This window comes from Isoptericola sp. NPDC056573 (assembly GCF_042793335.1).
Lineage (GTDB): Bacteria > Actinomycetota > Actinomycetes > Actinomycetales > Cellulomonadaceae > Isoptericola.
The window spans coordinates 204885-315062 of the sequence record NZ_JBHTUY010000004.1 but is presented as its reverse complement, the minus strand read 5'-3'; the positions used below and the strand labels follow the sequence as shown (position 1 = coordinate 315062).

Annotated in this window: 108 protein-coding genes, 1 tRNA gene, 1 pseudogene and 1 riboswitch (2 of these 111 running past the window's edge); of the genes and pseudogenes, 61 read left to right on the top strand and 49 right to left on the bottom strand. The window is 75.4% G+C overall.

Going from position 1 to position 110178, the window contains the following annotated elements:
• The 3 genes from ACFQ8E_RS08950 to ACFQ8E_RS08940 all read right to left on the bottom strand — a co-directional run.
• A protein-coding gene (locus tag ACFQ8E_RS08950; RefSeq protein WP_430550216.1) for a trans-sulfuration enzyme family protein crosses the window boundary here: on the bottom strand, nucleotides 1-566 show its start. 595 nt of this gene lie to the left of the window's left edge; the window shows 566 of its 1161 coding nt (coding positions 1-566); its start codon is at nucleotides 564-566; its stop codon lies off the left edge, out of view.
• Nucleotides 567-727: 161 nt separating this feature from the next.
• Entirely contained in the window at nucleotides 728-2302 is a 1575-nt protein-coding gene (locus tag ACFQ8E_RS08945) for a pyridoxal phosphate-dependent decarboxylase family protein (RefSeq protein ID WP_430550215.1), read from the bottom strand.
• Nucleotides 2299-3702 carry an MFS transporter gene (locus ACFQ8E_RS08940; protein WP_430550214.1) on the bottom strand — a complete coding sequence of 468 codons (1404 nt, stop codon included), beginning with the start codon at nucleotides 3700-3702 and terminating at the stop codon, nucleotides 2299-2301. Before ACFQ8E_RS08940 ends, ACFQ8E_RS08945 begins: the two co-directional genes overlap by 4 nt.
• A 57-nt stretch (nucleotides 3703-3759) precedes the next feature.
• On the opposite strand from ACFQ8E_RS08940, the gene ACFQ8E_RS08935 reads away from it, so the two are divergent.
• On the top strand, nucleotides 3760-4719 hold the full coding sequence (locus ACFQ8E_RS08935) for an aldo/keto reductase (RefSeq protein WP_430550213.1): 960 nt from the start codon (nucleotides 3760-3762) through the stop codon (nucleotides 4717-4719).
• A gap of 37 nt (nucleotides 4720-4756) precedes the next feature.
• On the opposite strand, the gene ACFQ8E_RS08930 is transcribed toward ACFQ8E_RS08935, so the two are convergent.
• From ACFQ8E_RS08930 to ACFQ8E_RS08920, 3 genes are read right to left on the bottom strand one after another with little or no spacing between them, the layout of a single operon-like run.
• On the bottom strand, nucleotides 4757-5977 hold the full coding sequence (locus ACFQ8E_RS08930; protein ID WP_430550212.1) for an acyl-CoA dehydrogenase family protein: 1221 nt from the start codon (nucleotides 5975-5977) through the stop codon (nucleotides 4757-4759).
• Nucleotides 5978-6003: 26 nt separating this feature from the next.
• Complete coding sequence (locus tag ACFQ8E_RS08925) at nucleotides 6004-7035, bottom strand: CNNM domain-containing protein (RefSeq protein ID WP_430550211.1); 1032 nt, start codon at nucleotides 7033-7035, stop codon at nucleotides 6004-6006.
• Complete coding sequence (locus ACFQ8E_RS08920) at nucleotides 7032-8444, bottom strand: hemolysin family protein (protein WP_430550210.1); 1413 nt, start codon at nucleotides 8442-8444, stop codon at nucleotides 7032-7034. Before ACFQ8E_RS08920 ends, ACFQ8E_RS08925 begins: the two co-directional genes overlap by 4 nt.
• 230 nt (nucleotides 8445-8674) lie before the next feature.
• Here ACFQ8E_RS08920 and ACFQ8E_RS08915 point away from each other — a divergent pair, with 230 nt between their 5' ends.
• Nucleotides 8675-10330: an AMP-binding protein gene (locus ACFQ8E_RS08915; protein ID WP_430550209.1), complete on the top strand. Its 1656-nt coding sequence runs from the start codon at nucleotides 8675-8677 to the stop codon at nucleotides 10328-10330.
• A gap of 43 nt (nucleotides 10331-10373) precedes the next feature.
• A complete protein-coding gene (locus ACFQ8E_RS08910; protein ID WP_430550208.1) occupies nucleotides 10374-11552 on the top strand; it encodes a D-alanine--D-alanine ligase family protein in 1179 nt (392 codons plus the stop codon).
• 44 nt (nucleotides 11553-11596) lie between these two features.
• Here ACFQ8E_RS08910 and ACFQ8E_RS08905 read toward each other — a convergent pair whose 3' ends face one another.
• Together ACFQ8E_RS08905 and ACFQ8E_RS08900 are read right to left on the bottom strand one after the other, a co-directional pair.
• Nucleotides 11597-12010 carry a VOC family protein gene (locus ACFQ8E_RS08905; RefSeq protein ID WP_430550207.1) on the bottom strand — a complete coding sequence of 138 codons (414 nt, stop codon included), beginning with the start codon at nucleotides 12008-12010 and terminating at the stop codon, nucleotides 11597-11599.
• A 46-nt stretch (nucleotides 12011-12056) separates the two neighbouring features.
• A complete protein-coding gene (locus ACFQ8E_RS08900; RefSeq protein ID WP_430550206.1) occupies nucleotides 12057-12551 on the bottom strand; it encodes a DUF3515 family protein in 495 nt (164 codons plus the stop codon).
• Nucleotides 12552-12603: 52 nt separating this feature from the next.
• On the opposite strand from ACFQ8E_RS08900, the gene ACFQ8E_RS08895 reads away from it, so the two are divergent.
• Nucleotides 12604-13626, top strand: a complete 1023-nt coding sequence (locus ACFQ8E_RS08895) for a thiamine-phosphate kinase (RefSeq protein WP_430550205.1) — start codon at nucleotides 12604-12606, stop codon at nucleotides 13624-13626.
• Nucleotides 13627-13641: 15 nt separating this feature from the next.
• Here ACFQ8E_RS08895 and ACFQ8E_RS08890 read toward each other — a convergent pair whose 3' ends face one another.
• Both ACFQ8E_RS08890 and rpmB read right to left on the bottom strand, forming a co-directional pair.
• Entirely contained in the window at nucleotides 13642-14160 is a 519-nt protein-coding gene (locus tag ACFQ8E_RS08890) for a GNAT family N-acetyltransferase (protein ID WP_430550204.1), read from the bottom strand.
• Between the two features lie 198 nt (nucleotides 14161-14358).
• Nucleotides 14359-14550 carry a 50S ribosomal protein L28 gene (rpmB, locus tag ACFQ8E_RS08885; protein WP_069984843.1) on the bottom strand — a complete coding sequence of 64 codons (192 nt, stop codon included), beginning with the start codon at nucleotides 14548-14550 and terminating at the stop codon, nucleotides 14359-14361.
• A 157-nt stretch (nucleotides 14551-14707) separates the two neighbouring features.
• On the opposite strand from rpmB, the gene ACFQ8E_RS08880 reads away from it, so the two are divergent.
• Genes ACFQ8E_RS08880 through rsmD form a run of 3 tightly spaced genes read left to right on the top strand, consistent with a single transcriptional unit; the run spans nucleotide 14708 to nucleotide 19403 of the window.
• The gene (locus ACFQ8E_RS08880; protein ID WP_430550203.1) at nucleotides 14708-16486 is read left to right on the top strand and encodes a DAK2 domain-containing protein; all 1779 of its coding nucleotides are present in this window, start codon (nucleotides 14708-14710) and stop codon (nucleotides 16484-16486) included.
• Nucleotides 16483-18738, top strand: coding sequence for an ATP-dependent DNA helicase RecG (locus ACFQ8E_RS08875; RefSeq protein ID WP_430550202.1), 2256 nt, complete (start codon nucleotides 16483-16485; stop codon nucleotides 18736-18738). Before ACFQ8E_RS08880 ends, ACFQ8E_RS08875 begins: the two co-directional genes overlap by 4 nt.
• 26 nt (nucleotides 18739-18764) lie before the next feature.
• Entirely contained in the window at nucleotides 18765-19403 is a 639-nt protein-coding gene (gene rsmD / locus ACFQ8E_RS08870) for a 16S rRNA (guanine(966)-N(2))-methyltransferase RsmD (protein WP_430550201.1), read from the top strand.
• Here the strand turns inward: rsmD and ACFQ8E_RS08865 are convergent.
• A complete protein-coding gene (locus tag ACFQ8E_RS08865; protein ID WP_430550200.1) occupies nucleotides 19328-20152 on the bottom strand; it encodes a GNAT family N-acetyltransferase in 825 nt (274 codons plus the stop codon). The two genes, rsmD and ACFQ8E_RS08865, sit on opposite strands and share 76 nt — an antisense overlap.
• An 84-nt stretch (nucleotides 20153-20236) precedes the next feature.
• Between ACFQ8E_RS08865 and coaD the strand changes: the two genes are divergently transcribed.
• The 6 genes from coaD (at nucleotide 20237) to mutM (ending at nucleotide 24026) form a co-directional block, all read left to right on the top strand.
• Nucleotides 20237-20722 carry a pantetheine-phosphate adenylyltransferase gene (gene coaD, locus ACFQ8E_RS08860; RefSeq protein WP_430550199.1) on the top strand — a complete coding sequence of 162 codons (486 nt, stop codon included), beginning with the start codon at nucleotides 20237-20239 and terminating at the stop codon, nucleotides 20720-20722.
• A gap of 62 nt (nucleotides 20723-20784) precedes the next feature.
• Nucleotides 20785-21354 (top strand): hypothetical protein, encoded by a 570-nt coding sequence (locus ACFQ8E_RS08855; RefSeq protein ID WP_430550198.1) that lies wholly within the window; start codon nucleotides 20785-20787, stop codon nucleotides 21352-21354.
• Nucleotides 21355-21571: 217 nt separating this feature from the next.
• The gene (locus ACFQ8E_RS08850; protein ID WP_430550197.1) at nucleotides 21572-22123 is read left to right on the top strand and encodes a YceD family protein; all 552 of its coding nucleotides are present in this window, start codon (nucleotides 21572-21574) and stop codon (nucleotides 22121-22123) included.
• A gap of 2 nt (nucleotides 22124-22125) precedes the next feature.
• Nucleotides 22126-22320 (top strand): 50S ribosomal protein L32, encoded by a 195-nt coding sequence (rpmF, locus tag ACFQ8E_RS08845; RefSeq protein ID WP_079574722.1) that lies wholly within the window; start codon nucleotides 22126-22128, stop codon nucleotides 22318-22320.
• Nucleotide 22321: 1 nt separating this feature from the next.
• A complete protein-coding gene (rnc, locus tag ACFQ8E_RS08840) occupies nucleotides 22322-23077 on the top strand; it encodes a ribonuclease III (protein ID WP_430550196.1) in 756 nt (251 codons plus the stop codon).
• Nucleotides 23070-24026, top strand: coding sequence for a bifunctional DNA-formamidopyrimidine glycosylase/DNA-(apurinic or apyrimidinic site) lyase (mutM, locus tag ACFQ8E_RS08835; protein ID WP_430550195.1), 957 nt, complete (start codon nucleotides 23070-23072; stop codon nucleotides 24024-24026). Before rnc ends, mutM begins: the two co-directional genes overlap by 8 nt.
• Before the next feature lie 21 nt (nucleotides 24027-24047).
• On the opposite strand, the gene ACFQ8E_RS08830 is transcribed toward mutM, so the two are convergent.
• Nucleotides 24048-24608 (bottom strand): TetR/AcrR family transcriptional regulator, encoded by a 561-nt coding sequence (locus tag ACFQ8E_RS08830; protein WP_430550194.1) that lies wholly within the window; start codon nucleotides 24606-24608, stop codon nucleotides 24048-24050.
• Between the two features lie 60 nt (nucleotides 24609-24668).
• Here ACFQ8E_RS08830 and ACFQ8E_RS08825 point away from each other — a divergent pair, with 60 nt between their 5' ends.
• Entirely contained in the window at nucleotides 24669-25433 is a 765-nt protein-coding gene (locus ACFQ8E_RS08825; protein WP_430550193.1) for a DUF3995 domain-containing protein, read from the top strand.
• 14 nt (nucleotides 25434-25447) lie between these two features.
• On the opposite strand, the gene ACFQ8E_RS08820 is transcribed toward ACFQ8E_RS08825, so the two are convergent.
• Nucleotides 25448-26386 carry an NAD(P)-dependent oxidoreductase gene (locus ACFQ8E_RS08820; protein ID WP_430550192.1) on the bottom strand — a complete coding sequence of 313 codons (939 nt, stop codon included), beginning with the start codon at nucleotides 26384-26386 and terminating at the stop codon, nucleotides 25448-25450.
• Nucleotides 26387-26512: 126 nt separating this feature from the next.
• Between ACFQ8E_RS08820 and ACFQ8E_RS08815 the strand changes: the two genes are divergently transcribed.
• The 4 genes from ACFQ8E_RS08815 to ACFQ8E_RS08800 all read left to right on the top strand — a co-directional run bounded on the left by ACFQ8E_RS08815 (nucleotide 26513) and on the right by ACFQ8E_RS08800 (nucleotide 31991).
• Nucleotides 26513-27997, top strand: a complete 1485-nt coding sequence (locus ACFQ8E_RS08815; protein WP_430550191.1) for an APC family permease — start codon at nucleotides 26513-26515, stop codon at nucleotides 27995-27997.
• A gap of 1 nt (nucleotide 27998) precedes the next feature.
• A complete protein-coding gene (locus ACFQ8E_RS08810; RefSeq protein ID WP_430550190.1) occupies nucleotides 27999-28502 on the top strand; it encodes a hypothetical protein in 504 nt (167 codons plus the stop codon).
• Nucleotides 28499-29908 carry a dipeptidase gene (locus tag ACFQ8E_RS08805; RefSeq protein WP_430550189.1) on the top strand — a complete coding sequence of 470 codons (1410 nt, stop codon included), beginning with the start codon at nucleotides 28499-28501 and terminating at the stop codon, nucleotides 29906-29908. Before ACFQ8E_RS08810 ends, ACFQ8E_RS08805 begins: the two co-directional genes overlap by 4 nt.
• A 427-nt stretch (nucleotides 29909-30335) precedes the next feature.
• On the top strand, nucleotides 30336-31991 hold the full coding sequence (locus ACFQ8E_RS08800; RefSeq protein WP_430550188.1) for a phytoene desaturase family protein: 1656 nt from the start codon (nucleotides 30336-30338) through the stop codon (nucleotides 31989-31991).
• Between the two features lie 43 nt (nucleotides 31992-32034).
• Here the strand turns inward: ACFQ8E_RS08800 and cydC are convergent, their stop codons facing one another.
• From cydC to ACFQ8E_RS08780, 4 genes are read right to left on the bottom strand one after another with little or no spacing between them, the layout of a single operon-like run.
• On the bottom strand, nucleotides 32035-33786 hold the full coding sequence (gene cydC / locus ACFQ8E_RS08795) for a thiol reductant ABC exporter subunit CydC (protein ID WP_430550187.1): 1752 nt from the start codon (nucleotides 33784-33786) through the stop codon (nucleotides 32035-32037).
• The gene (cydD, locus tag ACFQ8E_RS08790) at nucleotides 33783-35543 is read right to left on the bottom strand and encodes a thiol reductant ABC exporter subunit CydD (protein WP_430550186.1); all 1761 of its coding nucleotides are present in this window, start codon (nucleotides 35541-35543) and stop codon (nucleotides 33783-33785) included. Before cydD ends, cydC begins: the two co-directional genes overlap by 4 nt.
• Nucleotides 35544-35595: 52 nt before the next feature.
• Nucleotides 35596-36645, bottom strand: coding sequence for a cytochrome d ubiquinol oxidase subunit II (gene cydB, locus ACFQ8E_RS08785; protein WP_430550185.1), 1050 nt, complete (start codon nucleotides 36643-36645; stop codon nucleotides 35596-35598).
• Between the two features lie 30 nt (nucleotides 36646-36675).
• Nucleotides 36676-38175, bottom strand: coding sequence for a cytochrome ubiquinol oxidase subunit I (locus ACFQ8E_RS08780; RefSeq protein ID WP_430550184.1), 1500 nt, complete (start codon nucleotides 38173-38175; stop codon nucleotides 36676-36678).
• Between the two features lie 452 nt (nucleotides 38176-38627).
• Between ACFQ8E_RS08780 and ACFQ8E_RS08775 the strand changes: the two genes are divergently transcribed.
• Together ACFQ8E_RS08775 and ACFQ8E_RS08770 are read left to right on the top strand one after the other, a co-directional pair.
• Nucleotides 38628-42125 carry an Rne/Rng family ribonuclease gene (locus tag ACFQ8E_RS08775; protein ID WP_430550183.1) on the top strand — a complete coding sequence of 1166 codons (3498 nt, stop codon included), beginning with the start codon at nucleotides 38628-38630 and terminating at the stop codon, nucleotides 42123-42125.
• 106 nt (nucleotides 42126-42231) lie between these two features.
• Nucleotides 42232-42810, top strand: a complete 579-nt coding sequence (locus tag ACFQ8E_RS08770; protein ID WP_430550182.1) for a thymidine kinase — start codon at nucleotides 42232-42234, stop codon at nucleotides 42808-42810.
• Between the two features lie 30 nt (nucleotides 42811-42840).
• On the opposite strand, the gene ACFQ8E_RS08765 is transcribed toward ACFQ8E_RS08770, so the two are convergent.
• Both ACFQ8E_RS08765 and ACFQ8E_RS08760 read right to left on the bottom strand, forming a co-directional pair.
• Complete coding sequence (locus tag ACFQ8E_RS08765) at nucleotides 42841-43944, bottom strand: fatty acid desaturase family protein (protein ID WP_430550181.1); 1104 nt, start codon at nucleotides 43942-43944, stop codon at nucleotides 42841-42843.
• Nucleotides 43945-44036: 92 nt separating this feature from the next.
• Nucleotides 44037-44837 carry an inositol monophosphatase family protein gene (locus tag ACFQ8E_RS08760; protein WP_430550180.1) on the bottom strand — a complete coding sequence of 267 codons (801 nt, stop codon included), beginning with the start codon at nucleotides 44835-44837 and terminating at the stop codon, nucleotides 44037-44039.
• 92 nt (nucleotides 44838-44929) lie between these two features.
• Between ACFQ8E_RS08760 and ACFQ8E_RS08755 the strand changes: the two genes are divergently transcribed.
• On the top strand, nucleotides 44930-45775 hold the full coding sequence (locus ACFQ8E_RS08755) for a hypothetical protein (RefSeq protein ID WP_430550179.1): 846 nt from the start codon (nucleotides 44930-44932) through the stop codon (nucleotides 45773-45775).
• Nucleotides 45776-45804: 29 nt separating this feature from the next.
• Here the strand turns inward: ACFQ8E_RS08755 and ACFQ8E_RS08750 are convergent, their stop codons facing one another.
• Complete coding sequence (locus ACFQ8E_RS08750; protein WP_430550178.1) at nucleotides 45805-46428, bottom strand: protein-L-isoaspartate O-methyltransferase; 624 nt, start codon at nucleotides 46426-46428, stop codon at nucleotides 45805-45807.
• A 167-nt stretch (nucleotides 46429-46595) separates the two neighbouring features.
• Here ACFQ8E_RS08750 and ACFQ8E_RS08745 point away from each other — a divergent pair, with 167 nt between their 5' ends.
• The 18 genes from ACFQ8E_RS08745 to ACFQ8E_RS08660 all read left to right on the top strand — a co-directional run bounded on the left by ACFQ8E_RS08745 (nucleotide 46596) and on the right by ACFQ8E_RS08660 (nucleotide 61604).
• A complete protein-coding gene (locus ACFQ8E_RS08745) occupies nucleotides 46596-46805 on the top strand; it encodes a dodecin family protein (RefSeq protein WP_429732001.1) in 210 nt (69 codons plus the stop codon).
• 222 nt (nucleotides 46806-47027) lie between these two features.
• Nucleotides 47028-47336, top strand: a complete 309-nt coding sequence (gene rplU / locus ACFQ8E_RS08740; RefSeq protein ID WP_380315082.1) for a 50S ribosomal protein L21 — start codon at nucleotides 47028-47030, stop codon at nucleotides 47334-47336.
• Nucleotides 47337-47420: 84 nt separating this feature from the next.
• The gene (rpmA, locus tag ACFQ8E_RS08735) at nucleotides 47421-47678 is read left to right on the top strand and encodes a 50S ribosomal protein L27 (RefSeq protein WP_430550177.1); all 258 of its coding nucleotides are present in this window, start codon (nucleotides 47421-47423) and stop codon (nucleotides 47676-47678) included.
• A gap of 94 nt (nucleotides 47679-47772) precedes the next feature.
• Entirely contained in the window at nucleotides 47773-49290 is a 1518-nt protein-coding gene (gene obgE, locus ACFQ8E_RS08730) for a GTPase ObgE (RefSeq protein ID WP_430550176.1), read from the top strand.
• Nucleotides 49291-49315: 25 nt separating this feature from the next.
• A complete protein-coding gene (proB, locus tag ACFQ8E_RS08725; RefSeq protein WP_430550175.1) occupies nucleotides 49316-50446 on the top strand; it encodes a glutamate 5-kinase in 1131 nt (376 codons plus the stop codon).
• A gap of 81 nt (nucleotides 50447-50527) precedes the next feature.
• On the top strand, nucleotides 50528-52009 hold the full coding sequence (locus ACFQ8E_RS08720) for a hypothetical protein (protein ID WP_430550174.1): 1482 nt from the start codon (nucleotides 50528-50530) through the stop codon (nucleotides 52007-52009).
• A gap of 43 nt (nucleotides 52010-52052) precedes the next feature.
• Entirely contained in the window at nucleotides 52053-53381 is a 1329-nt protein-coding gene (locus ACFQ8E_RS08715) for a glutamate-5-semialdehyde dehydrogenase (RefSeq protein WP_430550173.1), read from the top strand.
• Between the two features lie 61 nt (nucleotides 53382-53442).
• Nucleotides 53443-53595, top strand: a complete 153-nt coding sequence (locus ACFQ8E_RS08710; protein ID WP_429764031.1) for a hypothetical protein — start codon at nucleotides 53443-53445, stop codon at nucleotides 53593-53595.
• 64 nt (nucleotides 53596-53659) lie between these two features.
• Nucleotides 53660-54232, top strand: coding sequence for a nicotinate-nucleotide adenylyltransferase (gene nadD, locus ACFQ8E_RS08705; RefSeq protein WP_430550379.1), 573 nt, complete (start codon nucleotides 53660-53662; stop codon nucleotides 54230-54232).
• Entirely contained in the window at nucleotides 54225-55313 is a 1089-nt protein-coding gene (locus ACFQ8E_RS08700) for a hypothetical protein (protein ID WP_430550172.1), read from the top strand. The genes nadD and ACFQ8E_RS08700 overlap by 8 nt, the downstream gene beginning before the upstream one ends.
• Nucleotides 55310-55756 (top strand): ribosome silencing factor, encoded by a 447-nt coding sequence (gene rsfS, locus ACFQ8E_RS08695; protein ID WP_430545659.1) that lies wholly within the window; start codon nucleotides 55310-55312, stop codon nucleotides 55754-55756. The genes ACFQ8E_RS08700 and rsfS overlap by 4 nt, the downstream gene beginning before the upstream one ends.
• A complete protein-coding gene (locus ACFQ8E_RS08690; RefSeq protein ID WP_430550171.1) occupies nucleotides 55753-56442 on the top strand; it encodes a histidine phosphatase family protein in 690 nt (229 codons plus the stop codon). Before rsfS ends, ACFQ8E_RS08690 begins: the two co-directional genes overlap by 4 nt.
• A 92-nt stretch (nucleotides 56443-56534) precedes the next feature.
• Nucleotides 56535-56607, top strand: a tRNA-Ala gene (locus ACFQ8E_RS08685).
• Between the two features lie 163 nt (nucleotides 56608-56770).
• Nucleotides 56771-56882: riboswitch (TPP riboswitch) on the top strand.
• Nucleotides 56876-57514 (top strand): ECF transporter S component, encoded by a 639-nt coding sequence (locus ACFQ8E_RS08680; RefSeq protein ID WP_430550170.1) that lies wholly within the window; start codon nucleotides 56876-56878, stop codon nucleotides 57512-57514. It overlaps the preceding riboswitch by 7 nt.
• Before the next feature lie 4 nt (nucleotides 57515-57518).
• Entirely contained in the window at nucleotides 57519-58970 is a 1452-nt protein-coding gene (locus tag ACFQ8E_RS08675; RefSeq protein WP_430550169.1) for an ATP-binding cassette domain-containing protein, read from the top strand.
• Nucleotides 58967-59665: an energy-coupling factor transporter transmembrane component T gene (locus tag ACFQ8E_RS08670; RefSeq protein ID WP_430550168.1), complete on the top strand. Its 699-nt coding sequence runs from the start codon at nucleotides 58967-58969 to the stop codon at nucleotides 59663-59665. Before ACFQ8E_RS08675 ends, ACFQ8E_RS08670 begins: the two co-directional genes overlap by 4 nt.
• A gap of 50 nt (nucleotides 59666-59715) precedes the next feature.
• Nucleotides 59716-60327, top strand: coding sequence for a class I SAM-dependent methyltransferase (locus ACFQ8E_RS08665; protein WP_430550167.1), 612 nt, complete (start codon nucleotides 59716-59718; stop codon nucleotides 60325-60327).
• A gap of 53 nt (nucleotides 60328-60380) precedes the next feature.
• A complete protein-coding gene (locus ACFQ8E_RS08660) occupies nucleotides 60381-61604 on the top strand; it encodes an MFS transporter (RefSeq protein WP_430550166.1) in 1224 nt (407 codons plus the stop codon).
• 10 nt (nucleotides 61605-61614) lie between these two features.
• Here the strand turns inward: ACFQ8E_RS08660 and ACFQ8E_RS08655 are convergent, their stop codons facing one another.
• Nucleotides 61615-62451 (bottom strand): NAD(P)H-dependent oxidoreductase, encoded by an 837-nt coding sequence (locus ACFQ8E_RS08655; RefSeq protein WP_430550165.1) that lies wholly within the window; start codon nucleotides 62449-62451, stop codon nucleotides 61615-61617.
• Between the two features lie 137 nt (nucleotides 62452-62588).
• On the opposite strand from ACFQ8E_RS08655, the gene ACFQ8E_RS08650 reads away from it, so the two are divergent.
• From ACFQ8E_RS08650 to ACFQ8E_RS08635, 4 genes are read left to right on the top strand one after another with little or no spacing between them, the layout of a single operon-like run.
• Complete coding sequence (locus tag ACFQ8E_RS08650) at nucleotides 62589-63650, top strand: GlxA family transcriptional regulator (RefSeq protein WP_430550164.1); 1062 nt, start codon at nucleotides 62589-62591, stop codon at nucleotides 63648-63650.
• Between the two features lie 32 nt (nucleotides 63651-63682).
• Complete coding sequence (locus ACFQ8E_RS08645; RefSeq protein WP_430550163.1) at nucleotides 63683-64951, top strand: aspartate aminotransferase family protein; 1269 nt, start codon at nucleotides 63683-63685, stop codon at nucleotides 64949-64951.
• Nucleotides 64952-65000: 49 nt separating this feature from the next.
• A complete protein-coding gene (gene doeA, locus ACFQ8E_RS08640; RefSeq protein ID WP_430550162.1) occupies nucleotides 65001-66281 on the top strand; it encodes an ectoine hydrolase in 1281 nt (426 codons plus the stop codon).
• On the top strand, nucleotides 66278-67666 hold the full coding sequence (locus tag ACFQ8E_RS08635) for an aldehyde dehydrogenase family protein (protein WP_430550161.1): 1389 nt from the start codon (nucleotides 66278-66280) through the stop codon (nucleotides 67664-67666). The genes doeA and ACFQ8E_RS08635 overlap by 4 nt, the downstream gene beginning before the upstream one ends.
• Nucleotides 67667-67695: 29 nt before the next feature.
• Here ACFQ8E_RS08635 and ACFQ8E_RS08630 read toward each other — a convergent pair whose 3' ends face one another.
• From ACFQ8E_RS08630 to ACFQ8E_RS08615, 4 genes are all read right to left on the bottom strand, one after another.
• A complete protein-coding gene (locus ACFQ8E_RS08630; protein WP_430550160.1) occupies nucleotides 67696-69603 on the bottom strand; it encodes a rhamnogalacturonan lyase in 1908 nt (635 codons plus the stop codon).
• Between the two features lie 114 nt (nucleotides 69604-69717).
• Entirely contained in the window at nucleotides 69718-70047 is a 330-nt protein-coding gene (locus ACFQ8E_RS08625; RefSeq protein ID WP_430550159.1) for a cupin, read from the bottom strand.
• A 77-nt stretch (nucleotides 70048-70124) separates the two neighbouring features.
• A complete protein-coding gene (locus tag ACFQ8E_RS08620) occupies nucleotides 70125-70664 on the bottom strand; it encodes a hypothetical protein (protein ID WP_430550158.1) in 540 nt (179 codons plus the stop codon).
• 54 nt (nucleotides 70665-70718) lie between these two features.
• Entirely contained in the window at nucleotides 70719-71513 is a 795-nt protein-coding gene (locus ACFQ8E_RS08615; RefSeq protein ID WP_430550157.1) for an HAD hydrolase family protein, read from the bottom strand.
• Nucleotides 71514-71628: 115 nt separating this feature from the next.
• Here ACFQ8E_RS08615 and ACFQ8E_RS08610 point away from each other — a divergent pair, with 115 nt between their 5' ends.
• Nucleotides 71629-72267 (top strand): maleylpyruvate isomerase family mycothiol-dependent enzyme, encoded by a 639-nt coding sequence (locus ACFQ8E_RS08610; protein WP_430550156.1) that lies wholly within the window; start codon nucleotides 71629-71631, stop codon nucleotides 72265-72267.
• Here the strand turns inward: ACFQ8E_RS08610 and ACFQ8E_RS08605 are convergent.
• Nucleotides 72264-72692 (bottom strand): VOC family protein, encoded by a 429-nt coding sequence (locus ACFQ8E_RS08605; RefSeq protein WP_430550155.1) that lies wholly within the window; start codon nucleotides 72690-72692, stop codon nucleotides 72264-72266. The genes ACFQ8E_RS08610 and ACFQ8E_RS08605 overlap by 4 nt on opposite strands.
• A 71-nt stretch (nucleotides 72693-72763) precedes the next feature.
• Between ACFQ8E_RS08605 and ACFQ8E_RS08600 the strand changes: the two genes are divergently transcribed.
• The gene (locus tag ACFQ8E_RS08600) at nucleotides 72764-73351 is read left to right on the top strand and encodes a TetR/AcrR family transcriptional regulator (protein ID WP_430550154.1); all 588 of its coding nucleotides are present in this window, start codon (nucleotides 72764-72766) and stop codon (nucleotides 73349-73351) included.
• A 24-nt stretch (nucleotides 73352-73375) separates the two neighbouring features.
• Here ACFQ8E_RS08600 and ACFQ8E_RS08595 read toward each other — a convergent pair whose 3' ends face one another.
• From ACFQ8E_RS08595 to ACFQ8E_RS08585, 3 genes are all read right to left on the bottom strand, one after another.
• Nucleotides 73376-74992, bottom strand: a complete 1617-nt coding sequence (locus tag ACFQ8E_RS08595) for a UxaA family hydrolase (protein ID WP_430550153.1) — start codon at nucleotides 74990-74992, stop codon at nucleotides 73376-73378.
• A complete protein-coding gene (locus ACFQ8E_RS08590) occupies nucleotides 74989-76050 on the bottom strand; it encodes a LacI family DNA-binding transcriptional regulator (protein ID WP_430550152.1) in 1062 nt (353 codons plus the stop codon). The genes ACFQ8E_RS08595 and ACFQ8E_RS08590 overlap by 4 nt, the downstream gene beginning before the upstream one ends.
• Before the next feature lie 102 nt (nucleotides 76051-76152).
• The gene (locus ACFQ8E_RS08585) at nucleotides 76153-76863 is read right to left on the bottom strand and encodes a rhamnogalacturonan acetylesterase (protein ID WP_430550151.1); all 711 of its coding nucleotides are present in this window, start codon (nucleotides 76861-76863) and stop codon (nucleotides 76153-76155) included.
• A 167-nt stretch (nucleotides 76864-77030) separates the two neighbouring features.
• On the opposite strand from ACFQ8E_RS08585, the gene ACFQ8E_RS08580 reads away from it, so the two are divergent.
• From ACFQ8E_RS08580 to pntB, 3 genes are read left to right on the top strand one after another with little or no spacing between them, the layout of a single operon-like run.
• Nucleotides 77031-77477 (top strand): pyridoxamine 5'-phosphate oxidase family protein, encoded by a 447-nt coding sequence (locus tag ACFQ8E_RS08580; RefSeq protein ID WP_430550150.1) that lies wholly within the window; start codon nucleotides 77031-77033, stop codon nucleotides 77475-77477.
• A 10-nt stretch (nucleotides 77478-77487) separates the two neighbouring features.
• On the top strand, nucleotides 77488-79038 hold the full coding sequence (locus ACFQ8E_RS08575; protein ID WP_430550149.1) for a Re/Si-specific NAD(P)(+) transhydrogenase subunit alpha: 1551 nt from the start codon (nucleotides 77488-77490) through the stop codon (nucleotides 79036-79038).
• Entirely contained in the window at nucleotides 79035-80468 is a 1434-nt protein-coding gene (gene pntB, locus ACFQ8E_RS08570) for a Re/Si-specific NAD(P)(+) transhydrogenase subunit beta (RefSeq protein ID WP_430550148.1), read from the top strand. The genes ACFQ8E_RS08575 and pntB overlap by 4 nt, the downstream gene beginning before the upstream one ends.
• Nucleotides 80469-80498: 30 nt before the next feature.
• Here pntB and mqo read toward each other — a convergent pair.
• From mqo to eis, 6 genes and pseudogenes are all read right to left on the bottom strand, one after another.
• A pseudogene (mqo, locus tag ACFQ8E_RS08565) lies at nucleotides 80499-82058 on the bottom strand (malate dehydrogenase (quinone)); the annotation flags it as partial.
• 108 nt (nucleotides 82059-82166) lie between these two features.
• Nucleotides 82167-82892, bottom strand: coding sequence for a maleylpyruvate isomerase family mycothiol-dependent enzyme (locus ACFQ8E_RS08560; RefSeq protein WP_430550147.1), 726 nt, complete (start codon nucleotides 82890-82892; stop codon nucleotides 82167-82169).
• The gene (locus ACFQ8E_RS08555; protein WP_430550146.1) at nucleotides 82889-83572 is read right to left on the bottom strand and encodes a pyridoxal 5'-phosphate synthase; all 684 of its coding nucleotides are present in this window, start codon (nucleotides 83570-83572) and stop codon (nucleotides 82889-82891) included. The genes ACFQ8E_RS08560 and ACFQ8E_RS08555 overlap by 4 nt, the downstream gene beginning before the upstream one ends.
• Nucleotides 83569-84141 carry a TetR/AcrR family transcriptional regulator gene (locus ACFQ8E_RS08550; RefSeq protein WP_430550145.1) on the bottom strand — a complete coding sequence of 191 codons (573 nt, stop codon included), beginning with the start codon at nucleotides 84139-84141 and terminating at the stop codon, nucleotides 83569-83571. Before ACFQ8E_RS08550 ends, ACFQ8E_RS08555 begins: the two co-directional genes overlap by 4 nt.
• A gap of 32 nt (nucleotides 84142-84173) precedes the next feature.
• Nucleotides 84174-84620 (bottom strand): DUF2809 domain-containing protein, encoded by a 447-nt coding sequence (locus tag ACFQ8E_RS08545; RefSeq protein ID WP_430550144.1) that lies wholly within the window; start codon nucleotides 84618-84620, stop codon nucleotides 84174-84176.
• A gap of 13 nt (nucleotides 84621-84633) precedes the next feature.
• Complete coding sequence (eis, locus tag ACFQ8E_RS08540) at nucleotides 84634-85863, bottom strand: enhanced intracellular survival protein Eis (protein ID WP_430550143.1); 1230 nt, start codon at nucleotides 85861-85863, stop codon at nucleotides 84634-84636.
• Nucleotides 85864-85924: 61 nt separating this feature from the next.
• Between eis and ACFQ8E_RS08535 the strand changes: the two genes are divergently transcribed.
• Entirely contained in the window at nucleotides 85925-87331 is a 1407-nt protein-coding gene (locus ACFQ8E_RS08535) for an MFS transporter (protein ID WP_430550142.1), read from the top strand.
• Here the strand turns inward: ACFQ8E_RS08535 and ACFQ8E_RS08530 are convergent.
• Nucleotides 87315-87779 carry a GNAT family N-acetyltransferase gene (locus ACFQ8E_RS08530; RefSeq protein WP_430550141.1) on the bottom strand — a complete coding sequence of 155 codons (465 nt, stop codon included), beginning with the start codon at nucleotides 87777-87779 and terminating at the stop codon, nucleotides 87315-87317. The two genes, ACFQ8E_RS08535 and ACFQ8E_RS08530, sit on opposite strands and share 17 nt — an antisense overlap.
• Nucleotides 87780-87814: 35 nt before the next feature.
• On the opposite strand from ACFQ8E_RS08530, the gene ACFQ8E_RS08525 reads away from it, so the two are divergent.
• Nucleotides 87815-88831, top strand: coding sequence for a DUF2804 domain-containing protein (locus ACFQ8E_RS08525; RefSeq protein WP_430550140.1), 1017 nt, complete (start codon nucleotides 87815-87817; stop codon nucleotides 88829-88831).
• A 30-nt stretch (nucleotides 88832-88861) separates the two neighbouring features.
• Here the strand turns inward: ACFQ8E_RS08525 and ACFQ8E_RS08520 are convergent, their stop codons facing one another.
• Complete coding sequence (locus ACFQ8E_RS08520) at nucleotides 88862-89449, bottom strand: HD domain-containing protein (protein ID WP_430550139.1); 588 nt, start codon at nucleotides 89447-89449, stop codon at nucleotides 88862-88864.
• 84 nt (nucleotides 89450-89533) lie between these two features.
• Here ACFQ8E_RS08520 and ACFQ8E_RS08515 point away from each other — a divergent pair, with 84 nt between their 5' ends.
• The gene (locus ACFQ8E_RS08515) at nucleotides 89534-90541 is read left to right on the top strand and encodes an NAD-dependent epimerase/dehydratase family protein (RefSeq protein ID WP_430550138.1); all 1008 of its coding nucleotides are present in this window, start codon (nucleotides 89534-89536) and stop codon (nucleotides 90539-90541) included.
• Between the two features lie 181 nt (nucleotides 90542-90722).
• On the top strand, nucleotides 90723-91490 hold the full coding sequence (locus tag ACFQ8E_RS08510; protein ID WP_430550137.1) for an SDR family NAD(P)-dependent oxidoreductase: 768 nt from the start codon (nucleotides 90723-90725) through the stop codon (nucleotides 91488-91490).
• A gap of 86 nt (nucleotides 91491-91576) precedes the next feature.
• Here ACFQ8E_RS08510 and ACFQ8E_RS08505 read toward each other — a convergent pair whose 3' ends face one another.
• Genes ACFQ8E_RS08505 through ACFQ8E_RS08495 form a run of 3 tightly spaced genes read right to left on the bottom strand, consistent with a single transcriptional unit; the run spans nucleotide 91577 to nucleotide 93295 of the window.
• Nucleotides 91577-92074, bottom strand: coding sequence for an SRPBCC family protein (locus ACFQ8E_RS08505; RefSeq protein WP_430550136.1), 498 nt, complete (start codon nucleotides 92072-92074; stop codon nucleotides 91577-91579).
• Nucleotides 92071-92448 carry an ArsR/SmtB family transcription factor gene (locus ACFQ8E_RS08500; protein ID WP_430550135.1) on the bottom strand — a complete coding sequence of 126 codons (378 nt, stop codon included), beginning with the start codon at nucleotides 92446-92448 and terminating at the stop codon, nucleotides 92071-92073. The genes ACFQ8E_RS08505 and ACFQ8E_RS08500 overlap by 4 nt, the downstream gene beginning before the upstream one ends.
• A 40-nt stretch (nucleotides 92449-92488) precedes the next feature.
• A complete protein-coding gene (locus tag ACFQ8E_RS08495; protein ID WP_430550134.1) occupies nucleotides 92489-93295 on the bottom strand; it encodes a DUF2599 domain-containing protein in 807 nt (268 codons plus the stop codon).
• Between the two features lie 83 nt (nucleotides 93296-93378).
• On the opposite strand from ACFQ8E_RS08495, the gene ACFQ8E_RS08490 reads away from it, so the two are divergent.
• Nucleotides 93379-94251 carry a siderophore-interacting protein gene (locus ACFQ8E_RS08490; RefSeq protein ID WP_430550133.1) on the top strand — a complete coding sequence of 291 codons (873 nt, stop codon included), beginning with the start codon at nucleotides 93379-93381 and terminating at the stop codon, nucleotides 94249-94251.
• A gap of 45 nt (nucleotides 94252-94296) precedes the next feature.
• Here ACFQ8E_RS08490 and ACFQ8E_RS08485 read toward each other — a convergent pair whose 3' ends face one another.
• The 3 genes from ACFQ8E_RS08485 to ACFQ8E_RS08475 form a co-directional block, all read right to left on the bottom strand.
• Complete coding sequence (locus tag ACFQ8E_RS08485; RefSeq protein WP_430550132.1) at nucleotides 94297-95436, bottom strand: M24 family metallopeptidase; 1140 nt, start codon at nucleotides 95434-95436, stop codon at nucleotides 94297-94299.
• Nucleotides 95437-95500: 64 nt separating this feature from the next.
• A complete protein-coding gene (locus ACFQ8E_RS08480) occupies nucleotides 95501-96424 on the bottom strand; it encodes an NADP-dependent oxidoreductase (RefSeq protein WP_430550131.1) in 924 nt (307 codons plus the stop codon).
• Between the two features lie 76 nt (nucleotides 96425-96500).
• Entirely contained in the window at nucleotides 96501-97211 is a 711-nt protein-coding gene (locus ACFQ8E_RS08475) for a DUF981 domain-containing protein (RefSeq protein WP_430550130.1), read from the bottom strand.
• A gap of 123 nt (nucleotides 97212-97334) precedes the next feature.
• Here ACFQ8E_RS08475 and ACFQ8E_RS08470 point away from each other — a divergent pair, with 123 nt between their 5' ends.
• Complete coding sequence (locus ACFQ8E_RS08470) at nucleotides 97335-97952, top strand: TetR/AcrR family transcriptional regulator (RefSeq protein WP_430550129.1); 618 nt, start codon at nucleotides 97335-97337, stop codon at nucleotides 97950-97952.
• 27 nt (nucleotides 97953-97979) lie between these two features.
• Here ACFQ8E_RS08470 and ACFQ8E_RS08465 read toward each other — a convergent pair whose 3' ends face one another.
• Nucleotides 97980-98990, bottom strand: a complete 1011-nt coding sequence (locus ACFQ8E_RS08465) for a GlxA family transcriptional regulator (protein WP_430550128.1) — start codon at nucleotides 98988-98990, stop codon at nucleotides 97980-97982.
• A gap of 90 nt (nucleotides 98991-99080) precedes the next feature.
• On the opposite strand from ACFQ8E_RS08465, the gene ACFQ8E_RS08460 reads away from it, so the two are divergent.
• Nucleotides 99081-99689 (top strand): isochorismatase family protein, encoded by a 609-nt coding sequence (locus ACFQ8E_RS08460; protein ID WP_430550127.1) that lies wholly within the window; start codon nucleotides 99081-99083, stop codon nucleotides 99687-99689.
• Between the two features lie 10 nt (nucleotides 99690-99699).
• Here the strand turns inward: ACFQ8E_RS08460 and ACFQ8E_RS08455 are convergent, their stop codons facing one another.
• Nucleotides 99700-100914, bottom strand: coding sequence for an amidohydrolase (locus ACFQ8E_RS08455; protein ID WP_430550126.1), 1215 nt, complete (start codon nucleotides 100912-100914; stop codon nucleotides 99700-99702).
• Nucleotides 100911-102167, bottom strand: coding sequence for a YncE family protein (locus tag ACFQ8E_RS08450; RefSeq protein WP_430550125.1), 1257 nt, complete (start codon nucleotides 102165-102167; stop codon nucleotides 100911-100913). The genes ACFQ8E_RS08455 and ACFQ8E_RS08450 overlap by 4 nt, the downstream gene beginning before the upstream one ends.
• 50 nt (nucleotides 102168-102217) lie before the next feature.
• Here ACFQ8E_RS08450 and ACFQ8E_RS08445 point away from each other — a divergent pair, with 50 nt between their 5' ends.
• From ACFQ8E_RS08445 to ACFQ8E_RS08435, 3 genes are all read left to right on the top strand, one after another.
• Nucleotides 102218-102862 (top strand): GntR family transcriptional regulator, encoded by a 645-nt coding sequence (locus ACFQ8E_RS08445; RefSeq protein WP_430550124.1) that lies wholly within the window; start codon nucleotides 102218-102220, stop codon nucleotides 102860-102862.
• A gap of 186 nt (nucleotides 102863-103048) precedes the next feature.
• Complete coding sequence (locus ACFQ8E_RS08440) at nucleotides 103049-104218, top strand: sensor histidine kinase (RefSeq protein ID WP_430550123.1); 1170 nt, start codon at nucleotides 103049-103051, stop codon at nucleotides 104216-104218.
• Complete coding sequence (locus ACFQ8E_RS08435) at nucleotides 104215-104844, top strand: response regulator (protein ID WP_430550122.1); 630 nt, start codon at nucleotides 104215-104217, stop codon at nucleotides 104842-104844. Before ACFQ8E_RS08440 ends, ACFQ8E_RS08435 begins: the two co-directional genes overlap by 4 nt.
• A 4-nt stretch (nucleotides 104845-104848) precedes the next feature.
• Here the strand turns inward: ACFQ8E_RS08435 and ACFQ8E_RS08430 are convergent, their stop codons facing one another.
• Both ACFQ8E_RS08430 and ACFQ8E_RS08425 read right to left on the bottom strand, forming a co-directional pair.
• Nucleotides 104849-107446: an ATP-dependent DNA ligase gene (locus ACFQ8E_RS08430; RefSeq protein ID WP_430550121.1), complete on the bottom strand. Its 2598-nt coding sequence runs from the start codon at nucleotides 107444-107446 to the stop codon at nucleotides 104849-104851.
• Between the two features lie 83 nt (nucleotides 107447-107529).
• Entirely contained in the window at nucleotides 107530-108396 is an 867-nt protein-coding gene (locus ACFQ8E_RS08425) for an alpha/beta fold hydrolase (RefSeq protein ID WP_430550120.1), read from the bottom strand.
• 110 nt (nucleotides 108397-108506) lie between these two features.
• Here ACFQ8E_RS08425 and ACFQ8E_RS08420 point away from each other — a divergent pair, with 110 nt between their 5' ends.
• The 3 genes from ACFQ8E_RS08420 (at nucleotide 108507) to ACFQ8E_RS08410 (ending at nucleotide 110125) form a co-directional block, all read left to right on the top strand.
• Complete coding sequence (locus ACFQ8E_RS08420; RefSeq protein ID WP_430550119.1) at nucleotides 108507-108899, top strand: hypothetical protein; 393 nt, start codon at nucleotides 108507-108509, stop codon at nucleotides 108897-108899.
• A gap of 146 nt (nucleotides 108900-109045) precedes the next feature.
• A complete protein-coding gene (locus ACFQ8E_RS08415; RefSeq protein WP_430550118.1) occupies nucleotides 109046-109822 on the top strand; it encodes an SDR family NAD(P)-dependent oxidoreductase in 777 nt (258 codons plus the stop codon).
• 24 nt (nucleotides 109823-109846) lie between these two features.
• Nucleotides 109847-110125, top strand: coding sequence for a glutaredoxin family protein (locus ACFQ8E_RS08410; RefSeq protein WP_430550117.1), 279 nt, complete (start codon nucleotides 109847-109849; stop codon nucleotides 110123-110125).
• Nucleotides 110126-110165: 40 nt separating this feature from the next.
• On the opposite strand, the gene ACFQ8E_RS08405 is transcribed toward ACFQ8E_RS08410, so the two are convergent.
• Nucleotides 110166-110178: the end of an ABC transporter permease gene (locus tag ACFQ8E_RS08405; protein WP_430550116.1), read on the bottom strand. The gene runs 815 nt beyond the window's last position; only the last 13 of its 828 coding nucleotides appear in the window; its start codon lies off the right edge, out of view; its stop codon occupies nucleotides 110166-110168.

The following is a 110178-nucleotide window of genomic DNA, read 5'->3' as shown; positions in this document are numbered from 1 at the left end:
TGGCCGAGCGGCGTCGCGAACGTGTTGTCGACGACGGTGCGCACGCCGCGCTCGCGCGCGGCCGTGAGGATCGCGGGCAGGTCCGCGACCTCGAGCATGGGGTTGGTCGGCGACTCGGCGAGGAGCACGTCGGCGCCGTCGAGCGCCGCAACCACCTGCGCGGTGTCGGCGATGTCGACGCGGCGCACGTCGACTCCGTGCCGCGCCGCGAGGTCGTCGAGGTAGCCCAGCGACACCTGGTAGGCGTGCCGCGGCACCACGACCGCGCCGCCGTCGGGCACGTCGCCGACGGCCGCGATCACGGCCGCCATGCCCGAGCCGAACACGACGCCGTGCGGGGCGCCCTCCAGCGCGGCGAGGGCGTCCTCGAACGGGTGCCACGTCTCGGTGTCCATCCGCGTGTACAGCAGCTCGCCGGGGCCGGTCACGCCCTGGTTGACGTAGGTGGAGCTCAGCACGACCGGCGGGTTCACCGGCCCGCCCTGGACGCGGGGCGGCCGGCCGGCCGTGACGGCGAGGGTGGCGGGGGACAGCGGCACCTGCGGTCCGTGCGGGTCGTGCGTCATGGCCGCAGGGTACGACGGCGCGCGAGGCCGGCGGCGCGCCGTCCCACCGACCTGTCAGGACGAGCGCGCGGTAGACCCGGCGCGCGCCCTGACGGCCCTGAGTCACGCGAGTTGTCAGGATGAGCGCACGGCATACCGCGCGCTCGTCCTGACAACTCAGGTCAGACGGCGGCGCGCGGCTCGACGAGGCGGGCCAGCAGCTCGACCAGCAGCCGCTCGACCAGCGGCGCGGGCAGCGCCTCGACGAGCGCGAGCAGCGGCGCCATGGGCCCGACGCCCGGCGCCGCGTCGGGGTCGCCGCCGACCGCGCCCAGCCCGATCCCGCCCAGGAGCGCCGCGGCCGTCGCGGAGTCGAGGGTCGCGGTGGGGTCGAGGGGCGGGAGGGCGCCGAGCAGCGCGCCGGCGTCGGGCCGCGGCCGCCCGCGCACCTCGTCGGCGGCGGCGTGCAGCACCGGCACCAGCTCGTCCAGCACGCCCTCGGTGACGGGGGTGACGGTGAGGTGCGTGGTGTGCGGCAGCCGCGTGCCGTCGGCCTGGTCGAGGCCGGGCTGCGCCTGGAGGACCCAGCCGCGGCGCGCCACGGCGTCGGCCCACACGTGCGGGTCGACGCGCCGGTCCGCGGGCACCGCGGCGTCGGCGGCCACGGCCAGCAGCGGGCCGACGGGCGAGCCGACGACGCGCAGCCCGTCGATCCCGGCCGGTCCGTCGACGGCGTCGCGCAGCGCGAGGGTGGCACGCCGGGCGCGGCCGGCGAGCGTCGCGAGCCCGTCCGTGCCGAGAGCCTGGAGGATCGCCCACGCGGCGGCGAGCGGGCCGCCCGAGCGTGAGCCCAGCAGCGTCGGGTTCACGACGGGGTAGCCGGGCCACCGGGTGGTGGCGAAGTACTGCGCCCGCTGGCGGTCGCGGTCGCGGTGCAGCAGCACGGACGCGCCCTTGGGGGCGAACGCGTACTTGTGCAGGTCGGCGCTCACGCTGGTCACGCCGGGCACGCGCAGGTCCCAGGCGGGCAGCCCGGGCCAGAAGGGCAGGGCGAAGCCGCCGATGCACGCGTCCACGTGCAGCGGCACGCCGTGGTCGGCGGCGAGCGCGGCGACGTCGGCCACCGGGTCGGCGGCGGCGTGCGGGTAGGACGGCGCGGAGACGACGACGAGCGCGACGTCGGCCGCGCCCGCGGGGCCGCCGGTCAGGCGCGCGCCGAGGGTCGCGGCGTCGACGGCGCCCGCCGTCGGGCCGTCGGCGGCGACGGGCACGAGGTCGAGCTCCAGCCCGTAGAGATGGGCGGCCTTGTGGAACGCGGCGTGCACCGTGACCGGGGCGACGAGCCGGGGGCGTGCCTCGCCCGGCCGCAGACGGCGGGCGGCGAGCCAGGTGTCCCGCGCGGACTGCACCGCGAGCAGGCAGCTCTCCGTGCCGCCGCTCGTCACGCTGCCGACGGTGTCCGCGTCGCCGCCGAGCAGGTCGCGCGCGAACGCGACGACGTCGCGCTCCAGGGCGGCCACCGAGCCGAACGTCGTGGGGTCGAGGCCGTTGACGGGCTGCATCGCGCGCGCCGCGTCGCCGGCGAGCGCGTCCAGCTCGGGGACGCCCGGGTCGTACACGTAGCTGAGCACCCGGCCGCCGTGGGTGGGCGCGTCGCGGTGGCGCAGGGCGGCCAGCGCCGCGAGCACGGCGGCGGGGTCCTGGGCCAGGTCGAACGGATCGTCGCGCGCGTCGGCGGGCAGGGCGGGGCGGTTCACGGGGCCTCCTGGGGACGGGGAGAGGGGGCGTCGGCCCGGGTGGGGTCGGGCGTGCTGTCGTGCGCGTCGATGTCGCGCCGGCGCAACGGGTAGCGGCCGAGGGGCACGAGGCTGGCGACCACGAGCAGCGCGGGCAGGAGGCTGAACGACGCGACGATGCCGAGCACGGCGGCGGGCGGCTGGTCGACGGCCTGAGCGCCGGTGGACTCCACGTAGCCGGTGACGGCGAGCACCACGGTCAGCAGGGTGGTGCCGAGGGCCATGCCGGTGGTCTCGCCCGCGGTCCAGATGCCGCCGAACGCGCCGGCACGGTCGGTCCGCGTCACGCGGGCGTCGTGCGCGATGACGTCGGGCAGCATCGCCATCGGCAGCGACTGCATGCCCGCGTACGCCGCGCCGGCGAGGGCCACGGGTGCGTACACCCAGGCGCCGGGCGCCCAGGCGAGGGGCAGCAGCGCGAGCGCCGCGACGGCGAACAGCACCGAAGCCAGCCGGAACGCGCGCTCCTTGCCGGTGCGACGGGCGAGCACGCCCCACGCGGGCGTCACGACGAGCGCCGGCCCCACGAGGGCGACGAACAGGAACGTCACCGCGGCCGTGTCGTCCAGCACCCAGGTCGCGACGTACTGGGCGCCCGCGAGCATGGCGCCGGTGGCGAGCGCCTGCAGCACGAACGCGCCGAGCAGCGTGCGGAACGGGCGGCTCGAGCGCAGCAGCCCGAGCCCCTCGCGGTAGTGCGCGGCGAGCCGGGCACGTGCCGGGACCGGTCGGGGCGGGGCGGGCGGCCCCGCGGAGCGCTCGACCGTCGACGCCACGAGCAGCGCCGCCCCGAGCACCAGCGACGCGGCCACCGCCATCAGCAGGTACCCGAGCCGCTCGTCGTCGCCCCCGAGGCCCCGCAGCGCGGGCCCGCCGCCGCCGAACAGCAGGATCGCGGCGGTGAGCACCACGACCCGCGCGGTGAGCAGGCGCGTGCGGGCGTCGTAGGTGCCGGCGAGCTCGGCGGGCAGGGCGATGTACGGCACCTGGAACAGGCTGAACGCCGTCGCCGCCGCGAGGAAGGCGAGGAGCACCCAGGTCGCCGCTCCCGCCGGGGCGAGGCCGGCCGGCACGGCGAACGTCAGGGTGAAGAACACCGGCAGGGCGAGGCCGCCCACGACCATGAGGCGCCGGCGGCGCCCGGTGCGGGCGCGCTCGCGGTCGCTGGCCGCGCCGATCAGCGGGTCGATGACGACGTCCCACACCTTCGCCGCGGTGACGAGCAGACCGGCGAGCCCGGCCGCGACGCCGAGGGTGTCCGTGAGGTAGAAGACCAGCACCAGGCCGGGGAGCGTCGCGAACCCGCCGGTGCCGACGGACCCGACGGCGTACCGGGCGACCGTGCCCCTGCGCAGCGTCATGACGCGGGATCGTAGCGGTCCGGGAATGCCGCGGGGCCCGCCGTCCTTGTGCGTACTGTGACCCAGGCGACGAACTCTGCCCCGGCCGGCCTCGCGCTCGGCTCCCTCGACCTCGCCGGAGCGCCGTTGGTGCTCGGCGGCAACGTGTTCGGCTGGACGGCTGACGACGCCGCGTCCTTCGCGGTCCTCGACGCGTTCGCCGACGCCGGCGGGCGCATGCTCGACACCGCCGACGGGTACTCCGCCTGGGTGCCGGGCAACTCCGGGGGCGAGAGCGAGGCGACGATCGGCCGCTGGCTCGCGCGCACGGGCCGGCGCGACGACGTGCTGGTCGCGACCAAGGTCTCCGCGCACCCGCAGTTCCGCGGGCTGGCGGCGGCGAACGTCCGGGCCGCGGCGGAGGCGTCGCTGAAGCGCCTGGGCACCGACCGCATCGACCTGTACTACGCCCACTTCGACGACGCCGACACCCCGATCGAGGAGACGGCGGCGGCGTTCTCCGCCCTCGTCGACGACGGCCTCGTGCGCGAGATCGGCGTCTCCAACTACACGCCGGGGCGGATCGACGAGTGGTTCGCCGCCGTCGACGCGGCGGGCCTGCACCGTCCCGTGGCCCTGCAGCCGCACTACAACCTCGTGGAGCGCGGCTTCGAGGACGGGCTGCGCCAGGCCGCCGAGCGCCACGCGCTCGGGGTGCTGCCGTACTACGCGCTCGCCTCCGGCTTCCTCGCCGGCACCTACCGCGACGGCGAGGCGCCCGACAGCCCCCGTGCCCAGGGCGCCGCGCGCTACCTCGACGACCGCGGGCGGCGCGTGCTGGCCGCGCTCGACGACGTCGCCGCCGCCCACGACGTGCCCGTCGCGTCCGTCGCGCTGGCCTGGCTGCGTGCGCAGCCGACCGTCGTCGCGCCCATCGCCAGCGCCCGGCACACGGGCCAGCTCGGCGCCCTGCTGCGCTCGATGACGCTGGAGCTCACCCCCGACGAGCTCGCCCGGCTGGACGGCGCCTCCGCCTGAACCGTCTCGGGGTGGTCGTCAGTCCTCGGGGCGGTCGTCAGTCCTCGAGGGGGCCGAGCACGGCCTGCGCGACGGTCGAGTGGGCGGACTCGTCGTCGGACGGGTGGAAGATGCCGGCGAGCACGTCGCGGTAGAGCCGGCCGAGCTCGGAGCGGTTGAAGTACGTGGACCCGCCGGAGCAACGGATCGCCTCGTCCACCACCTGGCGGGCCGTCTCCGTCACGCGCACCTTGAGCCCCGCCGTCGAGCGGAAGAAGCCGGCACCTGACCCGGACCGCACGTCGACCTGGGCGTCGACCTCCCCCGCCACGAGGTCGAGCTGCGGCCACAGGCCGTCCAGCGCGAGGGCGGCGGTGCCGATGCGCCAGCGGATGTCCGGGTCCTGCGAGTACGCCTTGCCGGTCTTCATCGAGCGCCGCTTCCCGACCGTCTCGACGGCGAGCGCCAGCGCGCGGTCGGCGATCCCCAGGTAGACGCTCGCGAGCAGGATCTCGAAGCTGGTGAAGATCCCCAGCACGTACGGGTCGAGGCTGGGGCCGGGCGCGATGCGCCGCAGCACGCGGTCGGCGGGGGCGTGGGCGCCGTCGAGCACGGTGGTGCAGGACTGCGACGCCCGCATGCCGAGCGTGTCCCAGTCGTCCTTGATCTCGAAGCCGCCGCCGTCACGGGTGACGAACGCGTGCACGATGCGCGGGTCGTCGGGGTCGGTCGCGTCGTCCAGGCCCATGACACCGAGACGCGTCCAGCCGGGGGAGTTGGACGTGAAGATCTTCGTGCCGTGGAAGGAGTACCCGCCGTCGCCGTCGGGGCGGGCCTCGGTGCGCGAGCCGAGCAGCACCAGGTCGTTGCCCGCCTCGGAGTAGCCGAAGCCGAAGACCTCGCCGTGCGCCGTCTCCTCGAGCAGCCAGTCGAGGGAGGAGTCGCCGCGCTCGTGCAGGAACCGGGCGACGCCCACCCACACGTGGTGCATGTTCACCGCCAGGGCCGTGGCGGGCGCCGCGCCGGCGAGCCGGGCCTGCTCGCGCGCGGCCTCGCGCAGGGTCAGGCCGGCGCCCCCCAGGTGCTGCGGGACCATCGCCTGCAGGTACCCCGCCGCCTTGAGGTCGGCGAGGTCGTCGGCGAAGAACGCGTTCTCGCGGTCGTACGCCGCCGCACGGCCGCGGATCGTCTCCAGCAGCTCGTCGGTGAGGATCTGGCGCGGGGCGGAGAGCGGCGAGGGGAAGGACGACGGCGCGGCGTCCGGCGAGGTCACAGGCATGACCTCACCGTACGCCGCGCCATGGCTCAGACGTCCGCCGTCGCCTCCTGTCCCTGCGGCAGCAAACGGTGCAGCACGTCCGCCAGCGTGACGACGCCGAGCGTGCGCCCGTCGCGTCGCACCAGCGCGAGCTGCTCTCCCGCCTCGCGCAGCAGCGAGATCGCCGCGTGCACGGTGGTCGCGGCGTCGAGCACGAACGGCGCGCGCGCCACGGGTGCCACGGGGGCGCCGTCGTCGAGCAGCAGGGTGTCGCGCACGTGCACGACACCGGCCACCTCACCCTCGGCACCGCCGTCGCGCAGCAGGATGCGCAGGTGGCCGGACGCCACGGACGCGGCGCGCACGTCGGAGGCCGTGGCGTCCGCGGCGACAGAGGTGGGGCGTGCCCCCTCCGGCACCAGCGCGTCGACGGTGAGGGTCTCGAGCTCGAGCGCCCCGGCGATCTGCGTGGAGTACGTGGCGTCGAGCGCGCCGACGTTCACGGAGTGCTCCACGAGGTGCCGCAGGGTGGCCGGGTCGTGACCCGCCTCGATGTGGTCCACCGGCTCCACGCCGACGGCACGCAGGCACTGGTTGGCCAGCGCGTTGAGCCAGCGCAGCACGGGCCGGGTGACCCACATGAACGCCCGCATCGGCAGGGCGAGGAGCGTCGCGGACGCCTCCGGGTGCGCGATGGCCCACGACTTGGGCGCCATCTCGCCCACCACGAGGTGCAGGAACGTCACGAGGATCAGCGCGAGCACGAATCCCGCGACGTCGGCCACCCAGTACGGCGCGCCCCACGCCGCGAACAGCGGCGTGAGCCAGTGGTGGACCGCCGGCTTGGTCACGGCGCCGAGCGCCAGGGTGCAGGCGGTGATGCCGAGCTGCGACCCGGCGAGCAGCAGCGTGAGCTCGGACGAGCTGCGCAGCGCGGCCCGGGCGGACCGGCTGCGCGGGGCGGCGTCCTCCAGCCGGTGGCGGCGCGCCCCGAGCAGGGCGAACTCCACGGCCACGAAGAACGCGCTGAGCGCGATGATGACGACGGTCGCGACGACGACGACCCAGGGGTTGCTCATCGGTCGTCCTCCTTCGCGAGGTCGGGCGTGGCGTCCGGGGCGGGCTCGACCGTGCCCTCCGCGGTGCCCTCGAACAGCCGCACGCGCACCAGGTGGGGCACGTGCCGCTCGACCGAGATCACGTCGACCTCGAGCCATCGGCGGCGGGGTTCGTCGTGCACGAGGTCCGCCGGGTCCGGCGGGAGGTCGACCCTCACCGCGTCTCCCGCGCGGGGCAGCGCGCCCGTCTGCGCGATGAGCAGCCCGGCGACCGTCTCGTGGTCGCCGCGCGGCAGGTCGTGCCCGATGGCGCGCTCCGCCTCGTCCAGGTGGACGTCGCCGCCCATCACCCAGGCGCCGTCGTCCTCGTGCGCCACGGTGACCGGCAGGTCCGGGTCGTGCTCGTCGGTGATCTCGCCGACGAGCTCCTCGGCGAGGTCCTCGAGGGTGAGCACGCCCGCGAGGCCGCCGTACTCGTCGACGACGACGGCGAGCTGGTTGCGGGTGCGCGTCAGCTCGGTGAGGGCGTCCGGCAGCGCCATGAGGGTGGGCAGCACGGTGACCGGCCGCATGAGGTCGGTGACGGGAGCGGCGTCGTCGAGGCCGGTGCGCAGCAGGTCGGTGAGCTGGACGACGCCGAGCGCGCGGTCCTCGGCGTCCACCACCGGGTAGCGGGAGTGGCCGCCGGACATGAGCGTGCGCAGCTCGCCCACGGTGAGGGCAGGGTCGACGGTGCCGACGCGCGAGCGCGGGATCATGGCGTGCTCGACGTCGTGCTGCGGGAAGTCGAGGATGCGGTCGATCAGCACCGACAGGTCGTCGGGGAGGTCGCCGCTCTCGCGCGAGTCGGCCACGATGTGCTCGAGGTCGCGGGCGGTGGCGGAGTGCTCGACGTCGTGCACCGGCTCGATCTTCAGCACGCGCAGCAGCGCGTTCGACGCCTTGTCGAAGATCGCGATGAGCCAGCCGAGGACCGTGAGGTACGCCGTCGTCGAGCCGGCCAGGCGCAGGGCCGTGGGCTCCGGCCGGGCGATGGCGAGGTTCTTCGGGAACAGCTCGCCGAACAGCATCTGCACCAGCGTCGAGACGGCGAGCGCCGCCACCGTGCCGACGGCCACGCCGACCCCGGTCGGGACGCCGACGCCGCCGAGCATCGTGCCCAGCGCGTCGCCCACCAGGGGCTCGGCGACGTAGCCGACCAGCAGGCCGGTCACGGTGATGCCGAGCTGGGCGCCCGAGAGGACGAAGGACGTGCGGCGCGTGACGGCGAGGGCGCGCTTCGCGGTCGCGTCACCGGCCTCCGCGCGGGCGGCGAGCCGGGAGCGGTCCACGGTCATGTAGGCGAACTCCTGGGCGACGAAGTAGGCCGTCGCCGCCGTGATCACGAGGATCACCAGGATGCCGAGGAGGAGGGAGAGGACGGCGGTCACCGGGGGCGCACCGCCTCAGGGTCGGCAGGAGTCGAGGGCTGCGGGGAGCCCGGACTATGACTGGGGTCGTCGGCGGGCGCGGCCTGATCCTCGGCCGGGGGCGCCGCGATGGCGTTCGAGTCGTTCGTGATGTCCACGATCGCCCCAACGACGCTCCCGCGCCATCGGTTCCCGGCGCTACGCTCCCGTGCACACGGTCGACGAGGACCGTGCCGCACGAAGGGACCGCCATGTCCGAGACCAGCGCCGACACCGCCGTCGGCCGCAGCGCCGACATCAGCACCGACGCCAGCAGCACCGACCGTTCCGTCATCCGCAGCCCGCACGCCGACGTCGAGATCCCCGACGTCAGCCTCTACGACTTCCTCTTCGCGTCCCTCGCCGCCGCGGACGTCGACCGGGTCGCGCTGGTCGACGGCCCGAGCGGCGCCAGGATCACCTACGGGGAGCTGCGCGACCGCGTGGAGGCGATCGCCGGGGCGTTCGCCGCCCGGGGCCTGGGCCTCGGGGACGTGGTGGCCCTGCACAGCCCCAACGTGCCCGCCTTCGTCGCCGTCTTCCACGGGCTGCTGCGGGCCGGCATCACGGTGACCACGATCAACGCGCTCGCGTCGGGGCGCGAGGTCGCCAAACAGCTCGGGTCGTCCGGGGCGAGGGCGCTCGTGACCGTCTCGGCCCTGCTGCCGGCGGCCGAGGCCGGCGCCGACGCCGTAGGGATGGCGGCCGCCGACGTCGTCGTGCTCGACGGCGCGGACGGCCACCCGTCGCTCGGGGAGCTCCTCGCGGGCGGCCACGCCGCGCCCGACGTCGCGTTCGACCCCCGCACGCACCTCGCCGTCCTGCCCTACTCGTCCGGCACGACGGGGCTGCCGAAGGGCGTGATGCTGACCCACCGCAACCTCGTGGCGAACGTGGTGCAGACGGAGGCGTACCTGCCCCTCGCACCTGACGACGTCGTCCCCGCGGTCCTGCCGTTCTTCCACATCTACGGCATGACGGTGCTCATGAACGGCGCGATCTACCAGCGCTCGGCGCTCGTCACGCTGCCCCGCTTCGACCTCGCCGAATACCTGCGCGTCGTCGAGCAGCACCGGGCCACCGTGCTGTTCGTCGCACCGCCCATCGCGCTGGCGCTCGCCAAGCACCCGGCGGCCGCCGGCCGGGACCTGTCCAGCGTGCGGATCCTCATGTCGGGGGCGGCCCCGTTCGACGAGCACCTGGCCGAGGCGGTGGGCCGCCGCCTGCCGGGCGCCCGGGTGCTGCAGGGGTACGGGATGTCCGAGATGTCGCCGGTCTCGCACGTCGTGCCCGTCGACCGCACCGACATCTCCCCGGGCACCGTCGGCCTGCTGGTGCCCAACATGCTGGCCAAGGTCGTCGACCCGGCGACGGGCGAGGCGATCGCGCTGCCCGAGGTCGGTGTCAGCGCGCCCGGCGAGCTGCTGTGCTCCGGTCCGAACGTCATGGTCGGCTACCTCGCCGACGAGCAGGCCACCCGGGACACGCTCGAGCCCGACGGCTTCCTGCACACCGGCGACATCGTGACGGTCGACGCGGACGGCGCGTTCACGGTGGTCGACCGCCTCAAGGAGCTCATCAAGCACAAGGGCTACCAGGTGGCGCCCGCCGAGCTGGAGGCGCTGCTGCTCACGCACCCCGAGATCGCGGACGCAGCCGTGATCGGTGTGCCGGACCCGGAGTCGGGGGAGGTGCCGAAGGCGTTCGTCGTGCGGGCCGAGGGCAGCAGGCTCGACGGCGGCGACGTGCAGGCCTTCGTCGCCGAGCACGTCGCCCCGTACAAGAAGGTGCGGGTCGTGGAGTTCGTCGACGCGGTCCCGAAGTCCGCGGCGGGGAAGATCCTGCGCAAGGAGCTGCGCGCCCGCTGAGGTGGTGGGGACGGCGGGTCCGGGTCCGGTAGGTTGGGCGGCGATGTCCGACGCCACCGCTGCTCCCACGAGCCCCGTTCCTGCCGTCCCGCCCGCAGGCGACGGTGCCCCGCGCAAGACCCGCGTCGCCGTGCTGTTCGGCGGTCGCTCGGGCGAGCACGCCATCTCCGCGTCCACCGCGGCCGGCGTGCTGCGCGCGATCGACCGCGACCGCTACGACGTCGTGCCCGTGGGCATCACGCGCGAGGGTCGCTGGGTGATCGCCGCCGACGACCCGGAGCGGTGGCAGATCACCGACGGCCGGCTGCCGGAGGTGACCGCCGACTCGGGCGCCGAGGTCGTGCTGTCGCTCACCCAGGGCGAGCGCACCCTGCGCGTGCTGGAGCCGGGCCAGGTGCCCGCGCTGCTCGGCGAGGTCGACGTCGTCTTCCCGCTGCTGCACGGGCCGTTCGGCGAGGACGGCACGGTGCAGGGCCTGCTGGAGCTGTCGGACGTGCACTACGTCGGCGCGGGCGTGCTCGCCTCGGCGGTCGGCATGGACAAGCACTTCATGAAGCTCGTGCTCGCCGGCCAGGGCCTCGCCGTCGGCCCGTACGTCGTGATCCGGCCGCGGGAGTGGGAGCGGGACCGCGCCGCGTGCGTCGCCGCCGTCGAGCCGCTCGGCCTGCCGCTGTTCGTCAAGCCCGCCCGCGCGGGGTCGTCGCTCGGCATCACGCGCGTGGACGACCTGGCCGACCTGCCCGCCGCCGTCGACGCCGCGCGCGAGCACGACCCCAAGGTGGTCGTCGAGGCAGGGATCGACGGCCGCGAGATCGAGTGCGCCGTGCTCGGCGGGCACGACGGCGCGCGGGCGCGGGCGTCGCTGCCCGGCGAGATCGTCGTCGACCACGACAGCCACGCGTTCTACGACTTCGAGGCGAAGTACCTCGACGAGGCGCACGTCGACCTGCGCTGCCCGGCCGAGCTGCCGCAGGCCGTCATCGACGAGATCCGCGAGGTCGCGGTGCGCACGTTCGAGGCGGTGGAGGCCGAGGGCCTGTCCCGCGTGGACGTCTTCGTCACCCCCGACGAGCGCGTGATCGTCAACGAGATCAACACCATGCCCGGGTTCACGCCCTTCTCGATGTACCCGCGCATGTGGGAGGCGTCGGGCGTGAGCTACCCCGAGCTCGTCGACGAGCTCATCCAGCTCGCCCTGGAGCGCCCCACCGGCCTGCGCTGAACGGCGGCGTGGCTGAACGGGGACGCGCAGGAGGTCGGCGAGCCTCAGGGCACCACGAGCTCGCCGAGCGGGCCCGGGGCGTGCGCGACCTCCCACAGGAACCCGTCGGGGTCGGTGAAGTAGCCCGAGTAGCCGCCCCACTCGCGCTGCACACCGTCGCGGACCGTCGCGGCGCCGGCCCGGCGGGCGTGCGCCAGGACGGCGTCCACGTCGGCCGGCGTGCCGACGTTGTGCGCCAGGGTCAGCGGCGCGGTGCCGCCGCGCACCACCGGCCCGATCTCCTCCGTGGCGTGCCCCTCGTCCCAGAGCGACAGCACGAGGTGCTGCCCGACCTGGAACATCAGCACCTCGCCGGGCGCCTCCATCAGCGGCTCCCAGCCGAGGCCGTCCACGTAGAAGCGCCGCGTGGCGGCGAGGTCGGCGACGACGAGGGTGACGAGGCTCAGGCGCTGGTCCATCCCGTCACCGTGCCACGGGCGGTCGGTCCGCGCCTCGGCAGTCGCGTCAGGTGCACTGCGCGGTCGGCGGCACGTTGCTCACGGCCTGGGCGAGATCGCCGACGAACGACGTCGAGTGGTCCTCGGTGACCGACGGGGGCACGACGACCTCGACGGCGGGCTCGCGACCGTAGGTGGTGAACCGCCACGTCCCGTCCTCGCCGGCCTCGACGATCCAGTCCACGGCGCCCGCCGGGGACTCGACGCGCTGGCAGTCGGGAGAGGGTCCGGGCGGGGTGACGCCGCAGCGCAGCGTCACGGCGGCCCCGGGCTCGCCCCAGGCGGCGGTGGCCTGGGCGTTGGTCTTCGCCTTGTCGAGGTCGCCCGCGAGCACGTCGGGCAGCGCGAGCATGACGGGTGCGCAGTCCGGGTTGGCGGCGTCCTCGGCGGGCGTCGCGCCGATCGTGGTGGCGCAGGCAGCCAACGGGAGGACGAGGGCGCCCAGCGCGACGGCGCGGGCAGCGGCGCGGGACGACATCAGGGCACGGGCACGACGGGGCACGGCGACCACGCTACCGGGCGGGACGTGCCCGCCGACCGCCTACAGTCGTCCCGTGACCGACGCCACCCGACCCCTCGTGCGCGACCTGTCCGAGGAGGACCTGCTCGCGCGGATCTTCCCGCTGCTGCCCGCGGCGGCGGCGACCCTGCTCGGCCCGGGGGACGACGCGGCGGTGGTCGCGGCCCCGGACGCGCGGTTCGTGGTCACGACGGACGTGCTCGTCGAGGACCGGCACTTCCGCCGGCGCTGGTCGGGCGGGTACGACGTCGGGGCGCGGGCCGCGACGGCCAACCTCGCGGACGTCGCGGCGATGGGCGCGCGCCCGACCTCCCTGGTCGTGTCGCTCGTGGTCCCGGGGGACCTGCCGGTCGACTGGGTGACCGGGCTCGCCCGCGGCCTGGCGGACGTGTCCGCGCCGGTCGGGGCGGGCGTCGTGGGCGGGGACCTGTCGGGCGGCGAGACCGTGGTCGTGGCGGTCACCGCGCACGGCGACCTGGAGGGGCGTGCGCCCGTGACGCGGGCCGGTGCGCGGCCGGGCGACGTGCTGGCCTACGCCGGGCACCGCGGGCTCTCGGCGGCAGGCCTCGCGCTGCTCGACGCCGGCGCGGCGACCCCCGCGGACGCGACGACCGTCGACGGCGCGGCGGGGGTCGGTGCCTGCGTGGCCGGCTACCTGCGCCCGGGGGCGCCGCTCGCGGCCGGTCCGGCGGCGGCCCGGGGCGGGGCCACCGCGATGCTGGACGTCTCGGACGGGCTGCTGCGCGACGCGGGCCGGATGGCGCGCGCGAGCGGCGTCGGCGTGGACGTCGAGGCGGGCACGCTGGCGGTGGACGTCGAGCGGCTGCTGCCCGCCGCCCGGGGGCTGGGGCTCGGCCCGGAGGCCGCTCGGGACGCCGCGCGGGGATGGGCGCTCACCGGGGGAGAGGACCACGGCCTGCTCGCCGCGTTCCCGCCGGGCGTCGCGCTGCCGGAGGGCTTCCGCCGCGTGGGGCAGGTGCGGCAGGGACCCGCCGTCGTGACCGTGGACGGTGCGGAGCCCGCCGCGCGCGGCGGGTGGGACCACTTCGGCGGGTGACCGCGCGGGGGTCGCTCAGCCGCGGCGGTAGCGCACCTCGGTGACCGGGGTGTCGCCGATGTCGTCCATGCGCTCGACGCCGTCCGCCTGGAAGCCGTGGCGGCGGTAGAAGTGGCGCGCGCGCTCGTTCTGCGCGAGCACCCACAGCGACATCGGCACGCCGTCGGGGACGTCGGCGAGGACGGTGCGCATCAGGTCGCGGGCGACGCCGCGGCCCCAGGACTCGGGGTCGAGATAGATCGCGTAGAGCTCGAGGTCGCCGTCCTCGGCGTCCTCGTCGCGCGACGGGCCGTAGCTCGCGAAACCCAGGAGGCGGCCGTCGCCCTCGGCGACGAGCGTGGTGCGGGTGCCCTCGTCGAGGATCTGCTGCCACTGGGCGGCCCGCTCGGACGCGTCGAGGGAGTCGAGGTACTCGGCCGGCAGCACGCTGGCGTAGGCGCCCTTCCACGAGGTGAGGTGCACCTGGGCGATCCGCCCGGCGTCGGTCACCGCGGCGGGCCGGATCTCCACGTCGCTGTCGGTCTGCACGATCATCTGCTCAGAGTGCCACGTCGTCGCCGCCTCGGCCAAGGCCGTTTGGTGAATCCTTCACGAATTCTTTGCCGGTGTCCGCGGGCGACGAGCGCGCGGGGACGCCGGGTGCACGAGGGGACGACGAGACGCCCGCCGGGAAGATCCCGACGGGCGTCTCGCGAAAGCGTCGAAGCACCGGGGTGTGCCCGGTGCGCAGGCTCAGGCCTGGCGCGTGACCTTGCCCGCCTTGAGGCAGGAGGTGCAGACGTTCACACGCTTGGGGGTGCCCGCGACCACGGCACGGACGCGCTGGATGTTCGGGTTCCAGCGGCGCTTCGTGCGGATGTGGGAGTGCGAGATGCTGTGCCCGAAGCCCGGGCCCTTGCCGCAGACGTCGCAGTTGGCAGCCACGGTCTCTCCTGAATCGTCGTGACACGACCCGCGCCAGGGCAGCAGGACGTGAAGCTTGGTGGTTGGGGGAGCCCGGAACAGGCCGGGCAACCACACGAGGATAGCCGATCGGAGGAGTGCCCCTCAACGTGTGGTGTCTCACCGCTACCGTGGGGGCGTGCAACAGCCCGAGCTCCTCGACGCCTCCGTCGTCCGTGCCTGGGTGAGCACGGCCGCCCGGGCCCTGGCCGAGGCCCGCGCCGAGATCGACCGCGTGAACGTCTTCCCCGTGGCCGACGGCGACACCGGCACCAACATGTACCTCACGATCCGCGACGCCGCGGCGGCCGTCCACGCCGCGCCCGCGGACGCCGGCGGGGCGCGCCTGCTGCGGCTGGCCGCGCGGGCGGCCCTGCGCGGCGCACGGGGGAACTCCGGGGTGATCCTCAGCGAGTGGTTGCGCGGTCTCACCGTCGCCGCGACGCGTGGCGACAGCCTCGCCATCGCGCTCGACGTCGCTGCCCGGACCGCGCGCCACGCCGTCGCGCACCCCGCGCCCGGCACCATCCTCACGGCGGCGGAGTCCGCCGCGGCCGCGGCCCGGCACGCCGAGGCCGGCGGGATGGTCGGTCCCGCCGGAGCGGCGGCGCGGCTGTCCACGACCGACGCCGCCTGCCGCGGTGCGCGGGAGGCGGCCCTGCGCAGCGTGGGGGCCCTGGAACCGTTGCGTGTCGCCGGCGTGCTCGACGCCGGCGCCTGCGGGCTCGTGCTGGTGCTGCGGTCCCTGGCGGCGGCGCAGCGGGCGGCCGCCGAGGGAGTGTCGGAGGCGGACGGCAGCATCGGCCCCGTGCTGCTGGACATCGACCTGCGAGGACACGCGGCGCCCTCCGCCGGCGAGACCGCCGAGGGAGACGACGGGTCGCGCACCGGCCGGGGCGCAGGCCCCGGCGGTGCCCTGCCCGCGGGTGGGCCCGAGGGTGGGCACGAGCGGTCGCACGGGCATCCCCACGAGCATCCCCACGAGCATCCCCACGAGCACGGCGGCGTCGCGACCGACGACGTCGAGCTCATGTTCCTGCTGGAACGGTCGGCGTCCGCCGCCGACTTCAGCCCCGGCGCGGTGGCCGACGCGTTGCGCGCCGACCTGGACGACGTCGGGAGCTCGGTCGTCGTCGTGGGCGGCGCCGAGGACGGCACCGGTGCGGACGACGTCGAGCGCTCGCTCTGGCAGGCCCACGTGCACACCGCGGACCTCGACGCGGCGCTCGGCGTGGCACGGCGCTGGGCGTCGCGGGGCGCGGTGTCGCGGGTGTCGGTGCGGCACCTCGCGGTCCCGCCCGACCGGTGGGCGGTGGTCGTCACGACGGCCGCGCCGGCGCTGGCCGCCGAGCTCGCGCGCGGCGGCGCCGTCGTGGTCCTCGACCTCGACGTCCCCCCGACCGCGGCGGACCTCGTCGCCGCGGCGGTCGGGGCGGGGGCCCCGCGGGTGCTCGTCCTCGCGCCCGAGGCGCTGCAGCCCGACCCCGTGGGCCCGGGAGCGGGCGCCGCGGACGGGCCCGAGGCGACACCCGAGATCGTGCGGGTCGTCGCGCCCGGCGACGTGCACGTCGTGGCGGGGATGTCCGCGCTGGCCGCGACGCTCGACGACCCGCGCGAACAGGACGCGGGCGTCCCCGACGCCGTCGGTGCGGTGGTCGCGGGGCTGCGCGTCGGCGGCGGCCCGGCCGTCACGGTCGGCGCCATCGTCAAGCGGCTCGTGGCGGGCTCGCCGATCGCGATCGTCACCCTGCTGCCCGACGACGACGTCCCTGACGCCACCGTCGAGGTGCTCGCGTCGCGGGCCGCGGCCGTGTCCGACGGCGCGGACGTCGTCGTCATGCGCACCGGTCGCCCCGGGGACCACGTGGCGATCGGCGTCGAGCCGCTCGCCGTCGACGCGGCGGAGGGACCCGCGTGACCGGGCGCGAGGGCGAGGCGCTGACCAAGGTGCTGGGGGCCCGCAGCGCGGGCCCGCTGGCCAAGCTGGGCCTCGTCACCGTCGGGGACCTGCTGCGGCACTACCCGCGCCGGTACGGCGACCCCGGCACGCTCACGGACATGGACCGGCTGGCGCTCGGCGAGCACGTCACCGTGATGGCGCGGGTCGCGCGGGCGACCGTCCGGACCATGCGCTCGCGCGCGGGCGCCATGCTGTCGGCGGTCGTCACGGACGGCCGGCACGAGCTGGCGCTGACGTTCTTCGCCAAGCGTGCCGGCGCGCTGCGGCCGCACGAGGACAAGCTGCGACCGGGGCGCGTGGGGCTGTTCACGGGGGTGGTGAGCGAGTACCGGGGCACCCGCCAGCTCACCCACCCGGACTACGTCCTCGTGGGCGTGGACGCGGACGACGCCGAGGAGGCGATGTTCGAGGCCAGCCGACCCATCCCCATCTACCCCGCGTCGTCGTCCGTGCCCTCCTGGCGCATCCAGCGGGCCGTGCGCACGGTCCTCGACCCGCTCACCGAGGCGGACGTCGAGGACCCGGTTCCCGACGAGGTCCGTGCCCGGCACGGGCTGCCGAGCCGGCTCGACGCCCTGCGCGCGATCCACCACCCCGTCGACCAGGCCTCCTGGCAGCGGGCACGCCACCGCTTCCGCTTCGAGGAGGCCTTCGTGCTGCAGGCGGCGCTCGCGCAGCGCCGGGCGCACGCCGCCGAGCAGGAGGCCACGGCCCGCCCGTCGCGGGGGCCGGGGGAGCCGAGCCTGCTCGCCGACTTCGACGCGGCACTGCCCTTCACGCTGACGGACGGGCAGCGCGCGGTGGGCGAGGACCTCGCGCACGAGCTCGCGCAGGCCCGCCCGATGCAGCGGCTGCTGCAGGGCGAGGTGGGCTCCGGCAAGACGGTCGTGGCGCTCCGGGCGATGCTGCAGGTGGTCGACGCCGGCGGCCAGGCCGCGCTCCTGGCGCCCACGGAGGTGCTCGCGGCGCAGCACGCCCGCACCCTGCGCGCCCTCCTCGGGTCGCTCGCCGAGGGCGGGCTGCTCGGCGGGGCCGCGCACGGCACCAGGGTCGCCCTGCTCACCGGATCGCTCGGCGCTGCCGCCCGCAAGGAGGCGCTGCTGCAGGCCGCGAGCGGGGAGGCGGGGATCGTCGTGGGCACGCACGCCCTGCTGGGCGACCAGGTGCAGTTCGCCGACCTGGGTCTCGTCGTCGTCGACGAGCAGCACCGGTTCGGCGTCGAGCAGCGCGACGCGCTGCGCGCCAAGGGGCGCGTGGCGCCGCACGTGCTCGTCATGACGGCCACGCCCATCCCGCGCACGGTCGCGATGACGGTGTTCGGCGACCTCGAGACGTCGTCGCTCACGCAGGTGCCCGCCGGGCGCGCCGGCATCACCTCGCACGTGGTCCCCGCCGGCAACCCGCGGTGGATGGAGCGCACCTGGTCGCGTGTGCGCGAGGAGGTCGACAAGGGGCACCGCGCGTACGTCGTGTGCCCGCGGATCCACCCCGACGAGGACCTCCCCGCCGGCGGCGGGGCAGCGGCGAAGGACTTCGACGACGTCCCGGACCTCCTCGAGCTCATGGACGGCGACGGGGCGGCCGACGAGCGTCCGGCGCTGCGCGCCGTGCTCGAGGTGGCGGACATGCTGCGCGAGACGCCGGCGCTCGACGGCCTCGACGTCGGCGTGCTGCACGGCCAGATGGCGCCCGCGGACAAGGAGTCCGCGATGGCCCGGTTCGCGGCCGGCGAGCTGCAGGTGCTGGTCTCCACCACCGTGATCGAGGTCGGCGTGGACGTGCCCGAGGCCACGGTGATGGTCGTCTTCGACGCCGACCGGTTCGGCCTGTCCCAGCTCCACCAGCTGCGCGGCCGGGTCGGGCGCGGCTCCGCGCCGGGGCTGTGCCTCCTGGTCTCGACGGCGCAGCCCGGCACGCCCGCGGCGACCCGGGTCGAGGCGCTCGCGGAGACGACCGACGGTTTCCGCCTCGCCACCCTGGACCTCGAGCTGCGCTCCGAGGGCGACGTGCTCGGCGCGGCCCAGTCCGGCCGCTCCAGCTCGCTGCGCCTGCTGCGCGTCGTGCAGGACGCCGACCTCATCGCCGACGCGCGGCGGGAGGCCACCGCCGTCGTCGACGCCGACCTCGAGCTCGGTGAGCACCCCGAGCTGCGCGCGGCGATCGCGGCGCAGCTGGACGACGAGCAGGAGGAGTTCCTCGAACGGGCCTGACCGGTCGACTGGTTAGGCTCGGCGCCATGACGAGGATCGTGGCCGGCCGGTTCGGCGGGCGCTCGCTGCAGGTGCCGCCGAAGGGCACGCGACCCACCAGCGACCGGGTCCGCGAGGCGATCTTCTCCCGGCTGGACCACCTGGACGTGCTGGACGGCGCGCGGGTGCTCGACCTGTACGCGGGCTCCGGAGCGCTCGGCCTCGAGGCCTTGAGCCGCGGCGCCGCCGACGTCGTGCTGGTGGACGCGAACCGGCGGGCGGCGGACGTCGCCCGCCGCAACGTGGCGACCCTGGGCCTGCAGCGCGAGGTGCGGGTCGTCGCCGACTCCGCGGAGCGGTTCGCCGCCGGCGTCGCCGCACGCAAGGCCGGGACGAGCGCGGCGACCGGGTTCGACGTCGTCTTCCTCGACCCGCCCTACGACCTGGCCGAGGACGCGCTCGCGACGGTCCTGACCCACCTGGCCGCACCCGGGGTGCTGGCCGCGGGCGCCGTCGTCGTGGTGGAGCGGTCCACCCGTAGCCCCGAGCCGGCCTGGCCCACGGGCCTGGAGGTGCTCGCCCGCAAGGACTACGGGGAGACGGCGGTGCACTACGCCGAGCCGTCCGACCCCTCCGACGCTTCGGACCCGGTCGGGTCGGAGGGCGCGGGGGCCGGCGGGGCGTAGCGCTCCGCCCCCTCGAGGACGGCGACGGGCACGGCGGCCAGGGCCTCCGCGTCGGCCGCGTCGACGAGCGGCACGGTCTCCCCGGCCGCCGCCTCGAGCAGCCGCCGGACCGCCGGGTCGCCCGGCACGGTGCCCTCGCACTCGCGCAGGTGCTCCAGGAGGAAGCCGCGCACGGCGGCGGCCGGCACCGAGTCGGCGCCCGGGCCCGTCCCGAGCGCCATCAGCAGCATCGCGGGGACCCGCGGCGACCCAGGGCCGCCGATGCCCGGCTGGAAGTAGGGCACGGCGAGCACGCGCGCCCCGTGCCGCGAGTAGAAGCGCAGGCGCGCCGCCGGGTCCCCGTGGCTCGGGTGGGGCGCGTGGTGGCCGGGGTGCTCGACCTCCGCCAGCACGAGCACGGGGTGCAGCTCCTCGCGCCACCCGGCGAGCGACCGGTCGAGGAGCCGACCGCCGAGGCCTCCGCCACGGTGACCGGGCGCCAGCGCGAGGTAGTCCACGAGCAGCACCTGCGTGGCCCGCGACCACGAGGCCACGATCCCGGCGACGACCGTCCCGTCCTGCTCCACGCCGTAGGCCGTGAGCCCGCCCGCCGCGAGGCCGGCCCGCAGGTCGTCGGACGACGTGAGCTCGTCGGGCGGGAAGGACGGCGCCAGGACGTGCCGCCACAGCGAGTCGAGCTGTGCCGGTTCGGTCAGCGGCACCACGGTCGGCTCCGCGGGCGACGGGTGGGGCGCGGCGTCGTCGGTCATGCCCTCAGGGTGTCCCCGTCGCGGGGTGACGGCACCCCGACCGGGCTCCCGGGGATCGCGACGCCGCTGTACTAGCGTGACGGCGTGAGCATCGCCGTCTGCCCCGGGTCGTTCGACCCGATCACGCTCGGCCACCTCGACATCGTGCGGCGCACGCGCCGGATGTTCGACGTCGTGGTGGTCGGGGTGGCCCGCAACGCCGCCAAGAACGCGCTGCTCGGCCCCGAGGAGCGGGTGGAGCTGGCCCGGACGGCGCTCGCGGCCGACCCGGAGACCGCCGACGTGCGGGTCGAGGTGGTGCCGGGGCTGCTGGTGGACTTCTGCCGGGAGGTCGGGGCCGTCGCGGTGGTCAAGGGCCTCCGCGGCGGTGCGGACTTCGACTCCGAGCTGCCGATGGCCCTCATGAACCGGCACCTGACCGGGATCGAGACGGTCTTCGTCCCGGGGGAGCAGCGGTACGCGCACGTCGCGTCGTCGCTGGTCAAGGACGTGGCCCGGTACGGCGGGCCGATCGACGACCTGGTGCCGGACGGCGTCGCGGACGCGGTGCGAGCAGCCCTCGGCAGATGACGCGGGGCTGACGAGCCGGGCCCCACGAGCAGGGCCCCACGAGCAGGACCAAGGAGCAGGGGATGAGCGAGACGACCGAGACCACTCCCGGGACCGGCCAGGGGGGCAACCCGGCCGGCGGGCTGCTGGACATCCTGGAGGACCTGGCCGCGCTGGTCGAGAACGCGCGCTCCGTGCCGCTGTCGACCAACGTGAAGGTGGACCGCGACCAGGCGCTGGCGCTCGTGGACGAGCTGCGCGACGCGCTGCCCACGCAGGTGGCCCGCGCCGACGAGGTGCTCGCGGCCGCCCGCGACACCCTGGACGACGCGCACCGCCAGGCGGAGGAGATCGTGGCCGCCGCCCGCGCCCGGGCGATCGAGCTGGTGCAGTCCGAGCAGGTCGTCGTGCAGGCGCAGTCGCGCGCGGCCGAGGTCGTCGCCGAGGCGGAGGCGCGCGCGGCGGCGCTGCGCACCGACGCGGACTCGTACTGCGACGGGCGCCTCGCGGACTTCCAGCAGGACCTCGACGCCCTGTCGAACCAGGTGCGTGCCGGCCGGGAGAAGCTGGCCGGGCGCCTCGAGCAGGGCGCGCCGCGGGTGCGGTGGGACTCCGTCGCCGATCCGCGCTGGCCGCAGGAGAGGCGCTCCTGACCGGCCCTCCTGACACGCGCTCCTGACGCGCACATCGCGGGCCGGGGCCGCCTCGTAGCGCGTGAGAGACTCGTCACTCGCGGGCGTGCTGCACCACGGCGCCGGCATGGCCTAGACTAGGTCGCTGGCCCGGGTCCGGGCCGAACTCCTTCCCGCCCGTCGGGTCCACCCCTGTTCATCGGAGCCTGCCATCGCCACCGCGAAGCCCTCGCCGCTCGTGCTCGACACGCACGAGCTGTCTCGGCGACCCGGTTCGATGGAGGAGGTCGCGCGCGTCGTGCCCGCCCCCGCGGACATGGGGACCGCCGTCATCGGCGTGCCCGAGGGCGACGACCTCACCCTGGGCCTCCGGCTCGAGTCGGTCATGGAGGGGGTGCTGGTGTCCGGCGTCGTGCGCGGCACGGCGGTGGGGGAGTGCGTGCGCTGCCTCGACCCGGTCTCCCAGCAGGTGACGGTGCGCGTGCAGGAGCTCTTCGCCTATCCCGAGAGGGCGCAGGCGGCGGAGGGGTCCGGCGACGAGGACGCCGAGGACGAGCCGGTCCTGGTCGACGACCAGGCCGACATCGAGCCGGCGGTTCGGGATTCCCTCGTGACTGCACTACCATTTCAACCGCTGTGCCGTCCGGACTGCCCCGGCCTGTGCTCCGTCTGCGGGGCGCGGCTGGCGGACGACCCGGACCACCATCACGACGTTGTCGACCCCCGGTGGTCGGCGCTGCAGACCATGCTCGAGGAGTCGAGCGTGTCCGACGAGACGAAAGAGAGCTAGCCGTGGCTGTTCCGAAGCGCAAGATGTCGCGCAGCAACACCCGTGCGCGCCGTTCGCAGTGGAAGACCACCGCGGCGGTCCTCACGACGTGCCCGAGCTGCAAGGGGCAGAAGCTGTCCCACGCCGCGTGCCCCACCTGCGGTGCCTACAAGGGCCGCCAGTACGCCGAGGCGCTGCGCACCGAGCACGCGGGCTGACATGCCTGCACCCGGCAACCGGCCCCGGCCGGAGCCGACCGCTCTTCTCGAGAAGCTCGGGGTCCACCTGGATCCCGAGCTTCTCGTGCTTGCCCTGACGCACCGGTCGTTCGCGCACGAGGCCGGGGGCATCCCGACCAACGAGCGGCTCGAGTTCCTGGGCGACACCGTGCTGGGGCTGGTCGTGACCGAGGCGCTGTACCGGCGCCACCCCGACCAGCCCGAGGGCGAGCTGGCGAAGATGCGTGCGGCGACGGTGTCCCAGCGCGCGCTGGCCGCGATCGCGCGCCGCCTCGACCTCGGCGGCTACGTGCTGCTCGGCAAGGGCGAGCTCCGCACCCGCGGCTTCGACAAGGACTCGATCCTGTCGGACACCGTGGAGGCGCTCATCGGCGCCACCTACCTGTCGCACGGCCTGGAGCCGGCGCGCGAGCTGGTGCACCGCCTCGTGGACACGACGCTCGACGCGGCCGCCGGGCTCGGCGCGGGGCTCGACTGGAAGACGTCGCTCCAGGAGGCCGCCGCCGTACGTGGCTTCGGCGCCCCCGTGTACGAGGTCACCGGCGAGGGGCCGGAGCACGCGCGCGTCTTCCACGCGCAGGTGACCACCGGCCCGGTGCTGGGACTCGGCACCGGTTCCGCGAAGAAGCACGCCGAGCAGGCCGCCGCCGAGGAGGCGTACCGCGCCCTGCAGCAGCTCCCCGTGCCCGGCGCCGGCTCGACGTCCGGCACGACGGGCGACGCCGCCGGTGCCTGAGCTCCCCGAGGTCGAGACCGTCCGCGACGGCCTCGACCGCCTGGTCGTGGGCGCCGTCGTGCGCGACGTCGAGGTGTTCCGCGACTACTCCGTGCGGCGGCACGACGGCGGCCCCGCCGGGTTCGCGGACCAGCTCCGCGGCAGGCGGCTGGCCGCCGCCGTGCGGCGCGGCAAGTTCCTCTGGCTGCCCCTCGAGGGCGGTGGGACCGGCGTGTCGGGTCCGGCGGCCGACGACGTCCCGGCGGCCGCGCTGCTCGCGCACCTCGGCATGTCCGGCCAGCTGCTCGTGCGCGACCCCGCCGTCGCGGGCGACTGGGCGCACCCGCACCTGCGTGCCCGCCTGCACCTGACCGGTGCCCCGAGCGGGGCGGAGTACCTCGACTTCGTCGACCAGCGCACGTTCGGCCACCTGTCCGTCGTCGACCTGGAGCCGACGGACGACGGCGCCCCGGGCGGGCTCGGCAGCGACCTACCGGCCGTGCCGGAGCCGGTGGCGCACATCGGCCGCGACCCGCTGGACCCCGCGTTCGACGCCGACGCCGTCGTAGCCGCGGTCCGGCGCCGGCGTACCGGCCTCAAGCGTGCGCTGCTGGACCAGACGCTGCTGTCCGGCGTCGGCAACATCTACGCCGACGAGGCCCTGTGGCGCGCCCGCCTGCACTTCGCTCGCGCGACCGACCGGCTGCGGCCGGTGGAGGTGCGCCGCGCCCTCGACGCCGCCGCCGAGGTCATGGCCGAGTCCCTGGCGCAGGGCGGCACGAGCTTCGACGCGCTCTACGTGAACGTCAACGGCGAGTCCGGCTACTTCGCGCGCGGCCTCGCCGCCTACGGCCGCGAGGGCGAGCCCTGCCCGCGCTGCGGGGCTCCGATCCGGCGGGACGCGTTCATGAACCGCTCGTCGTACACCTGCCCCGTCTGCCAGCCGCGGCCGCGGAACGGCCGCTGGTGACGCGCCCCTGACCGCGCCGGCTCACCGGCCCAGGGCCCAGGCGACCAGCTCGTCGACCGCGCGCCGGTCCAGCGCGCCGGCCCCCGCGTTCCGCAGGGCGTACTCGCCGAGCAGGGCCCGGTACAGGACCGCGGCACGTCGCGGCGCGTCCGGCGCGTCGGCCCCGATGAGGAGCCGCTCGAGGTAGGCGGTCCGCGCCTCGTCGACGGCGTGCACCGCGTCGCGGGCGCGGGGGTCGCGTGCGGCCCAGGCGCGGACGGCGCCGTCGAACCGGCCGTCGAGGATCCCGCCGGGCCCGCCTCCCGCGTGCTCGAAGGCCAGGCGCACGAGCTCGCGCAGCCGGTCGGCCGGATCGTCGGAGGACTCCTCCACGCGCGTGATCACGCCGGCCGTGCCTGCCGCGCGCCAGTGGTCCAGGACGGCGTCGAGCAGCCCGGCCCGGTCCGCGAAGTGCCAGTAGAAGCTGCCCTTGGAGACACCGAGCTCGCGGGCGAGCGGCTCGACGCGGACGGCGTCGACGCCGTCCGCCGCGAGCCTCCCCGCGGCGGCGCGGACCCAGTCGGAGGCGGAGAGCGAGGCCATCCGTTGACCATACGGCACCGTATGGCTAGCCTGACCATACGCCACCGTATGGAGGATCCGATGTCGATCGCCGCCGCCGTCCTGCTCGTCGCCGTCGCCACCCTGCACTCCGTGCTCGGGGAGCACGTGATCGTCCGTCCGCTGCTCGCCTCGCCCGACTGGCGCGCGCGCCTCGCGCGACCGTGGGCCGACCGCCTGCTCCGGGCGGTCTGGCACCTGCTGTCCCTGGCGTGGTACGCGCTCGCCGCGATCCTGCTCGGCCTGCCCGTACCGGTGGTCGTCGGGCTCCTGTGCCTCGCCACCGGCGGGGCCATCTTCGGGTTCGTTCCCGGGCACCTCGCCTGGCCGGTCTTCGTCGCGGCGGGGCTGCTGGCGCTCGGGGCCGGCGGGGCGGTCCCCGAGCCCGTGCTGGGGGTCGGTGCCGGGGCCGCCGTCGTCGCCGCCCTCGTCGCCGCGGGCTTCCACGTCGCCTGGGCGGCCGGGGCGACGACCGGGCGGGGCCGCGTGCTGCCGCAGCGCACCGGCACCCGAGAGCCGGTGGTGCGGCCCGGCCCGGTCGCGACGCTGGTCGTCGTCGTGGCGCTGCTCGCCTACGCGGCGGTGGTCGTGGCGCTGGCCCTCGGGGCCGACGGGGGCTGGTGGCGCGGGCTCGGCGTCGCGGCCCTGGTCGTCCTGCTGGCACGCGTCGTGGGGGACGGGCGCTACGTCGGTGTGTCCAAGCGGGTGCGGGGCACCCGGTTCGCCCGGGCCGACGACCGCTGGTGGACCCCGGCCGTCGGCCTGCTGGCGGCCGGTGTCGCGGCCGGCCTGGCGCTGGCGGCCTGACCGGCCGAGGGGCGTCAGCGCGCGACGACGTTGCGCAGACCCGCCGCGCCGTCGGCCAGCCAGGCCCGCGCCTGCTCGGTGACGAAGCCGGCCGCGCCCTGCGGCCTCCCGCCCGCGACGTGCGGCGTGAGGATGAGGTGCGGCGCGTCCCACAGCGGCGAGCCCTCGGACAGCGGCTCCGTCTCGGTGACGTCGAGCGCGGCGCCGGCGATCGTGCCGTCGCGCAGTGCGGCGACCAGCGCCTCCTCGTCGACGGTGGCCCCGCGGCCGGCGTTGACGAACCGGGCGTGCGCGGGCAGCAGGGCGAGCACGCGCGCGTCGAGGGCGTGGTGGGTGGCCTCGGTCGCGGGCAGCAGGGAGATCAGGACGTCCGTCGTGGGCGCGACCTCCTCGATCGAGCCCACCACGGGGAAGCCGTAGCGCTCGCCCTCCGACGACGCGACCCCGGTCACGCGCGCACCGAGCGCCGCGAGGAGCGGGGCGAGGACGGCGGCGATGGAGCCGAAGCCCCAGATCGTGACGCGGGCGCCGTGCAGCGTGAACTGCGACTCGTGGGTCGCCTGCTCCCTGCCGAGGTCGCGGTCCCAGCGGTGCTCGTGCTGGGCGGCCAGGGTGCGGTCGAGCCGCCGCACGGACGCGAGGACGAGCGCGAGCGTGTGCTCGGCGACCGTCGCGTCGTGCAGCGAGCGGCCCGAGGAGATGACGACGTCGGGCGCGAACCCCGCGGCGAGCGCCTGGTCGGGGCCGGCGTTGAGGGTCTGCACCCAGCGCAGGTGCGTCATCCGGCGCGCGGCGTCCTCCAGGACCCGCTGGGGGCTGGACCACGTGACCAGGGCGTCGGCGTCCACGTGCTCCTCGGGCACGGGATCGCGCATCACGTAGCGCGCCACCTCCACGCCGGGGACGTCGATCGACAGGTCGAAGGGCACGTTGCCCGGCACGAGGAGCTTCACGCCTCGCGACGCTATCAGCCGGTGGCCGGGTGGTTCGGCGCCGTTCGCCGTGCGCCCCGTGACCTGCCCTCTTATCGTGCGAAGGGCCGGCGTCCGCCGGGAGGCACGGGTGTCGAGGAGGTCGGCATGGCGACGTCGGGGACGGGGACGGCGCCGCCGACCCGCGAGCAGGTGCGGCAGGCGATGACGGCGCGCACGCCGCGCAACTACATCACGTGGATCACGCTCGCGTTCATGATCACGTCGTCGGTGGCGAGCCTGCGGGCCGCTCCGACGATGGCGGTCTACGGGCTCGCGGCGGTCTTCCTGTACGTGGTGCCGGCGCTGGTCTTCCTGCTGCCGACGTCGCTGGTGTCGGCGGAGCTGGCGTCCGGCTGGTCGGGCGGCGTGTACCGGTGGGTGGCGGAGGGGCTGTCCAAGCCGCTCGGCTTCCTGGCCGTGTGGTGCCAGTTCGCGATGACGATCTTCTACTACCCGAGCCTGCTGGGGTACGTGGCCAGCACGTTCGCGTACGTGATCAACCCGGCCCTCGCGTCCAACGGCGTGTACGTGGCGATCGTCATCGTCGTCGTCTACTGGTCCGGGGTGTGGGTGTCGTCGCAGGGCACGAAGACGGTGGCCGGGCTGTCCAGCGCGGGCCTGATCATCGGCACGCTCATCCCGGCCGCGATCCTCGTGGTGCTGGGCATCGTGTTCCTCGGCCAGGGCAACACCTCGGCCGCGCCGATGGACTCGAGCCACCTGCTGCCGCAGTGGACCGGCATCGCGTCCCTGGTGCTCATCGTCAACAACTTCCTGTCGTACGCGGGCATGGAGATGAACTCCGTGCACGTGAACACGCTGAAGAACCCGGGCAAGGAGTTCCCGCGCGCGATGTTCCTGGCGATCGGGCTGGTGCTGGTGATCTTCATCCTCCCGGCGGTCGCGATCAGCTGGGTGATCCCGGCCGACCAGCTCTCGCTGACCGCGGGCGTCATGCAGGCGTTCGACGCGTTCTTCGCCAACTTCGGCGTCTCGTGGCTCACGCCGATCCTCGGGCTCATGCTCATCGCCGCGTCGATCGGCGGCATGCTCACCTGGCTCGCCGGGCCGTCGAAGGGCCTGCTGACGGTGGCGCGCGAGGAGGGCTACATGCCGCCCTTCCTGCAGCGGCTCAACAAGAACGGCGTGCAGCAGAACATCCTCGTGGCGCAGGGCGTGTTCACCACGGTCATCGCCCTGCTGTACGCGTTCATCCCGGACGTCTCCAGCGCGTACTGGATCCTGTCGGTGATCACCACGCAGGTGTACCTGATCATGTACCTGCTGCTGTTCGTCGCGGCGATGCGGCTGCGGCGCACCGCGCCCGACCACCCGCGCGGCTACCGCGCCCCGGCCCTCGGCGTCCTGTGCGTGGTCGGCTTCCTCGCCTCGGTCGCGGCGCTGATCATCGGCTTCGTGCCGCCCGCGCAGTTCTCCAGCGGCTCGGTGGGGGTGTACATCCTCATCGTCGGCGGTGGCCTCGGCATCATCGGCCTGCTGATCCCGTGGCTGTTCCTCCGGCTCCGCAAGCCGTCGTGGCGACAGCCGGCGGACGTCACCGCGGACGTCGCGACGGACGAGGGGGAGTGAGATGACCACCACGACGTCGTCGCCGGGGACGGAGCCCGGCGCGCCGGTCCGGCACCGCTGGGTCACGTACACGGCCGCTGCCGTCCTGCTCCTGGTGCTCGGCGCGATCATGGTGGTCCAGTTCGCCGGCTACCAGGACCGGCAGGACCAGCGCGAGGCGGAGCAGAAGGCCGCCACCCTGCACGCCGCGTTCGCCGACATCGGCATCACGGCCTTCTCCGAGGAGACCATCGCCCGCGTGCTCGGGTCCGACGGCGGCGGGTTCTGCACCGACCCCGCCGCGCTCGTGGACGCCACCGCGAACCTCGGGTCCGCCAACGGCGCCGCCGGCCCGGGCCTGCGGCCCTCCGTGCTCGACGAGCGCCGCCTCGAGGGCGACCGCCTCGTCATCGAGACCTACTGCCACGACCAGCTCGACGAGTTCGACGCCTACGTCGACTCCCTCAACCTGGACGACACCACGACCCAGCCGGCCGGCGAGCCCACCAGCGAGGAGACCTCATGAGCACCCCCGACCTCGTGCCGGACGCCGTGCCGGACGTCGCGGCCGTGCGGACCGCCGTCGGCCCGCTGCTGCCGCGCGCGCTCGACGACCTGCGCACCCTGGTCGCCATCCCGTCCGTCGCGGACGAGCGCCTGTACCCCCGCGAGGAGTGCGAGCGCGCGGCGCAGTGGGTCGTCGACGCGTTCCGGGCCGAGGGCATCGACGACGCGCGTCGCGAGCGCACCCCCGACGGCTCGGACGTCGTCGTCGGGTACCGGCCCGGCCCGCCCGGGGCGCCGACCGTGCTCCTGTACGCGCACTACGACGTGCAGCCGCCGCTCGACGACGCCGCATGGACGACCCCGCCGTTCGAGCTGACGGAACGCGACGGCCGCTACTACGGCCGGGGCGCGGCGGACTGCAAGGGGAACGTCGTCACGCACCTCACCGCCCTGCGCGCCCTGCGCGCGCTGGTGGGCGACGACCTCCCCGTGGGCGTGCGGATCGTGATCGAGGGCTCGGAGGAGCAGGGCACGGGCGGCCTGGACGGGTGGGTGGAGGCGAACCCGGGCGCCCTGGCCGCCGACGCGATGCTCATCCAGGACACCGGCAACGCGACGCTCGGCCTGCCCACGCTCACCGTGTCGCTGCGCGGGGCGACGAGCGTCGTCGTGCGCGTCGAGGCGCTCGAGGGCGAGATCCACTCCGGCATGTTCGGCGGGGCCGCGCCCGACGCCCTCGCGGCGCTGGTCGCCCTCCTGGCCTCCCTGCGCGACGCCGACGGGAACACGACGATCGACGGCGTCGACGCCTCGGGCACCTGGCCGGGCGTCGGGTACGACGCCGACCAGTTCCGCGCCGACGCGGGCGCCCTGCCGGGCACGCGGCTGCTCGGCGACGGCACCGTGGCCGACATGCTGTGGGCCCGCCCGGTCGTGACGATCCTCGGCATCGACGCGCCGTCCGTCGTCGGGTCGGCGGCCGCGATCCAGCCGCGCGCCGCGGCGCGCCTCAACCTGCGCGTGCCGCCCGGCGCGGACGCCCGCGACCTGCAGGACAAGCTCGTGGCGCACCTCGAGGCGCACGCGCCGTGGGGCGTGCGCGTCACCGTGGAGCGCGACACCCCGGGGCAGCCGTTCGCCGCCCGGACCGACGGGCACGTCTTCGAGACGCTGTCGACGGCGCTCGCGGACGCCTACGGCCGCGGCACGGTGACCGCCGGGCAGGGCGGGTCGATCCCGCTGTGCAACATCCTGGCGGGCCAGTACCCGGACGCCGCGATCGTGCTGCTCGGCGTCGAGGAGCCGGCCTGTCTGATCCACGCGCCGAACGAGAGCGTGCACCCGAGCGAGATCGAGAATCTCGCCGTCGGGGAGGCGCTGTTCCTGGCCCGGCTCGGCGTCAGGCGCTCGTCGGCGTCGGGCTGACGGGTGCTCCCCGGTACCAGGCGCTCGCCCCGGGGAGGTACATGGTGACCGTCGCGGCGACGACGGCCGCCACGTGCACCACGCGGACGGGCGGCGCCGGTAGGCGACGACCAGGAGCGTCGCGACGCCGTACACGACCACGCGGAGGCCGAGGTTCATCCAGAGCCCGGCATCCATCGCACCGGTCGTCGCCCACGGGATGACGACCAGCAGCGTCTCGACGGCCCCGACCCGACCGCGACGGCCCACAGGGCGGTCGCGCGACGGACGACGGCAGGCGGACGGGAGCGCGCCATGCTGGTGCTGGCCTCGAGTGTCTGCATGTCGCCGACGCCAGGCGCACGGACCGCCCGGTCCGACCGTGCTGTGCTCCGTGTTCCGGTAGGGGAAACCACCGTCGTCTCGGCGGCTACGGCACGATGGGCACATGACGACGACGTCACCCGCCGAGGTCGGCACCGCACGGCGCCCCCTCGCCGCCCGCTACGACGCCGTCGTGGTGGGCGGCGGGCACAACGGGCTGACGGCAGCCGCCTACCTGGCGCGGGCGGGGCGCAGCGTGCTGGTGCTCGAGCGTCTCGACCACGTGGGCGGCGCGGCCGTGTCGGCGCGGGTGTTCCCGGGCGTGGACGCGCGGCTGTCGCGCTACTCGTACCTGGTCTCGCTCCTGCCGCGCCGGGTGATCGAGGAGCTGGGCCTGCCGGTCACGCTGCGCCGCCGCCGGTACTCCTCCTACACGCCGGTGGAGGACACCGGTCTGCTCGTCGACACCGGGGACGACGCCGTCACCCGCGCGTCGTTCGCGGCGGTCGGCGCGGAGGGCGACCACGCGGCGTGGCAACGCTGGTACGCGGCCACCGGCCGCCTCGCGCGCCGGCTGTTCCCGACGCTGACCGAGCCGCTGCCCTCGCGCGCCGAAGCCCGCGCGCTCGTGGACGACGCCGCGACCTGGCGCGACCTCGTCGAGCGGCCGCTGGGGGAGGCGCTGCGGGACCGCTTCGCCTCCGACGTCGTGCAGGGCGTCGTCGCGACCGACGGGCTGATCGGCACGTTCGCCGACCTCGACGAGGGCTCGTTGGCGCAGAACCGCTGCTACCTCTACCACGTGATCGGCGGCGGCACGGGGGACTGGGACGTGCCGGTGGGCGGCATGGGCGCCGTGTCCGGGGCGCTGCGGGACGCCGCGGCCGCCGCCGGCGCCATGGTGGTGACGCGGGCCGCGGTGTCCGCCGTGGACCCCGGCGGCGGCGACGCGCGGGTCGCCTGGTCCGACGACGACGGTCGCGACCACGAGGTCGCGGCGGGCGCGGTGCTGTGCGGCGCGGCGCCCGACACGCTCGACCGCCTGCTGGCGGCGACCGGGGCCGCGCCGTCGGGCCGCGCCACGCCGCAGCCGCCCGAGGGCGCCCAGCTCAAGGTGAACCTGCTCGTGCGCCGCCTGCCCCGCCTGCGCGGCAGCGACCACGGCACGGGCGTCGACCCGGCCGCGGCGTTCGGCGGCACGTTCCACGTCCACGAGTCGGCCGCGCAGCTCCGGGCCGCGCACGCGCAGGCGGCGTCGGGACAGGTCCCCGAGGTGCCGCCGTGCGAGATCTACTGCCACTCGCTGACGGACCCGAGCATCCTCGGGCCCGAGCTTCGCGCCACCGGCGCCCAGACGCTCACCCTGTTCGGTCTGCACATGCCCGAGCGGCTGTTCCGCCCCGACCCCGTAGGGGCGCGGGAGCAGGCGCTCGCGGCCACGCTCGCGTCGCTGGACTCGGTGCTCGCCGAGCCGATCGAGGACGTGCTGCTGCACGACGCCGACGGTCGTCCGTGCCTCGAGGCCCGCACCCCCGTGGACCTCGAGGGGGACGTCGGGCTGCCGGGCGGGCACATCTTCCACCGCGACCTGTCGTGGCCGTGGGCCCCCGGCGACGACGGGGACGACGGGGACGACACGGGGCTGGACCGCCCGGGCTCCTGGGGCGTGGAGACCGTGCACCCGCGCGTGCTGCTGGCCGGCGCGGGCGCACGGCGCGGCGGGGGCGTGAGCGGCGTCCCCGGCCGCGCCGCGGCGATGGCGGTGCTGGGCGGCGGCTAGCGGATCCCGGCGCGCCGTGGGCCGTGCGGCCCGGACTCCCTCGTCACCCGGGGAGGACCCTGGCTTCTTCGTCCCGTTCCTGCTCGGCCGCCCACGCGTAGTCCGGCTCGTCGCGCAGCAGCGCGGAGTGCGGGCCCCGCGCCACGACCCGCGCGGCGGCGTCCCCGGCCTCCGGACCGGCGCCCAGCAGCAGCACCTCGTCCGCGACCGCGAGCGGTGTGAGCCGGTGCGACGCGACGACGACCGCGCGCCCGGTCCCGCGGGCGTGCGCGGCCAGCGTCGCGACCAGCGCGTCGGCGGTGGCGGCGTCGAGGTGCTCGGCGGGCTCGTCGACGAGGAGGACCCGGGCGGGCGCGAGGAGCGCCCTCGCGACGAGCAGGCGTCGGCGCTCGCCGCCGGAGACGTCGGCGCCGTCCGGGCCGAGCATCGCGTCCAGGCCGTCGGGCAGCCCGGCGAGCCAGGCGTCCAGGCCGACGGCGGCGAGCGCGCCGCCGGCCTCGTCGGCAGTCACGTCCGGCCGGGCGACACGGAGGTTCTCCAGGACCGTCGTGCCGAACACGTGCCCGTCCTCGGCGACGAACAGCGCCCCGCCGTCGCCGGTCCGGACGGCGCCGGCGCGTGGCGGCAGCAGGCCCGCCGCCGTGAGCAGCACCGTCGTCTTGCCCACGCCGGACGGCCCGGCCAGGGCGACGACGGCGCCGGGGCGCAGCGCGAGGTCGACGCCCTCGACCACGGCGCGGTCCGCCCAGCCGGCGCCGACGCCGTCGAGCTCCAGCAGCGAGTCCGACGCCTGCCCCACCGGGGGCGCCCCGCCGGGCTCGGTGTCCGACAGGTCGGGGAGGAGGGCGACGAGGCGCCGCGCGGCCTCCCGCGACCGGCGCAGCTGGACGGCGGCGGCGGGCAGCGTCGACGTCGCCTCGAAGACGGCGAGCGGGGTGAGCACGACGACCGCGAGCTCGACGGGAGTCAGCGTGCCCGCCGCGACGGCGGGGAGGCCGAGCAGCAGCGAGCACAGCACGGCGAGGGTCTGCGCCCCCGCGTCGATGGCCGCCGACGTGCCGGAGATGCGCGCGCCGTCGTCGGTCGAGCGGGTGAGGCGCGCGTCGGCGGCGCGCAGGCCGGCGAGCCGGGCGTCGAGCCTGCCGGCGACGCGCAGCTGCTGACCGTCCTCCAGCAGCTCGAGCGCGCGCCCGGTCACCTCGGCCCGCGCCGCGGCGCCCCGCCGCTCGACCGACGCCGCCGCGCGGGACGCCAGCCACGGCGCCAGCACGCCCGTGAGCAGCAGGCAGCCGAGCAGGGTGGCACCGGCGGCGGGCAGGAAGGCCCCCACCAGGACCACGGAGCCGAGCCCCACGCACGCCGCCACCCCGGCGGGGATCAGCGCCCGTACGACGACGTCGCCCACCGCGTCGACGTCGGCGCCGACGCGGGCGAGCAGGTCGCCGCGGCGCAGCGCGATCACGCGCGTCACGGGCCCCCGGGCCAGCGCGTCGTAGAGGTTGGCCCGCAGTGCTGCCATGCCGCGCAGGGCGACGTCGTGGGACGCGAGCCGCTCGAGGTAGCGCAGCACGCCGCGGCCGGTGCCGAAGGCGCGGACGGCGACGACGGCCACCGAGAGCTGCAGCACGGGCGGCATCTGCGACGCGCGGGCGATGAGCCACGCCGCGGCAGCGGCCAGGCCCACCGAGAACCCGAGCGCCAGGGTGCCGAGCGCGACGGCGCGCGCCACGCGGGTCCAGCGCACCTCCAGCATCGGCAGCACCCGGCGCAGCGGGTCGGCCGCGCCGCGCCTCATGACGCCACCGCCTCGGCCGGGCCGACGACGCGCGCGGAGACGTCCACCACCTGGTCGGCGAGCGCCAGGAGCGACGCCCGGTGCGCGACGACGACGACCGTGCGCCCGGCGTCGCGCCACGCGCGCACGGTGTCGAGCACCACCTGCTCGCCGCGGGCGTCCAGGTGCGCGGTGGGCTCGTCGAGCAGCACGAGGGGCGGGGGAGCGCCGTCGCCGGGTGTCTCGCCGTCGAGCAGCGCGGCGGCGAGCGCCACCCGCTGCCGCTGCCCGACGCTCAGCCCGGTGCCGCCCAGGCCGACCGGGGTGTCCCACCCCTGTGGCAGCCCCGCGACGACGTCGTCCAGGCCGGTGGTCCGCGCGGCCGCCGCCAGGGCGTCGGCGGGCACGGGGCGGCCGTCGGTGACGGCGTCGCGCACGGTGCCGGGGGCCAGGGTGGGGCGCTGCGGCACCCACGTGACCTGCGGCCACCAGGTGGCCGGGTCGACGGTGCCGAGGTCTGTCGGGGTCACGGCGCCCGGAGCCTCGACGAGCACCCGGCCCTCGTCGGGGCGCAGCAGCCCCAGCAGGACGAGCGCCGTCGTGGACTTCCCCGCGCCGCTCGGCCCGCGCAGCGCGACGACCCTGCCGCCGCCGGGGCGGCCGGTGCCGAGCGGCACGCGCGCCATGAGCCCGGCGGGGGCGAGGACGCCGCGGTCGCCGGCACGGACGCCGACGCCGTCGAGCACGAGGGTCGCGCCGGCGAGGGCCGGCGCGGGGGTGGTGCCCGCGACCGGGACGGGCCGCTCGAGGAGGGTGAAGGCCCGATCGGCGGCCGCCAGGCCGTCGGTGGACGCGTGGAACTCGGCGCCGACGCGACGCAGCGGCAGGTAGACCTCGGGCGCGAGCACGAGGACGGCGATGGCGGGCACCAGGGCGATCATCCCCTCGACGAGGCGCAGGCCGACGCCGACGGCGACGATCGCGACCGACAGCGTGGTGAGCAGCTCCAGCACCATCCCGGACAGGAACGCGATCCGCAGCGTGCCCATCGTGGCGCGCCGCGACGCGTCCCCGAGGGCCCGCACGCGGGCGCCGGGCCCGATCTCGCGACCGAAGGCCCGCAGGGTCGGCAACCCGGCCAGCAGGTCGAGCACCTGCGACCCCAGGCGCTCGATGGTGCGCAGCCGGCGTTCGGAGGCGCCCGCGGTCATGACGCCGACCAGCCACATGAACAGCGGCACCAGCGGCAGGGTGACGACGCAGATCAGCGCGGAGACCCAGTCCAGCCCGAGGACGACCAGCACCAGCGCGGGGGTGAGGATCGCCGTGAGGAGCAGCTGGGGCAGGTAGCGCACGAGGTACGGGCCCAGGTCGTCCAGGCCTCGCGTGGCGAGCGTGGCCGTGGCGGCGGCCCCCTCGCCGTCGGTGCCGCCCCCGGTGGGCCGCGGGCCCAGCGCCACCGCGTGCGCGACCACCTGCTCGCGCAGCTCGGCCACGACGTCGGCCGCCGCCTTCTGCGCGTACCGCTCCTGCGCCCAGGCGATGACGGCGCGCGCGGCGATCGCGGCGACGAGTGCTCCGAGCCACGGCGCGACGTCCGCCAGGGCGAGCGGCGCGCCCGCGCTGCCCGCCGTGACGGCCGGGCCGAGGGTGTGCGCGATGGCGAAGGCCTGGAGCACGACGGCGCCGGCGGCGGCGACGCCGAGCGCCGCTGTGAGGGCGACGTACCACCGGGCCGCGCGCGCACGCCGCAGCAGGCGGGGGTCGAGGGGCTTCACGGGAGCAGGCCAGGGGTCGGCACGAAGGTCAGTATCGACGACGGGGCGCGCGTCAGAACGCCGCGTCCTTGATCTTCTGCCACGACAGCCCCGCGGGGGCGGGGATGTCCTTGCTGGAGAGGCGCCGGCGGAAGATCCAGTACGTCCACGCCTGGTAGGCGATGACGAGCGGCGTGAGCACCACCGCCACCCACGACATCACCGTGAGCGTGTACGGCGTCGAGGCGGCCTCCGCCACCGTGAGGGCCTCGCCACCGTCGAGCGCGGGGATCACGTCGGGGTACATGGAGCCGAAGATCAGGACGACGGCGCTCGCGATGGCGACGGCCGAGAGCGTGAACGCCCATCCCTCCCGTCGCGCCCGCGCGGCCACGACCACGCCGACCAGGGCGAGGGCGGCGACGCCGACGGCCGCCCACGTCCAGGTCGCCGAGTAGGCGACCTGGGCCCAGACGGCCCAGCCGCCCGCGACGACGAGCGCGACCACGGACAGCGCCGACGCGAGCCGGCCGGCGCGCTCGCGCACGTCGCCGTCGGTCTTGAGGGCGACGAACACGCTGCCGTGCAGCAGGAAGAGCACCAGCGTGGTGAGGCCGCCGAGCAGGGCGAACGGGTTGAGCAGCGCCCAGAAGCCGCCCACGTACTGGTGGTCGACGTCGAGCAGCAGGCCGCGCACCAGGTTGCCGAACGCGACGCCCCACATGATCGACGGGATCCACGACCCGAACTGGATGGCGACGTCGCAGCGCCGCGCCCACCGGGCGTCGGAGATCTTGCCGCGGTACTCGAACGCGACGCCGCGCGCGATGAGGCCCAGCAGGATGATCAGCAGCGGCAGGTAGAAGCCGGAGAACATCGTGGCGTACCACTCGGGGAAGGCGGCGAAGGTGGCGCCGCCCGCGGTGAGCAGCCACACCTCGTTGCCGTCCCACACCGGGCCGATCGTGTTGATCAGCACCCGGCGTTCCTTGTCGCGCTGCTCCCTGCCGCCGCGCGGCAGGATCGACAGCAGCATGCCGACGCCGAAGTCGAAGCCCTCGAGCACGAGGTAGCCCGTCCACAGGACGGCGATGATGACGAACCAGAGGATCGCGAGGTCCACGGGGGTCTCCCAGTTCTCGGTGTCGGGCGCTCAGTACGCGAAGGACAGGGGGCGGTCGGTGTCGTCGGGCTCCTGCGCCTCCGGCGACTCGTCGCGGACGGAGTCCGGGACCCCTTCGACGGCGTACCGGTGCATCAGCCGGTACCAGACGACGGCGAGCACCGCGTAGACCAGCGTCAGCACGATCATCGACGTGAGGATCACGCCCGCCGGCACCGCCGTGGACACCCCGCGCTCGGTGAGCAGCCGCACCTGGTCGATGCCCGTCGGGTTGGGCGCCACCACCCACGGCTGGCGGCCCACCTCCGTGAAGATCCACCCGAACGAGCAGGCGAGGAACGGCATGGGGATCGCCAGGAGGCCCAGCCTGCCCAGCCAGACGTTGTCGCTCACCCTGCCCTTGCGGGTGGCCCACAGCGCGGTGAGCGCGAGCGCCAGGGAGAACACCGCCAGTCCGATCATGAGCCGGAACGACCAGTACGTGATGGCCAGCGGCGGCGTGTACGTGACGGGCTCGCCCGACGCGGTGACGTCGCCGTACCGCTCGGTGTACTGCTCCTGCACGTCGTAGACGCCGGGCAGGTAGGACTCGGGGCCCGAGAAGTGGCCGGTGCCGAGGAAGCTGGTGACGCCCGGCACGGAGATGAGGTGGTCCACGTCCTCGCACCCGGCGTACAGGGGGCCGACGGCGAGGATGGAGAACTCGGCGGCCTCGGTGCCCTCGCACAGGGCCTCGGCCGACGACATCTTGCCGGGCTGCTGCTCGTACATGAGCTTGCCCTGGAGGTCGCCCGACCAGATCACCCCGGCGCCGGCGATGATCATGGTCCACACGCCGACGAGGACCGCGGGCCGGTACACGGTGCGCGCCTTCTCGACGTTCTCGGGCTTCTTGCTGCGCACGAGCCGGACCATCCACCACGTGGCGATGCCGCAGACGAACGTGCCCGCGGTGAGGAACGCGGCCGTGATCGTGTGCGGGAACGCGGCCCACAGCGTGTTGTTCGTGAGCACGGCGCCGATGGACTCCATCTCGGCGCGCCCGGTCTCCTCGTTGTAGATCGTGCCCACGGGGTGCTGCATCCACGAGTTCGCGGCGAGGATGAAGAACGCCGAGAGGTTCGTCGCGAGCGCGAACAGCCAGATGGCCGCGAGGTGCACCTTCTTGGACACGCGGTCCCAGCCGAAGATCCACAGGCCGAGGAAGACGGACTCGACGAAGAAGGCCGCCAGCGCCTCCATCGCGAGCGGCGCGCCGAAGACGTCGCCGACGAAGCGGGAGTACTCGCTCCACGCCATCCCGAACTGGAACTCCTGCCAGATGCCGGTGACCACGCCCAGCGCGAAGTTGATCAGCAGGAGCTTGCCGAAGAACTTGGTCAGCCGGAGCCAGCGCTCCTTCTTGGTGACGACCCACGCCGTCTGCATCCCGGCGACCAGCGGTGCGAGGCCGATGGTCAGCGGGACGAAGATGAAGTGGTACACGGTCGTGATGGCGAACTGCCAGCGGGCCAGTGCGAGGGCGTCCACGGGGTTCTCCTTGCTCGTTCGTCCGACCGGTCTCTCGACCGTAGGACCACCGGTGCGCGGGCGCACGACCAGCGCGGTCGTCGTCACGGGACGGGATTCGTGAAGACTTTCACGATCTAAGTAGTGAAGGTCTTCACAAGTCAAGCCGGGGCGGGTCGCGCCCGCGACGTGCGGCGTCGGGTCACGCGGCGGGGCGCGCAGGATGCGATACTGGTGCGAAGCCGTCCTGGCCCACATCCCGGGGCGGCCCACGAGCTCGCAGCACTCGCGATCCGCACGCGATGCCGCCGCCAGGCCACGAGGCCGGGCGGCGGGCGTCCGCGAAGAGCGCGGTGCCGCAGCCGGAACCGAGACTTCCGTCGGCCGGCGCGCTGAGCAGCGCGCGCGTCCGACGACGACCACCGGTGGCCCGCACGTGTGGGGGCGGGGCCGCCGGAGCTGGAGCGCTTTTCGTGACGTCCGACAACCCGACCGACGCCGCAGCCCGCAAGCCCGCCCGCCGTCGCGCCACCCGGGCCGCCGCCGCACCCCAGGGCCCGCAGGCCGAGCAGCCCGCCGCCCCCGCGGCCGCCCCCCTCTCCGACCTGGTCCTGCCGGAGCGTGCCGACGCCCAGGCCGAGACGGCCGCGGGCGGCGCCGCGTCGCTCGCCGACATCGTGCTGCCGGAGGGGCCCGCCGGGCGTGCGGCCGACGAGGTCGCCGAGAAGCCGTCGCGCTCCCGCCGCCGCGCCACCCGCACCACCGGAGCGCAGCGCGCCACCGAGCCCGAGGCCACCACCGAGGCCACCACCGAGGCCACCACCGAGGCCACCACCGAGGCCACCACCGAGCCCGTCGCCGCCGAGCCGGCCGACGAGGTTCCTGCCGCCGAGCCCGAGGCCGCGCCGGCCAAGGGGCGCAGCACGTCCGGCGGCACGCGCACCCGCGCCCGCCGCACGGCTGCGTCGAAGGACGAGGTCCCCGCCGAGACCACCGAGGAGACCGCGCAGGCCGACGCCGCGGAGGCCGCCCCCGCGAAGAAGGCGCCCGCGAAGCGGGCGACCAAGAAGGCCACCACCCGGAAGGGCGCCGGCGCGGCGAAGGACGCCGAGAAGCCCGCCGGGCAGGCCGCTGCCGCGGAGGACAAGCCTGAGGCGGCCGCGGAGAAGACCGCCGAGCAGACCGCGCCGCGCTCGCCGGCCGTGCGTGGCGGCGGGTCGGCCACCCCGCGCCTCGCGACGACGGCCGTGCTGTTCCAGGCCCCCGACCTGTCGACCGCACGCCGGTCCCGCCGCGCGCAGGCCCCCGCCGGCCCGCCGCGCCCGCACGACGCGCCGGCCGAGGAGGCGACGAGCGCGCCCGAGCCCGAGGTCGCGACGAGCGCACCCGAGAAGGCTCCGGCGCCCGCCGTCGAGACGCCGAAGGACGAGCCGACGCGGACCCGGTCGCGCCGTGCGACCCGCGGCACCCGCGCCGCGAAGGCCGCGGAGCCCGCCGAGCAGGTGGCTCCGGAGGCTCCCGTCGAGGCGCCCGCCGCCGCCGACGCCCAGGTCGCGGAGCCCGTCGGGTCGCCGGCGTCCACGGAGCGGGTGGCCGACGTCGAGCTCAGCGAGGACGAGGCCGCCGCGGTCGAGGAGGTCGGCGCGATCGAGTCCGAGCTCGTGGCCGAGGGCGTCGAGCTCGTCGACCTGGGCCCGGAGGACCTGAGCGACGAGGACGGCGAGGACGACGAGATCCGCCCGCGCCGGCGCCGGCGCCGGGGTGGACGCGGCCGTCGGGGCGGTCGCCGCCCCGAGGGCGAGGACCTGGACGACGAGGACGGCTCCGACGAGGGTGCCGGCGAGGACGAGCGCCCCGCCGAGACCGAGGTTGACGACCACGCCCGCGGCGAGGACCAGGCCGACGAGCAGGCCGACGAGCAGGGCGAGGACGAGGGCGGCGAGTCCGCCTCGAGCCGTCGCCGTCGCCGCCGGCGCCGCGGCACCCGCCAGGAGCGGGCCGAGGCCGCCGTGGCGCGGACCCGTGACCGCGACGAGGTCACGGCCCTCAAGGGCTCGACGCGCCTCGAGGCGAAGCGCCAGCGCCGCCGCGAGGGCCGCGACGCCGGCCGCCGCCGCCAGATCATCACCGAGGCCGAGTTCCTCGCGCGCCGCGAGTCCGTGACGCGGTCGATGGTGGTGCGCGAGCGCGACGGCCGCACGCAGATCGCCGTGCTCGAGGACGGCGTGCTCGTGGAGCACTACGTCTCGCAGCAGTCGCAGGCGTCGATGGTGGGCAACGTCTACCTCGGCCGCGTGCAGAACGTGCTGCCCAGCATGGAGGCCGCGTTCGTCGACGTCGGCAAGGGGCGCAACGCCGTCCTGTACGCCGGCGAGGTGAACTGGGACGCCGCCGGGCTCGAGGGCCAGCCGCGCCGCATCGAGGAGGCCCTGAAGTCGGGCGACTCGGTGCTCGTGCAGGTCACCAAGGACCCGATCGGGCACAAGGGCGCGCGCCTCACCTCGCAGGTCACGCTCGCGGGCCGGTACCTGGTGTTCGTGCCGGGTGGCGGCATGACCGGGATCAGCCGCAAGCTGCCCGACACCGAGCGCAGCCGGCTCAAGAAGATCCTGCGCGACGTCGTGCCCGAGGGCGCGGGCGTCATCGTGCGCACCGCCGCCGAGGGTGCGAGCGAGGCGGAGCTGCGCGCCGACGTCGAGCGCCTCGAGGCCCAGTGGGCCGCGATCCAGAAGAAGTCGTCGTCGGCCAGCGCCCCGGCGCTGCTGCAGGGCGAGCCCGACCTCGCGATCCGCGTCGTCCGCGACATCTTCAACGACGACTTCTCGTCGCTGCAGATCCAGGGCCAGGGCGCGTGGGACGAGATCGCCCAGTACGTCGAGGAGCTCGCCCCCGACCTGCGCGACCGCGTGACGAAGTGGACGGAGAACACCGACGTGTTCGCCGTGCACCGCGTGGACGAGCAGCTCGCCAAGGGCATGGACCGCAAGGTCTGGCTGCCGTCCGGCGGGTCGCTGGTCATCGACCGCACCGAGGCCATGACGGTCATCGACGTCAACACCGGCAAGTTCACCGGCGCGGGCGGCACGCTCGAGGAGACCGTCACGCGGAACAACCTCGAGGCGGCCGAGGAGATCGTGCGCCAGCTGCGGCTGCGCGACATCGGCGGCATCGTCGTCATCGACTTCATCGACATGGTGCTCGAGTCGAACCGCGACCTCGTGCTGCGCCGGCTGGTGGAGTGCCTGGGCCGCGACCGCACCAAGCACCAGGTGGCCGAGGTCACCTCGCTCGGTCTCGTGCAGATGACCCGCAAGCGCGTGGGCCAGGGCCTGGTCGAGGCGTTCTCCGAGACCTGCGAGCACTGCAAGGGCCGCGGGTTCATCGTGCACAGCGAGCCGATCGAGAAGAACGGTGCCCACCAGCACCACGACGGCGACCAGGGCGAGGGGGCGAAGCGGTCGCGCCGCAAGCGCGGCGGCAAGCAGGGCGAGCCGGCGACCCCGGCGCCCGCAGCCGAGGTGCCGACCCTGCCCGAGGACCGCTCCGAGGCCCGCGAGGCCGTCAAGGCCACGCTCGCCACGATCGCGGCCGCCGCGGCGCACGCCCACGAGCACGAGCACGAGGCCAAGGACGAGGCCAAGCACGAGGCCGCGGACGGTGCGAAGGACGCCGCCCCGGCGGCGGCTCCGGCCACCGCTGCCCCGGCGCCCCTGGACCGGCCCGAGCCCTTGGACCTGCCCGAGCCCGTGGAGCCTTCGGCCGTGACGCCCGTCGCGCCGGAGACGCTCATCGATCTGCCCGAGCGGAAGCCGGAGCCGGCGGCCGAGGCCGCGGCCGACACCGTGCCCGCGGCGGCCACGAAGCCCGCGAAGAAGGCTCCGCGCCGCGCGCGGAAAGGAGCCGGAGCCCCGAAGCCTGCTCAGTCGGGTGCTGGGGAGGCTGCGGCCGCGGGAGTGACCGGCACCGAATGACCTACCGAGTGACCTGACCGCGAGGTCGAGGTGAGGGCCCGAGGTCGATGTCCAGGACATCGACCTCGGGCCCTTCGCTTCGACCTCGGCGTGTCATGCTCGGGCCATGACGGGGGACGACCGCAGCGGTGGACGGCTCGAGGTGATCGCCGGCCCGATGTTCGCCGGCAAGACGGAGGAGCTGGTGCGCCGGGTGCACCGCGCGCAGGTGGCACGCCGGGGCGTCCTCGTCGTCGCGCACGAGCTCGACACGCGCAGCGGGCCGGGCCGGGTGGCGTCCCACTCCGGGCTGGAGGTGCCCTCGCGCAACGTGCGGCACGCCGAGGAGATCCCGGGGCTCGTCACGGCGGGCACGGAGCTGGTGGCGGTCGACGAGGCGCAGTTCTTCGGCCCCGACCTCGTGGACGTCGCGACGGCGCTGGCCGACGCGGGACTCGTCGTGGTGGTGGCCGGGCTGTCCGTGACGTTCGACGGCCGGGCGTTCGCGCCGCTGCCCGAGCTGATGGCGGTCGCCGAGTCGGTCACCAAGCTCACCGCGGTGTGCGCGGTCTGCGGTCGCGACGCGGCGTTCCACGTCCGGATCGAACAGGCGTCGACCGACGACGACGCGCTGACCCCGACGTCGGGGCACGTGGGCGGGTCCGAGTCGTACGAGGCGCGCTGCCGGCAGCACCGCGCCGGCTGACGAGGGGGACGCCGCCGCGCCGCCCGACGGTCAGCGGCGCCCGAGCTGCTGGCGCATCGGGCAGTCGAACGGGTCGCGGGCGGCCAGCCCGACCTCGTTGAGGTAGCGCACGACGATCGCGTACGAGCGCAGCAGCGAGGTCTCGGTGTACGGCATCCCGAGCCGCGCGCAGTGCTCCCGGACGATCAGCCGGGCGCGCGCCAGGTGGGGACGCGGCATGCTCGGGAACAGGTGATGCTCGATCTGGAGGTTGAGGCCGCCCATCAGGACGCTCATCCAGGCGCCCCCACGCACGTTGCGCGACGTGAGCACCTGCTTCGACAGGAAGTCGATCTTGCTGCCCTCGGGGATCATCGTCATGCCCTTGTGGTTGGGCGCGAACGTCGCACCCATGTAGACGCCGAACACGGCGAGCTGCACGCCGAGGAAGGCGAACCCGAGGCCCAGGGGCAGCCACCACAGGACGACCGCCACGTAGACGGTGAGGCGCACCAGGATCGTCACGAGCTCGCGTCGGCGGGACGCGCGGTCCTCGGGCGGGCCGGTCAGCAGCGAACGCACGGCGGTCACGTGCAGGTTGAGCCCCTCGAGGGTGAGGAGGGGGAAGAACAGCCACCCCTGGCGGCGCGTGATCGCGCCCAGGAACCCGTGGTGGTCGGCGGCCGCCTCCGCGGTGAAGGAGATGACGCCGGGGGCGACGTCGGGGTCCTTGCCCACCTGGTTGGGGTTGGCGTGGTGGCGGGTGTGCTTCGTCATCCACCACGAGTAGCTGATACCGACCACGGCGTTCGCCAGGATGCGGCCGACGCGGTCGTTGAGCGGCCCGGACGCGAAGACCTGCCGGTGCGCCGTCTCGTGCGTGAGGAACGCCAGCTGCGTGAGCACGACCCCGAGCGCTGCCGCGATCAGGAGCTGGAACCACGAGTCGCCCAGCAGGACGAACCCGGTCGCGACGCCGCCGAGCGCCAGGAGGAGGACCAGCCCGTTGACGAGGTAGTAGCCGTACGCCCGGCTCAGCAGCCCGGCGTCGCGCACCTCCCGGGACAGGGCACCGTACGTGCTGGTGAACTTCGCGGCGGCACCGTCGCGCGGGGCGGCGGAGCTGTCGAGTACGGCCGGGACGACTGGGGGCATGCGTGCCTCGCAGGGGTCGGGGTCGACTTCCCAGCCGAGGTGTGAGCGGTCGCTCGGTCGCGCGGATGCCCCGAGCCTACGGAACCGTAGGCTCAGGACAAGGGGGATGTCCCCCGGAGCGCGCGGAGCCTGTCGAGCACCTGTCGCGCGGTCGCGGCGTCCGCGGCCGCGAGGATCCCGCGCCCGCCGTGCACGGGACCGCCGTCGAGATCCGTGACGACGCATCCGGCCGCCTCGCACAGGGCGACACCGGGCAGGAAGTGGACGCTGCCGGCGACGCCGGCCCCGGTCACGTAGGCGGCGTGACGGCCCGCGGCCACCCAGGCGAGCGCGAGCGAGCTGGACGCGACCCGGACGGCCCAGGACGCGCGCAGCCCGGCGTCGGCGACGAGCGCCGGCGTCGCCCCGCCGTTGTCGACGTCCACGTTCACGAGGCGGGTCACGGGGGTGGGGGAGGCGTCGACCTCGGGGGAGCCGGCCGCGTCCCGCACGCGGGTGCGCACGCCGTCGGTCCACACCACCTCGCGGGTGAGGGGGTCCGCGACGGCCGCGGCCAGGACCCGTTCGATCCCGTCGCGCCGTTCCACGAGGGCGACGTTGACGCCGAACGACGGGACGCCGGCGGCGAAGTTGAGCGTGCCGCACAGGGGGTCGACGTACCACCGCCGGGCGGCGTCGCCGCCGGACGTGCCGAGCTCCTCGCCGACGACGGCGTCGCCGGGCCGGGCCGCGGCGAGGACGGCGCGGACCGCCCGTTCGGCGGCGACGTCGGTGTCGGTGGCGAAGTCCAGCCCCACCTTCGCGTGGCGGGTCACGGGGCGTCGGAAGGCGTCGGCGACCTCGGTCGCGCCGGCCAGGGCGGCCTCGACCGCCACCTCGGAATCGCTCGTCACGCGCCGAGCATGGCAGAACTTCATCCTCGTCAGCCGCCGGGCGGGTGCGTAGTCTCCTTCGGCACGCCACAGCACGTCGAACAGGACAAGAGATGAAGCGCAAGATCGCCGCGATCCTCGCAGGGGCCGTCGTGGCCACCGGCCTCACGGTCGCCCCGGCCCAGGCCGCGTCGAGCGGGTCGGCGGGCGGCGTCAGCCACCCGGACGTCGTGCTGTACAACGGGCAGCACAACAAGGCGGTCAAGATCGCCTACTCGGTGAAGAACCCGACGAGCGCACAGATCCGGGAGTGCTTCGCCGACGAGTCGTACCCCGAGTACGGCGAGGTCTACACCGGCTGGGGCGAGCTCGACTGGTCGATGGACATCGGGTACTTCGACCGGTACGGCAACGCTGTGGGCGGTGGGGCGTTCCTCTACTCGGGCAAGAACGCAAAGTCCGGCAGCGTCACCTCGAGCCGCTGGTACGACTGGGAGGGCTTCGGGCGGTACTCCGCCAGGGCGGTCGTCGATCGTGACTTCTGGGTCTATGGCGTCGATGACGAGGGATATACCTGGGAGCACTACTGCTCCCTGCCCGGGGCCACCTACTCGGACGGCTTCTCCTTCAAGCGGAACACGTACCTGTCTGCCAACGCGACGCCGGAGCCGGTGCGCAAGGGCTCGTACGTCACGGTCAAGGGCACTCTGCGGTACTGGAACCCCGAATACCGCTACGGTGACGGCGCGATCCGTCCGCTCACGGGCAGAACGGTGAAGATCTACTTCGACCCGTCGGGCTCGAAGGGGCCGATCTACAAGGGGTCGACGAAGACATCGAGCAAGGGCACGTACGCCAAGAAGCTCAAGCAGTCGACGTCGGGCACGTGGATCGTCAAGTACGCCGGGAGCAGCACGCTCGTCGCCAAGCAGGCGAAGGACTCGGTCAAGATCCGCTGACCGCGCACGCCGCTCGTGGAGGTCCGAGGTCAGGCCCGGTCCTCCACGAGCGGCACGAACGAGTAGGTCCCGTGCTCGGACGTGCGGACCTCACCGTGCTCGTCCCGGGTCACGAGCACCATCACGTGTCGCACGGGGATCACCATCCGGCCGCCGCGGGCGACCTGGTCGACCAGCTCCGGGGGCAGCCGTGCGGGCGCGGCGGACACCAGCACGCGGGCCCACCCGCCGGCGCGCGGGGCGCCGAGGCGTCCGGGGACGGCTCGGGCCACCCGGGCCCAGGCCATGCCGGTGCGTCGCACGTTGGCCGCGCCCCAGACGGCGAGGTCCGCGTGCCGCTCGAGCCCGAGCACCGACCCGGTGGGTCCGACGAGGCGGGCGAGCAGCGCCGTCGTCCAGCCGGAGCCGGACCCGACGTCGAGCACGTCCGCGCCGACGGGCACGTCGAGGAGCCGGAGCATCGCCGCGACGGTCGACGGCTGCGAGCAGGTCTGGCCGTGCCCGATCTCGACAGGGCTGTCCGCCTCGGCCCAGCGGGCCCTGGCGCGGGGCAGGAAGCCGCGCCGGTCGACGGCGCGCAGCGCGGCCGTCACCGCGTCGTCGACGCCTCCGGCCCCGGTCGGCAGGTCTGGCGCTCCGGTCCGCCCGGTCATGACCCCATCGTCGCCCCGGAGCCGTCCGGACACCGGGCGGGACGCCGGGCGAGCGACGCCGGGCGAGCGACGCCGGGCGAGCGACGCCGGGCGAGCGGACCCCGCCGGGGCGACGATCGGAGGGACGGTCGGCGACGGACGTCGACCGCCCGAGATCGGAGGACGACATGGCAGGCACGGTCGCGCGCGTCACGGAGATCACGGCCCGCTCGGACACGAGCTTCGAGGACGCGATCCGCGTCGGCCTCGAGCGGGCGGGCCAGACGGTCCGCCACATCACCGGCGCCTGGGTCAAGGAGCAGAAGGTGGAGGTGTCGGACGGCGCGATCGTCGCATGGCAGGTGGACCTGCAGGTGACGTTCGTGCTCGAGGGCTGAGCGGAGCGTTCGCGAGGTGGGGCACGTCACGGCCGCCGGCGGGGGAGGACGTTTGAACCGATCGGCGCCGTGACGTAGTCTTGGACGTCGGCGCGCCTGTGGCGTGCCAGTCCCGTGTGTCCACGACGCACCGCACTCGACCGCCGCGGCGGGCCGAGTTGCAGACCAAGTCGGTGAAGAACGTCGTGCGACATGCCCAGACCAGGAGAGATGAGCAGCAACGTGGTGTACGCGATCGTCAAGGCCGGTGGCCGTCAGGAGAAGGTGTCCGTCGGGGACATCGTCGTCATGGACCGCCTCAAGGCCCAGGCCGGTGACACGGTGGAGCTGCCCGCTCTGCTTCTGGTGGACGGGGAGAAGGTGACCACCGACGCCGCGAAGCTGGCGAAGGTCAAGGTCACCGCCGAGGTCGTGCGGGACGAGAAGGGTCCCAAGATCACGATCCTCAAGTACAAGAACAAGACCGGTTACCGCAAGCGCCAGGGTCACCGCCAGTCGCTGACCCGCCTCAAGGTCACCGGCATCAAGTGACTCACCGCCGGGCCGAGCGCGACATCCCGCAGCACGGCCCGCGGCACTGATCCCCTCGTTCTTCGCAGAAAGCAGGTCTGACAGATGGCACACAAGAAGGGCGCGAGCTCCTCGCGCAACGGTCGTGACTCGAACTCCCAGCGCCTCGGCGTCAAGCGCTACGGCGGCCAGGTCGTCAAGGCGGGCGAGATCATCGTCCGCCAGCGCGGCACCCACTTCCACCCCGGCGACAACGTCGGCCGTGGCGGCGACGACACGCTGTTCGCGCTGACCGCCGGCTCGGTGGCCTTCGCGACGCGTCGTGGCCGCAAGGTCATCGACATCGTCGCGGCCGAGGTCTGAGCCGCACACACTTCCCCGGCTCCCACCCGAGTCGACGACGAGGGGCGCACCGTCGCGGTGCGCCCCTCGTCGCTTTGCCTGAGAGGATCTGACCATGGCCAGCTTCGTCGATCGCGTGGTGCTGCACGCCGTGGGCGGTGACGGCGGCCACGGCGTCGCGTCGATCCGCCGCGAGAAGTTCAAGCCCCTCGCGGGGCCCGACGGCGGCAACGGCGGCGACGGCGGCACCGTGAAGCTCGTCGTGGACCCGCAGACGACGACGCTGCTCGAGTACCACCACTCCCCGCACCGCCGTGCGACCAGCGGCACGCAGGGCATGGGCGACGACCGCGACGGCGCCAACGGCGGCGACCTCGTGCTCGCCGTCCCCGACGGCACCGTCGTCAAGGACCGCGACGGGAACGTGCTCGCCGACCTGGTGGGCGCGGGCGCGGAGTACGTCGTCGCGCAGGGTGGCCGCGGCGGGCTGGGCAACCGCGCGCTGGCGTCCCCGAGGCGCAAGGCCCCGGGCTTCGCGCTCCTCGGCGAGCCGGGGGAGGAGCACGAGGTCGTCCTCGAGCTCAAGTCGATCGCCGACGTCGCCCTCGTCGGGTACCCGAGCGCCGGCAAGTCCTCGCTGGTCGCGGCGATCTCCGCCGCACGGCCCAAGATCGCGGACTACCCGTTCACGACGCTCATCCCCAACCTCGGCGTCGTGCAGGCGGGCGACACCCGTTACACCGTGGCCGACGTCCCCGGCCTCATCCCCGGAGCCAGCGAGGGCAAGGGGCTCGGGCTGGAGTTCCTGCGCCACGTCGAGCGCACCGCCGTGCTGGTGCACGTGCTCGACTGCGCCACCCTCGAGCCGGGCCGGGACCCGCTCAGCGACCTGGACGTCATCGAGGCCGAGCTGGCGGCGTACGCCGGCGACCTCGGCATCGAGGGCGGCCGGGTGCCGCTCACCGAGCGCCCGCGCCTCGTCGTCCTCAACAAGATCGACGTCCCCGAGGCCCGCGAGCTCGCCGAGCTGGTGCGCCCCGACCTCGAGGCACGCGGCCTGCGGGTCTTCGAGGTGTCCACCGCCAGCCACGAGGGGCTGCGGCCGCTCACCTTCGCGCTGGGCGAGCTCGTGGAGCGCGCCCGTGCGGCCGCCCCCGCGCCGGAGCCGACGCGCGTCGTGCTGCGCCCGCGCGCCGTCGACGAGGCGGGCTTCACCGTGACGGCCAAGCGGGAGCACGAGGGCGTCTACTACGAGGTGCGCGGCTCCAAGCCCGAGCGCTGGGTGCGGCAGACCGACTTCAACAACGACGAGGCCGTCGGCTTCCTCGCCGACCGGCTCGCCAAGCTGGGCGTCGAGGACCGGCTCCTCAAGGCCGGCGCCGTCGCGGGCGACGAGGTGCGCATCGGCGACCCCACGAACGCCGTCGTCTTCGACTGGGAGCCCACGCTCTCCACCGGCCCGGAGCTGCTGGGCGCGCGCGGCACCGACCTGCGCCTCGACGAGAGCGACCGCCCGACCCGCGGTGACAAGCGCCGCGAGCACCAGGAGCGCATGGACGCCAAGACCGAGGCGCGCCGCGAGCTGTGGACGGAGCGTCAGTCGGGTCACTGGACGGACCCCGACGACGACTGACCGCCGATCCGGCGAGAATGCACGGGTGAACGCCGCCACCTCCCGCGCCAGCCTGCCGGACGCCCGCCGCGTCGTCGTCAAGATCGGTTCGTCGTCGCTCACCGGCCCGGACGGGCACCTGGACCTGGCGGCGCTGCGTGCGCTCGTCGACGTGCTGGCGGCGCGGGTGGCGGGCGGCGCCCAGGTGGTGCTCGTCTCCTCCGGCGCGATCGCGGCCGGCATCGGGCCGCTCGGCCTGAGCGCCCGGCCCCGCGACGTCGCCACCATGCAGGCCGCGGCCATGCTGGGCCAGGGTCAGCTGGTGGCCCGGTACACCGAGGCGTTCGCCGCGCACGGGCTGCAGATCGGGCAGGTGCTGCTCACCGCGGAGGACACGGTGCGGCGGTCGCGGTACCGCAACGCGCAGCGCTCCCTGGAGCGGCTGCTCGCGCTCGGCGTCGTGCCGGTCGTCAACGAGAACGACGCCGTGACCACCGACGAGCTGACCTTCGGCGACAACGACCGCCTCGCGGCCCTCGTCTCGCACCTCGTGCGCGCCGACGCGATGGTGCTGCTCACCGACGTGGACGGCCTGCACGACGCGCCCCCGTCGCGCCCCGGCGCCCGGCGCATCCCGCACGTGGCGGACCTGGCGGACCTCTCCGGGGTCGAGGTCACCGCGCGGGGGAGCGCGGTCGGCACGGGCGGCATGGTCACCAAGCTCGAGTCGGCCCGGATCGCGACCGGCGCCGGCGTGCCGGTCGTGCTGACCAGCGCGCGGAACGTCGCGGCCGCGCTGGCGGGCGAGGACGTCGGCACGTTCTTCGCGGTCACCGGCCGGCGCACGACGGCGCGCCGGCTGTGGATCGCGCACGCGGCCCAGGCGCACGGCAGGCTCCACCTCGACGACGGCGCGGCGCGGGCGGTGCTCGGTGGCCGCGCGTCGCTGCTGCCCGCGGGCGTCACGCGCGTCGAGGGGACGTTCGAGGCGGGCGACCCGGTGGAGCTGGTCGCGCCGGACGGCGCGGTCGTGGCGCGCGGGCTCGTCGCGTTCGACTCCGGCGAGCTCCCGGGCCTGCTGGGCCGCTCGACGTTCGACCTGCGGGCCGAGCTCGGGGAGGGGTACGACCGCGAGGTCGTGCACCGCGACGACCTGGTGCTCGAGCACCGGCGATGAGTTCGCCGGCCCACGGGCGTCGGTAGGGGCACGGGCGCGCACCGGGCGCGTCACGACCCGCCACCGACACAGGAGGCCGGCATGCGCCGTCATCTCCACGCCCCCGACCACGCCCCCGACCACGCCCCCGCGCACGCCCGCACGCACGCCGCCGGCCGCGCCCTGGCGGCGGCGCTCACCGCCGTCGCCGTCGCGGCAGCCCTCGTCGTCGGGCCGTCGGCCGCGGCGTCCGACCGGGACCCGACGGAGTACACCGGCGAGCTGGCCGGGGCGCGCTACCGCGTGCTGGTCCCGGACGACTGGAACGGCACCCTGCTGCTGTTCAGCCACGGGCACTACCCGTCCGAGTTCTTCGGCGGCTTCCCCGCGCCGCACCTGCTGGGCAACCAGGAGCTGAGCGAGGAGACGCTCACCGACCACGGGTACGCCCTCGCGGGCTCGCTCTTCCAGGGCGATGGCCTCGACTTCACCGTGCCCACGGCCGTGGCGGACCAGTCGCGGCTGCTCGACTGGTTCGAGGCGACCGTGGGCGAGCCGGACCGCACCCTCACCTACGGGCAGTCGATGGGGGCCGTCACGGCGGTGAAGCACGCCGAGGCGGAGCCCGACCGGATCGACGGCGTGCTCACCGTCGGCGGCGTCCTGGACTGGGTGGGCCAGCTCGACGCGATCCTCGACATGAACCTCGCGACCCGCGTGCTGCTCACCGACGGCACCGACGCCCACGGCAACCCGATCGAGCTCGTGGACGCGGCGGACCCGCAGGCCAGCCGCGACGCCCTGGTCGCCGCCCTCACCGCGGCGGCGGAGTCGCCCGAGGGGCGGGCGCGGATCTCGCTCATCGCCTCCCTCAACACCGTGACCGGGTGGTACTGGATGAACGAGCCGCGCCCCGAGGACCCCGAGGCGTGGGCCCGCGGGCAGGCCCAGTGGCTGGTCGGGGCGTACACGCTGGGCCTGGGGCCGAGCGCCCGGGTGCACCTCGAGGAGACGCTGGGCGGCAACCCCAGCAGCACCGACCTCACCCGGCTGCGGGCGCGGCTCGCGCGGTCCGGCGACGGCGCCGGCGTGCGGGCGGCGTATGCCGCGGCGGGGCTCGACCTGCGCGCGGACCTGGCCGCACTGGAGTCGGGCGTCCCGATCGTGGCGGACCCGGCCGCCCGGGCGGCGATGGCGGCCCACCGGCCGGAGGGCACGACGCCGTCGCCGGTGCTCACCCTGCACACGACCGGCGACGGCGGCGCACCGCCGTCGGCGGAGCGGTCCTTCGCCCGGCGCGTGGCCGAGGTCGGCCACCCGGACCGGTTCCGGAGCCTGTACGTCGAGCGGGGGGCGCACCTGTCCGTGAGCCTGGGGGAGGAGCTCGTCGCCCTGCGCACTCTGGAGCGGCGCGTCGACACCGGCCGGTGGCCCTCGCTCGCCCCGCGGACGCTGGACCGCGCGGCGGACGCGCTCGGCCCGGACTACCGCGCCACGTTCGAGGTGGTCACCCAGCAGACCGTCGACCACGCCCCGGCGTTCACCCGGTTCGTGCCGCCGCCCGCGCCCCGTCCCTCCTGGTGAGAGGGGCCTGCCGCCGCGCGCGCCACCGTCGTACTCTCGGGGGATGACCACGACCCTCACCGAGGACCTGACCGCGGGCGGCTCGGGACCCGGCACCTCGGGCGACGACGTCACGGCCGCCGTGCGCGACGTCGCGCGGCGGTCCCAGGTCGCGTCGCGGACGCTCGCGACCGCCCCCAGGGCCACGAAGGACGCCGCGCTGCACGCGCTGGCCGACGCGCTCGAGGCCGCGGCCGGCGAGATCGTCACGGCGAACGCCGACGACCTCGCCCGCGGGCGGGAGCGCGGCCTGAGCGACGGGCTGCTCGACCGGCTGGCGCTCACGCCGGCGAGGATCGGCGCCATCGCCGGCGCGCTGCGCGAGCTCGCCGGCCTGCCGGACCCGGTCGGCGAGGTGGTGCGCGGCCAGACGCTGCCGAACGGCCTGCGCCTGCGCCAGCTGCGCGTGCCGATGGGCGTGGTCGGCATGATCTACGAGGCGCGGCCCAACGTCACGGTCGACGCCGCGGGCCTCGCGCTGAAGTCCGGCAACGCGGTGATCCTGCGCGGCGGCAGCGCTGCGGCGTCGTCCAACGCGGTGGTCGTCGACGTGCTGCGCCGTGCGCTGGAGACCCAGGGCCTGCCCGCCGACCTCGTGCAGACCATCGACGCGTACGGGCGCCCCGGCGGCGTCGCGCTCATGCAGGCGCGCGGGCTGGTGGACGTCCTCGTCCCGCGCGGCGGGGCCGACCTCATCCGCACGGTCGTCGAGTCGTCGACCGTGCCGGTCATCGAGACCGGCGTCGGCAACGTGCACGTGTACGTGGACGCCACGGCCGACGTCGCGAACGCCGTCGAGATCGTCATGAACGCCAAGACGCAGCGGGTCGGGGTGTGCAACGCGGCCGAGACGCTGCTGGTGCACGCCGACGCCGCCGAGGCGTTCCTCCCCGCGGCGCTCGCGGCGCTCGGCGGGGCGGGCGTGGTGCTGCACGGCGACGCGCGCGCGGTCGCCCTGGCGCCCGAGTCGGTCGAGGTGCTCCCCGCGACCGACGCGGACTGGGCCACCGAGTACCTCGCCCTCGAGCTCGCCGTCCGGGTCGTGGACTCGCTCGACGACGCGATCGAGCACATCCGCACCTGGTCGTCGGGGCACACCGAGGCGATCCTCACCCGCGACCTGGCCGCCTCCGAGCGCTTCGTCGCCGAGGTCGACTCGGCCGCCGTCATGGTGAACGCCTCGACGCGCTTCACCGACGGCGGCGAGCTGGGCCTGGGCGCCGAGATCGGCATCTCCACGCAGAAGCTGCACGCGCGCGGGCCCATGGGCCTGGCCGAGCTCACGACCACCAAGTGGGTCGTGCACGGCGACGGGCACGTCCGGCCCGCGTGAGAGACTGACCCCCGAACCTGCCCGAAGCGACCCGTCGCACACCCACGCACAGGAGGAACCCGTGCTGCACACCGCCGTCCAGGTGGCCCAGGAGGCCGCCGAGCACGCCGAGACCATCTCCCCGATCGCGATGGGTCTCCTCGCGTTCGGTGGCCTGGTCGCCGCGCTCGTGGTGACGTACGCCTTCCGCAACGTGTCCAACCGCCACCACTGACGGCCCCCGTCCGGTCAGCGTGAACGAGCCGTCGTCGCAGCCGCGCCGTCCGCGCCTGGGCGTGATGGGCGGCACCTTCGACCCCATCCACCACGGGCACCTGGTCGCCGCCAGCGAGGCGGCTGCACTGCTCGACCTCGACGAGGTCGTCTTCGTGCCCACGGGCAAGCCGACCTTCAAGCAGCACCAGCAGGTGTCCCCGGCCGAGCACCGCTACCTGATGACGGTGATCGCGACGGCGTCGAACCCCCGGTTCACGGTGAGCCGGGTCGACATCGACCGTCCGGGGCTCACCTACACCGTCGACACGCTGCGGGACCTGCACGAGCAACGACCCGACGCCGACCTGTTCTTCATCAGCGGCGCCGACGCGATCGAGCAGATCCTGACCTGGAAGGATGCCGCGCTCCTGTGGGAGATGGCACACTTCGTGGCTGTCACGCGGCCGGGGCACCAGCTCATGGTGGACGGCCTGCCCCACGACGGGGTCACGACGCTGGAGGTCCCGGCGCTGGCGATCTCGTCGAGCGACTGCCGTCGCCGGGCGCAGGCCGGCCAACCGGTGTGGTACCTGGTGCCGGACGGCGTGGTCCAGTACATCGCCAAGCACGGTCTGTATCGAGGTCTCGATGAGTGACAACAACCCGTCCCGCCCGCTGACCCGTCGCGAGATCCGCGAGCGGGAGCAGGCCGCCGCCGCCGCGCAGGCGAACGCCGGTCCGCCGGCGCCGTCCGGGCCGGAGTACGGCGCGCCCGCCGCGGCGAGGTCGCCGTACGCCCCGCCCCCCGGGCAGGCGCCCGCGCCGCGCTTCTCCGCGCCGGCGACCAGCGCGCCGTCGCGGCGCTCGCTCCGCGAGCAGAGCCCGGCGCCCGCCGCCCCGGCCCCCGCGCCGATGGTGCGGCCGCCGTCCACCTCCGCCGGGGTGCGCGGGCTGGACGAGACCGGTCGCCTGGCCCCGATCCAGCGCCCCACCGGCGAGATGTCGCGCGCCGTCGCCCCGACGCCCCCGGTGCGCCCCGCGCCGCCGGCCGGCGCCCCGACCGCGCCGCCCGCGCGCCCCTCGACCCGCCGCGACCAGGGTGCCGCCACGCCCGGCGCCACCGGGCTCGGGCTGCCGCCGCTGGCCGCACCGACGAGCGCCGCGCCCCCGGCCGCCCCGGCTGCCAGCCCGCCGGCCACGGTCGCGCCGCGCCCCGACGGCCCCGCCCGCCGTTCCCCGTTCGCGACGACGGGCACCGCGTCGCCGTTCGGCGCCACCGCGGCCTCGGCGCCGCCCGCCCAGGCGGCACCGAGCCCGGCGCCGCCCGCCGCCACGTCGGTCGCGCCCCCGCTGCCCTGGGCGAGCCCGACCACCGAGCGGCCCGCGTCCGTGCCGCCGTCCCGCCCCGCTGCGGGCCCTGCACAGCCGTCGGCCGCGCCGGAGCGACCCGCCGCGTCCCCGTTCGACGCGCTGGTCGCGTCGGAGCAGCCCGTCCGCGCGCGGTCGGCCGCGCCGCTGGACGACGAGGACGACGACGAGGACTGGGACGAGCCCGAGGCGTCATACACCTGGCTGCACTACATCGTCCTCGTGGTCGTCGCGTTCGTGCTGGGGCTCCTGGTCTGGAAGCTGCTGCTCCAGGCGCCCGACGACAGCAACTTCCAGACGGACACCGACGCCGCCGCGCCCGCGGCCGGCGTCTCCCTCACGTACGAGCACCCCGGAGCCGCTGCATGACCGCTAGCCCCCGCGCCGTCGAGCTGGCGGTCGTCGCCGCCCGGGCCGCGTCGGACCGCAAGGCGCAGGAGATCATCGCGCTGGACGTGAGCGACCAGCTCGTGCTCACCGACGTGTTCCTCATCGCCTCCGGCACGAACGAGCGCCAGGTCTCGGCGATCGTGGACGCCGTCGAGGAGGCGATGTTCCTCGCCGGCTCCAAGCCGATCCGTCGGGAGGGCAAGGCGCAGGCGCGGTGGGTGCTGCTGGACTTCGGGGAGGTCGTCGTCCACGTGCAGCACGCCGAGGACCGCGTGTACTACGCGCTCGAGCGGCTGTGGAAGGACTGCCCGGCGGTGGAGCTGCCGGAGGACGCGCGCGGCGGTGACGGCGCGGCGGCCGCCGCCGAGTACGGCGACGGCGGGGGCGACGGGGCGATCCGTCTCGCGGGCGACGAGCGGTGACGGCCGGCACCGTCGTCCTGCTGCGGCACGCCCGCACCGCCTACAACGCGTCCCTGCGGCTGCAGGGGCAGATCGACATCCCGCTCGACGAGGTCGGGCGCTGGCAGGCGGCGGAGGGCGGCTCCGCGCTCGCGTCGTCGCACCGCGCGACGCGCATCGTGTCGTCCGACCTGGGGCGCGCCGTCGAGACGGCGACCGCGTACGCGGACGCGCTCGGCGGGCAGCCCCTGGTCACCGACGAGCGCCTGCGCGAGCGCGGCTTCGGCGCCTGGGAGGGCCTCACGGGCGCGGAGCTGCAGGAGCGCTGGCCCGAGGAGTACGCCGCCTGGCGCCTGGGCGCGGAGCCCGTGGGCGCGGGGGCCGAGACGAAGGCGGCGGTCGCGGAGCGCATGGCCGAGGCCCTGGCCGAGCATGCCGGCGACCTGGACGACGACGCGACGCTCGTCGTCGTGTCGCACGGCGCCGCCATCTCGCTGGCGGTGACGGCGCTGCTCGGGCTCGACCCGACCACGTGGCGCGGGCTGTCGGGGATGCATAACGTGCACTGGTCGCACCTGCACCGTGCGGGCGAGGGTGCCGTGCCCGCCTGGCGCCTCGTGGCGCACAACGTGGGCGCGGGGTACCCCCTGGACCGCTGGCAGGCGGGGCCGGACTGGAATTTGGAACCTGGCCCGAAGTCTGCCTAAGATATCGACGTTCCCGAGGGGCGCAAGCCCGGAGGAACGCACCGAATCAGACGAATCGCCCGGTCGCCCGTCGGCCGCGAGAGTCGGTTCTCGGGGCTGTGGCGCAGCTGGTAGCGCACCTGCATGGCATGCAGGGGGTCAGGGGTTCGAGTCCCCTCAGCTCCACCCCGACGAGAAGGCCCGGAACCACACGGTTCCGGGCCTTCTTGCGTGACCAGGGGTTTCACGGTGCGGGACGCCCTTGCGCCGACGCCGTCGTCGCCTAGGGTCGGACCTGCGGCCGCGTCGTCGGCCGCCGTGAAGTCACACCTGAAGTCACATCTGAAGACACCCATGACAGGGGAGCGCCGTCGAAGGGGCGCTGAGAGTGCGGGCACAGCCGCAGACCCTTGGAACCTGCTCCGGTTAGCACCGGCGAAGGGAGTTACCTGGAATGTCCGCGCCCACTTTCGCGCGCAGCGCGTCCCTGCGGTACCGCACCGTCGACCTCGTCACCGTGGCCATGCTCGGCGTGGCCGTCGGTGTCGTCTTCTGGGGCTGGACCCAGCTCTACCACCTGCTCTCCGCCGGGCTGGCGGTCGCCTTCCCGCCGGCCACCGGGCTGCTCGGGGGCGGCTGGCTGCTCGGCGGCGTGCTGGGCGGCCTCATCGTCCGCCGTCCGGGCGCGGCGCTGCTCACCGAGGTCGTCGCCGCGAGCGTCGAGGCGCTGCTCGGCGCCGGCTGGGGCTTCTCGGCGATCGTCTCCGGCGTCGTCCAGGGCTTCGGCGCCGAGCTCGTCCTCGCCCTGTTCCTCTACCGGCGCTTCGGCGCCGCGGTCGCGGCCCTGGCGGGCGCGGCGGCGGGCGCGTGCGGCGCCGTGTACGAGTGGTTCGCGTACTACCCGGACTGGGAGTGGGGCTTCCGGCTGGCGTACCTGGGCCTCTTCGCGCTCTCCGGCGCGCTGCTCGCCGGCCTCGGGGGCGCGGCGCTCGTGCGCGCCCTCGCGCGGGCGGGCGTGCTCGACGCGTTCGGCCCGGGTCGCGACCTCGCCGACCGCGCCGCCGACCGTGCCGTCGACCGCGCGCCGGCCTGACGGCGTGGCGCACGACGACGTCCGGGCGCGCGTGCGAGGGCTGTGCTGGCGGCCCACCGGGCGCCGGGCCCCGACGATCGAGGGCCTCGACCTCACCGTCGGCGCGGGGGAGCGCCTGGGGCTGGTCGGTCCCAGCGGGGCGGGCAAGTCGACCGTGCTGCACGCCCTGGCGGGCGTGCTGGGCGACCCGCTGCCCGGCGAGCTGTCCGGGACCGTCCACGTGGACGGCGGGGTGGGGCTCGTCCCGCAGGACCCGGGCTCCGCGGTCGTCGCGGCCCGGATCGGCCGGGACGTCGCCTTCGGCCCCGAGAACGCCGGCCTGCCGCGGGACGAGATCTGGCGCCGGGCCGGGGAGGCTCTCGACCGGGTCGGGCTGCGCCACCCGCCCGACCGGCCGACGTCGGCCCTCTCGGGCGGCGAGCTGCAGCGGCTCGCGCTCGCCGGGGCGCTGGCGAGCGCGCCGGGCCTGCTGCTCCTGGACGAGCCGACCGCGATGCTCGACCCCGCCGCGGCGGCCGAGGTGCGCGCCGCCGTCGTCGGCGCGCTGGAGGGCTCGGACACGTCCCTCGTCGTGGTCGACCACCACGTCGGGCCGTGGCTCGAGCACCTGGACCGCGTCGTGGTGCTCGGACCGGGCGGCCGGGTCACGCACGACGTCGCGCCCGCCGCGCTGCGCGACGTCCCGTCCGCCCTGCGGGACGACCTGACGCGCGCCGGCGTCTGGCTGCCCGGCGTGGCGGCGCCGTCCCCGCTGTCCGTTCCCGCGGCGCTGGTGGCGCCGGACGTGCCCGGGCCGGACGTCGTCGTCGCCGGCCTCCGCGTCGACCTGGTGACCCGCGGCCTGCGCGGTCGCACCACGACGCGTGCCCTCAACGGCGTGGCCGCGCGGCTGCCCGCGGGCCGCCTCACGTCCGTCACGGGGCCCTCGGGGGCGGGGAAGTCCACGCTCGTCGCCACTCTTGCGGGGCACCTGCGGCCGACGGCCGGCGAGGTGCGGGGCGTCCCGGGGCGGACGGCCCGCTCGGAGGAGCTCGCGCGGTCCTGCGGGTGGGTGCCGCAGCACCCGGAGCACGGCCTGCTCGCGCTGCGCGTGCGGGACGAGGTGGAGCTCACCGGCCGGCGCCTCGGCGTCCGGGTGGACGTGGACGCCGTGCTCGCGCTGCTGCGCCTCGACCACCTCGCCGACGCGCATCCGTTCCGGCTGTCCGGCGGCGAGCAGCGGCGGCTCGCCCTGGCGGCGGCGCTGGCGCACCGGCCGGGGCTCGTGCTGCTCGACGAGCCGACCGTCGGCCAGGACAGGGGGACCTGGGCGGCGGTGGCCGGGTGGGCCCGCGCCGCGGCCCGGCACGGCGCCACCGTCGCGGCGAGCACCCACGACGCGCACCTCGTCGCCCTCGCGGGGCACCAGGTGCGGCTCGGCGGCGCGACGAGCGAGCGAGCGACGGTGGCGGCGTGACCGGCGCGCTGGGGCGCGTGAACGCCCTCGTGCTCGTGGCCCTCGGGCTGCTCGGCCTGGTCGCCTCCCTGGGCGTCCGGGACGTCGCGAGCGCCGCCGTCGCGCTGGGCGGGTCGCTGGCTCTCGGACTGGTGCTCCTGCCGCGCGGCGCCGGGTCCCCGGCCCGTTACCTCGCGGTGGTCGTCGCGGTCGCGTCGGTGGCGTGGTCGACGTGGCTGCTCGGTGGCCACGACCCGGTGGTGGCCGCCGTCGCGGGGGCCCGCATCGCGGTGCTCGCTCTGCCCGGCGTGGCCCTCGCCCCGCTGGTCGACCCGAGCGGGCTGGCCGACCAGCTCGGCCAGCGGCTGCGCCTGCCGGCCCGTTTCGTCGTCGGGGTGGCCGCGGCGCTGCAGCGGTTCGAGCGGCTCGGCGCCGTGTGGGAGCAGGCGTCGCGGGCGCGTCGGTCGCGCGGCGTCGGGCCCGGCCGGGGCCCGCTCTCGAGGGCGCGCCACGCGGCGTCGGTGACGTTCGCCGTGCTGGCCGCCACCCTGCGCGACGCGGCGGCCATGTCCGTCGCGATGGACACCCGGGGCTTCGCGGGCGCCCACCGCCGGACCTGGGCGGAGCCTGCGCCGTGGACCCGTACGGACGGCGTCGTGCTCGCCGCCGGCGCCGTCGTCGCGGCGCTGCCGTTCGCCGTCCTGGCCTGGCGGTAGCCGTCGAGCGGGGCCCGTCGGGCGCAGGATGGGTGTCGGGAGGTGCTCGCATGGCCCGCCAGGTGCACGACTTCGACGCCCTCTACGCCGCGGACGTCCCGCCGCCGTGGGAGATCGGGCGCCCGCAGCCCGCGCTCCTGGCGCTCGTGCGCCGGTCGGTGCTCGCCGACCCGGTGCTCGACGTCGGCTGCGGCACGGGCGTGCTGGCGCTCGCGGTCGCCCGGGCGGGCCACCGGGTGGTGGGCGTGGACGCCGCGGCGCACGCGATCTCCCGCGCGCGGGAGCGGGCCGCGGAGTCGATCGTCGACCCGCCCGGCGAGGTGCGCTTCGAGGTCGCGGACGCCCGGCGGCTCGACCGCCTGGCCGTGCGGCCCCGGACCGTCCTCGACTCAGGGCTGCTGCACACCCTGGACGATGCCGGTCGCGCCGCCTACGTGGCAGGGCTGGAGGCGATCTGCCCGTCCGACGCGCTCGTCGCCGTCCTCGCGATGTCCGTGGCCGCCGGGCTCGGCTGGGGCACGACCGACGACCGGCTGCGCGCCGCGTTCGAGGGGCCCTCCTGGTCGGCGACCGTGGTCTCGGACGCCGAGATCACCGCGCGCCCCGCGGGCGACGAGCTCCACCTGCCCGCGCTGCTCCTCACGACCCGGCGGGCCGCATGAGACGTCCGTGAACGGACCGGCTCCCCACGGGGCCGGTGCGATAGGAATGGTGCGTGCCGTCCCCGCCGCTCTTCCCGTTCCGTAGCGTCGTCCTCGGGGCGTTCCTCCCGACCCTGGTGCTGGAGATCGGCATCGGTGCGCTGCTGCCGGTCGTGGCGGTCACCGCCACGGGCCGTGGCGCCACCCTCACGGTCGCCGGCCTCGTGGCCGCGCTGCTGCCGCTCGGCAAGATCGCGTTCGACCTGCCCGCCGGGGCGCTCTCGCAGCGCCTCGGGGACCGGGTGGCGATGCTGGTCGCCGGCAGCGTCGCCGTCGTGGCGTTCACGACGATCGCGCTGTCGTCGGCGCTGTGGGGACTGGCCGCGGGGGTGCTCGCGCTCGGCGCGGCGAACGCCGTGTTCAACCTCGCCCGGCAGGCGTACCTCACCGAGATCACGCCGCCGCTGCGGCGGGCGCGCGTGATGTCGACCCTCGCGGGGGTGCACCGCATCGGCCTGTTCCTGGGGCCGTTCGCGGGGGCCGCGATGATCGCGGCGACGTCGCTGCACGGCGCGTTCTGGCTGGGCACGGGCTCCGCGCTGGTCGCGGTGCTCGTCATCGCCCTGGTGCGGCCGGAGCCGCGGGCCGACGCCGCGCTGCCGCGCCCCGCCGGCGGTCCGCGGGTGTCCATCGCGGCGGTCGCGCGCGAGCACAGGCAGCTGTTCGCGACCCTCGGCGTCGCCATCCTGCTGGTGAGCGCCGTGCGCGGCGCGCGGCAGACGGTCATCCCGCTGTGGGGCGAGCACCTGGGCCTCGACGCCGAGGTGACGTCGCTCGTCTTCGGCGTCTCGGGCGCCCTGGACATGCTGCTGTTCTACCCGGCGGGCAAGGTGATGGACCGGTTCGGCCGGTTGTGGGTGGCCGTCCCGTCGATGCTCACGATGGCGGTGGGGCTGGCGGTGCTGCCGTTCGCGCACACCGCCGGCGCGCTCGCCGTGGTCGCCGCCCTGCTCGGCGTGGGCAACGGCATGGGCTCGGGGATCGTCATGACGCTGGGCGCCGACGTCGCACCCGCCGCGGTGCGGCCCACGTTCCTCAGCGTGTGGCGGCTGTTCCAGGACACGGGCGACGCGCTCGGGCCGCTGATCCTGTCGGCCGGGGCCGCCCTGGGCTCGCTCGCGGCCGGGGTGTGGGCCACCGCCACGCTGGGCGGCGCGTCCGCGGCCGCGCTCGCGCGCTGGGTGCCGCGGTACTCGTCGCTCGCGAACCTCGTGCCGCCCCGGCGCCGGCGGCCGTGACGTCCGTGCCTCACGCGCGCAGGTGCACGCCCAGCCCGCGGCGGCCGGGCTCCAGCGCGTCGTGGAGCTCGCCGCGCTCGTCGTAGTCCCCGCCGTCCTGGCTCCGGTACGCCAGCACCGGGCCGTCGGGCAGGGCGAGCAGCCGCTCGCGCAGGCCGGCCGAGACGGCGGCGTAGCCCGCGTCGTCGAGGCGGTTCGCGCCGAGCACCAGCACGGGCTCCGCCACCTGCATGCCGGTGTACCAGAAGGTGCCGTGCAGCAGGGGGAACAGCGTCTCGGCCAGGTCGCCGTGCAGCCCGCGCGGCCCGAGCCCCGTGCCCGCGCCGACCGTCACCACGGCCAGCGCGCGCCGGCCCGCCAGTCCGCCGTCGCCGTACCGCCGGGTGCGCCCGGTCGCCGCGTCGCGCACGCCGTACGCGTAGCCCTGCACCAGCACCCGGTCGAGCCACCCCTTGAGGATGGCGGGGACGCCCAGCCACCACAGGGGGAACTGCAGGACCACGGTGTCGGCCCAGGCCAGCTTGTCGTGCTCGGCCTGGATGTCCGGCGCGAGCTGCCCGCGACGCAGGGCGCGCTCCGAGGCCCCCGCGACGTCGAGCCGGTCGTCCGCGGCGTCGCCGAAGTCGGCAGCCGTCACCACGGGGTCCCAGCCCATCGCGTACAGGTCGGACTGCACCACCTCGTGCCCGGCGTCCCGCAGCGCCCGGACCCCGTCGTCGCGCAGGTGCGCGGTGAGCGACCGCGGCTCGGGGTGGGCGAGCACCCACAGCACCCTCATCGGGTGGGTCGTCGCGTCCGTCCGGTCGTCCGTCCGAACGTCCGTCGCGTTCTCCATCGGGTTCTCCATCAGGACCTCCATCGCTGCTCCGTCTCGGTACGAGGTTCTCGGGAAGGGCGGCGCCCCGCCGCCCACCACGACCACGCTGCCGGTCCGCGCGCGCCTCCGGAAGTGGCCGGAGAGCCACCCTGTGCAAGGATCGAGCCATGACGACTCCGGCGAGCATCGCCCCGGCCGCACCCGGTGCGCGTCCGCACCACGTCGCGGTCCTCGTGCGCGACGGCGTGATGCCGCTGGAGCTCGGCGCCGTGCACCAGCTGTTCGGCACGGCCCGGGGTCCGGGCGGCGAGCGGCTGTACGAGGTGCGCACGTGCGCCGCGGTGCCGGGCCGGGTCCGCTCGGACGCGGACTTCGCCCTCGACGTCCCGCACGGCCCGGAGGCGCTCGTCGACGCCGACACCGTGGTGGTGCCGGCCTCGCACGCGCTGGACGACACCGGTGCGCCCGACGAGGAGGGCGTGGCCCCGGGCCAGAGCTCCCTCGCGGAGCTGCTGGGGCAGGTCCGCCCGGACGCGCGGATCGCGTCGATCTGCACCGGGGCGTTCGCGCTCGCGCGCGCCGGCCTCCTCGACGGGCGCCGGGCGACGACGCACTGGATGTCGGCCGAGCGGTTCCGGCGCGCGTTCCCGGCGGTCGAGCTGGACCCGGACGTGCTGTTCACCGAGGACGGTCGGGTCTTCACGTCGGCCGGCGAGGCGGCCGGGATCGACCTGTGCCTGCACCTGATCCGCTCCGACCACGGCGCGGCGGTCGCGAACGACGTCGCGCGCCGGACGGTCGTGCCGCCCTTCCGCGACGGCGGCCAGGCGCAGTACGTGGACGCCCCCGTGCCCGAGCCGGCGGGGGACCACACCGGCCCCGCGCGGTCGTGGGCGCTCGAGCACCTCGACGAGCCGCTCTCGCTGGACCGCCTCGCCCGGCAGTCGTCGATGAGCACCCGCACCTTCACCCGCCGGTTCCGCCGCGAGGTCGGTCTCTCGCCCGGGGAGTGGCTGCTGCAGCAGCGCCTCCTGCGGGCTCGTGACCTGCTGGAACGCTCCGACCTCCCCGTGGACGCCGTCGCCGGCCGCGCCGGGTTCGGCACGGGCGCGTCGCTGCGCCAGCACTTCGCGCGGGCGCTGGGGGTCTCGCCCGCCGCCTACCGCGCGACGTTCGGCCCCCGCCCGCGACATCAGAACGTTACGCAGGTCGTCCCGCGAGTTCCTTGACGGGGGAGGCCTCGGGCACCTACATCTGGTTGATGGAGGTCTTCGAGAAGTGGGAATCCGAGATCCGGGGGTACAGCCGCACGTATCCCACGGTGTTCGCCTCGGCGTCGAACGCGCGGCAGGTGGACGAGGTCGGCCGTAGCTACCTCGACTTCTTCGCCGGTGCGGGGGTGCTGAACTTCGGGCACAACAACCCGCGCATGAAACGGGCCATGATCGAGTTCCTCGAGGCCGACGGCGTCGCGCACAGCCTCGACATGGCGACCACCACCAAGCGGGACTTCATCTCGAAGTTCGTCTCCACGGTGCTCGAGCCGCGCGGCATGACGATGCGCTTGCAGTTCATGGGGCCGACGGGCAGCAACGCCGTCGAGGCGGCTCTCAAGCTCGCCCGCAAGGTCACCGGCCGGCGCGACGTGGTCGCCTTCACGCACGGGTTCCACGGCATGACCCTCGGGTCGCTCGCGCTCACGGGCAACGACGTCTTCCGCCGGGCCGCGGGGGTGCCGTTGGAGAACGTGCACCGGTTGCCGTTCGAGACCGCCCCCGGGGGCGGTCTCGCGTCGCTCGAGGCGTACCGGGAACAGCTGGCCGACGTGTCGAGCGGGCTGCTTCCCCCCGCCGCGTTCGTCGTCGAGACGATCCAGGCCGAGGGCGGCGTCAACGTGGCCGGCGCCGAGTGGCTGCACGCCGTGCAGCGGCTCGCCCGCGACGTCGGGGCGCTGTTCGTCATCGACGAGATCCAGGTGGGCTGCGGCCGCACCGGCAGCTACTTCAGCTTCGACGGCATGGGGCTCGACCCCGACATCGTGTGCCTCGCCAAGGGGATCGGCGGCTACGGGACGCCCCTGGCGATGAACCTCAACCGGCCCGAGCTGGACGCGCACTGGGCTCCGGGCGAGCACACGGGCACCTTCCGCGGCCAGGGCCTGTCGTTCGTGGCCGGGCGCGAGGCGCTGACCTACTTCGACGACGACGAGCTCATGAACGAGGTGCACGCCAAGGCCGAGCGCATGGTGTCCGTGCTGGACGGCCTCGCCGCCGAGGTCCCCGACCGCGGGTCCGCCGGGAAGGATCGCCGCTTCGCCGTGCGCGGCCGCGGGATGATCCAGGGCCTCGACGTGGTCGACGGCGCGTTCGCGAAGGCGGTCGCGGCGGAGTGCTTCGCCCGCGGGCTGCTCATCGGGCCGTGCGGCAGCGGCGGCCGCGTGCTCAAGCTCATCCCGCCCCTGACCATTCCCGACGATGACCTCGACGAGGGCCTGGAGATCCTCGCGGGGGCGGTGCGCGACACCCTCTAGCGCCCTCGAGCAACCTCGCCGGGGCGCGTGACAGCAGAAGGAGGCCGGCATGCGGCAGCGCGACGACATGACGTTCCCGTTCGAGGAGTACGCGAGACGCCTCGGCGACCTGCGCCGCCGCATGGCGGAGCGGATGCTGGACGCGGTGGTCATCACCGACCCCGAGAACCTCATGTACCTCACGGACTACCAGACCACGGGGTACTCCTTCTTCCAGGCGCTGGTGGTGCCGCTCGAGGACGAGCCGTTCATGATCACCCGTGCCATGGAGGAGTCGAACGTCCACGCGCGCACGTGGGTGGAGCTGACCCGCCCCTACCCGGACACCGGCGACGCGATCCAGAGCCTCGTGCAGTCCCTGCGCGAGTTCGGGCTCGACACCAAGGACGTCGGGTACGAGCGCAACAGCTACTACTTCCCGGCCTACCACCAGGACTACATCCACAACTCGTTCACCGACGGCCGCCTGCTCGACTGCTTCGGCATCGTGGAGGAGGGGCGCGTGACCAAGTCCGACGCCGAGATCGCGGTCATGCGGCGAGCCGCGCGCGCCACGGAGGTCGGGATGGCGGCGGGCATCGAGGCGGTCGCCGCCGGCGTGACCGAGAACGAGATCGCGGCGGAGATCGCGTCGGCGATGTTCCGCTCCGGCGGCGAGTTCCCCGCGGTGATGCCGTACGTCACCTCGGGGCCGCGGAGCATGATCGGCCACGCGACCTGGGAGGGTCGCACCGTGCAGCCGGGGGAGCACGTCTTCCTCGAGGTGGGCGGCTGCTTCCGGCGCTACCACACCGCGATGATGCGCACCGTGGTGCTCGACGACCTCTCGCGCAGCATGCTGGTGGCGCAGGAGCGGATGAAGCTGGCGCTCGCGGAGGTCAAGGCGGCCATCCGGCCCGGGCTCACCGTGTCCGACGCCGACAACATCGTGCGGAACATCATCTCGGACAACGGCGTCGGGGCGCGGCTGGTGACCCGGTCGGGGTACTCGATCGGCATCGCGTTCCCACCCAGCTGGGACGAGGGCTACATCGTCAGCCTCAACCAGGGCGACCCGCGCGTGCTGCGCGAGGGGATGACGTTCCACATCATCCCGTGGATGTGGGGGGTCGACGGCGACAAGACCGTCGGCATCTCCGACACGGTGCGGGTGACCGCCGACGGGTGCGAGTCGTTCTTCACCCTGGGCGAGGACTTCACCTGCAAGCCCGAGCACGCCGCCGCGGATGGCGGACGGATCGGCGGCGAACCGTCGGACGGCGGTTCCCTCGCGCTCGTGCCGGGCCCGGCCACCGACGGCATGGACGCGACGGAGGAGGAGACCGCATGACGATGCTGATCGCGACGGACCCGAGCACGGGCGAGACGGTCCGCGAGGTCCCGGCGGCGACGCCGGGGGAGGTGGACGCCACCCTGGCGGCCGCCGAGGCGGCGCGGGCCGCGTGGCGGGACCGTGGGCTCGACGGGCGCGCCGAGGTGATGCACGCGGTGGCGGCCGACCTGCGCGCCCGCGCCGACGAGCTGGCCCCCCTGATGACGCAGGAGATGGGCAAGCCGATCACCGAGGCGCTCGGCGAGGTCGAGAAGGCGGCCTGGTGCGCCGAGCACTACGCCGAGCACGCGGCGGCGTACCTGGCGACCGAGGAGATCGCCTCCGACGCGACGCGCAGCTACGTGCAGCACCTGCCGCTGGGCACGGTGCTCGGCGTCCTGCCGTGGAACGCGCCCTTTTGGCTGGCCCTGCGCTTCGCGGCGCCGGCCCTCATGGCGGGCAACACGGGCGTGCTCAAGCACGACCCGCACGTGCCCGGCTGCGCGGAGGCGATCGGCGAGGTCTTCGCACGGGCGCTGTCGGCGTCGGGCGCGCCGCGGGGGGTGTTCCTCAACCTGCCGCTGGAGACCGCGGACGTCGCCGCCGTCATCCGCGACCCGCGCGTGCAGGCGGTGTCGTTCACCGGGTCGTCGCGCGGCGGCGCGGCGGTGGCGAGCGTCGCGGCGGCCGAGATCAAGCCCGCCGTGCTGGAGCTGGGCGGCTCCGACCCGTGCGTCGTGCTCGCCGACGCCGACCTGGACGCCGCGGCCGACACCATCGCCCTGTCGCGGATCATCAACGCCGGCCAGTCGTGCATCGCAGCGAAGCGGGTCATCGTGGAGGACGCCGTGCACGGCGCCCTGGTCGACCGGCTCCGGGACCGCCTCGCCGCGCTGAAGGTCGGCGACCCGCGCGACCCCGCCACGCAGGTGGGGCCGATCGCCCGTGCCGACCTGCGCGAGAACCTGCACCGCCAGGTCACCCGCACGGTGCAGGCGGGGGCGCGGCTGCTGCTCGGCGGCGAGCTGCCCGACGGCCCGGGCTGGTTCTACCCGCCCACGCTGCTCGACGACGTCACCGACGACATGACCGCCGCCTGCGAGGAGACATTCGGCCCGGTCATGGCGGTGATGCGGGCGGCGGACGCCGACGAGGCGCTCGAGACGGCGAACCGCACCGAGTACGGCCTCGCGGCGAGCGTCTGGACGACGCCCGAGCGTGGCGAGGCGATGGCCCCCCATATCGCTGCCGGGCAGGTCTCGGTGAACGGCATCGTCAAGACCGACCCCCGGCTGCCGAGCGGCGGGGTGAAGCGCTCCGGCTACGGGCGCGAGCTCGGCCCGCACGGCATCAAGGAGTTCGTCAACGTGCAGCAGGTGTGGGTCGGCCCGCGCCAGGGCTGAGGCCTGGCGCGGGCCGACCGGTCACCGCGTCAGTCCACCGTGGCGAAGCTGGGGTGCGGCGGCTGGTTGTACGCCGTGTTCTGCCACGCGACGGCCAACCGGTACTGCCGGTCCTCCATGAGGGACGGGTGGGCGATGTCGGTCGGGATGTCCGTGGAGTAGATCCGCAGCGCGCTGGAGTCGGTCGTGCGGAAGACGACCTCCTCGCGCCAGTCGCCGAGGATGTCGGCCTGGAGCGCCGGCGTCGCCTTGGTGCCGTTGTTCGACGCGACCCCCTCGCCCGTGAGGAGGCGGGTGTCGCCGCTCGCGCCGTACTTGTCGATGTGGGTGTCGTCCAGCAGCTCGCGCTGCCCGTCGCCGTCCCACCAGATCACGAAGTTGGTGGAGCCGGGCTTACGACCCACCTCGGAGCCGTCCGTCGCGCTGCGCAGGCCGGAGACCTTGGACGACCACACCTCCGCCCCGGGGTTGTCGGCGGTGATGTCCGCGGCCACGCCGCGGCCGTTGTCGGAGCCGGCGGCCGGCGCGCTGGAGAGGATCCTGCCGGTGGCGGCGTCGGCCACCCAGTGCGCCGGGTCGCTGCCCGACTCCGAGGGCTTGAACACCTCGAGCCCGGGGTTCGACGGCACCAGGTCGCTCACGTGGTACGCGTCGCCGTGGTGGGTGCCGTTCTGCCACAGCCCGTACCCGTTGTCGTCGATCGCCATCGAGCCGTAGAGGATCTCGTCGCGCCCGTCGTCGTCCACGTCGGCGATCGACAGCTGGTGGTTGCCGCGGCCCGTCCAGTCGGGCCCGTTGGTCGACGAGCTCGAGTCGAACGTCCAGCGGCGGGTGAGCGCGCCGTCGCGGAAGTCCCACGCGGACACGGCGGTCTTGGCGTAGTAGCCGCGCCCCATGACGATGCTCGGCCGGGACCCGTCGAGGTACGCCGTGCCCGCGAGGAAGCGGTCCACCCGGTTGCCGTACGTGTCGCCCCAGTCGCCGACGTTGCCGCGGGCGGGGCGGAAGTCGACGGTGTCGAGCTCGGCGCCGTCGGTGCCCCGGAAGACCGACAGGAACTCGGGGCCGCTGAGCACGTAGCCGCTCGAGTTGCGGTGGTCGGCGTCGCCGTCCCCGATCACCTGGCCCGTGCCGGAGACGGTGCCGTCGCCGGTCTTCACCGCGACCTCCGCGGCACCGTCGCCGTCGTAGTCGTACACCTGGAACTGCGTGTAGTGCGCCCCGGCGCGGATGTTGCGGCCGAGATCGACGCGCCACAGCCGTTCGCCGTCGAGCTCGTAGGCGTCGAGGTAGACGTTGCCCGTGACGCCGGACTGCGAGTTGTCCTTGGCGTTGCTCGGGTCCCACTTCAGGACGATCTCGTACTCGCCGTCGCCGTCGAGGTCGCCCACCGAGGCGTCGTTCGCGGAGTACGTGTAGCCGCTGCCGGCGGGTGGGACGTCGAGCGGGACGTCGAGAGAGCTCGCCTGCGCGCCCGCCACGGGCGCGAGGGTCAGGGACTCGCCGGCGACCTGTCCGGCGGCTCCCTCGGCGGACGGGTCGTCGGACCGTGCGGCCGCGGCGCGCGCCGCTCCGTCGCCGACGGCGACCACGGCATAGCGGGCGTCGGCGGGGGCGCCGCGGTCGAGGAACGACGTCGCGCCGGTGACGGCCGGCCCGGGCACCCGGACGCCGTCGCGGTAGACGTGGAACGCGGCGTCGTCGCCGTCGGCCGTCAGGAGGCGCCAGCTCACGCGGTTGCCGTCGGCGGTGGGCGTGCTGATCACCGCCCGGCCGCCGGGGGACGCGTCGGCGGACGCGGTCGGCGTCGTGGGCGCCGCGGCGGACCGCTCGCCCCCGGCGGCGAGGGCGGGGGCGGCGAGGGCGAGCGCGCAGAGCGCTCCCGCCGCGGCGGTGAGGGTGGTGGTGACTGTGGTCGTGCGGAGTGTCGGCAGCATCATTGCTCCGTTCCGGTTGAGACGATTCACACCGTTCGCGACCGAGGTTGCCAGAAACCGGTTGCTCGCGTCACCCCCGGGTCTCACCAGATGGGACGGGGTGACGACGGGGCCTCAGGGCTTGGGGATGCTCGTGACCGTCGTGAGCAGGAAGACCGAGTCCTCGAGCGCGCTGACGGCGTGCCGCTCGTGCGTCAGCACCCGCAGCTGCCCGGCGCGCACCTCGTCGTCCCCGTCGAGCGCGGTCACGCGCACGCGCCCGTGCAGCACCAGGACGGACGCGGCCGGCGGGGAGTTGTGCTCGCCCAGCTCGATCCCCTCGACCAGCGCCAGGATCGTCTGTCGCAGCGGGCCGTCGTGCACGACGACCTCGGCGCTGCGTCCGTTCTCGGCTGCGCGGGCCTTGTCGAGGTGGGTCGTGGTGAGGTCGTCCAGGTCGGCCATCAGGGGCTCCGTCCGTCGGTCGGCACGCGGACCGCGTCGTCAGGGCCCGCCGACCTCACCGTACCCGGGGAGCGCGGTCAGCCGCCGCCCGTCCAGAGCGCCTCGGCGATCATGTCGCCGGCCCCGTCGCCGCCGGCGAACAGGCTGATCAGGTGCTCTCCGGCCGGGCCCGACAACCGCACCCGCCACCAGCCGTCCCCGAGCTCTGCGGCCGAGGCCTCGACCGCGCCCTCGACGGTGCGGACCGCGTCCCCCTCGACCTCCGTCACCGTGAGCTCGACGTCACCGTCGAGGGGGACGTGCACGAACAGCTCGGTGGCGTCGCCCACCGCCGGCGGGTGCTCGTCGAACCCGTCGGCGCAGCCCTGGTCGGCGCAGAAGGTGAACGGGTGGAGCAGCAGCGCCCGGTCGCCGTACCGCACCTCGAACGGCCGCGGCTGCTCGATCCCCTCGGCGTCCGGGGGCCACAGTCCGTGCGTCGCCGTCGCGGTGGGGGACGGGACTCCCGACGGCGGCGCGCCGGGCGCCCCGCCCGGCGCGCACGCCACGAGCGCGCCCGTCAGCAGGGCGGTGGTCAGTGCGACGAGCGCCAGGGTCCGCGGTGCAGTGCTCCTCATGTCCTCCCCGTGTCGCGACGGCACGCGACCTTGCGGCGCGGGGCGGTGACGACCTCAGACGTGGGCGGTCGTGAGCCCCAGCCGGGCGAACGCCTCCGCGACGCCGCCGCGTGCCGGGCCCGGCACGACGAGGTCCGCCTCGGCGAGCACCGCCTCCGGCGCGCCCTCGACGGCGACGGCCGTGCCCGCGTACTGGAGCATCTCGACGTCGTTGTACCCGTCGCCGACGCCGACGGCCTGCGCGGCGGTGAGCCCCAGGTGCTCCATCACGGCGGCCATCCCGACGGCCTTGTGCACCCCGGCCAGGTGGATCTCCCCGGCGTTGTCGCCCGTGTCCGCGTAGGACGAGGGGAGGATGCCGACCTCGGGGCCGAGCTCGGCGCGCAGCGCCGCGATCGGCACGCGGGAGTCGAAGTAGCTGATCTTCGCGTACCGGACGCCCGCGAGGTCGCCGGGCATCCGCAGCACGTCGAGGATCTCGTGGGGTGCCGCGTCCCCGCGGACCGCGAGCCGGGCGTCGAGCCCGACGGGGCCGTACACGGCCTCCGGCGCCTCCAGCAGGTACGCGACGTCGTGGGCGTCGAGCACGTGCCGCACGCGCGTCGCGAGGTCGTCGGGGAAGCGGAGGTCGGCCACGACCTCGCCGTCGAGCCGGACGAACGCCCCCGCCGTCGCCACGACGCCGTCGAACCCTGCCGCGAGGAGCGACGGCGGCAGCATCGACTCCGGGCGGCCCGTGCACAGCAGCACCCGGTGGCCGGCGCGCCGTGCGGCGCGCACGGCCTCCTCGTGCGCGGGCGGCACCGTGCCGTGGTCCGCGTAGGTGCCGTCCACGTCCAGGAACGCCACGCGCGCCCCGTCACTCTTCGAACCCGACACGGGTGCAGTCCTCCAGGCATTCGGCGTCGTCGTGGGCACCGTCGAGCCTAACCGCGGCGTGGGTGCCCCGTGGTTGGCTGGCGACGTGACGACGAGCACCGAGCGCGCCCGGACCTGGTCGATGATCCACGCGGAGCGTGCGGCGCTCGCCGACGAGCTCGGAGGGCTCGACGACGCGGCGTGGGTCGCGCCGTCGCTGTGCGGGGAGTGGTCCGTGCAGGACGTCGTCGCCCACCTCACGGCGGGCGCGAGCACCGGCCGGTGGGCGTGGCTGCGCAGCATCGCCGGGGCGCGCTTCGACGCCGGCGTGCACAACGACCGCCGGCTGGCGGAGCACCGGGGGGCCACGCCGGCCGAGACCCTCGCACGGTTCCGTGCCGTCACGACCAGCACCGTCGCGCCGAGCGGGCACACGGCCGCGTGGCTGGGCGAGGTCGTGGTGCACGGCCAGGACGTGCGCACGCCGCTCGGCCTGCCGCGCGCTCCGTCCCTCGCCGCGACCACCGCGGTGGCCCGCTTCTTCGTGGGCAGAGACTTCACGGTCCCGGGCCGGTCCGTGGCGCGCGGGCTGCGGCTCGAGGCGACCGACGGGCCGTTCGCGCACGGCGACGGACCGCCGGTCCGCGGCACCACCCTGGCGCTTGTGATGGCGCTGGCGGGCCGGCCGGCGTTCTGCGACCAGCTGACGGGCGAGGGGTTGCCGCGGGTGCGGGAGCGGGTCTAGGCGCCCGGGTCCTCGGCGCCCGCCCCGGCGTAGAGGGCGGCGAACTCCCCCGAGGGCGGGATCGGGGTGACGACGTCGACGAGCGCGCCGTCGGGCCCGGCCACGATGAAGTGCCGCTGGCCGAACTCCTCGTCGCGCAGCGGCAGCAGCACGTCGTGCCCGCCCGTCGCGAGGACGCGGGCGTGCACGGCGTCGACGTCGTCCACCTCGACGGTGACGAGCACGCCCGCCGCTCGCGTGCCGCGGGCCCGCTCGGGGACGGTCCCGTGGTCCGCGTCGACGACGGCGAGCTCCGCAGCGCCGGAGCGCAGGCTGACGTACCAGTCCGAGGAGAACGTCGGGGTCATCCCCAGCAGGTCGGCGTAGAAGCGCGCGGCGCTCGGGACGTCCGAGACGGCGAGGACGGGGTACAGGCTGGTGATCATGACGACTCCCGGGGCAGATACATACGGCGTGTACGTATATATACATTCACGGTGTCGGTAACCTGTCAACCATGCCGAGGAGATCCAGGGCCGAGAGCGAGGCGACGGCGGCCTCGATCCTCGCCGCCGCGCGCGGGCTGTACGCGGAGCGGGGGTACGCCGCCGTGGCCGTCGAGGAGGTCGCCGCCGCGTGCGGCGTCACCCGCGGGGCCGTCTACCACCACTACGGCAGCCGCGCCGGGCTGTTCGCCGCCGTGCACGCGGACGTGACCCGCGGCGTCGGCGCCGGGATCGAGCGCGCGACCGACGGTCTGAGCGACCCGTGGGAGAGCCTCGAGGCGGGCTGCCGCGCGTTCCTCGCGGCGGTCGTCGCCGACGACGCGCGGCAGGTCGTGCTGGTCGACGGGCCCGCCGTGCTCGGGTGGGCGCGCTGGCGCGAGGACGACGCCGCCAGCTCGGGACGGCTGCTGGACGAGGTGCTCGGCGAGCTCGCGGACGCCGGCCGCGTGCGCGCCCCCGAGGTCCCCGCCACGTCGGCCCTGCTGTCCGGGGCCATGAACGAGGCGGCCCTGTGGGTGGCCGCCTCGCCCGACCGCGACCGCGCTCTCGACCAGGCGTGGGCGGCGCTGCGCCGCCTGCTGCGGGGGATCGAGGCCTGAGGGATCGGGACGGTCAGCGCCGCGTCACGTGACCGCGCCGAGCTGCCAGGGCACGAACTCGTCGGCCCCCAGGTCGAGCTCCTCCGAGACGGTCTGCTCGCCGGACGCGACGGCGAGGATCTTCTCGAACAGCTCCTCGCCCACCTCCTCGACGGTCAGCCCGGTCTCGACGATCCGGCCGGCGTCGAGGTCCATGTCCTCGCTCATGCGGCGGTAGGTGTCGGAGTTGGTCGCGACCTTGATCGACGGGGACGGCTTGCAGCCCAGCACCGACCCCCGGCCGGTCGTGAAGACGACGACGTTCGCGCCGCCCGCGACGATGCCGGTCACGGACACCGGGTCGTACCCGGGGGTGTCCATGAAGGTCATGCCGCGCTCGGTGACGGGTTCGGCGTACTCGTGCACGGCGACGAGGTCGGCGGTGCCGGCCTTGGCGACCGCGCCGAGCGACTTCTCGAGGATGGTCGTCAGCCCGCCCGCCTTGTTGCCGGGCGACGGGTTGTTGTCGAGGGTGCCGCCCCCGGCCGCCGCGTAGCCCTGCCACCAGTCGAGGCGGTCGAGCAGCCGCTGGCCCACCTCGCGCGAGACGGCGCGGCGCAGCAGCAGGTGCTCCGCGCCGAACACCTCGGGCGTCTCGGCGAGGATCGACGTGCCGCCCTGCGCGACGAGCAGGTCGGAGGCGTGGCCGAGCGCCGGGTTGGCCGTGATCCCGGAGAAGCCGTCGGAGCCGCCGCAGTTGAGCCCCAGCACCAGCTCCGAGGCCGGTGCCTCCTCGCGCCGCAGCGCGTCGATCGTGGGCAGCATCTCGGTGACGGCGGCGACTCCGGCGCGCACGGTGGCACGGATGCCGCCGGTGTCCTGGATCGTCAGCGTGCGCACGGGCAGGTCCGCGCGCAGCTCCAGACCGTCGAGCACGGAGGCGGCGGGCAGCATCTCGCACCCGAGCCCGACGACCAGCAGCCCGGCCATGTTCGCGTGCGACGCGTACCCGCGCAGCGTGCGCAGGGTGACCTGCGCGCCCTCCGACGTCGGGACCAGGCCGCAACCGGTGTCGTGCGTGAGCGCGACGACGCCGTCGACGTGGGGATAGGCGTCGAGCACCGGACCGCGGAACTGGTCGGCGATCATCCGGGCGGTCGAGGCCGAGCAGTTCACCGACGTGAGGATGCCGACGTAGTTGCGGGTGCCCCAGCGGCCGTCCGAGCGGCGGTAGCCCTGGAACGTGCGGCGCGTCGTGGGCTCGGGGAGCGTCGTGCGCGCGGTGCCGAACTCGTACTCGCGGGCGCCGTCGTCCATGCCCAGGTTGTGCGTGTGCACGTGGTCGCCCGGCGCGACGTCCTTCTTCGCCCGACCGATGGACTGGCCGTACTTGCGCACCTCCGTGCCCGCCGCGACGGGGCGGACGGCGAGCTTGTGGCCCCGCGGCAGGGTCGAGCGGGTGGTCGCCTCGGCGCCGTCGGGCAGGCGCACGGTGGTGCCGGCGGGCACCTGGCGCGTCGTGACGGCGACGTCGTCGGCCGGGCGCAGCAGCAGCGCGACGTCGGCGAGGTCGACGACACCGGGCAGGGGCGGCTCGGCCGTCGCGCCGGGCGCGGGGGTCGCCGCGAGCGGCAGCAGCGGGTGGTGCGGGGCGGTGCTCATCGGATCGCGACCTCGGGATCTGTGGTGGAGGGGAGGGGGGCAGCCGTGCCAGGGGGGACGTGGGCGACGGATGTCGCCGGCGCGGTGGACGCGCGCACCACGAGCTCGACGGGCAGGCGGCGGTGCTCGGGCGCGACCCGTTCCGTCGGCACCCTGCCGCCGGCCAGCAGGTCGACCGCGACCCGTCCGGCGCGGGCCAGGGGCACGGCGACGGTGGTCAGGGCGGGCGTCACGAGCGACGCGGCGGCGACGTCGTCGAACCCGACGACCGACACGTCGGCGGGCGTGGCCACCCCGCGCGCGTGCAGCCGGGCCAGGACGCCCAGCGCGACGAGGTCGTTGAAGCACAGCACCGCCGTGGCGCCGGCGGCGAGCGCGAGGTCCGCGGCCTGGACACCGCCCCCGTGCGTGGGCCGGAAGCTGCCGAGGTCGAGCACCGCGTCGCCGGTCGTGCCCGTCGAGAGCGTGGCGAGCGCCGTCCGGCGCTCGGCGTCCGACCACGAGGTGCGCGGGCCGCCGGCGTAGGCGACGACGTCGTGCCCGAGCGCGCGCAGGTGGTCCACCGCCTGGCGCACCCCGTCGGCGATGTCGAAGGAGACCGAGGGGGTGTCGGGCGCCTCGCGGTTGACGAGCGCGACCGGCCCGCCCGCCGACGCCAGGAGCGGGCCGAGGCGGTCGTGCGGCAGGCGGGGGGAGCAGAGGACGAGGCCGTCCACCCGGTCGCCGAGCCGCGCGATGACGTCGGGCTCGACGGTGACGTCCTCGTCGGTGTCGGCCACGAGGACCTCGCGGCCCGTCTCGCGCGCCCGCGCCTGCACGCCCTTGGCGACCGCGGCGAAGAACGGGTTGGCCAGGTCCGGCACGACCAGGCCGACCGTGCCGGTGCTCCCGGTCGTCAGCGCGCGGGCCGCGGGGTGGGGCCGGTAGCCGAGCGACTCCGCGGCGCGGGCCACCTGTGCGCGGTTGGCCGCCGACACGTGGGGTGCGTCGCTCATCGCGCGCGACGCGGTGGCGAGCGAGACGCCTGCGGCGCGCGCGACGTCGCGGAGCGTGACCACGCGGACCTCCCTGCACGCCGTCGACGGTGGAGCATGTACTGGAACCGGTTCCAGTTCGTTCCACAGCCTACCTGCTGCCCGACCCTCCGGGTACCCGCGGGGTCAGGCCGGCTCGTCGTCGAGCCAGCGGAACCAGACGTCGGGCACGTCCTCGTCCAGCCGGCGCACCTCGCCGGCGGCGAGCACGCCCGCGGTGAGGAGGCCGGTGGCGACGAGCCGGGCGACGGCCCCCGCTCCCGGCGGGTTGAAGTGCGTGTCGTCGCGGCGCCCGTCGTCGGCGTGGAAGAAATAGTGCAGCGTGCGCTCGGGCCCGAGGTCGTGCCACAGCGCGAGCGAGTCGCGCTGGACGTCCACGAGCGGCACGTCCTCGCGCGCGGCGAGGGCGCGCATCGCGTCGGGGTACTCGCCGTGGGCGGGCACCGCGCGGCCCGCGTCGTCGAACCGGCGCCGCTCGACCGACGTCGCGAGCACGGGCCGCGCGCCCGCGGCGCGCGCGACGTCGACGAACCGGGCGAGGTGATCGGTGTAGGACGTCCACGGCTCGGTGTGCCGCTCGGGGTCCTCGACCTTCGCGTCGTTGTGGCCGAACTGGATCACCAGGACGTCGCCCGCCCGCAGGTCGCGGGCCACGGCGTCGAGCCGCCCCTGGGTGACGAAGCTGCGGGTGCTGCGGCCGTTGCGCGCGTGGTTGGCGACGGCGACGGCGTCGTCGAGGTAGTACGGCAGGGCCATCCCCCAGCCGGTCTCGGGTGCGGCGGCACGGCTCTTCGGGCCGGCGGTGGAGTCGCCGGCGAGGTGGACGGTGCGGGGCATGCGGGTCCTCCGGAGGTGGGCTGGGACGGGAGCGGGCAAGCGCTTGCCGGTCACCCTAGCGGCGGCACGGACGACAAGACCGCGTGCATCCGCGCACGTCCAGGGCGTAGCGTCGGCGCCGAGCGACCGCAAGTGCCGTGCGTCACGAAGTCCGCGAGGAGTCAACGATGCCCCGTCCGCCGTTCCCGGCCCCCGTGCTCGACCTGTTGCGCCGCCCCCAGCCCGCCGTGATCGGCGTCGTCCGGCCCGACGGCAGCCCCGTCACCGCGGCGACGTGGTACCTGCTCGAGGAGGACGGCGCGGACGGCTGGCACGTGCTGGTGAACCTCGACGCGACGCGCAAGCGGGTGCAGCACCTGCACGCGAACCCGCACGTGAGCCTCACCGTGCTGGACGACGACTGGTACACGCACGCCACGCTGCTCGGCCGCGTCACCGCGTGGCGCGACGACGTCGACCTCGCCGACACCGACCGCATCGCGCGCCACTACACCGGCGACCCGTACAAGGTGCGCGACCGTGCCCGCGTGACCGCCGTCGTCGAGGTCGACCGCTGGACGGCGTGGGGCAGCCTGCGCGGCGCTCTCGACACCTCGTCGGACACCGCCCGCTGAGGGGACGGCCATGCGTATCGGTGCTCCTCGCGCGGCCGGCGCGGACCCGCGACTCGTCGCCGTCACCCCGGACGCCGCCCGCCGCCTCGTCGGCCTCGGGCACGACGTCGTGGTCGAGCCCGGGGTCGGGGACGGCGCGCGCCTGCCCGCGCACGACTACGTCGCGGCGGGCGCCCGCGTCGCCGACCGGGCCGACGTGTGGTCGGCCGACGTCGTGGTCACCCTGCACCCGCCGGGCCTCGCGGAGCTCGACCTGATGCGGCCGGGCGCGACGCTCGTCGCCCAGCTCGCGCCCGCGGCGAGCCCCGACCTGCTGGACGCGATCGCCGCGCGCGGCGTGACCGCGCTGGCCCTCGACGCGGTGCCTCGGATCTCGCGCGCGCAGGCCCTCGACGTGCTGTCGGCGCTGTCCAACGTGGCCGGGTACCGCGCGGTGGTCGAGGCGGCCGAGGAGTTCGGCGGCATGTTCGCCGGCCAGGTGACGGCCGCGGGCAGCACCCCGCCCGCGCGGGTGTTCGTCATCGGCGCCGGCGTGGCGGGGCTGGCGGCGATCGGCACCGCCGTGAGCCTGGGCGCCGAGGTGCACGCCTTCGACGTGCGGCCCGAGGCGGCCGAGCAGATCGAGTCGCTCGGCGCCCGGGTCGTGCGCGCGGACGACGCCGTCCAGCAGGTCAGCGCCGACGGGTACGCGAGCGCGCAGAGCGCCGACCAGGAGGCGGCCGCCCTGCGCGCGTACGCGGAGCAGTCCGCGCAGGCGGACGTCGTCGTCACGACCGCCCTCGTGCGCGGCACGGCGCCGACGACGATCACGCGCGCGATGCTCGACGCGATGCGCCCCGGGTCGGTGGTCGTGGACCTGGCCGCGCCCGGCGGCGGCAACTGCGAGGCGACGGTGCCGGGGCAGCGGGTGGTCACCGGCCGCGGCGTCGTCGTGCTCGGGTACACCGACCTGGCCGCGCGCCTGCCGCAGCACAGCTCGCGGCTGCTCGGCACCGTGGTGGTCAACCTGCTCACGCTCCTGACGCCGGGCAAGGACGGGTGCCTCGTCCTCGACCTCGACGACCCCGTGGTCCGCGGGATGACCGTGACGCACGAGGGCCAGGTGACCTGGCCGCCCCCGCCCGTCGCGGTGTCCGCGGCACCCTCGCCCGCCCCGACGCCCGCACCACCCGAGCCGGCCGCCGTCGACCCCGGGGCGGAGCGCCGTCGCCGCGCGACGCGCCGCGCGGTGCTGGGCGCCCTCGGCGCCGTCGCCGCGGGCCTGCTGATCGCCGTCTCGCCGCCGGACGCCGTCGGGCACTACACGGTGTTCGCGCTCGCCGTGGTGGTCGGCTTCTACGTGATCTCGAACGTCACGCACGCCCTGCACACGCCGCTCATGGCCCAGACCAACGCGATCAGCGGCATCATCATGGTCGGCGCGCTGCTGCAGATCGGCGACTCCTCGCCCCTGGTCACGACGCTCGCCGTCGTGGCCGCGGCGCTCGCGAGCGTCAACGTGTTCGGCGGGTTCCTCGTGACGAACCGGATGCTGGGCATGTTCCGGCGGGAGGCGCCATGACGGTGACGTCGGTCGCGCAGGCCGCGTACGTGATCGCGGCGCTGCTGTTCGTGCTGTCGCTGGCGGGGCTGTCGGCGCAGGAGTCCGCGCGGCGCGGCACTGTGCTCGGGATGCTCGGCATGGGGCTCGCGATCGTCGCCACCGTCGCGCTGGCGCTCGACCGGTCGCAGCGCCCGTGGCCCGTGACGGCCGGCCTGATCCTGCTGGTGCTGGTCGTGGGCGCGGCCGTGGGGTCGTGGCGGGCCCGGCGCGTCGAGATGACGCAGATGCCGGAGCTCATCGCGCTGCTGCACTCGTTCGTCGGGCTGTCGGCCGTGCTGGTCGGCTACGGCTCGTTCCTCGCCGAGCCCGCGGGTGCGGCGGCCGCGGGCGGCGACACCGTGCACCGCGTCGAGGTGTTCCTCGGCGTGCTCATCGGCGCGGTGACGTTCACGGGGTCGGTCGTGGCGTTCGGCAAGCTGTCGGGGCGGCTGCCCTCGGCGCCGCTCACGCTGCCCGGGCGGCACGCGCTCAACCTGCTGGCGCTGGTCGCGTCCGCCGGCCTGCTGGCCTGGTTCGTCACCGCCGACGACGTCGGGTCCGCGCTCCTGCCCCTGCTGCTCATGACGCTCGTCGCGTTCGCGCTCGGGTGGCACCTCGTCGCCGCGATCGGCGGCGGGGACATGCCGGTCGTGGTGTCGATGCTCAACTCGTACTCCGGCTGGGCCGCCGCGGCCGCCGGGTTCACCCTCGGCAACGACCTGCTCATCGTCACCGGCGCCCTGGTCGGGGCCTCCGGCGCGATCCTCAGCTACCTCATGTGCCGGGCGATGAACCGGTCGTTCTGGTCCGTCGTGCTCGGCGGCTTCGGCGCGGGCGCTGCTGGCGAAACGACGGGCGGCCCCGGTGGCGGCACGCAGGAGGCGGGGGAGGTGCGCGAGACGTCGCCCGACGAGGTGGCCGCGCTGCTCACCGCGGCGCGGTCGGTCGTCGTCGTGCCCGGGTACGGGATGGCGGTGGCCAAGGCGCAGCACCCGGTGGCGGACCTCGCCGAGCGGCTGCGGGCGCGCGGCGTGACCGTCCGGTTCGGCGTGCACCCCGTGGCGGGGCGGCTGCCCGGCCACATGAACGTGCTGCTGGCGGAGGCGCGCGTGCCCTACGACGTCGTGCTCGAGATGGACGAGGTCAACCCGGACCTGCCCGGCACCGACGTCGTGCTCGTCATCGGCGCCAACGACACCGTGAACCCGGCGGCGCAGGACGACCCGTCGTCACCCATCGCGGGCATGCCCGTCATCGAGGCGTGGAAGGCGCGCGACGTCGTGGTCTTCAAGCGGTCGCTCGCGACCGGCTACGCGGGCGTGCAGAACCCGCTGTTCTTCCGGGAGAACACCCGGATGCTCTTCGGCGACGCCAGGGAGCAGGTGGACAAGATCGTCCAGGCTCTCTGACGCCGCCGAGGAGGGGGAGCGCTCAGGCGCTCAGAGGCGGGAGTCCGCCTGCGACTCGTAGACCGCCGCGTCCAGGACGCCGTCGGCGTGCAGGTACGACGGCGAGTCGGGGACCGGCGTCGCGTCGATGGTGCTGGCGTCGGCGGGCACGCCGTCCAGGCTGGGCATGACCGAGGCGAGCTCGGGGCGCCACTTGGTGAACCGGAACGGGAAGCACCGCTCGAGCAGGTCGACCATCGCGGAGGCCGCGGTCGAGGCGCCCGGCGAGGCGCCCAGCAGGCCGGCGATGGAGCCCTCGGCGCCCGTGACGATCTCGGTGCCGAACTGGAGCACGCCCTTGCCGTCGGCGTCGCGCTTGATGACCTGCACGCGCTGCCCCGCCGTCAGCTTCTCCCAGTCCTTGGGGTGAGCGGTCGGCATGAACTGCTGGAGCGCCTGGAACTTCGTCTCGGGCGCGGCCAGGAGCTGGCCGACGAGGTACTGCGTGAGGTCGAGGTTCTTGAGGCCGGCGCCGAGCATCGACGTCACGTTGTTGGCGCGCAGCGACGTGATCAGGCCCAGGTACTTGCCCTTCTTGAGGTACTTGGGGCTGAAGCCGGCGTAGGGGCCGAACATGAGGTACGTCTTGCCGTCGACCACGCGGGTGTCGAGGTGGGGCACGGACATCGGCGGGGCGCCGACGTCGGCCTTGCCGTAGACCTTCGCCTGGTGCTGCGCGACGAGCTCCGGGTCGTCCGTGCGCAGGAACTCGCCGGAGATGGGGAAGCCGCCGAAGCCCTTGATCTCGGGGATGCCGGCCGACTGGAGCAGGGGGAGCGCGCCGCCGCCGGCGCCGACGAAGACGAACTTCGCGGTGACGGTGCTGGTGCGGTTCCGCGCGTTCCAGGAGCGGTCCTTGACGCGCAGGCGCCAGCGGCCGTCCTTGGTGCGCTTGAGGCTCTTCACCTCGTGCTGGAGCTTGAGCTCGGCGCCGTTCGCGACGAGCCCGTCGACGAGCTGGCGGGTGAGGTTGCCGAAGTCGACGTCGGTGCCCGAGGTCGCGCGGGTCGCGGCGATCGGTTCGTCGGCGTCGCGGTCGGTGGTGAGCAGCGGCGCCCAGCGGCCGATGGTGGCGCGGTCGGTGCTGTACTCGAGGTCGCGGAACAGGGGGTGCACGTGCAGCGTCTCGTAGCGGCGGCGCAGGTAGTCCACGTTCTTCTCGCCGCGCACGAACGTCATGTGCGGGGTCTTGCTGAGGAACGAGTCGTCCTTGATGCGGCCCGTGGCGAGCAGGTGCTGCCACAGCTCGCGCGAGATCTCGAACTGCTCGTTGATCGCCACCGCCTTGGTGATGTCGATCGAGCCGTCCTTGCGCTCGGGCGTGTAGTTGAGCTCGCAGAGCGCGGCGTGCCCGGTACCCGCGTTGTTCCACGGGTTCGAGGACTCCTGCGCCACGTCGTCCAGGCGCTCGTAGATCCGGATGGACCACGACGGCTCGAGCTGCTGGAGCAGCGTGCCGAGCGTGGCGCTCATGATTCCGCCGCCGATGAGGACGACGTCGACGTCGGCCCCTGTGGGGGCCCCAGCAGTCGTAGCACTCGAAGTCACCGGGTCACCATACGCCGCGCGTGAAAACTGTCACAAAGAATGAGAGCAACCTCACACGAGCCTCTGACCTGCAGTGACGTGGGTCACACCCGTGGCGGGCGCCGCCGCAGGTCAGGGCTTCGGGGTCGCCGACGACGGCCACGGGCCGAGGTCGGGCAGCGGCACGGCGGCGCCGTCCCGGAGCGCTGAGACGGGGCCCGAGGGGGTGCGCCCGGCGAGCCACGCGGCGACGTCGCGCGGGTCGCCGGCGAGCTCCAGCCCCGCGCCGTCGGCGCCCTCGGGCTCCGGCAGGCGCACGGCGAGGAAGTCGCGCAGGTGCGCGCAGAACGCGTCGTCCCAGGAGCCGTACCCCGCCGCCGCGCCGAGGCCGGCGGTCGCGTCGACCGCGTGGATGCGGGCCTCGCGCCACCAGGCGAGCAGCGCGTCCGCGAGGACGCCGTCCCGGTACGCCACGGGTGCGGCCCACAGTGCGTCGTCCGGCGCGGGCCAGGCCGCCAGGAGCCGGGCCCGTGCCACCTCCAGCGCGGCCGCGTGCTCCGCGGCGCTGCGCCCGGCGCCCGCCTCGATGTCGGCGTTCCGCCCGGCCGGACCCCCGTCGTACGGGGCGACCGTCTCGCCGCGCGCGGCGTACTCCGCCTGGCGTGCGAGGGCGGCGGCCACGTTCGTCACGTGCGACAGCACGTGCCCGCGGGTCCACCCGTCGAGGGGGGACGGGTCGGCGCCCGCGCCCTCCGGCAGGCCGCGCACGACGTCGATCAGGGCGGCGAGGGCGGCGTCGGCGTCGGCGAGGGCGTGCGCGAGGTCGGGGGTGCGCGCGTCGGTGTCGGTGGGGCTCACGGCCACAACAGCTCCTTGGTCCAGGCGGTCTCGGTGCGGGCTGGCGGCGCGTCGGTGCGGTAGCGGAGGCGGGACTGGCCCTTGTCGTCGCTGGCCGCCCAGAACTCGACGGTGACGGGGGCGAGCACCCAGGCGGTCCACGCCGGGGCGACGGCGTCGGGGTGCTCGCGCGCCTCGTCCAGGCGGCCCGCGAAGGCGTCCCAGTACTCCTGCCGGGAGCCGAGCGCCTCGCTCTGGTGGCCGACGAGCCCGGCGGCGCGCGAGCCGTCCGGGCGGGCGCGGAAGTCCGAGGCTCCGGCGTCGGGCCCGGCGGAGGAGGCGCGCCCGCTGACGCGGACCTGCCGGCCGAGGTCGCGCCAGAAGACGGTGAGCGCCGCGTGCGGGTTCTCCCCCAGGTCGCGGCCCTTGGGGCTCGTCGCGTGCCCCGCGAACCACCAGCCGTCGGCGGTGACGTCCTTGATCACCAGGGTGCGCGCGTGCACGCGGCCCGCGGCGTCCGCCGTCGAGAGGGTCGCCGCGTGCGGGGCGCCGACGCCGGCGGCGAGCGCGTCGTCGAACCACTGCGCGAACAGCTCCTGCGGCGTGGCCGGGGCGGTGGTGAGGTCGTCCAGGTCGACGCCGAACGGCGGCAGGCCGGGCGGGAAGGTCGGCAGGGCGCGCAGGCGCTCGCGGAAGGTCACGCGGTCTCCTTCGTGTTCTCCGGGGTGAGGATCGAGACGAAGCCGCGCACGGCGGCCCGCATCGCGTCGGGGTCGCCGGTGGCGCGGGCGAGCACGTAGCCGCCCTGCACGATCGCGACGGCGGCGTGCGCACGGTCGCGGGCGGTGTCGTCCGGCAGTCCGGTCTCGCGCAGGGTCGTGGCGACGACGTCGAGCAGGCGGACGAAGTAGGCGGTGACGACGTCGCGCAGTCCGTCGTCGTCCATGACGGCCTGGTCGCTGGTGAGGCGGCCGACCTTGCAGCCCGCGAGCGCGTCGCGGGGGCGCTCGAGGTACGCGACGACGCGGTCCAGGGCCGGCGTCGTGCCCTCCAGGTCGCGGCGCGCCGCGGTGAGCGCGGCCTCGACGGTGGCGCCGACGGCGGCCGCGGCGAGGTCGTGCTTCGTGGGGAAGTGGTGGTAGAGGCTGCCCTGCCCCACCCCGCTGGCGGCCAGGACCTGGCGAGGGCTGGTGGCGCCCACGCCCTGGGCGGCGAACATCTCCTGCGCGGCGGCGACGAGCCGGTCGCGCGCATCGGTCGGCGTGCTCATGCCGCCACCATACCTACCTCTAGGTATGGTGGCTACCCCTGGTGCTCCGTCCCCGCGCGCCGGCCCCGGGAGACGGCGCGCGCGACGGCGACGCCCCCGACCGCGCCGAGGACCGCGCCCGCCGCGCACCAGAGCAGGCCCGCCGGGGAGAAGGCGGCACCGAGCACCGGTGCCAGGGGCGGCCACCGCTCGGCGAGGGCCTGCGGCAGCGACGTCAGCCGCAGCAGCTCGACCGCCGCGCAGAGCGCGAACCCGACCAACCCGGCCGTGAGCGCCCGCGTCCGCGGGCGCACGACCAGGACGAGGACCGCGACGATGGCCGCCGCCATGACGCCACCGAGCGGGCCGCCGACCGGCTCGGCCAGCCGGTGCTCGGCCAGGCGCCCGAGGCGCGCGACGACGAGCGCGAGCAGGAGCAGCGCGAGCCGGGGCGCCAGCGCGCGGGTCACGGCGGCGGGGGAGCGGGCGGGGCCGGGCATCCGGGGCCGGGCCTCAGAAGTAGTCGCGCACGTGCACCTGGCGGCCGCCCCACAGGGCGTCCCAGACGGCGTCGTGCGCGGCGGGCCCCGACGCGCCGCCCGCGAGCCGGGCGTTCGCCGTCGACTGCGCGCCCGCCCACGTCGCGGCCAGCCCGGCGGACGTGAAGGTGAGGCGGTCGCCCGGGGCGGCGTCGTCGTCGGGCGTGACGCGCACCGCGCCGTCGGCGGCCTCGAGGGTCCACGCGCCCTCGATGTCGGGCGTCCGCGGGTCGACGACGGCGAACGGCACGCGGGCCGGCACCGGCGCCACCCGGGCGACGCCGAGCGCGCCGGGCACGTCGAGCAGGCGCAGCATGTACGGGCGAGGCGCCGAGGTCGCCGCGTGGTCGGGCAGCACCAGGCGCGAGACGTCGACCCCCGACCAGCCGCCCGACGTGCAGACCTGCACCCAGCCCGCGACGGACGCGAACGAGGCGAGCACCCGCCACAGGACGCGGGCCGCGTCGGGGGTGAGCGCGACCAGGTCGTCGACCTCGATGGTGTTGGTGCGGTCGTAGCCCGGGCCGCGCGACCAGCTCGCGAAGCCGAGCACCTCCTCGGCCGCCCCCGTGCCGCGCACGGCGAGGCTGACGCCCGTGTAGTCGGCGTCGGGCCCCACCATGTCGTCGGCCTCCATCGTGAACGGGGCCTCGGCCCGGGAGAGCGGGCCGTTCTGCGCGGAGGCCCACGCCTCGTACACCCGCCGGACGGCGGGGACGTCGGCAGCGGTGGCCCGCCGGGCGCGCACGTCCTCGGCGGGCCGGGGCACGGCCGCGAGGGCCGCCATCGGGATCCGCACGTCCTCGAACGCGCCCACCACCTCGTAGCCCAGCCCGCGGTAGATGCCCGCCGACGACGGGTACAGCGTCGAGACGACGTCGCCCAGGTCACGGGCCTCCGCGAGCGCGGCCTCCATCAGCGGGCGGAGCAGGCCGGAGCCCCGGCGCTCGGCGGCGACGGTGACACCGGCGAAGCCCGCGGTCGGCAGCCGGACGCCGTGGAACCAGGACGTGAACGACCGGACGCCCAGCCCCGCGACCACCTCGCCGTCGTCGGTCGCGACCCAGGGCCGGATGTTCGGCAGCGGCCAGGCCGCCGGGTCGGGATCGGGTGCGGGCGTGGACGGGACGCCGAACGCCTCGGCGCCGAGGCGCCGCGATGCGGGGACGTCGGTGATGGCGGTGCGCCGGAACTCGAGGGTCACGCCGGCGACGCTAGCGCCCCACGACCGGCGCGTCACCGCCATTGCGCCGTACCGTGATCCGGTGAGCACACCGTCCGTGCCCGACGCGGCGCAGGCCCGGCTGCGCAGCCGCGTCCTGGTGGTCGCGATCCTGGCGTCGTTCGTGTCGTTCCTCGACGGCACGGTCGTGAACGTGGCGCTGCCCGCCATCGGCGACGAGCTCGGCGGCTCGGGCGAGGCGCGGCTCAGCCTGCAGCAGTGGGTGGTGGACGGTTACCTGGTCACCCTCGGCTCGCTCATCCTGCTCGCCGGGTCGCTGTCGGACCTGTACGGGCGGCGCCGGGTGCTCGTCGCGGGACTCGTGGGGTTCGCCGCGGCGTCGGTGCTGTGCGCGCTCGCGCCGACCGGCCCGGTGCTCGTGGGCGCCCGCCTGCTGCAGGGGGTGGCCGGGGCGCTGCTGGTGCCGAGCTCGCTGGCGCTCATCATCTCGACGTTCGACGGCGAGGCGCAGGGCCGCGCCATCGGGCGGTGGACGGCGTGGACCGGCACGGCGATGATCGTCGGCCCGTTCGTCGGCGGCGGCCTGGTGGACCTGCTGTCGTGGCGGTGGGTGTTCTGGATCAACCTGCCGGTCGTCGTCGTCACGCTCGTGCTGCTGCGGCCGGTTCCGGAGGTGCGGCAGACCACCGGCCGCCGGCTCGACGTGCCGGGCGCCGTGCTCGCCGCGACCGGCCTCGCGGCGGGCGTGTACGGGCTCATCGAGCGGACGTGGGCCGCCGTCGCGGTCGGGGTGGTGCTCCTGGTCGCGTTCGTGGTCTACGAGCGGCGCGCGCGGGACCCGATGATGCCGCCGCGCCTGTTCGCCGCGCGCAACTTCGCGTGGGGCAACGTCGCGACCTTCGCCGTCTACGGCGCGCTCTCGCTCGGCGGGTTCGTGCTCGGCCTGTTCCTGCAGCAGGTGGCGGGCTGGTCGGCCACCGCCGCCGGCGTCGCGCAGCTGCCGTCGACCCTCGCGATGCTCGCGCTGTCGACGCGGTTCGGCACCCTGGCGGCCCGGTACGGGGCGCGGTGGTTCATGACGATCGGGCCGGTCGTCGCGGGCGCCGGCTACCTGCTGCTGCTCACGATGGACGCGGACGCGACCTACGTGACGCAGGTGCTGCCGGGGCTGCTGGTGTTCGGCCTGGGGCTGTCCATCACCGTCGCGCCGCTGACCGCCGCGATCCTGGGCGCCGCCCCGGCCGCCGACGCCGGCATCGCCTCGGCGGTGAACAACGCCGTCTCGCGCGTGGCCGGGCTGCTGACCGTCGCGTTCGCCGGCGTCATCCTCGGCGGGGTGCTCGACGTCGCGTCGTTCCACCGCGCCCTGCTGGTCACCGCGGGGCTGCTCGTGCTCGGCGGGCTGGTGAGCATGGTCGGCATCCGCGACGTGCGCCGTCCGGAGGCCGCGGAGGGCGAGCCGGGCCCCGGCGTCACAGCGGGAGCTTGAAGCCCTCGTGCGACTGCGCGTAGCCGAGCGACCGGTAGAACCGGTGCGCGTCGGGCCGCTGCTTGTCCGACGTGAGCTGGGCCAGCACGCAGCCGCGCTCGCGGCCGCGCTCGTGCGCGTGCTCCATGAGCGCGCGGCCCAGCCCCTGGCCGCGCAGCGCGGCGTCGACGCGCACCGCCTCGACGAGCAGGCGCGTGGCGCCGTTGCGGGAGATGCCGGGCACGAACGTCAGCTGCATGACGCCGACCACGGCGCCGTCCAGCTCGGCGACGACGAGCTCGTCGTTCGGGCTGGCCTCGACCGCCTCGAAGCCCGCCACGTGCGCGGGCCCGAACACGCCCGTGCGGGAGGCGGCGACGGCGTCGTCGGCGATGAGCTCGACGACACGCGGCAGATCGTCGCGGGTCGCGAGGCGGAAGGTGACGGCGGCGGCGGGGGAGTCGGGCACGCCCGGACGCTAGCAGGCGGCGCTAGCCTCGCCCCGTGACCGAGCGCGAGATCGTCGCCGACCTGCCCCTCTGCCTCCCCGACGGGCGCCTGGACCCCGACGCCGTCGGCTGGTCGCGCGTGCCCCTGCACGACACGTCCGGCATCGGACGCGGCCTGCGCGGGCTGGGCCGGAACAAGCGGTGGGAGTACTGGGCGGTCGTCACCGCGGACCACGTCGTCGCGCTCACCACGTCCGCGCTGGACTACGCCGCGCTGCACCAGGTGTGGGTGCTGGACCGGGCGACCGGCGAGGAGGTCGACGCCGTCGCGATCGCGCCGCTGAACCGGTCGGCGACGCTGCCCGGCCGCCTCGGCGCCGGCCCCGTCCGGTCGCGCACGCGTGCGGTGGCGATCGCCGTCGACGAGGGGGTCGGCGGCACGCGCCTGCGTGCCCGGACGCCGCGCGTGGACCTCGACGTGACGGTGTCCCGGCCGGCGGGCCGGGAGCTGCTCGGGGTCGTGGTGCCCTGGTCGGACCGGCGGTTCCAGTACACCGTGAAGGACGTGGGTCGGCCCGCCACCGGCCGGCTCCGGCTCGACGGCGTCGAGCACCCGGTCGCAACGGGGGCGTGGGCCGTGCTCGACCACGGGCGGGGCCGCTGGCCCTACCGCGCCGCCTGGCAGTGGGGCGTGGGGTTCGGCCGGGGCGTCGACGCCGACGGCGCGGGGCACGAGGTGGCGCTGCAGCTCGGCGGGACGTGGACGCGCGCCGGCGCGACCACGGAGAACGGGGTGCTCGTCGACGGCCGCCTGCACAAGCTCCACGACGAGCTCGACTGGACGTTCGACCGCCGCGCGTACACCGCGCCGTGGCGGGTGCGCGGCGAACGGCTGGACCTCGCCTTCGTGCCCGCCCACGACCGCGTGAGCCGCACCCAGCTCGGGGTCGTGGCGTCGTCCACCCACCAGTGCTTCGGCACCTGGTCGGGCTGGGTCACGACCGACGCCGGCGTGCGCCTCGACGTCGACGGCCTCGACGGCTGGGCGGAGGACGTCGCGCAGCGCTGGTGAGCGTCGCAGCGTCGTCGGCGACCGCGACGGTCAGCGCACCCGGTCGGCTCCGCCCGCGGCGACGTAGGCGGCCACGACGGACGCGGGCTTGCGCGCGGCCTGGTCCCGGAGGCAGGCGCTGAACGTGTCGCGGAAGTCGAGCCGGGGCCACCGGGCCTCGAGGTCCGCGCGGAAGGCCGTGGGCCAGTGCTCGAGCCCGCGGCCGCTGACGTCGGCGCCGGTGGACCGGGCGAGGAGATGCCCCTCCGGGCGCTCGCCCGGCGGGACGTCGGCGTCGTCGAGCATGTGGTCGACGACCGCCCGCGCCGCGCGGTCACGGCGCTGCGTGCTCCAGCCGGCGCCCGCGGTGACCGCCCAGGCCACGTTGCCGCCCGCGACCTCGAACGGCTCGGCGTGCGCGTCGAACCCGGCCGTGAGGCCGGCGTCGTGCAGGAGGCCCGCGACGGCGAGCACCTCGTCGTCGACGGGGAGGGCCAGCTGCCGGCCGAGGTCGACCGCCAGCAGCGTGGACCGTACGGCATGGTGCACGAGCGCCGCGGGGGAGAAGCGGACGAGCACCTCGAACGCGGCGGTCACGGGCGCGGTGCGGGGAAGGTCGTCCGGAAGGGCTGGGGTCATGTCGTCGGACACTAGCCCGGCGGCGCCTTCTGCCGGCGGCAGAAGGCAGGGCGCGGGGCGTGCGGGTGCGTCAGGGTGGTGCTCATGAGGCTCCTGGTGCTGGGTGGGTCGGTGTTCCTGTCGAGGGTGGTCGCGGCGGACGCCGTGGCGCGAGGGCACGAGGTGGTGGCCGCGAACCGTGGCTCGTCGGGACCGGTGCCGGGTGGCGTGCGGCACGTGGCGCTGGACCGGGCCGACCCGTTCCCGGACGCCCTGGCCGTGGAGGGATTCGACGCCGTCGTGGACGTGTCGCGCACCCCGTCGCACGTGCGACGCGCGGTGGCCGCGCTGCCGGACGCGCACTGGGTGTTCGTCTCGACGGTCAACGTGTACGCCGACGACGCCGACCCGGGCGGGCCCGGCGTCGGGCGGCTGCGCGAGCCGCTGGTCGACGACGTCGACGGGGCGCAGGACCCGGAGGCGTACGGGGCGATGAAGGTGGCGTGCGAGGAGCTCGTCCGCGAGGGCGCGGCGAGCGCCGCGGTGGTGCGCCCGGGCCTGATCGTCGGTCCGGGGGACCCGAGCGGTCGGTTCGCGTACTGGCCGGCGCGCCTGGCCCGGGTGCTCGACGACGGCGCCGACGTCCTGGCGCCGGGCGACCCGGCCGACCTGGTGCAGGTGATCGACGTGCGCGACCTCGCGGCCTGGCTCGTCGACCTGGCAGAGCGCCGCACCCGCGGGACCTTCGACGCCGTCGGGCCGGTGACCCCGGTCGGCGACCTGCTGGCCGCGGTGGCGCGCGGTGTCGGCGCCGCGCCGCGCTGGGCATGGGCGGACGACGCCGCCCTGGCGGCGGCCGACGTCCGGCCGTGGTCGGGGGAGCGGTCGCTGCCGCTGTGGCTGCCGCGGCCCGAGTACGACGGCATGCCGGCGCACGACGCCGCGCCGGCGCGGGCCGCGGGCCTGTCGCCGCGGCCGGTGGAGGAGACCGCGCGCGACACGCTCGCGTGGCTGCGGGCGACCCCGGACGCCGCGGTCACCGGCCTGACCGCGGGGGAGGAGGGCGCCGTGCTGGCCGGGCTCCGCGGGGGCACCGGGGCCCAGGGCTCCTGACGTGGCGGTGTGACGCGTCAGACCCGGCGGGGGCGCGGTCCGCCCGGCGCGCGGGGTTACGGTCGAAGGATCAGCGCCCCGACCCTCACGAGGGCCTCCGGGGCGGACGTTCGTCCCCCGGGCCGTCACCGCGCGTGACCCGTGCGCCCGCCCGCGGGGGCGTGGTGCGAAGGAGACGGACATGACGGCAGTCGGCAGCTTCGAGGGCAGGGTCGCGCTCGTGACGGGCGGCGGGTCGGGCCTCGGCGAGGCGATCAGCAAGGAGCTCGCGGGCCTCGGCGCGAAGGTCGTGGTGACGGACATCCGCCTCGACGCGGCGCAGCGCGTGGTCGACGAGATCACCGCCGCCGGCGGGGAGGCGGCCGCGTTCGAGCAGAACACGGCGGTCAAGGAGGACTCGGCCAAGGCCGTCGAGTTCGCGAAGGCCACCTTCGGGGGCCTGAACTACGCCGTCAACAACGCCGGCATCGGCGGCAAGCAGGCGCCGGCGGGCGAGACCGACCTGGACGACTGGGACCGCGTCATCGACATCAACCTCAACGGCGTGCTCTACGGCATGCGGGCGCAGATCCCCGCGATGCTCGAGCAGGGCGCCGGCCAGAGCGCGATCGTCAACATGGCGTCGATCCACGGCACGGTCGCCGCCATCGGCAACGGCGCCTACACGGCCGCGAAGCACGGCGTCGTGGGCATCACGAAGAACGCCGCCGCCGAGTACGGCGCGCAAGGGCTGCGCATCAACGCCGTGGGCCCGGGCTACATCAAGACGCCGCTGGTCGAGTCGAGCCTGCCGGCCGAGGCGCGCGAGGCCCTCGAGAGCAAGCACGTGCTGGGCCGCCTCGGCGACCCCACGGAGGTCGCGACCGTCGTGCGCTTCCTGCTGTCCGACGACGCGTCGTTCGTCACCGGCGCGTACTGGCTGGTCGACGGCGGCTACACCGCCGTCTGACGCTCGAGCGCCGAGGTCGAGGCCAGGGGCACGAGGTCGAGGTCCGTGACCTCGACCTCGTGCCCTCACCTCGATCTCGGCGCCGATCAGGCCGCGAGGCCGGCGGCGAGCTCGTCGACGAGGTCGAAGCCCTCCTGCAGCCCGCCCTCCATGCCCGACTCGACGATCGCGTCGCGGACCTCGCGGCTGGGCGCGCGGGTGACGAGCGTGAGGGTGGTGACGCCGTCCTCCTCGGTGAACGTGTAGGTGTTCAGGGTCGCCGCGGCGTCGCCGTCGGGCATGCCCTCGAAGACCTCCGTGTGCACCAGGCGCTCCGGGGGCACCACCTCGGTGAACTCGCCGTGGAACGCGACCTCGAAACCGCCGTCGGCCTGCATGACGTAGCGGTAGGTGCCGCCGGGGCGCGGGTCGATCTCGACGCTCGTGACGGTGCCGCGCTTGCCGGCCCACCAGCGGGCGATCAGCTCGGGCTCGGTGAACACGCGCCAGACGGCGGCCGCGGGGGCGGCGAACCGGCGCACGACCTGGATGTCGGTGTCGTTCGGCAGCGTCAGGACGGCGGTGCCGGTGGTGGTGCTGGTCATGATCGTTCTCCTCGGTGCTCCGGGGGCTGGTCCGGGTGGACGCCCGGCGGGGTCTCCAGGGTGTCGAGCAGCTCGTCGATGAGCTCGAACCGCTCCTCCCACAGCCGCTCGTACCGGCCGACCCACGCGTGGATCTCCTGCAGGGGCCGGGCGTCCGTGCGGTAGAGGCGACGACGGCCGTCGTCGCGGACCTCGACCAGCCCGACCTCGCGCAGCACCCTGAGGTGCTTGGAGACCACGGGCTGGGCGACGTGGAGCAGCTCGGCGAGCTCGCCGACGCCGCGCTCCTGCTGCGCCAGGGCGTCGAGGATCTCGCGGCGCCGGGGCTCGGCCACCGCGTTGAACGCATCCGTCGTCGTCGCCGCGCGTGCCATACGACCAACCTATGCCTATATCGGAATATGTCAAGAAGGGTCAGGAGGTCGGGTTGCAGCGCGCGGCCATCGTCGCGACCAGGCCGACGTCGGGCCGCCACGGCTCCAGGTTCCACGAGTCCTTGTCGGGCGCGCCGATCGCGTGGCACTCGAGCTGGTCGTGCATCGTCGCGGTGTCGACGTCGGGGTCCGCCGTCACCAGCTCGGCCCACACGAGGTCGGTGCCCGCCTGCCCCGCCTCCCGCGCCCAGTCCGTCGGGACGACGGCGAGGGACGGACCGCCCTCGCGGTCGCCCCAGTCGGTCCCCTCGACGGCGGTGGTGCCGAGGGTGGTCGTGACGTCGTCGTCCTCGGGTCCCGACGTGCCGTCCGCGAGGGGCCGGACCTCCAGGTGCGTGTCGTCCGCGGCGACGAGGCGCGCGCCCCGGGGGGCGGACAGCCCGCCGACCGTCGTGCCGCCGTCGCGCACCGCGACGCTGCCGTCGGCGCGGGTCTCGAACGCGCCGCCCGAGGCCAGGGCGAGCGTCACCGGATCGTCGGTGTCGTCGGCGTCGTCGACCGCGGACCGCTCGAGGGTCAAGGTCGACGTGCCCGCCCTCGGGTCGGGGGTGACGTGCACGGGAGGGTCGTCGAGCGCCGCGCCGGGCACCGACACCTCCAGCGTGACGTCGCCGGCCGTCACCTCGACCCGCAGGGGCTGCTCGGGGGTCGCGGTCGGTCCCGGCGTCGTCACCGTGCTCGGCGTCTCCGTCGGCGCGGGCGTCGACGGCGAGCAGGCACCGAGGGCGAGGAGCGTGACGAGGGCAGTGAGGCCGGGGAGCGCTCGCGACCGGAGGAGGGAGTGCACGCCCTCAGTCTCGGGTACGGGGCCCGTCGCGGCACCCGACCGGACCCTGGTCATTCGGGTGAGGTTCGCCTAACCTTACCGACGTGAGCACGCGAACGCTGTCGAAGCCGGTCGACCCGCACGTCCTCGTCGCCGAGGTCGTGACGACGAAGCGCCTGGGCCCGCACCTGCAACGGGTCACGCTCGGCATCGACGACATCGACCGCCTCACCCTCGTGGGCGACGACCAGTGGTTCCGGCTGTTCCTGCCGCGCCCGGGCCAGGACACGCTGAAGCTCCCGACGCGCACGTCGAACCTCGGCTGGTACGCGCAGTACCTGGCGACGCCGCGCGCCCGCCGCCCGCTGGTGCGCAACTACACGATCCGCGCGGCGCGGCCCGAGCTGCGGGAGATCGACGTGGACTTCGTGCTGCACGGCCACGACGGCGCGGCGCCCGCGGGGCCGGACGGCGGGCACGAGCCGCTCGGCCCGGGCGCGGGTTTCGCGCTGTCCGCGCGACCCGGGGACCGGGTCGGAATCCTTGACCAGGGCACCTACCACCACCGGCAGGCCGCGTGCGACTGGCGGCTGCTCGTCGCCGACGAGAGCGGCCTGCCCGCCGTCGCCGGCATCTGCGAGGCGCTGCCCGACGACGCGCGTGGCGTCGCCGTCGTCGAGGTCCCCACCGCCGACGACCGCCAGGACTTCCGGGTGCCGGCCGGCGTCGACCTGCGGTGGGTCGAGCGCGACCGCGCGGCGGCCGACGACCCGGTCCTCGGGGAGGTGCCCGGCCGGGCCGCGCTCGAGGTCGTGCGCGGCGCCGAGCTCCCCGCGGGCAGCGGGTACGCGCTCGTCGCCGGCGAGCAGGCGCTCGCGGCCGGCGTGCGGCGGCACCTGGTGAACGAGCGGCAGTGGCCGAAGGCGGCGGTCGACTTCGTCGGCTACTGGCGGCACGGCAAGGCGTCGCCCAGCTGACCTGCTTTCCACCGGGTGGTCTCTCGCTGGAAGGTCGTTCGTGCGCTACTCGACGACGACGACCTCGTGCGGCGAGGTGTTGAGCCGCACGGCGGCGTCCGGGGCGTCGGCGACGCCGGGGACGCCGGCCGGGAACGCGACGACGATGTCCTCGATGCGCACGCCGAACTCGCCCGGCAGGTAGATCCCCGGCTCGACGGAGAAGCACATCCCGGCCTCGACCGGGGTCTCCTCGCCCTCCACCATGTACGGCGGCTCGTGCGTCGTCAGGCCGATGCCGTGGCCGGTGCGGTGGACGAAGAACTCGCCGAACCCGGCGTCGGCGATGACGGCACGAGACGCGCGGTCGACGTCCTGGCACGTCGCTCCGGGGCGGACGGCGTCGACACCCGCCTGCTGCGCGGCGCGCACCACGTCGTGCACCTCCTGCTCGCGGTCGGTGAGCGCGCCGACGTGCACGGTGCGGGTGGTGTCGGAGCCGTAGCCGTCGGCGAGCCCGCCGAAGTCCATGACCACCATGTCGCCCTCGCGGATCACGCGGTCGCCGGCCTCGTGGTGCGGGTCGGCGCCGTTCTCGCCCGCGCACACCAGGGTGAAGTCGACCTGCTCGTGCCCGTGGGAGCGCAGCAGCGCGTCCAGGTCGTCGGACACCTCGCGCTCGGCGCGCCCCGCGAACCGGCGGGTGACGATCTCGGCGAACACGGCGTCCGCCCCGGCGCCCGCCGCGGCGAGACGGGCCACCTCCTCGGGCGACTTCGCGGCCCGCAGCATGGGCAGCACGGTCGTGACCGCGGCGTACGACGACGCGGGCAGGGTGCGCTGCAGGCCCAGCACGTGCAGCGCCCACGCCGTGTCGCTGATCGCGTACCGCCCGTCCGGGCGCAGCAGCCGGGCGGCGACCGCGTGCTCGTCCTCGCCGTCCACCCAGGCCACGGCCTCGATGCCGCCGACCGCGCCGACCTCGAGGTCGTGGGCCTCGAGCTTCGGCACCACCGCGACCGGGTCCCCGTCCACGGGCAGCACGAGCAGCGTGAGCCGCTCGAGCTCGGCGGCGGGCGTGTACCCGAGGAAGTAGCGCAGGTCGGGGCCGGGCGTCACCAGCACTCCGGCGAGGCCGGCGGCGGCGGCCTGGGCGGCGGCCCGGCGGCGGCGGTCGGCGTGCACGGCGGGGGAGAAGGGCGTCATCTGCCCAGCGTGCCGCGTGCGGCCCCGGCCTGCACCACGGTCGGGCGCGCGCTCGGGCGCACGGTCAGACGCGCACCACGATCTTGCCGCGACCGTGCCCGGTCTCGGAGGCGCGGTGGGCGTCGGCGGCGTCGGCGAGGTCGAAGACCTGACCGACCTCGACCGCGACCTTGCCGGCGTCGATCAGCGCCCCGAGCGCCTCGAGGTCGGCGCTGGACGGGCGCACCCACACGTAGTGCCCGCCGTGCTCCGTGCGCGCCGTCGCGTCCGTGATGGACGTGATCGTGCCGCCCGGGACGAGCACCGCGGCGCTGGTCGCGACGGCGTCGCCGCCCACGTAGTCGAGGGCGACGTCGACGCCGTCCGGGGCGAGGGCGCGGACGCGCTCGGCGAGCCCGTCGCCGTACGTGACGGGCTCGGCGCCCAGGTCGCGCAGGAAGTCGTGGTTGGCCTCGCTCGCGGTGCCGATCACGCGTGCGCCGAGGCTGCGCGCGATCTGCACGGCGAAGGCGCCGACGCCGCCGGCCGCCGCGTGCACCAGCACCGTCTGGCCCTCCCGCACGCCGGACCGCAGGACCGACTGGTAGGCCGAGAGCCCCGCGAGCGGCACGGCCGCCGCCTCCTCGAACGTCAGCGACGCGGGCTTGCGCGCCAGCGTGCGCACGGGCGCGGCGACGAGCTCGGCGAACGTGCCGCCGTGCACCCAGTCCTTGCGGACGTACCCGTACACCTCGTCGCCCACCTGGTACTCGGGGGTGTCGAGGCCCACCTGTTCGACGACGCCCGCCACGTCCCAGCCCGGGACGACGGGGAACTGGGTGTCGAACAGGCCGTCCAGGTAGCCCTGGCGGACCTTCCAGTCGACGGGGTTGACGGAGGCGGCGCGCACCCGCACGACGACGACGTCCGCCCCGGGGTGCGGGTCGGGCTGGTCGGTGAGCTCGAGGACGTCGGCACCGCCGAAGCGGGAGTAGGTGATGGCTCGCATGCCCGGCACAACAGAGGCCGGGCCGCGAGACTTCCCGCGACCCGGCCCGTGCCGGCCCTGCCGTGCTGCGACGGCGTCAGCCCATGGTGTTGACGATCAGCCCGATGTGGGTGAAGAAGTTCATCGCGCCGAACAGCAGGAACGCGAGCCCGGCGAGGCCCCAGGCCCAGCCGATGACGACGCGCAGGCCGTGACCGGCGCCGTCGCGCAGGGCGAGCGGGAAGAGGATCGCGCCGAGTCCGACGAGCGCGATGAGGCCGGACATGAAGATCGCCTCGACGAGCGGGTAGGCGGCGAAGGCGCCCGAGATCGGCTCCTGGGGCGGGGCGGCGAAGAGCTGGTACGTGACGCCGGCGATCGCGATGGCGACCAGGCCGAGGCCCATGCCGAGCACGAACACGGAGACCGGGCGGGCGACGGCGCGCAGGTGGTCGGCGACGTCCTCGCGGGCCAGCGCCTCCTTGCCGCGCGTCCACAGGTAGAAGGCCGCGGCGAGCAGCAGCACGCCGAACGCGAGGCTGGTCTCGCCGAAGATGATGTTGTCGAAGGGGAAGCCGCCGGCCGCCAGCGGCCAGGTGAGCGTCATGTGCAGCCCGGTGGCCGTGAGGATCAGGCCGAGCACGCCGAACGCGAGCGACCAGCCCTCGGCCACGACCTTCCCGGGCGCGCGCAGCAGGTCACGGCCGAGCCACACGAGCAGGATCAGGCCGGCGCCCACGGCGACGGACATCACGGTGTTGTAAGTGGGCATCTGCGCCCAGTCGATCACGAGGCCATCCGCGGCCATCAGGTTCACTGCTCTTCATCTCCTCGGTCCGGGCCGCCCGGCGGCGGTCTGTCGATCGGCTAAACCATACGCGCGTATAGGTTATTCCGGCGCCGTCACCGTGCCGCGCCTACGATGGGCGGCGTGACGGAGGACGACCGGCCGCGGCGGCGCCGCATGGTCCAGGGGCGTGGCGCCGACAAGCAGCGCCGGATGGTCGAGGCCGCGGCGACGCTGCTCATCGACGAGGGGTTCGACGCCGTCACGCACCGCCGCGTCGCCGAGGCCGCCCGCCTGCCGCAGGGCTCGGCGTCGTACTACTTCCCGACCAGCGCGGCGCTCGTCGCGGCCGCGGTGGAGGCCGCCGAGGACGTCCGCGGCGCCGCGGCCCAGGCCGCGGCCGAGGCGCTGCCGCACCGGCGGCGGTCCGCGGCGACGGCGGCGCGGCTCCTGATCGAGGTCCTGTACGCGCCCCACGTCGACGACACCGTCGTGGCCCGCCGGCTCGACCCGATGATGACCGCGATGCGCGACCCGGCGCTGCAGCCGATCATGCGGCGCTCGCGACCCCGCTTGCTCGGTGCCGCCCGCACGGTGCTGCAGGCCTCGGGGTTCGAGGGGGCGTGCGAGGACCCGCGCGACGTCGACCTCGTGGCGCACCTGGTCGACGCCGCCCTCCTCACCGCGGCCTCGTCGGGCACGGACCGAGTGCTGGACCGCGCGGGGGAGACGGTCGCCCGGCTGCTCGAGCGATGGCGCTGACGCGGCTGTCGGCGGCCGCCGGGGGCGTCAGCCCGCGAGGCGGAACCGGGCCCGGTGCTGCGCGGGCGTGGTGTCGAGCCGGCGCCGGAACGCGCGGGTCAGCGTGTCGGTCGTGCCGAAGCCGCAGGCGGTCGCCACGCGCTCCAGGGTGTCGTCGGAGGTCTCGAGCCGCTGCCGCGCCGCCTCGACGCGGACCGACTCGACGTAGGCCGCCGGCGTGGTGCCCAGCTCGGTCTTGAACAGCCGGGTGAGCTGCCGCGCGCTGACGTGCGCCCGCTCGGCGAGCTCCGCGACGGTCAGCGGGGCGGCGACGTTCCGCAGGACGTGATGACGCAGGTCGTCCACGCGCCGGGTGGTCGCGCGGGGGTCCGTGGCGACCGAGAACTGGCTCTGCCCGCCCGGCCGCTTGAGGAACATCACGAGCTGCCGGGCCACGCGCAGCGCGAGCTCCTGGCCGTGGTCGGCGGCGACCAGCGCCAGCGTCAGGTCGAGGCACGCCGTGAGCCCGGCGCCGGTCCACACGTCGCCGTCGCGCACGAAGATCGGGTCGGCGTCGACCCGGACGCCCGGGTGCTCGGCGGCGAGCTGCCGCGCCGTGGACCAGTGCGTCGTGACCCGGCGGCCCTCCAGCAGGCCCGCCTCGGCGAGGACGTGCGCCCCCACGCAGACCGACGCCACCCGGCGGGCGCCGTCGGCCAGCGCCTGCACGCGCGGCACGAGCGCGGGGTCCACGACGGCGCGGACGTGCCGCTCGGCGTCGACCCGGACCGCGCCCGGCACGACCAGGGTGTCGACCCGCCGGCCGGCCAGGTCGTCGAACGTGGCGTCGGGCAGCACGCGGACGCCCGCCGACGTGGTCACGGGGTCGGTGGTCTCCGCGGCGAGCACCACCTCGTAGCCGGTCGGGCCGTCGAGCTCGCGCGCCAGCAGCGCGAAGACCTCGGCCGGTCCGGTGACGTCGAGCAGGTCGACACCGTCGAAGAGGGTGACCACGACGAGCCGTTCGATCATGGGGATGTCCGAATCTGCGGGTTGCATGACATTGCCGACACCGTACGCCGGTTCGTAGCGTGGGGAGCGTGCCGCCACCTCGGCGCCCGATCCCTCGACCTCCTGCGGAAGGACACCATGACCAGCACCACCCTGCGCGAGCTCAGCGGCGCCGACCCGACCCCTGCGGACCTCGCCGAGGCGACCGTGATCCTGGTCGACTACCAGAACACCTACACGCGCGGCGTCATGGAGCTGGACGGCTGGGCGCCGGCCCTCGACGCCGCCGCGGACCTGCTGGCCCGCGCCCGCGCGGCGGGTGCCACGGTGATCCACGTGCAGCACGACGGCGGCGCCGGCTCGCCGTACGACCTCGCCACCGACCTGGGCCAGATCCACCCGCGGGTCGCGCCCGCGCCCGGCGAGGCCGTGGTGACGAAGACCGCCCCGGACTCGTTCCGCGGCACCGGGCTCGGCGACCTGGTGGACGCGGCCGGCCATGTCGACGTCGTGGTGGTGGGCTTCATGACGCACATGTGCGTCGCGTTCACGTCCCAGGGAGCGGCCCTGCGGGGCAACCGGCCCACCGTGGTCGCGGAGGCGTGCGCCACCCGGTCGCTCGCCAGCGCCGTCGCGCCGGTGCCCGCGGAACAGCTCCACCGGGCCGCGCTCGCGACGGTCGCCGACGCGTACGGCGTCGTCGTGGCGACCGCCGACGACCTCACAGGCCAGGCCGCGGCCGTCTGACGCGAGCCGGTCAGACGAGCACCTCGCCGTCGCGGGCGACCACCCGGCCGCCCGCGACGACGAGCGCCCGGGCCGGCGCGCGCACCACGGCGTCGGGCACGTTCTCGGCGTCGACGAGCACCACGTCGGCCGGCGCGCCCGCCACGAGGTCGTGGACCTCGCGGCCCACGAACCGGGCGGCGTCCGCGGACGCGACGCGGGCGGCGGTGACGAGCTCCCCGTCGTACCGCAGGCCCGACAGCCGGGCGAGCTGCGTGGTCAGCGCGAGCAGGTCGCCCGTGCCGTACGGGGACCACAGGTCGCGGATGCCGTCGGTGCCCAGGCCGACGGGGACACCGGCCTCGCGCAGCGCCAGCAGCGGCAGGGGAGCGGCGCCGATCGGCGCCACCGTGGTCATGGTGATCCCGGCCTCGGCCATGGCCGCGATCAGGTCGGCCTGGCGCGACCCGGCGAGCTGGCCGACGGCGAAGCCGTGCGCCACGTTGACCCTGCCCTGCAGCCCGGCCCGCAGGGTGCGGTCGATCATCAGCTCGATCTGGAACGCGCCGAGCTCGCCCCCGTCGTGCAGGTGCACGTCGACGCCGACGCCGCGCTCCTCGGCGATCGCGAACAGCCCGTCGAGCTGCCCCACCGGGTCGCGGTCGATCGACGCGGGGTCGAGGCCGCCGACGTGCTCGGCGCCCGCGGCCGCCGCCCGGTCCAGCAGCTCCAGGACCCCGGGGCGCCGCAGCACGCCGTCCTGCGGGAAGGCGACGATCTCCGCGTGCACGGCGCCGCCGAGCGCCGCGACCGCCTCGCGCACCACCTCGATGCCGCGCAGGCCCACGCCGAGGTCGACGTCCACGTGCGTGCGCACCGCCGTCGTGCCGGTGCGGACCGACTCGCGCAGCACCGCCAGCGTGACGTCCACGCCGGGGATGCCGAGCTCGTCGCGGTGCGCGCGCTCGTGCGCGATGCGCGCGCGGACGCCCGGCTCGCCGCCGTAGCTCACCCACGGCTTGCCCCACCACGACTTGTCGACGTGCGCGTGCGCGTTGACCAGCCCCGGCAGGGCCAGCAGGCCGCGCCCGTCGACCTCCCCGTCCATCGCGCCCTCGGCGGGCGCCGCGGTCGCGTCGTGCGGCACGACGGCGGTGATCGCGCCGTCCGCCACGTGCAGGTCGGCGGCGTCGCCGCCCCAGGGGCGCACGTTGCGGATCACGGTGACGTCGGGGCTGCTGGTCATGGGCGGTCCTCCTCGAAGGGGACGACCGCCTGCGGTCGTCCGGGGATGGTGATCTCGTAGCTCTCGTCGGCGCCGTCGAGCGCCGCCGCGAGCGGGACGACGGTCGCGCCGTCCCAGGCCTCCTGCTGGGTGTAGCCGCCGGCGAGCACGCCGTACGCCTCCCCGTCGGGTCCGCGCCACACCGTGACCGTCTCGTGCCGGCGGTCGGTCGGGAGCACGACGTCGGCGCCGTCCGGCCCGACCACCTCGATGCTCGGGCCCGACCCGGCGTTGCCGAACGGGCCGTTGCCGGCGATCACGAGGGTGCCGTCGTCGGCGCGGGCCACGCCGTGCTGGTGGGAGTCGGCGGTCAGGTCGGTGGTCGTGACGTCGCCGGTGCCGGGATCGACGCGCGCCAGGGCCCGGCCCTGGTAGGGCAGCAGCAGGTCGCCGTCGTCGTCGAGGACGGCGTAGTGCGGCTTCTCGAACGACGCGAGGCCGCCCTCGCGGCCGAACGGCGCCACCTCGATGGCGCGGGCGCGCTCGCGCTCCGGGTCGACGACCGTGACGGTGAACCCGTCGTGGTCGACCGTGTACACCTCGTCGCCGTCGTCGCCCACGAGGACGTCGAACGGGCGCAGGCCCACCGGCACGGAGGAGACGACCTCGCCCGTGTCGGCGTCGAGCGTCTCGAGGAACGCCGCGTCCCCCGTGCTCACCGCGACGTGCACGCGCTCGCCGTCGGGGGACACCGCCAGCCCGAGGCCGCCGCGACGGTACTCGCCGTGCGCGAGGCGCGTGGTCGCGTGCTCGTACGCGAACAGGTCCGTGCGCTCGCGGGTGTCGAGGTCCACGACCGCGACACCCTCGGCGGTGGAGACGAAGGCGCGGCGGGAGCCCTCGTCCACGGCGACGTCCCACGGCGCGGTGCCGACGGTGATCTCGTCGACGACGGCGCTGCCCCGGCGGACCGCCGGGTCGACCACCGCGAGCGTGTCGCGCTCGGCCTGCGTGGCCAGCAGCAGCTGGGTTGGAGCGGCCTCGGCCGACGGCGTCGGTGCGGCCGACGTGCCCGGGCTTGGTGTCGGGCTCTGCGTCGGGCTCTGCGTCGGGCTCTGTGTCGGGCCCTGTGTCGGGCTCTGTGGCGGGCCCGGTGTCGTCGTGCCCGCGGGCGGCTGCGGAGCCGCACAGGCGCCGAGGGCGAGCAGGGTGGTGGCGACCGCGAGGGCCCCTGCGGCACGGGCCGGGCGGCGCGTGCGGCGGGCGGGGGTCACGATCAGATGGTATGCCATATTCTCCTCCGGCTGGCTGGCAGGATGTGCGCATGTCCTCCGAGCTCTCGGCCCCCTTCGAGCCCGAGTCCGTGCGGGTGGCGCGCGTCGTCCGCGAGCAGATCGTGGAGGGGTCCCGGGAGCCCGGCAGCCGGCTGGTCGAACGCGACCTGGCCGCCGAGCTGGGCGTGAGCCGCATCCCCGTGCGGGACGCGCTGCGCACGCTCGTCGCGGAGGGGCTGGTCACGCCGCGGCCGCGCACCTGGGCGGTGGTCCGCGAGTTCAGCGACGCCGACGTGGACCACCTGCACGAGGTGCGGGAGGCCACGGACCCGCTGCACTTCCGGCTCGCGGCGACGCGCCGGTCGGTGGAGCAGCTCGCCGGCCTGACCGAGGCGTGGCAGCGGGAGGACGCCGCCGCCCGCGCGGGCGACGGCCCCACGGCCCGGCGCGCCGGGGCCGACTTCCACGAGCGCGTCGTCGTGGCCGCCGGGAACCCGGTGCTCGTCGAGCTGCACCTCGTGATCGCCAGCCGGGTGCGCTGGCTGCTCGGGCAGCACCTCGACCTGCAGGCGATCGCCGACGAGCACCGCGAGCTCCTCGACGCCGTCCGGGACGGCGACGGCGAGACCGCGGCCCGGCTGGCGCGCGAGCACCTCGCCACCAGCCGCGCCGCGACCCAGGAGCGCCGGGCCTGACGCCGTCGGTGTCGTGGTCGGCCTCGTCGTCGGTGTCGTCGTCGGCGCCGTGGGCGAGGTCGGGGGTGAGGTCATCGGCCCAGGCTCGTCGGCCGCGTCGCGCCGCCGCATCGGGCGTCCGGGGCGCGGGGGATCGTCCGAACGGATGAGGTGCGGACGCGTCGTGCGCGGCTAGCGTGGTCGTCCGTGCCCGGATCCCTCACCCGCGGGGTGCACCTCGCCTTCGCCGCGCTCGTCGTGACGTCGGCGGCGCGCTACCTCACCAACCACGGCCTCGACGGCCAGTGGTGGCTCGTGGTCGCGCTGCTGCTGGCGGTCGCCGTCGCGTACGCGGGCCTCGTGCTGCTCGCCCGCCGGTCCGGCGGGGCCGGGCCGGGCGCCGTCGTCCACGGCGTGCTGGCCGTGCTGCTCGTGGCGTGGTCCGCGCTGGTGCTGGTCGCGCCGAGCTTCGCGTGGTCGGCGATCCCCTTGTTCTTCGTGTGCCGCAGCCTCGTGCCGGTGCCCACGGCGCACGTCCTCGTCGGCGCGGTCGCGGTCGTCACGGGCGTGGCGCTCTTCGACCTGTCCGGCCGCAGCGACTGGGCGGCCGCCGTGGCTCCGCTCGTCGTGGCGGTGCTGCTCAGCCTCGCCTACGACGCGATCGTGCGGCAGGCGGGCGAGCGCGGGCGGCTCCAGCACGAGGTCGCCGTCCTGGCCGAGCGCGAGCGCGTGGCGCGGGAGATCCACGACACCGTGGCCCAGTCGCTGTCGTCGGCGGTGCTGCGCCTCGAGGCCGCCGACCAGCGCTGGGACGCCGACCCCGACGCCGCGCGCGACGACGCCCGGCAGGCCGCCGTCGCCGTGCGCGCCAGCCTCGGCCAGACGCGCGACCTCGTGCACGACCTCGTCGACCCGTCCCCGGCGACCGGCGGGGTCGCGCCCGCCGACGTGGAGGCGGCGGTCCGGACCGCGGCCCGGCGGCACGTCCCCGACGCCGAGCTCACGGTGGTCGGTGACCGCGTGCCGGTGGGGCCGGAGGTCGCGCACGCGCTCGCGCGGATCGCCCAGAGCGCGGTCGCGAACGTGCACCGGCACGCCGGCCCCGCGCGGCTCGGGCTCACCCTCACCTACCTGCCCGACGCCGTCGCGCTCGACGTGTTCGACGACGGTCGCGGCTTCGACGTCGCCGCGGTGAGCTCCCGCGCCGCCGGGCCGGACGGCGGGTTCGGGCTGCGCGCCATGCGCCAGCGGGTGGAGCAGCTCGGTGGCACGATCACGGTGGAGAGCGCGCCGGGCGAGGGGACCGTCGTCGGGGTGCAGCTGCCCGTCGCGGGAGGGCCGCCGGCGACCGGACCGGACGACCAGGAGGACGCATGAGCGACCCGATCACCGTGCTGCTCGTGGACGACCACCACGTGGTGCGCGCCGGGCTGCGCGCCCTGCTCGACTCGCAGCCGGACCTCACCGTCGTGGGCGAGGCGGGCACCGCCGACGAGGCCCTCGACGCCGTGGCACGGCTCGCGCCCGCGCTCGTCGTCATGGACCTCGAGCTCGGCGCGGCGGAGGACGGCGTGGCCGCCACCCGCCGCATCAGGGCCGCCCACCCCGACGTCCCGGTGCTCGTGTTCAGCGCCTACGACACCGACGCCGACGTGGTGCGCGTCGTCGACGCCGGCGCCATCGGCTACGTGCTCAAGGACGCCCCGCCCGCCGAGATCTTCGCCGCCGTGCGCGGCGCCGTCGTCGGGCGCAGCGTGCTCTCCCCGCCCGTCGCGTCCCGGCTGATGCAGCAGGCGCAGAACCCCGGCAGCGCGCTCACCCCGCGGGAGGCGGAGCTGCTCACGCTGCTCGCCCAGGGGCTGAGCAACCGCGAGCTCGGCCGCCGGCTGTTCATCTCCGAGGCGACCGTCAAGACCCACCTCGCGCACGTGTACGCCAAGCTCGGCGTCGAGTCGCGGGCGGCCGCCGTCGCGCACGCGCTGCGGGGACAGACGGTGCGCTGACGAGTCAGCTCTCGACGCCGACCTGGTCCGGGCGCTTGTCGTCGCGCCACCCGCGCCACACCGAGTGCCGCAGCCGCGGACCCTCGTCGTCCGCGCCGTCGGTCGCGCCGAGGACGGCGGGGTCGCTCGTCCAGTCGCCGTACGTCACCTCGGCCACCCGCTCGGGCGCGGCCCACCGCGCGTGCACCGCCTCGGTGCGGGGCACGCCGTCGAGCGGCGCGTCGTCCACGGGCCGCAGGCGCCGGACCACCTCGCGCCGCTCCGCCTCCTTGAACCCCGTGCCGACCTTGCCCACGTAGCGCAGCACGCCGCCGTCGTCCGGCACCGCCAGCAGCAGCGACCCGGCCACCCGCGCGTCCTCCCGACCCGTCCCGGCATGCAGCGGGCGCCAGCCCACGACCACCACCTCCTGGGTGCGGGCGTGCTTGATCTTTAGCCAGTCGCGCGAGCGGCGGCCCGGCGTGTACGACGACCGGCGCCGCTTGGCCACCACCCCCTCGAGCCGCATGAGACGGCTGGTCTCCAGCGCCTCGTCGAGCGTGCCGTCCAGGGCGTCGGGCACGTGCACCGGGCGGCGCGGCGTCACGACCCGCGCCAGCTCCGCGCGGCGCTCGGTGTACGGCCGGTCGGTCACCGCGCGCCCGCCCACGACCAGCACGTCGAACAGCACCAGGTCGACCCCGACCGCGCGGCGCGCCTTCTCGACGTCGCGCGGCCGGGTGAGGCCCGCCCGCTGCTGGAGGCGGCGGAACGACGGGCGCCCGTCCGCGTCGAGGGCGACGATCTCGCCGTCCAGCGCCAGCGGCAGGTCGTCGTCCGCGACCATCTCCGCGACCGCCCGCAGCTCCGGGAACGTCACCGTGAGGTCCTGCCCCGAGCGGGACGTGAGCCGCACGGCGCGCTCGTCGTCGCCGTCCGTGCCGCCATGGAGCACCTCGACCACCGCGCGGAAGCCGTCCCACTTGACCTCGAACGCCCAGTCGTCCGGGTCCAGCCGCGCGAGCTCGCCCGGTGGCGCCGTCGTCGCGAGCATCGGGCGCGGCGTCTCGGGCGGCGCGTCGTCGTCAGGCGCGCGGCCGGGGGCCGGCGACCGTCCCGCGGGGGCGTCGTCCGCGTCACCGCCGTCGTCTCCACCGTCGTCCGCGCCGTCGCCCGCGCCGTCGTCCTCGTCCCCGGGCTGTGCCTTCGTGCGGTGGATCAGCCACGAGTTCTGGTCGTCGCCGCCGCGCCCGCCGGTGCGGATGAGGGCGAGACGTCGTGAGCCGCGCCGCTCGCTGTGCAGGACGGCGATCACCTCGTCCTCGCGCCACTTCTCCAGGTCGTAGGTGCCGGCGTCCCAGATCGTCACCTCGCCGCCGCCGTACTCGCCCGCGGGGATGCTGCCCTCGAACGCGCCGTACTCGAGCGGGTGGTCCTCGGTCTGCACGGCCAGGTGGTTCTGCTTCGGGTCGGTGGGCTCGCCCTTCGGCAGGGCCCAGCTCACCAGGACGCCCTCGTGCTCCAGCCGGAAGTCCCAGTGCAGGCGGCGGGCGTGGTGCTCCTGGACGACGAAGGTCGGCGCGCCGTCGCGGGGGTCCGGGCTCTCGGGGCCGAACGGCTCCGGGGTCTTCTCGGGGTCGCGCTTGGCGCGATACGTCTCGAGCTTCTCGGCCGGCGTGCGCTCGAACGTCGCCATGCGCTCCGGCGTGGGCTCGAGCTGGGCCAGGTGCCCGGCCGCCAGGGGCTCCAGGAGGTCGCCGTCGCGCTCCAGGCGCTCGACCACCTCCGTGAAGGTGAGGTGGCGCAGGTCGGGGTCGTCGAGCTCGTCCCAGGTGCGCGGCGCGGCGACGGTCGGCTCGTCGCGGCCCCGCAGCGAGTACGGCGCGATGGTGGTCTTGGCGCCGTTGTTCTGCGACCAGTCGACGAGCACCTTGCCCGCGCGCAGCGACTTCTTCATGTCGCTGACGACGAGGTCCGGGTGCTCCGATTCCAGGTGGCGCGCGAGCTCGTGCGCCACCGCCGAGACGGCGTCCGCGGTGAGGGAGTCGTCGTGACCGACCAGCGCCGCGTACAGGTGGATGCCCTTGGAGCCGCTGGTCACGGGCAGCGGGTCGAGGTCCATGCCGCGCAGGATGTCGCGCGCCAGCCGCGCGACCTCGGCGCACTCGGCCAGGCCCGCGCCCGGCCCCGGGTCGAGGTCGAGGACCAGACGGTCCGGGGGCATCGGCGTGCCCGTGCGGCCGAACCGCCACTGCGGCACGTGGATCTCGAGGGTGGCCGTCTGACCCAGCCACGTCAGCGTGGCGAGGTCGTTGACCAGCACGTAGTCGTTGGTCGACGTGCGGTGCTTGATCGAGCGCCGCGGCACCCACGACGGCGTCGACGCGTCCAGGTTCTTCTGGAAGAACATCTGCCCGGCGACGCCGTCCGGCCACCGCTTGCGCGTCGCGGGGCGGTACGCCGCGTGCCGCAGCAGCGCCGGTGCCACCTGGGCGAGGTACTGCAGCACCTCGCCCTTCGTCGTCCCCGTGGCCGGGTAGTACACCTTGTCCAGGTTCGTCAGCTGCAGGCGGCGGTCGTCGACCGTGACGGTCTGCGGCTTGCTCGACGACGCGCGTGCCATGCGGACATCGTCGCGCGAGGGGTCGATGCGCGCGCCTCGGGCGGGCACGCCGACCATCAGGAGGCGCCAGAGCGACCGCCGGGTCACGCGGGGGCGAGGAACTCCCGCAGGGCGGCGGCCACCTCGCCGGGAGCCTCCTCGGCCTGGTGGTGGCCGGACCGGATGAGGCGGTGCCGCAGCGGCCGGTCGAGCCACGGCTCCCAGATGGCGGCGGGGTCGCCGTGGATGTCCAGGTCGTCCTCGGTCGACTCGAGCAGGAGCGTCGGGCATCCCACCCGTCGCCCCGCCGCGCGGTCGTCCTCGTCGTGGCGTCGGTCGATGCCGAGCCCCGCGCGATAGTCCTCGCACATCCCGTGCACGACGGCGGGGTCCCGCAGCGCGTCCCACACGTCGGCATGGTTCCCGGGCCCGATGACCTCCGGCGGTGGCGTGCGGTACCAGGCGTCGGGGTCGGCGTCGATGACGCGCTCGGCGGGCTTCTCGTCCTGGGCGAGGAACCACCAGTGCCACCAGGCGCGGGCGAACCGCGCGTCCGTCCGCTCCAGGTGCTCGACGACGGGCAGCCCGTCCATGACGACGAGGTGCGTGACCCGCTGCGGGTGGTCCATGGCGGTGCGGAAGGCGACCAGCGACCCGCGGTCGTGGCCCACCACGGCGAAGCTGTCGTGGCCCAGGGCGGACATCAGGTCGACGACGTCCCGGGCCATCGCCCGCTTGCTGGACTGCGCGTGGTCGGGCGCGTCGGGCGGCAGGGTCGACCTCCCGTAGCCGCGGAGGTCAGGGCAGACCACGGTGTGCTGCTGCGTGAGCAGAGGCGCGACGGCGTGCCACGTCGTGTGGGTCCGGGGGTGCCCGTGCAGCAGCACCACCGGCGTTCCCGTGCCGCCGTGCCGCACCCGCACCGTCACCTCGGGAAGGTCCACCCTGTCCAGCCGGAAGCCGTCGAACATGGGGCGACACTAGCGACGTGCCCCGGTGGTCGCCTCACGCCGGGGGACGGGCGGCACGCACCCTCCTGCCCGGCGGACGCGGGCCGTCCCGGTCTGCCACGATGTCCGGCATGGACGACCCGCCCGTCGAGGCACCCCGCGCACCGGGAACGGCGCTGACGTCCCACGAGCGCGCGCTCCTGGAGCGGGTCTGCGCGGGGTCGTGGCGCGGTGCCGCGGAGGCCAGGGCGCAGCTCGCGCACGCGCGGTGGGGCGGCAAGGACCACGAGGGCGACGCGTGCTTCCTCCTCGACGTCCCGGCCGTGCCGGGTCTGCCGAGGATCCCTCCCCCGCACGACGGCGGCACGATCGCCTCTCTCGAGGTGGTCGACGGGGACGACGGTCTCGGTGTCCTCGAGCTCTGGGTGGAGGACGGCAGGCTCTACTCGCTCGACTACAGCACGTTCGGCGACGACACCGTCGAGGTGCTCCCCGACGTCCGTCTGGTCCGCGGCGACGCATGACGATCCAGGGGGCGTGAGGTCGGGGGCCGCGCGCCCAGCGATGCCGTCACCGCTCGTCCGGCCCGTCCTTGGGTCGTCGGTCCTCGCCTCCGCCGCGGATCGACCGCAGGGCGGAGAGATCCACGAACCGTGGCAGGGTTCTCCGCGTGACCGACGCGTACCTGTCCTCCCTGTTCTCCCTCGACGGCCGGACCGCTCTGGTGACCGGCGGCAGCTCCGGCATCGGGCGTGCGATCGCGGGCGCGCTCGCCCGGGCCGGAGCGCGCGTCGTCGTCCTGGCCCGGCGGGAGGCGGAGCTGGACGACACGGTCGCGGAGCTGCGGGCGCACGGCTGCACCGTCGACCGCGTCAGCGCGGACCTGAGCACCCGGGCCGGCGTGCGGGCGGCGGCCGAGGAGGCGGCCGCCGTCTTCGGCGAGCCGGACGTCGTGGTCAGCTCCGCGGGCATCAACCTGCGGCCGCCGCTGGGGGAGACGGACGACGCCACCTGGGACGCGACCATGGCCGTCAACCTCGAGGCGCCCTACCTGCTGGGGCAGCGCTTCGGGCCCGGCATGGCGGAGCGCGGGTTCGGCCGGCTGATCCACGTGTCCTCCCAGCAGGCGCACCGTGCCTTCGTGCAGTCCGGCGTCTACGGGGTGTCCAAGGGCGGCCTGGAGTCGCTGGCCCGCTCGCAGGCCGAGGCCTGGTCGTCCCGGGGCGTCACCGCCAACACGCTGGTGCCCGGCTTCGTCCTCACGCCGCTGAACGCCCGGCTGCAGTCCGATCCGGCGCGGGTCGAGGCGCTCGCGGCCCGCACGATGGTGGGCCGCAACGGGCTGCCCGACGACTTCGCCGGCGCCGCCGTCTTCCTCGCCGGCCCGGCGTCCGGCTATGTGACCGGACAGTCACTGTTCGTGGACGGCGGATTCTCCGCTCACTAACCCCATGGGGGTATGGTGCTGCGCATGACCGACGACACCACGACCGACCTCCGCCGCCCCGCGACCCTCACGATGTACGGGGCCACGTGGTGCGGCGACTGCCGCCGCGCCAAGCGCGTGCTCGACACCCGCGGCGTCGAGTACGTGAACGTGGACCTCGTCGCCGACCCCACGCGGGCCGACGACGCCGAGGCGATCAGCGGCCGCAAGAACATCCCCGTGGTCGTCTTCCCCGACGGCGAGTTCTTCGTCGAGCCCACGGACGCCGAGCTCTCCGCGAAGCTGGACGCGGTCGGCCTCTGAGGCCACCGGCCCCGGGCCGCGCGTGCGCCGCCCGGGGCCGTCACTCCCAGCGG

What these genes read in the sequence shown, in the direction of transcription:
- ACFQ8E_RS08940 (WP_430550214.1), bottom strand. Translation starts at nt 3,702, where the DNA reads ATGACGCTGCGCAGGGGCACGGTCGCCCGGTACGCCGTCGGGTCCGTC.
- ACFQ8E_RS08930 (WP_430550212.1), bottom strand. Translation starts at nt 5,977, where the DNA reads ATGCCTGTGACCTCGCCGGACGCCGCGCCGTCGTCCTTCCCCTCGCCG.
- ACFQ8E_RS08925 (WP_430550211.1), bottom strand. Translation starts at nt 7,035, where the DNA reads ATGAGCAACCCCTGGGTCGTCGTCGTCGCGACCGTCGTCATCATCGCG.
- ACFQ8E_RS08915 (WP_430550209.1), top strand. Translation starts at nt 8,675, where the DNA reads ATGTCCGAGACCAGCGCCGACACCGCCGTCGGCCGCAGCGCCGACATC.
- ACFQ8E_RS08910 (WP_430550208.1), top strand. Translation starts at nt 10,374, where the DNA reads ATGTCCGACGCCACCGCTGCTCCCACGAGCCCCGTTCCTGCCGTCCCG.
- ACFQ8E_RS08905 (WP_430550207.1), bottom strand. Translation starts at nt 12,010, where the DNA reads ATGGACCAGCGCCTGAGCCTCGTCACCCTCGTCGTCGCCGACCTCGCC.
- ACFQ8E_RS08890 (WP_430550204.1), bottom strand. Translation starts at nt 14,160, where the DNA reads ATGATCGTGCAGACCGACAGCGACGTGGAGATCCGGCCCGCCGCGGTG.
- rsmD (WP_430550201.1), top strand. Translation starts at nt 18,765, where the DNA reads ATGACGAGGATCGTGGCCGGCCGGTTCGGCGGGCGCTCGCTGCAGGTG.
- ACFQ8E_RS08865 (WP_430550200.1), bottom strand. Translation starts at nt 20,152, where the DNA reads ATGACCGACGACGCCGCGCCCCACCCGTCGCCCGCGGAGCCGACCGTG.
- ACFQ8E_RS08855 (WP_430550198.1), top strand. Translation starts at nt 20,785, where the DNA reads ATGAGCGAGACGACCGAGACCACTCCCGGGACCGGCCAGGGGGGCAAC.
- rnc (WP_430550196.1), top strand. Translation starts at nt 22,322, where the DNA reads ATGCCTGCACCCGGCAACCGGCCCCGGCCGGAGCCGACCGCTCTTCTC.
- ACFQ8E_RS08830 (WP_430550194.1), bottom strand. Translation starts at nt 24,608, where the DNA reads ATGGCCTCGCTCTCCGCCTCCGACTGGGTCCGCGCCGCCGCGGGGAGG.
- ACFQ8E_RS08825 (WP_430550193.1), top strand. Translation starts at nt 24,669, where the DNA reads ATGTCGATCGCCGCCGCCGTCCTGCTCGTCGCCGTCGCCACCCTGCAC.
- ACFQ8E_RS08815 (WP_430550191.1), top strand. Translation starts at nt 26,513, where the DNA reads ATGGCGACGTCGGGGACGGGGACGGCGCCGCCGACCCGCGAGCAGGTG.
- ACFQ8E_RS08810 (WP_430550190.1), top strand. Translation starts at nt 27,999, where the DNA reads ATGACCACCACGACGTCGTCGCCGGGGACGGAGCCCGGCGCGCCGGTC.
- ACFQ8E_RS08805 (WP_430550189.1), top strand. Translation starts at nt 28,499, where the DNA reads ATGAGCACCCCCGACCTCGTGCCGGACGCCGTGCCGGACGTCGCGGCC.
- ACFQ8E_RS08800 (WP_430550188.1), top strand. Translation starts at nt 30,336, where the DNA reads ATGACGACGACGTCACCCGCCGAGGTCGGCACCGCACGGCGCCCCCTC.
- cydC (WP_430550187.1), bottom strand. Translation starts at nt 33,786, where the DNA reads ATGAGGCGCGGCGCGGCCGACCCGCTGCGCCGGGTGCTGCCGATGCTG.
- ACFQ8E_RS08770 (WP_430550182.1), top strand. Translation starts at nt 42,232, where the DNA reads ATGACGGGGGACGACCGCAGCGGTGGACGGCTCGAGGTGATCGCCGGC.
- ACFQ8E_RS08765 (WP_430550181.1), bottom strand. Translation starts at nt 43,944, where the DNA reads ATGCCCCCAGTCGTCCCGGCCGTACTCGACAGCTCCGCCGCCCCGCGC.
- ACFQ8E_RS08755 (WP_430550179.1), top strand. Translation starts at nt 44,930, where the DNA reads ATGAAGCGCAAGATCGCCGCGATCCTCGCAGGGGCCGTCGTGGCCACC.
- ACFQ8E_RS08750 (WP_430550178.1), bottom strand. Translation starts at nt 46,428, where the DNA reads ATGACCGGGCGGACCGGAGCGCCAGACCTGCCGACCGGGGCCGGAGGC.
- ACFQ8E_RS08745 (WP_429732001.1), top strand. Translation starts at nt 46,596, where the DNA reads ATGGCAGGCACGGTCGCGCGCGTCACGGAGATCACGGCCCGCTCGGAC.
- rpmA (WP_430550177.1), top strand. Translation starts at nt 47,421, where the DNA reads ATGGCACACAAGAAGGGCGCGAGCTCCTCGCGCAACGGTCGTGACTCG.
- obgE (WP_430550176.1), top strand. Translation starts at nt 47,773, where the DNA reads ATGGCCAGCTTCGTCGATCGCGTGGTGCTGCACGCCGTGGGCGGTGAC.
- ACFQ8E_RS08720 (WP_430550174.1), top strand. Translation starts at nt 50,528, where the DNA reads ATGCGCCGTCATCTCCACGCCCCCGACCACGCCCCCGACCACGCCCCC.
- ACFQ8E_RS08715 (WP_430550173.1), top strand. Translation starts at nt 52,053, where the DNA reads ATGACCACGACCCTCACCGAGGACCTGACCGCGGGCGGCTCGGGACCC.
- nadD (WP_430550379.1), top strand. Translation starts at nt 53,660, where the DNA reads ATGGGCGGCACCTTCGACCCCATCCACCACGGGCACCTGGTCGCCGCC.
- ACFQ8E_RS08700 (WP_430550172.1), top strand. Translation starts at nt 54,225, where the DNA reads ATGAGTGACAACAACCCGTCCCGCCCGCTGACCCGTCGCGAGATCCGC.
- rsfS (WP_430545659.1), top strand. Translation starts at nt 55,310, where the DNA reads ATGACCGCTAGCCCCCGCGCCGTCGAGCTGGCGGTCGTCGCCGCCCGG.
- ACFQ8E_RS08680 (WP_430550170.1), top strand. Translation starts at nt 56,876, where the DNA reads ATGTCCGCGCCCACTTTCGCGCGCAGCGCGTCCCTGCGGTACCGCACC.
- ACFQ8E_RS08665 (WP_430550167.1), top strand. Translation starts at nt 59,716, where the DNA reads ATGGCCCGCCAGGTGCACGACTTCGACGCCCTCTACGCCGCGGACGTC.
- ACFQ8E_RS08655 (WP_430550165.1), bottom strand. Translation starts at nt 62,451, where the DNA reads ATGGAGAACCCGATGGAGAACGCGACGGACGTTCGGACGGACGACCGG.
- ACFQ8E_RS08650 (WP_430550164.1), top strand. Translation starts at nt 62,589, where the DNA reads ATGACGACTCCGGCGAGCATCGCCCCGGCCGCACCCGGTGCGCGTCCG.
- ACFQ8E_RS08645 (WP_430550163.1), top strand. Translation starts at nt 63,683, where the DNA reads ATGGAGGTCTTCGAGAAGTGGGAATCCGAGATCCGGGGGTACAGCCGC.
- doeA (WP_430550162.1), top strand. Translation starts at nt 65,001, where the DNA reads ATGCGGCAGCGCGACGACATGACGTTCCCGTTCGAGGAGTACGCGAGA.
- ACFQ8E_RS08635 (WP_430550161.1), top strand. Translation starts at nt 66,278, where the DNA reads ATGACGATGCTGATCGCGACGGACCCGAGCACGGGCGAGACGGTCCGC.
- ACFQ8E_RS08630 (WP_430550160.1), bottom strand. Translation starts at nt 69,603, where the DNA reads ATGCTGCCGACACTCCGCACGACCACAGTCACCACCACCCTCACCGCC.
- ACFQ8E_RS08625 (WP_430550159.1), bottom strand. Translation starts at nt 70,047, where the DNA reads ATGGCCGACCTGGACGACCTCACCACGACCCACCTCGACAAGGCCCGC.
- ACFQ8E_RS08620 (WP_430550158.1), bottom strand. Translation starts at nt 70,664, where the DNA reads ATGAGGAGCACTGCACCGCGGACCCTGGCGCTCGTCGCACTGACCACC.
- ACFQ8E_RS08605 (WP_430550155.1), bottom strand. Translation starts at nt 72,692, where the DNA reads ATGATCACCAGCCTGTACCCCGTCCTCGCCGTCTCGGACGTCCCGAGC.
- ACFQ8E_RS08600 (WP_430550154.1), top strand. Translation starts at nt 72,764, where the DNA reads ATGCCGAGGAGATCCAGGGCCGAGAGCGAGGCGACGGCGGCCTCGATC.
- ACFQ8E_RS08595 (WP_430550153.1), bottom strand. Translation starts at nt 74,992, where the DNA reads ATGAGCACCGCCCCGCACCACCCGCTGCTGCCGCTCGCGGCGACCCCC.
- ACFQ8E_RS08585 (WP_430550151.1), bottom strand. Translation starts at nt 76,863, where the DNA reads ATGCCCCGCACCGTCCACCTCGCCGGCGACTCCACCGCCGGCCCGAAG.
- ACFQ8E_RS08580 (WP_430550150.1), top strand. Translation starts at nt 77,031, where the DNA reads ATGCCCCGTCCGCCGTTCCCGGCCCCCGTGCTCGACCTGTTGCGCCGC.
- ACFQ8E_RS08575 (WP_430550149.1), top strand. Translation starts at nt 77,488, where the DNA reads ATGCGTATCGGTGCTCCTCGCGCGGCCGGCGCGGACCCGCGACTCGTC.
- pntB (WP_430550148.1), top strand. Translation starts at nt 79,035, where the DNA reads ATGACGGTGACGTCGGTCGCGCAGGCCGCGTACGTGATCGCGGCGCTG.
- ACFQ8E_RS08550 (WP_430550145.1), bottom strand. Translation starts at nt 84,141, where the DNA reads ATGAGCACGCCGACCGATGCGCGCGACCGGCTCGTCGCCGCCGCGCAG.
- ACFQ8E_RS08545 (WP_430550144.1), bottom strand. Translation starts at nt 84,620, where the DNA reads ATGCCCGGCCCCGCCCGCTCCCCCGCCGCCGTGACCCGCGCGCTGGCG.
- ACFQ8E_RS08520 (WP_430550139.1), bottom strand. Translation starts at nt 89,449, where the DNA reads ATGACCCCAGCCCTTCCGGACGACCTTCCCCGCACCGCGCCCGTGACC.
- ACFQ8E_RS08515 (WP_430550138.1), top strand. Translation starts at nt 89,534, where the DNA reads ATGAGGCTCCTGGTGCTGGGTGGGTCGGTGTTCCTGTCGAGGGTGGTC.
- ACFQ8E_RS08510 (WP_430550137.1), top strand. Translation starts at nt 90,723, where the DNA reads ATGACGGCAGTCGGCAGCTTCGAGGGCAGGGTCGCGCTCGTGACGGGC.
- ACFQ8E_RS08505 (WP_430550136.1), bottom strand. Translation starts at nt 92,074, where the DNA reads ATGACCAGCACCACCACCGGCACCGCCGTCCTGACGCTGCCGAACGAC.
- ACFQ8E_RS08500 (WP_430550135.1), bottom strand. Translation starts at nt 92,448, where the DNA reads ATGGCACGCGCGGCGACGACGACGGATGCGTTCAACGCGGTGGCCGAG.
- ACFQ8E_RS08485 (WP_430550132.1), bottom strand. Translation starts at nt 95,436, where the DNA reads ATGACGCCCTTCTCCCCCGCCGTGCACGCCGACCGCCGCCGCCGGGCC.
- ACFQ8E_RS08480 (WP_430550131.1), bottom strand. Translation starts at nt 96,424, where the DNA reads ATGCGAGCCATCACCTACTCCCGCTTCGGCGGTGCCGACGTCCTCGAG.
- ACFQ8E_RS08475 (WP_430550130.1), bottom strand. Translation starts at nt 97,211, where the DNA reads ATGGCCGCGGATGGCCTCGTGATCGACTGGGCGCAGATGCCCACTTAC.
- ACFQ8E_RS08465 (WP_430550128.1), bottom strand. Translation starts at nt 98,990, where the DNA reads ATGCAACCCGCAGATTCGGACATCCCCATGATCGAACGGCTCGTCGTG.
- ACFQ8E_RS08460 (WP_430550127.1), top strand. Translation starts at nt 99,081, where the DNA reads ATGACCAGCACCACCCTGCGCGAGCTCAGCGGCGCCGACCCGACCCCT.
- ACFQ8E_RS08455 (WP_430550126.1), bottom strand. Translation starts at nt 100,914, where the DNA reads ATGACCAGCAGCCCCGACGTCACCGTGATCCGCAACGTGCGCCCCTGG.
- ACFQ8E_RS08445 (WP_430550124.1), top strand. Translation starts at nt 102,218, where the DNA reads ATGTCCTCCGAGCTCTCGGCCCCCTTCGAGCCCGAGTCCGTGCGGGTG.
- ACFQ8E_RS08435 (WP_430550122.1), top strand. Translation starts at nt 104,215, where the DNA reads ATGAGCGACCCGATCACCGTGCTGCTCGTGGACGACCACCACGTGGTG.
- ACFQ8E_RS08430 (WP_430550121.1), bottom strand. Translation starts at nt 107,446, where the DNA reads ATGGCACGCGCGTCGTCGAGCAAGCCGCAGACCGTCACGGTCGACGAC.
- ACFQ8E_RS08425 (WP_430550120.1), bottom strand. Translation starts at nt 108,396, where the DNA reads ATGTTCGACGGCTTCCGGCTGGACAGGGTGGACCTTCCCGAGGTGACG.
- ACFQ8E_RS08420 (WP_430550119.1), top strand. Translation starts at nt 108,507, where the DNA reads ATGGACGACCCGCCCGTCGAGGCACCCCGCGCACCGGGAACGGCGCTG.
- ACFQ8E_RS08410 (WP_430550117.1), top strand. Translation starts at nt 109,847, where the DNA reads ATGACCGACGACACCACGACCGACCTCCGCCGCCCCGCGACCCTCACG.